At 44.8% G+C, this 115,343-nt stretch carries 97 protein-coding genes (1 of these 97 running past the window's edge); 46 read left to right on the top strand and 51 right to left on the bottom strand.

Annotated elements, in window-relative coordinates; translation table 11 throughout:
* The first annotated feature begins 29 nt into the window (after positions 1-29).
* From QWZ07_RS06285 to dsbD, 3 genes are read left to right on the top strand one after another with little or no spacing between them, the layout of a single operon-like run.
* Positions 30-1,256 (top strand): DUF3570 domain-containing protein, encoded by a 1,227-nt coding sequence (locus QWZ07_RS06285; RefSeq protein ID WP_192852426.1) that lies wholly within the window; start codon positions 30-32, stop codon positions 1,254-1,256.
* Positions 1,246-2,205 (top strand): FAD:protein FMN transferase, encoded by a 960-nt coding sequence (locus QWZ07_RS06280; protein WP_192852425.1) that lies wholly within the window; start codon positions 1,246-1,248, stop codon positions 2,203-2,205. The genes QWZ07_RS06285 and QWZ07_RS06280 overlap by 11 nt, the downstream gene beginning before the upstream one ends.
* Positions 2,202-3,998 (top strand): protein-disulfide reductase DsbD, encoded by a 1,797-nt coding sequence (dsbD, locus tag QWZ07_RS06275; protein WP_192852424.1) that lies wholly within the window; start codon positions 2,202-2,204, stop codon positions 3,996-3,998. The genes QWZ07_RS06280 and dsbD overlap by 4 nt, the downstream gene beginning before the upstream one ends.
* Before the next feature lie 54 nt (positions 3,999-4,052).
* On the opposite strand, the gene QWZ07_RS06270 is transcribed toward dsbD, so the two are convergent.
* Together QWZ07_RS06270 and QWZ07_RS06265 are read right to left on the bottom strand one after the other, a co-directional pair.
* A complete protein-coding gene (locus tag QWZ07_RS06270) occupies positions 4,053-5,225 on the bottom strand; it encodes a phosphotransferase (protein ID WP_192852423.1) in 1,173 nt (390 codons plus the stop codon).
* A gap of 11 nt (positions 5,226-5,236) precedes the next feature.
* A complete protein-coding gene (locus tag QWZ07_RS06265; protein WP_029223601.1) occupies positions 5,237-5,521 on the bottom strand; it encodes a GNAT family N-acetyltransferase in 285 nt (94 codons plus the stop codon).
* 274 nt (positions 5,522-5,795) lie between these two features.
* Here QWZ07_RS06265 and QWZ07_RS06260 point away from each other — a divergent pair, with 274 nt between their 5' ends.
* Positions 5,796-6,542 (top strand): flagellar brake protein, encoded by a 747-nt coding sequence (locus QWZ07_RS06260; RefSeq protein ID WP_017111391.1) that lies wholly within the window; start codon positions 5,796-5,798, stop codon positions 6,540-6,542.
* 188 nt (positions 6,543-6,730) lie between these two features.
* On the opposite strand, the gene QWZ07_RS06255 is transcribed toward QWZ07_RS06260, so the two are convergent.
* A complete protein-coding gene (locus tag QWZ07_RS06255) occupies positions 6,731-9,091 on the bottom strand; it encodes a Lon protease family protein (RefSeq protein WP_017111390.1) in 2,361 nt (786 codons plus the stop codon).
* 241 nt (positions 9,092-9,332) lie between these two features.
* Between QWZ07_RS06255 and QWZ07_RS06250 the strand changes: the two genes are divergently transcribed.
* From QWZ07_RS06250 to QWZ07_RS06235, 4 genes are all read left to right on the top strand, one after another.
* Positions 9,333-9,827, top strand: a complete 495-nt coding sequence (locus tag QWZ07_RS06250; RefSeq protein ID WP_017111389.1) for a hypothetical protein — start codon at positions 9,333-9,335, stop codon at positions 9,825-9,827.
* A gap of 12 nt (positions 9,828-9,839) precedes the next feature.
* On the top strand, positions 9,840-11,468 hold the full coding sequence (locus QWZ07_RS06245) for an ABC transporter ATP-binding protein (RefSeq protein WP_102544124.1): 1,629 nt from the start codon (positions 9,840-9,842) through the stop codon (positions 11,466-11,468).
* A gap of 466 nt (positions 11,469-11,934) precedes the next feature.
* Positions 11,935-15,780: a reverse transcriptase domain-containing protein gene (locus QWZ07_RS06240; RefSeq protein WP_192852422.1), complete on the top strand. Its 3,846-nt coding sequence runs from the start codon at positions 11,935-11,937 to the stop codon at positions 15,778-15,780.
* Positions 15,777-16,286 (top strand): hypothetical protein, encoded by a 510-nt coding sequence (locus QWZ07_RS06235; protein WP_122054651.1) that lies wholly within the window; start codon positions 15,777-15,779, stop codon positions 16,284-16,286. The genes QWZ07_RS06240 and QWZ07_RS06235 overlap by 4 nt, the downstream gene beginning before the upstream one ends.
* A gap of 231 nt (positions 16,287-16,517) precedes the next feature.
* On the opposite strand, the gene QWZ07_RS06230 is transcribed toward QWZ07_RS06235, so the two are convergent.
* Positions 16,518-17,531, bottom strand: coding sequence for a LacI family DNA-binding transcriptional regulator (locus tag QWZ07_RS06230; protein WP_065105133.1), 1,014 nt, complete (start codon positions 17,529-17,531; stop codon positions 16,518-16,520).
* A 96-nt stretch (positions 17,532-17,627) separates the two neighbouring features.
* A complete protein-coding gene (locus QWZ07_RS06225; protein ID WP_192852421.1) occupies positions 17,628-20,702 on the bottom strand; it encodes a GH116 family glycosyl hydrolase in 3,075 nt (1,024 codons plus the stop codon).
* Positions 20,703-20,766: 64 nt separating this feature from the next.
* Between QWZ07_RS06225 and QWZ07_RS06220 the strand changes: the two genes are divergently transcribed.
* Positions 20,767-21,714, top strand: coding sequence for an aldose 1-epimerase (locus tag QWZ07_RS06220; protein ID WP_192852420.1), 948 nt, complete (start codon positions 20,767-20,769; stop codon positions 21,712-21,714).
* A 73-nt stretch (positions 21,715-21,787) separates the two neighbouring features.
* Here the strand turns inward: QWZ07_RS06220 and QWZ07_RS06215 are convergent, their stop codons facing one another.
* From QWZ07_RS06215 to QWZ07_RS06175, 9 genes are all read right to left on the bottom strand, one after another.
* Positions 21,788-24,202, bottom strand: a complete 2,415-nt coding sequence (locus QWZ07_RS06215) for a glycoside hydrolase family 94 protein (RefSeq protein WP_192852419.1) — start codon at positions 24,200-24,202, stop codon at positions 21,788-21,790.
* An 89-nt stretch (positions 24,203-24,291) separates the two neighbouring features.
* Positions 24,292-25,383 (bottom strand): ABC transporter ATP-binding protein, encoded by a 1,092-nt coding sequence (locus QWZ07_RS06210; RefSeq protein ID WP_009846155.1) that lies wholly within the window; start codon positions 25,381-25,383, stop codon positions 24,292-24,294.
* Positions 25,383-26,732 (bottom strand): GH1 family beta-glucosidase, encoded by a 1,350-nt coding sequence (locus QWZ07_RS06205; RefSeq protein ID WP_192852418.1) that lies wholly within the window; start codon positions 26,730-26,732, stop codon positions 25,383-25,385. The genes QWZ07_RS06210 and QWZ07_RS06205 overlap by 1 nt, the downstream gene beginning before the upstream one ends.
* A gap of 17 nt (positions 26,733-26,749) precedes the next feature.
* Positions 26,750-27,643, bottom strand: coding sequence for a carbohydrate ABC transporter permease (locus QWZ07_RS06200; protein ID WP_009846153.1), 894 nt, complete (start codon positions 27,641-27,643; stop codon positions 26,750-26,752).
* A gap of 1 nt (position 27,644) precedes the next feature.
* Positions 27,645-28,631: a carbohydrate ABC transporter permease gene (locus tag QWZ07_RS06195; RefSeq protein ID WP_009846152.1), complete on the bottom strand. Its 987-nt coding sequence runs from the start codon at positions 28,629-28,631 to the stop codon at positions 27,645-27,647.
* A 66-nt stretch (positions 28,632-28,697) separates the two neighbouring features.
* On the bottom strand, positions 28,698-29,945 hold the full coding sequence (locus tag QWZ07_RS06190; protein WP_102291497.1) for an ABC transporter substrate-binding protein: 1,248 nt from the start codon (positions 29,943-29,945) through the stop codon (positions 28,698-28,700).
* Positions 29,946-29,963: 18 nt separating this feature from the next.
* Positions 29,964-30,971 carry a LacI family DNA-binding transcriptional regulator gene (locus QWZ07_RS06185; protein ID WP_012601182.1) on the bottom strand — a complete coding sequence of 336 codons (1,008 nt, stop codon included), beginning with the start codon at positions 30,969-30,971 and terminating at the stop codon, positions 29,964-29,966.
* A gap of 442 nt (positions 30,972-31,413) precedes the next feature.
* A complete protein-coding gene (locus QWZ07_RS06180; RefSeq protein ID WP_192852417.1) occupies positions 31,414-33,432 on the bottom strand; it encodes a methyl-accepting chemotaxis protein in 2,019 nt (672 codons plus the stop codon).
* A 198-nt stretch (positions 33,433-33,630) separates the two neighbouring features.
* Positions 33,631-34,971 carry a carbohydrate porin gene (locus tag QWZ07_RS06175; RefSeq protein ID WP_192852416.1) on the bottom strand — a complete coding sequence of 447 codons (1,341 nt, stop codon included), beginning with the start codon at positions 34,969-34,971 and terminating at the stop codon, positions 33,631-33,633.
* A 53-nt stretch (positions 34,972-35,024) separates the two neighbouring features.
* Between QWZ07_RS06175 and QWZ07_RS06170 the strand changes: the two genes are divergently transcribed.
* Complete coding sequence (locus QWZ07_RS06170) at positions 35,025-35,348, top strand: hypothetical protein (protein ID WP_102517909.1); 324 nt, start codon at positions 35,025-35,027, stop codon at positions 35,346-35,348.
* On the opposite strand, the gene QWZ07_RS06165 is transcribed toward QWZ07_RS06170, so the two are convergent.
* The 3 genes from QWZ07_RS06165 to QWZ07_RS06155 are packed head-to-tail and all read right to left on the bottom strand — an operon-like array spanning position 35,345 to position 38,497.
* Complete coding sequence (locus QWZ07_RS06165) at positions 35,345-37,405, bottom strand: prolyl oligopeptidase family serine peptidase (RefSeq protein ID WP_192852415.1); 2,061 nt, start codon at positions 37,403-37,405, stop codon at positions 35,345-35,347. The genes QWZ07_RS06170 and QWZ07_RS06165 overlap by 4 nt on opposite strands.
* An 11-nt stretch (positions 37,406-37,416) precedes the next feature.
* The gene (locus QWZ07_RS06160; RefSeq protein WP_009846145.1) at positions 37,417-38,334 is read right to left on the bottom strand and encodes a LysR family transcriptional regulator; all 918 of its coding nucleotides are present in this window, start codon (positions 38,332-38,334) and stop codon (positions 37,417-37,419) included.
* Positions 38,335-38,368: 34 nt separating this feature from the next.
* On the bottom strand, positions 38,369-38,497 hold the full coding sequence (locus QWZ07_RS06155; protein WP_261879047.1) for a hypothetical protein: 129 nt from the start codon (positions 38,495-38,497) through the stop codon (positions 38,369-38,371).
* Between the two features lie 84 nt (positions 38,498-38,581).
* On the opposite strand from QWZ07_RS06155, the gene QWZ07_RS06150 reads away from it, so the two are divergent.
* The 3 genes from QWZ07_RS06150 (at position 38,582) to QWZ07_RS06140 (ending at position 45,015) form a co-directional block, all read left to right on the top strand.
* Positions 38,582-40,288, top strand: coding sequence for an L-lactate permease (locus QWZ07_RS06150; RefSeq protein ID WP_017100898.1), 1,707 nt, complete (start codon positions 38,582-38,584; stop codon positions 40,286-40,288).
* A 290-nt stretch (positions 40,289-40,578) separates the two neighbouring features.
* Positions 40,579-41,718 (top strand): FMN-dependent L-lactate dehydrogenase LldD, encoded by a 1,140-nt coding sequence (gene lldD, locus QWZ07_RS06145; RefSeq protein ID WP_017083007.1) that lies wholly within the window; start codon positions 40,579-40,581, stop codon positions 41,716-41,718.
* A 441-nt stretch (positions 41,719-42,159) separates the two neighbouring features.
* Positions 42,160-45,015 (top strand): FAD-binding and (Fe-S)-binding domain-containing protein, encoded by a 2,856-nt coding sequence (locus QWZ07_RS06140; protein WP_192852414.1) that lies wholly within the window; start codon positions 42,160-42,162, stop codon positions 45,013-45,015.
* A 140-nt stretch (positions 45,016-45,155) separates the two neighbouring features.
* Here QWZ07_RS06140 and QWZ07_RS06135 read toward each other — a convergent pair whose 3' ends face one another.
* The 7 genes from QWZ07_RS06135 to QWZ07_RS06105 form a co-directional block, all read right to left on the bottom strand.
* Complete coding sequence (locus QWZ07_RS06135) at positions 45,156-45,398, bottom strand: hypothetical protein (protein ID WP_102328116.1); 243 nt, start codon at positions 45,396-45,398, stop codon at positions 45,156-45,158.
* 153 nt (positions 45,399-45,551) lie between these two features.
* The gene (locus tag QWZ07_RS06130; RefSeq protein ID WP_192852413.1) at positions 45,552-47,288 is read right to left on the bottom strand and encodes an ABC transporter permease subunit; all 1,737 of its coding nucleotides are present in this window, start codon (positions 47,286-47,288) and stop codon (positions 45,552-45,554) included.
* A 4-nt stretch (positions 47,289-47,292) separates the two neighbouring features.
* Entirely contained in the window at positions 47,293-48,804 is a 1,512-nt protein-coding gene (locus QWZ07_RS06125) for an ABC transporter substrate-binding protein (RefSeq protein ID WP_192852412.1), read from the bottom strand.
* A 46-nt stretch (positions 48,805-48,850) separates the two neighbouring features.
* Complete coding sequence (locus tag QWZ07_RS06120) at positions 48,851-49,702, bottom strand: ABC transporter ATP-binding protein (protein ID WP_192852411.1); 852 nt, start codon at positions 49,700-49,702, stop codon at positions 48,851-48,853.
* A complete protein-coding gene (locus QWZ07_RS06115) occupies positions 49,699-50,457 on the bottom strand; it encodes an ATP-binding cassette domain-containing protein (protein WP_192852410.1) in 759 nt (252 codons plus the stop codon). The genes QWZ07_RS06120 and QWZ07_RS06115 overlap by 4 nt, the downstream gene beginning before the upstream one ends.
* A gap of 213 nt (positions 50,458-50,670) precedes the next feature.
* Positions 50,671-51,984: an MATE family efflux transporter gene (locus tag QWZ07_RS06110; protein ID WP_192852409.1), complete on the bottom strand. Its 1,314-nt coding sequence runs from the start codon at positions 51,982-51,984 to the stop codon at positions 50,671-50,673.
* Positions 51,985-52,238: 254 nt separating this feature from the next.
* Positions 52,239-53,108, bottom strand: coding sequence for an AraC family transcriptional regulator (locus QWZ07_RS06105; protein ID WP_017111368.1), 870 nt, complete (start codon positions 53,106-53,108; stop codon positions 52,239-52,241).
* A 115-nt stretch (positions 53,109-53,223) separates the two neighbouring features.
* On the opposite strand from QWZ07_RS06105, the gene QWZ07_RS06100 reads away from it, so the two are divergent.
* The 4 genes from QWZ07_RS06100 (at position 53,224) to QWZ07_RS06085 (ending at position 56,744) form a co-directional block, all read left to right on the top strand.
* Positions 53,224-54,372, top strand: coding sequence for an aminotransferase-like domain-containing protein (locus tag QWZ07_RS06100; RefSeq protein WP_192852408.1), 1,149 nt, complete (start codon positions 53,224-53,226; stop codon positions 54,370-54,372).
* A gap of 311 nt (positions 54,373-54,683) precedes the next feature.
* Positions 54,684-55,673 carry an oxygen-dependent tRNA uridine(34) hydroxylase TrhO gene (gene trhO / locus QWZ07_RS06095; protein ID WP_065111775.1) on the top strand — a complete coding sequence of 330 codons (990 nt, stop codon included), beginning with the start codon at positions 54,684-54,686 and terminating at the stop codon, positions 55,671-55,673.
* A 201-nt stretch (positions 55,674-55,874) separates the two neighbouring features.
* The gene (locus QWZ07_RS06090) at positions 55,875-56,132 is read left to right on the top strand and encodes an HP1242/YdcH family protein (protein ID WP_009846137.1); all 258 of its coding nucleotides are present in this window, start codon (positions 55,875-55,877) and stop codon (positions 56,130-56,132) included.
* A 141-nt stretch (positions 56,133-56,273) separates the two neighbouring features.
* Positions 56,274-56,744 (top strand): GNAT family N-acetyltransferase, encoded by a 471-nt coding sequence (locus QWZ07_RS06085; RefSeq protein WP_192852407.1) that lies wholly within the window; start codon positions 56,274-56,276, stop codon positions 56,742-56,744.
* Between the two features lie 27 nt (positions 56,745-56,771).
* Here QWZ07_RS06085 and QWZ07_RS06080 read toward each other — a convergent pair whose 3' ends face one another.
* From QWZ07_RS06080 to uhpT, 6 genes are all read right to left on the bottom strand, one after another.
* Positions 56,772-59,687 (bottom strand): alkaline phosphatase family protein, encoded by a 2,916-nt coding sequence (locus QWZ07_RS06080; RefSeq protein WP_192852406.1) that lies wholly within the window; start codon positions 59,685-59,687, stop codon positions 56,772-56,774.
* 202 nt (positions 59,688-59,889) lie between these two features.
* Positions 59,890-61,095 carry a mannose-6-phosphate isomerase, class I gene (gene manA / locus QWZ07_RS06075; RefSeq protein WP_192852510.1) on the bottom strand — a complete coding sequence of 402 codons (1,206 nt, stop codon included), beginning with the start codon at positions 61,093-61,095 and terminating at the stop codon, positions 59,890-59,892.
* Between the two features lie 267 nt (positions 61,096-61,362).
* A complete protein-coding gene (locus QWZ07_RS06070) occupies positions 61,363-62,703 on the bottom strand; it encodes an MFS transporter (protein WP_192852405.1) in 1,341 nt (446 codons plus the stop codon).
* 8 nt (positions 62,704-62,711) lie between these two features.
* Positions 62,712-64,208: a signal transduction histidine-protein kinase/phosphatase UhpB gene (gene uhpB / locus QWZ07_RS06065; protein WP_192852404.1), complete on the bottom strand. Its 1,497-nt coding sequence runs from the start codon at positions 64,206-64,208 to the stop codon at positions 62,712-62,714.
* On the bottom strand, positions 64,208-64,816 hold the full coding sequence (uhpA, locus tag QWZ07_RS06060) for a response regulator transcription factor UhpA (protein ID WP_065105109.1): 609 nt from the start codon (positions 64,814-64,816) through the stop codon (positions 64,208-64,210). The genes uhpB and uhpA overlap by 1 nt, the downstream gene beginning before the upstream one ends.
* A 147-nt stretch (positions 64,817-64,963) precedes the next feature.
* A complete protein-coding gene (gene uhpT / locus QWZ07_RS06055; RefSeq protein WP_099165936.1) occupies positions 64,964-66,358 on the bottom strand; it encodes a hexose-6-phosphate:phosphate antiporter UhpT in 1,395 nt (464 codons plus the stop codon).
* A gap of 368 nt (positions 66,359-66,726) precedes the next feature.
* Between uhpT and QWZ07_RS06050 the strand changes: the two genes are divergently transcribed.
* Positions 66,727-67,497, top strand: a complete 771-nt coding sequence (locus QWZ07_RS06050; RefSeq protein WP_192852403.1) for a YMGG-like glycine zipper-containing protein — start codon at positions 66,727-66,729, stop codon at positions 67,495-67,497.
* Positions 67,498-67,668: 171 nt separating this feature from the next.
* On the opposite strand, the gene QWZ07_RS06045 is transcribed toward QWZ07_RS06050, so the two are convergent.
* Positions 67,669-68,007 carry a DUF1840 domain-containing protein gene (locus QWZ07_RS06045; protein WP_017082989.1) on the bottom strand — a complete coding sequence of 113 codons (339 nt, stop codon included), beginning with the start codon at positions 68,005-68,007 and terminating at the stop codon, positions 67,669-67,671.
* A 315-nt stretch (positions 68,008-68,322) separates the two neighbouring features.
* Between QWZ07_RS06045 and QWZ07_RS06040 the strand changes: the two genes are divergently transcribed.
* Positions 68,323-69,513, top strand: a complete 1,191-nt coding sequence (locus QWZ07_RS06040; protein ID WP_102312272.1) for a GGDEF domain-containing protein — start codon at positions 68,323-68,325, stop codon at positions 69,511-69,513.
* Between the two features lie 44 nt (positions 69,514-69,557).
* Here the strand turns inward: QWZ07_RS06040 and QWZ07_RS06035 are convergent, their stop codons facing one another.
* On the bottom strand, positions 69,558-69,839 hold the full coding sequence (locus QWZ07_RS06035) for a hypothetical protein (RefSeq protein WP_029225699.1): 282 nt from the start codon (positions 69,837-69,839) through the stop codon (positions 69,558-69,560).
* A gap of 158 nt (positions 69,840-69,997) precedes the next feature.
* Here QWZ07_RS06035 and QWZ07_RS06030 point away from each other — a divergent pair, with 158 nt between their 5' ends.
* Positions 69,998-70,867: a pirin family protein gene (locus tag QWZ07_RS06030; RefSeq protein ID WP_102328099.1), complete on the top strand. Its 870-nt coding sequence runs from the start codon at positions 69,998-70,000 to the stop codon at positions 70,865-70,867.
* 249 nt (positions 70,868-71,116) lie between these two features.
* Here the strand turns inward: QWZ07_RS06030 and ppnP are convergent, their stop codons facing one another.
* Positions 71,117-71,398 carry a pyrimidine/purine nucleoside phosphorylase gene (gene ppnP / locus QWZ07_RS06025; RefSeq protein WP_192852402.1) on the bottom strand — a complete coding sequence of 94 codons (282 nt, stop codon included), beginning with the start codon at positions 71,396-71,398 and terminating at the stop codon, positions 71,117-71,119.
* A gap of 309 nt (positions 71,399-71,707) precedes the next feature.
* On the opposite strand from ppnP, the gene QWZ07_RS06020 reads away from it, so the two are divergent.
* Both QWZ07_RS06020 and QWZ07_RS06015 read left to right on the top strand, forming a co-directional pair.
* Complete coding sequence (locus tag QWZ07_RS06020; protein ID WP_192852401.1) at positions 71,708-72,172, top strand: DUF2850 domain-containing protein; 465 nt, start codon at positions 71,708-71,710, stop codon at positions 72,170-72,172.
* Between the two features lie 386 nt (positions 72,173-72,558).
* Complete coding sequence (locus tag QWZ07_RS06015; protein WP_192852400.1) at positions 72,559-75,093, top strand: glycosyl hydrolase family 18 protein; 2,535 nt, start codon at positions 72,559-72,561, stop codon at positions 75,091-75,093.
* A gap of 136 nt (positions 75,094-75,229) precedes the next feature.
* Here the strand turns inward: QWZ07_RS06015 and QWZ07_RS06010 are convergent, their stop codons facing one another.
* A complete protein-coding gene (locus tag QWZ07_RS06010) occupies positions 75,230-76,078 on the bottom strand; it encodes an alpha/beta hydrolase (protein WP_192852399.1) in 849 nt (282 codons plus the stop codon).
* 194 nt (positions 76,079-76,272) lie between these two features.
* Positions 76,273-76,866 carry a TetR/AcrR family transcriptional regulator gene (locus tag QWZ07_RS06005; protein WP_004732750.1) on the bottom strand — a complete coding sequence of 198 codons (594 nt, stop codon included), beginning with the start codon at positions 76,864-76,866 and terminating at the stop codon, positions 76,273-76,275.
* A 161-nt stretch (positions 76,867-77,027) separates the two neighbouring features.
* Between QWZ07_RS06005 and QWZ07_RS06000 the strand changes: the two genes are divergently transcribed.
* Positions 77,028-77,984 carry an AEC family transporter gene (locus QWZ07_RS06000; RefSeq protein WP_017111351.1) on the top strand — a complete coding sequence of 319 codons (957 nt, stop codon included), beginning with the start codon at positions 77,028-77,030 and terminating at the stop codon, positions 77,982-77,984.
* Between the two features lie 122 nt (positions 77,985-78,106).
* Positions 78,107-79,147 carry an acyltransferase gene (locus tag QWZ07_RS05995; protein ID WP_192852398.1) on the top strand — a complete coding sequence of 347 codons (1,041 nt, stop codon included), beginning with the start codon at positions 78,107-78,109 and terminating at the stop codon, positions 79,145-79,147.
* 98 nt (positions 79,148-79,245) lie between these two features.
* Here the strand turns inward: QWZ07_RS05995 and QWZ07_RS05990 are convergent, their stop codons facing one another.
* On the bottom strand, positions 79,246-80,124 hold the full coding sequence (locus QWZ07_RS05990) for a 6-pyruvoyl trahydropterin synthase family protein (RefSeq protein WP_192852397.1): 879 nt from the start codon (positions 80,122-80,124) through the stop codon (positions 79,246-79,248).
* Between the two features lie 229 nt (positions 80,125-80,353).
* Positions 80,354-81,178, bottom strand: coding sequence for an AraC family transcriptional regulator (locus QWZ07_RS05985; protein WP_192852396.1), 825 nt, complete (start codon positions 81,176-81,178; stop codon positions 80,354-80,356).
* A 110-nt stretch (positions 81,179-81,288) separates the two neighbouring features.
* Between QWZ07_RS05985 and QWZ07_RS05980 the strand changes: the two genes are divergently transcribed.
* Both QWZ07_RS05980 and QWZ07_RS05975 read left to right on the top strand, forming a co-directional pair.
* Positions 81,289-81,765 (top strand): YHS domain-containing (seleno)protein, encoded by a 477-nt coding sequence (locus QWZ07_RS05980; RefSeq protein ID WP_192852395.1) that lies wholly within the window; start codon positions 81,289-81,291, stop codon positions 81,763-81,765.
* A 296-nt stretch (positions 81,766-82,061) separates the two neighbouring features.
* Positions 82,062-82,697, top strand: a complete 636-nt coding sequence (locus tag QWZ07_RS05975; RefSeq protein ID WP_192852394.1) for an START domain-containing protein — start codon at positions 82,062-82,064, stop codon at positions 82,695-82,697.
* A 43-nt stretch (positions 82,698-82,740) separates the two neighbouring features.
* Here QWZ07_RS05975 and QWZ07_RS05970 read toward each other — a convergent pair whose 3' ends face one another.
* From QWZ07_RS05970 to QWZ07_RS05955, 4 genes are all read right to left on the bottom strand, one after another.
* Positions 82,741-83,271: a DNA mismatch repair protein gene (locus tag QWZ07_RS05970; protein ID WP_192852393.1), complete on the bottom strand. Its 531-nt coding sequence runs from the start codon at positions 83,269-83,271 to the stop codon at positions 82,741-82,743.
* A gap of 8 nt (positions 83,272-83,279) precedes the next feature.
* Complete coding sequence (locus QWZ07_RS05965; RefSeq protein WP_004732742.1) at positions 83,280-83,666, bottom strand: MAPEG family protein; 387 nt, start codon at positions 83,664-83,666, stop codon at positions 83,280-83,282.
* Between the two features lie 643 nt (positions 83,667-84,309).
* Entirely contained in the window at positions 84,310-84,777 is a 468-nt protein-coding gene (locus tag QWZ07_RS05960) for a YjiG family protein (protein ID WP_004732741.1), read from the bottom strand.
* Complete coding sequence (locus QWZ07_RS05955; RefSeq protein WP_004732740.1) at positions 84,777-85,514, bottom strand: nucleoside recognition domain-containing protein; 738 nt, start codon at positions 85,512-85,514, stop codon at positions 84,777-84,779. Before QWZ07_RS05955 ends, QWZ07_RS05960 begins: the two co-directional genes overlap by 1 nt.
* A gap of 533 nt (positions 85,515-86,047) precedes the next feature.
* On the opposite strand from QWZ07_RS05955, the gene QWZ07_RS05950 reads away from it, so the two are divergent.
* Positions 86,048-86,218 (top strand): hypothetical protein, encoded by a 171-nt coding sequence (locus QWZ07_RS05950; protein WP_017111344.1) that lies wholly within the window; start codon positions 86,048-86,050, stop codon positions 86,216-86,218.
* A gap of 211 nt (positions 86,219-86,429) precedes the next feature.
* The gene (gene nhaD, locus QWZ07_RS05945) at positions 86,430-87,869 is read left to right on the top strand and encodes a sodium:proton antiporter NhaD (protein WP_192852392.1); all 1,440 of its coding nucleotides are present in this window, start codon (positions 86,430-86,432) and stop codon (positions 87,867-87,869) included.
* 28 nt (positions 87,870-87,897) lie between these two features.
* On the opposite strand, the gene QWZ07_RS05940 is transcribed toward nhaD, so the two are convergent.
* The 3 genes from QWZ07_RS05940 to QWZ07_RS05930 all read right to left on the bottom strand — a co-directional run bounded on the left by QWZ07_RS05940 (position 87,898) and on the right by QWZ07_RS05930 (position 90,328).
* Entirely contained in the window at positions 87,898-88,284 is a 387-nt protein-coding gene (locus tag QWZ07_RS05940) for a hypothetical protein (RefSeq protein WP_102306256.1), read from the bottom strand.
* Between the two features lie 159 nt (positions 88,285-88,443).
* The gene (locus QWZ07_RS05935; protein ID WP_192852391.1) at positions 88,444-88,926 is read right to left on the bottom strand and encodes a methylated-DNA--[protein]-cysteine S-methyltransferase; all 483 of its coding nucleotides are present in this window, start codon (positions 88,924-88,926) and stop codon (positions 88,444-88,446) included.
* Between the two features lie 25 nt (positions 88,927-88,951).
* On the bottom strand, positions 88,952-90,328 hold the full coding sequence (locus QWZ07_RS05930; RefSeq protein ID WP_192852390.1) for an AlkA N-terminal domain-containing protein: 1,377 nt from the start codon (positions 90,326-90,328) through the stop codon (positions 88,952-88,954).
* 234 nt (positions 90,329-90,562) lie between these two features.
* Between QWZ07_RS05930 and QWZ07_RS05925 the strand changes: the two genes are divergently transcribed.
* Positions 90,563-90,766, top strand: coding sequence for a hypothetical protein (locus QWZ07_RS05925; RefSeq protein ID WP_017107064.1), 204 nt, complete (start codon positions 90,563-90,565; stop codon positions 90,764-90,766).
* A 204-nt stretch (positions 90,767-90,970) separates the two neighbouring features.
* On the opposite strand, the gene QWZ07_RS05920 is transcribed toward QWZ07_RS05925, so the two are convergent.
* The gene (locus tag QWZ07_RS05920; protein ID WP_029223593.1) at positions 90,971-91,861 is read right to left on the bottom strand and encodes a LysR family transcriptional regulator; all 891 of its coding nucleotides are present in this window, start codon (positions 91,859-91,861) and stop codon (positions 90,971-90,973) included.
* A 154-nt stretch (positions 91,862-92,015) separates the two neighbouring features.
* Here QWZ07_RS05920 and QWZ07_RS05915 point away from each other — a divergent pair, with 154 nt between their 5' ends.
* The gene (locus QWZ07_RS05915; RefSeq protein WP_017107062.1) at positions 92,016-92,369 is read left to right on the top strand and encodes a MaoP family protein; all 354 of its coding nucleotides are present in this window, start codon (positions 92,016-92,018) and stop codon (positions 92,367-92,369) included.
* A gap of 603 nt (positions 92,370-92,972) precedes the next feature.
* Positions 92,973-93,773: a glucosamine-6-phosphate deaminase gene (gene nagB, locus QWZ07_RS05910; RefSeq protein WP_017111336.1), complete on the top strand. Its 801-nt coding sequence runs from the start codon at positions 92,973-92,975 to the stop codon at positions 93,771-93,773.
* A gap of 264 nt (positions 93,774-94,037) precedes the next feature.
* Here the strand turns inward: nagB and QWZ07_RS05905 are convergent, their stop codons facing one another.
* The 3 genes from QWZ07_RS05905 to QWZ07_RS05895 all read right to left on the bottom strand — a co-directional run bounded on the left by QWZ07_RS05905 (position 94,038) and on the right by QWZ07_RS05895 (position 97,864).
* Positions 94,038-94,574 carry an MltR family transcriptional regulator gene (locus QWZ07_RS05905; RefSeq protein ID WP_192852389.1) on the bottom strand — a complete coding sequence of 179 codons (537 nt, stop codon included), beginning with the start codon at positions 94,572-94,574 and terminating at the stop codon, positions 94,038-94,040.
* A gap of 50 nt (positions 94,575-94,624) precedes the next feature.
* Entirely contained in the window at positions 94,625-95,773 is a 1,149-nt protein-coding gene (locus QWZ07_RS05900) for a mannitol-1-phosphate 5-dehydrogenase (RefSeq protein WP_017111334.1), read from the bottom strand.
* Positions 95,774-95,956: 183 nt separating this feature from the next.
* Complete coding sequence (locus QWZ07_RS05895) at positions 95,957-97,864, bottom strand: PTS mannitol transporter subunit IICBA (RefSeq protein ID WP_102312235.1); 1,908 nt, start codon at positions 97,862-97,864, stop codon at positions 95,957-95,959.
* Between the two features lie 564 nt (positions 97,865-98,428).
* On the opposite strand from QWZ07_RS05895, the gene QWZ07_RS05890 reads away from it, so the two are divergent.
* From QWZ07_RS05890 to norW, 4 genes are all read left to right on the top strand, one after another.
* Positions 98,429-99,295: a hypothetical protein gene (locus QWZ07_RS05890; RefSeq protein WP_009846100.1), complete on the top strand. Its 867-nt coding sequence runs from the start codon at positions 98,429-98,431 to the stop codon at positions 99,293-99,295.
* 323 nt (positions 99,296-99,618) lie between these two features.
* Complete coding sequence (locus QWZ07_RS05885) at positions 99,619-100,275, top strand: NAD(P)H-dependent oxidoreductase (protein ID WP_009846099.1); 657 nt, start codon at positions 99,619-99,621, stop codon at positions 100,273-100,275.
* A gap of 555 nt (positions 100,276-100,830) precedes the next feature.
* A complete protein-coding gene (norV, locus tag QWZ07_RS05880; RefSeq protein WP_102363776.1) occupies positions 100,831-102,336 on the top strand; it encodes an anaerobic nitric oxide reductase flavorubredoxin in 1,506 nt (501 codons plus the stop codon).
* Between the two features lies 1 nt (position 102,337).
* Complete coding sequence (gene norW, locus QWZ07_RS05875) at positions 102,338-103,507, top strand: NADH:flavorubredoxin reductase NorW (RefSeq protein WP_192852388.1); 1,170 nt, start codon at positions 102,338-102,340, stop codon at positions 103,505-103,507.
* 123 nt (positions 103,508-103,630) lie between these two features.
* Here the strand turns inward: norW and gltS are convergent, their stop codons facing one another.
* Positions 103,631-104,857 (bottom strand): sodium/glutamate symporter, encoded by a 1,227-nt coding sequence (gene gltS, locus QWZ07_RS05870; protein WP_004732723.1) that lies wholly within the window; start codon positions 104,855-104,857, stop codon positions 103,631-103,633.
* A 316-nt stretch (positions 104,858-105,173) separates the two neighbouring features.
* Positions 105,174-105,530, bottom strand: a complete 357-nt coding sequence (locus QWZ07_RS05865; RefSeq protein WP_010432454.1) for a YibL family ribosome-associated protein — start codon at positions 105,528-105,530, stop codon at positions 105,174-105,176.
* Positions 105,531-105,740: 210 nt separating this feature from the next.
* On the opposite strand from QWZ07_RS05865, the gene QWZ07_RS05860 reads away from it, so the two are divergent.
* Positions 105,741-106,550 carry a DUF4344 domain-containing metallopeptidase gene (locus QWZ07_RS05860; protein ID WP_192852387.1) on the top strand — a complete coding sequence of 270 codons (810 nt, stop codon included), beginning with the start codon at positions 105,741-105,743 and terminating at the stop codon, positions 106,548-106,550.
* Positions 106,551-106,659: 109 nt separating this feature from the next.
* Here the strand turns inward: QWZ07_RS05860 and QWZ07_RS05855 are convergent, their stop codons facing one another.
* On the bottom strand, positions 106,660-107,046 hold the full coding sequence (locus tag QWZ07_RS05855) for a tautomerase family protein (protein ID WP_009846092.1): 387 nt from the start codon (positions 107,044-107,046) through the stop codon (positions 106,660-106,662).
* Between the two features lie 310 nt (positions 107,047-107,356).
* Between QWZ07_RS05855 and QWZ07_RS05850 the strand changes: the two genes are divergently transcribed.
* The 10 genes from QWZ07_RS05850 to QWZ07_RS05805 all read left to right on the top strand — a co-directional run.
* Positions 107,357-107,977: an LON peptidase substrate-binding domain-containing protein gene (locus QWZ07_RS05850; protein ID WP_017100713.1), complete on the top strand. Its 621-nt coding sequence runs from the start codon at positions 107,357-107,359 to the stop codon at positions 107,975-107,977.
* Between the two features lie 110 nt (positions 107,978-108,087).
* Entirely contained in the window at positions 108,088-108,735 is a 648-nt protein-coding gene (locus QWZ07_RS05845) for a sigma-70 family RNA polymerase sigma factor (RefSeq protein WP_009846090.1), read from the top strand.
* A complete protein-coding gene (locus QWZ07_RS05840) occupies positions 108,728-109,417 on the top strand; it encodes a ChrR family anti-sigma-E factor (protein WP_192852386.1) in 690 nt (229 codons plus the stop codon). Before QWZ07_RS05845 ends, QWZ07_RS05840 begins: the two co-directional genes overlap by 8 nt.
* Positions 109,418-109,561: 144 nt before the next feature.
* On the top strand, positions 109,562-110,509 hold the full coding sequence (locus tag QWZ07_RS05835; RefSeq protein ID WP_017106740.1) for a YbgA family protein: 948 nt from the start codon (positions 109,562-109,564) through the stop codon (positions 110,507-110,509).
* Complete coding sequence (gene phrB, locus QWZ07_RS05830) at positions 110,506-111,966, top strand: deoxyribodipyrimidine photo-lyase (RefSeq protein ID WP_192852385.1); 1,461 nt, start codon at positions 110,506-110,508, stop codon at positions 111,964-111,966. Before QWZ07_RS05835 ends, phrB begins: the two co-directional genes overlap by 4 nt.
* Before the next feature lie 14 nt (positions 111,967-111,980).
* Positions 111,981-112,412, top strand: coding sequence for a nuclear transport factor 2 family protein (locus QWZ07_RS05825; RefSeq protein WP_017085002.1), 432 nt, complete (start codon positions 111,981-111,983; stop codon positions 112,410-112,412).
* Positions 112,412-113,143 carry an SDR family NAD(P)-dependent oxidoreductase gene (locus QWZ07_RS05820; RefSeq protein ID WP_192852384.1) on the top strand — a complete coding sequence of 244 codons (732 nt, stop codon included), beginning with the start codon at positions 112,412-112,414 and terminating at the stop codon, positions 113,141-113,143. Before QWZ07_RS05825 ends, QWZ07_RS05820 begins: the two co-directional genes overlap by 1 nt.
* Positions 113,144-113,145: 2 nt before the next feature.
* Positions 113,146-114,417, top strand: coding sequence for an NAD(P)/FAD-dependent oxidoreductase (locus tag QWZ07_RS05815; protein ID WP_192852383.1), 1,272 nt, complete (start codon positions 113,146-113,148; stop codon positions 114,415-114,417).
* Positions 114,414-115,229, top strand: coding sequence for a DUF1365 domain-containing protein (locus QWZ07_RS05810; RefSeq protein WP_192852382.1), 816 nt, complete (start codon positions 114,414-114,416; stop codon positions 115,227-115,229). Before QWZ07_RS05815 ends, QWZ07_RS05810 begins: the two co-directional genes overlap by 4 nt.
* A gap of 100 nt (positions 115,230-115,329) precedes the next feature.
* A protein-coding gene (locus QWZ07_RS05805) for an SAM-dependent methyltransferase (protein ID WP_192852381.1) crosses the window boundary here: on the top strand, positions 115,330-115,343 show its 5' end (the start). Its footprint extends 1,267 nt past the window's final position; the window shows 14 of its 1,281 coding nt (coding positions 1-14); its start codon is at positions 115,330-115,332; the stop codon falls past the right edge of the window.

Here is a 115,343-nt window from a genome sequence, read left to right as displayed (position 1 = left end):
AGTATTTAAAAAAACAAAATAAGAACAAAATGAAAAAATTACCAATTACGCTGCTGAGTGCAGCGGCAGTGGCTAACGTGGCATTAGCTGAAGATCATATCTCTGTTCATTACCTGAGCTATGAGGAATACGATGACAGAGTATCAGCCAATGACACCATGGTTTCGATTGAGAAAAGTATCGGCTTAGATTGGACACTCAACGCAGAGATAAGCTACGACAGTGTTTCTGGTGCATCTCCGGCATGGGGGCCAACAACACCTCTCGCTTCGGATGCGGATCAGGTCAACCGCGCCCTGAAAACTCAACAAGCACAGAATAAAACCGACGAGGTTATTCGTGCAGGCTACGATCCTCACCGCAGTGGCTATGAAATCCAAAAAGTAGGGCTTGAAGACACCAGAAAGTCCATCAGCTTAAGCGCGACCTATCGTGACACGTTACGTAATGAATGGACCTTAGGTGGCAACGCATCTCAAGAAGAAGATTATGAAAGCCTTGGTATTAACGCCAAAGGTTTGATCTATGCCGATAGCACTAAGAACCGCTCTTACAGTCTAGGTGGCTCTGTCCTTTTCGATCAAACTCAAGCGTTCGGCAAATACTCGTTGGCGTCATCAAACAGCCAGAGCTGGGAAGACATTTTCACCGGCAGTTTAGAAGCCGGATTATCACAAACCTTCACACCGAATCTATACAGCATTTTTACCGCTTACACGGGTTACCGAAGTGGCTATTTGAGCAATCACTATTTAACGGTTCTGCGTGAAGTCGATATCAATGACGATGGTAAAATCGATGATGATGAAGTGTTCTTGGGGCAAGATTCTCGACCGGATACGCGACTCTCTGGCGGTATAAATATCCAAGCCTATTACTCATTGTCCGACAGTCTAAAAATCCGACCAAGATACAAATGGTTCATGGATGATTGGGGCGTAATTTCTCACCAGTTAGGCGGCAAATTATCTTGGCGAGTGAGTGAGTGGTTAACCTTGGCACCGGGCTATTTTTGGTACACGCAAGATGCAGCCGATTTCTATCGCGACCCAAGTAGTGCTGATCCTTCTTTTGCATCGTCAGGCTACGCGACTTCAGACCTTCGCTTAGGCAACTTCACCGCCAATGCCTATGAGCTAGGGGCGAGTATCAAGGTACATAAGAAATTACGCTTAAATGCGCTTGCTGCGTATTACGAACAGAGCAACGGTTTTGAAGCGCAATGGTGGGCGGTTGGAGCAACCTATGAGTTCTAATCTACCCTTTGTGCATCGTTTTCATGCCATGACCGTACCGTGTGAAGTGCAAATTTTGTCGATGGATTTGGCTAACTTTCCAGAGACAAGCGCAAAAGATATAGCCAAGGAGATAGAGCAAAACACACGCCGATTGGAAGACAAATATAACTTTTACTGCGACGACTCGTGGTTAACACAATGCATTAATCAAAGAGCGTCATGTGATATCGAACTCGACCCAGAATCTGCCGAGGTTTTTCAACATCTCGACCGATTAAGCCAACTGACGTTCGATACCTTTGATACTACGGTCGGCAGCATCAAATATCTTTTAAAACAGAAACCGAAGATGTTGCACAGCCACGCCTTCCAAGCCTTGTCTTCAGCTTTGGGTAAGCAAGCGTGGGAATTGAAAGGGACAATGGATCAAAAAGGGGCCGTGGATCTACAAGGGACCCTCGGTCTACAAAAGACAAGGCTACACGTCCCTGATTCCCGTACTCGTTTCGATTTTGGCGGCGTCATCAAAGAGTACGCCGTTGACCAAGCGGTAGTGATCGGCAAACAGCTCGGCGCGACGTCGATGTTAGTGAATTTTGGCGGTGACATCTATGCGTTGGGAACCAAACCGGATGGCTCGGCATTTAACATTGCTGTCTTAGACCCAAGAGACAACAAGACCCCATTTTTCGCCGTTCCGTTAACGAACGCAGCGCTCACGACTTCGGCTCACAGTGAACGCCAAGTGCAATTTGGTGACAAGACCACCTCTCATATTCTGTCGAAGCAGGATGTTGAAAAGAAAATCATGTCTGTTACTGCTATCGCGTCGTCCACATTAGAAGCGGGCGTGCTCAGCACTTCTCTAACACTGAACCCCAAGATTTCAGTACCCGAAGACAGTGCTGTTATCTACATCGACGATCAATTACACATTCACCAAAACACGGAGTTCCTTCATCCATGAAGTGCTACCTACTTACGTTAATTCTATTGTTTAGCGGATTGTTACATGCTCAAGAAAACGAGTTCCTTCCCGTTGAAGAGGCCTTCCCTGTTACATGGGAAGCCACAGACCAAGGCGCGGTCATCAGCTTTGATACCCACAAGGGTTACTACCTGTATCAATCTCGATTTTCATTCAAAGGAGAGTCGTCATTATCAACGTTAGAACCGAGTTATTCGCTGCCAGGTGAAGAGAAAGAGGATCCTAACTTTGGTAATGTCATCGTGTTTCACGAGCCCGTTACAGTTACTGTTCCTTACTCGGGAAGTGGGAAACTCACCGTGCGTTATCAAGGCTGCGCAGACAAAGGACTTTGTTATCTGCCGCAAAAGTTAGTGCTCGATTTACCTATGCTCGAAACCGTAGCTGAAGCTCTGGTTGAGGAGCCATCAAACTCTCTATATCAAACCCTAGGTGAGATCAGCGAGGATACGAATGGCTTATCTTCGTTCCTATCCCAAGCCGGTAAGTTACAAGCGCTTCTTGTGTTCTTCTTGCTTGGCCTAGGCTTGTCCCTGACACCATGTGTACTGCCGATGATTCCGATTTTGGCTAGTATCATCGGTGGCGAAAAAGCGATGACAGGCAAGAAAGGCGCGGCGCTATCCAGTTCTTACGTTTTGGGTATGGCGACCAGCTATGCCATGACGGGGATCTTAGTCACCACTTTGGCAAAAGGGGTCAACCTACAAGCCGCGATGCAACAACCTTGGTTGTTAAGTAGCTTTGCAGCGGTTTTTGTTCTGCTTGCGTTGGCGATGTTCGGATTCTATGAACTCCAACTGCCCGCTGCCCTTCAGCAAAAACTCAACAGTGGTTCAGACAAACTTGGCGGCGGCAAGATCGCCAGTGTCTTTGCTATGGGCGCAATCTCAGCCTTGGTGGTATCACCTTGTGTCAGTGCGCCATTAGCTGGTGCATTACTGTACGTTTCAACCACTCAAGATTGGATGTTTGGCGGAGCGACTCTGTTCGTTATGGCGCTTGGTATGGGCGTACCACTAATCGCTATCGGAGCGAGTGGCGGGCGTTTGCTATTAAGAAGTGGCGCATGGATGGTTTCAGTTAAGCAGGTATTTGGCGTGCTGCTATTAGCTGTTGCTATTGTTCTGTTGAGCCGTTTTGTCGCCCCATCGATCATTATGATCTTATGGGCGCTGCTCGCAATCGGTTCTGGTGTACATTTCGGTGCTTTAGAAGCTGCACAACCGGGTTGGGCGCGTACTCGTAAGTTCTCTGCTTTGCTACCACTGAGTTACGGTCTCATTCTATTTGTCGGATTCTTTTTAGGTAATACCGATCCTCTGAACCCTCTTGAGAACAGAGAGTCAGTCCAATCCATTGCGATCACTCCCTTTGAAAAAACAGACTCTGTTATTCAGCTAGAACAACAGTTGAAGACAGCAGCGAGCAGCGACCAAAAGGTGCTAGTCGACCTTTACGCAGATTGGTGTGTGTCTTGTAAAGTGATTGAAACCAACGTGTTCAATGACCAACAAGTTAGCCAAAAACTTAAAGAGTGGAAGACCATAAAACTTGATGTAACAGAAAGCTCTCCCGAGCAAATGGCGTGGCTCAATGACAAGAATGTATTTGGCCCTCCAGCGATTTTCTTTTACTCACCCGCCAGCGGTGAAATAGAGCCTGCGCGAGTAATGGGGGATATTGATAAAGAGGGTTTCAATAAAAAACTCAAACTTGCCAATAAGCTCGCTTACACACAAACAACAGAAGCTGATAGCCAAACGAACTAAGGCCTACGCGAGATAAAATCAAAATCGCCCAATCATAAATTGGGCGATTTTTTCTTATTTGGTTTGCAGATATGAGGCAATGTATTCTGGGTTTTCTAGCTGCTCAATAACCGTTTGAGTCAATTGCTCAGTATAGGGGTTTATCTTCCAGTGCTCTGGGCTCCAACCTTTTACGAAACGTTGAAAATCAGCCCACGCCACGTAAAACATAGGTCGCCACGCAGCTTCGATTTCATCAAACGAAAGCTGTGACTGATAATATGCCAATGCCTCTTCCAAGTATCGGAAGTATGTCTCTAACATATGTGACTCAAGTTCAGCGCAATCTTGCGGCCTCACAGCACTGCTCATAAACAGAGCCACGTCTTTCATCGCACAACCATGACCCACATATTGAAAATCGACCGCAGCAGCGTTTTGGCTTTCTGAATCAAAACAGAAATTAGCGAGCTTGGCGTCACCATGCACCAAAGTTGGATACGGACACTCTCTGAGTAAACGGTCGATGTGTTGCGCTTGATTCTTCAATGGTAAATCAACCAAGGCATTGAACTCATCAGGACGCGTGTTTAAATGCCAATAAGTACCTATTTTCCATAATGATGCAGACTGCTCTTGGTCAATATGGATATGCTTTGCATGAAAATTAGCAAGCCACTTTAGGCAGGCATCACGTTGCTTTTGCTCTTCTAGAGTGTAACCACACGCCAGTTCAGGTTGAGTATCTTTGGTTGCCAGTTCGTCAGAAACAGCAAGCACATCAAACTGAGAGGTTAACGGAAAGCCGATTCCGGCTAAGTCTTGCATCACAATCAGCCACTCGTTCTCTTGTAACTCACATTCCAGCCCAACAGGCACAGGGCAACGCTCATCCCATTGTTGAGTGAACGACTGATACCAAGCCGTTTCCACCTGATAAGAGTGCACCTTTCGCTGATGAGATAATTTGGTGTTCCAGCCTTTGGGGTGTTCGGCTTTATCTGGCAATGCGACATGCTTAACGATCACACTATTTACTGAGGTATTGTTCAGCGAGGCGCTATTATCTTTATCAAAGACCAAGCGAACTAACTCGCCATATCCGCCCCATAGGCGTTGAATAACTTGAACATCAAATCCTTGATGGCAACCTAGTGACGTCGCTATTTTTTGATAAAGCTCAGGTTGGTTTTGACTTGTACTCACTTGTGATTGAGCAAGATTATTTGACGATATTGGTTGGGACATATAACTCGTTGCTATGCTTTATCGGATAGAAGATGCGACCATTGTTTTTGTCTGTTCATGTAGTGCACGACGTAACTGCACACTGGAACAATTTTAAAACCCGCCTGTTCAATTTCAGGTAATACCGATTCCATCATCACCTTGCCAAAGCCCTTGCCTTGCAGTTCATCAGGGATACGAGTCGAAGTAATATGTAGCACGTCCCCATCCTTCTGATACTTAACAACCGCGAACTGATTTGGTTCTAGCTCAACCGTGATCTGGCTAGCTTGTTGGTCCCATTTTATGGCCTTCATTCTCAACTCCCGTAAATAATTGGTACGCCAAACAATAAAAGTTTGAAGTATCAGTTCCTTGTAATAGACTAACGCAAGTGCATATAAATAAAACTAAGTACTTACAAACACAATAAATAATTTAGAGCTACCTGCTTCATATAAAACTAGCAAATAAAAACATCACTCTATAAATTAATATAAAGTACTTCTGTTAAACCTAGCACGTAATAACACCTTGTTAGCAAGTTACCAATATAACTAACAGACGCATGTTGGCGCATGGAGAAACATAATGAACGCACCACTGAAGAAGCCTTTGGAGCATAATCAGGCACTTCAAGATCCTCGAAATCGCACTATTTCCACGATTAATAGTACCGATGCCCTTGCCATGATTGAACATGGCAGTGAACTGACGTTAAACGTATCGACTCCAGTTGGCACTAAATTTCTAGCGACCACGAAGTTTATCGGCACACACAGTGAGAACTGTATCTTGGTTGAAGTCCCTGAGGTTTCAAGCGATGACCTACGCTTTTTCTTTCAAGAAGGGTTTTGGATGACGGCCAGAGCTTATTCCTTAAGAGGAGAAGGCGCGCTTATCCACTTTAGATGTCAGATTCATCATAATATTGGCGAACCTTTCCCAATTTTGGTGTTATCGACCCCAAGTACGATGCAAGTGACTCAACTTCGTAAAGAAACTCGTTATGAAGTGAATTTAGACTCCAGAATCATCTTTAATGATCAGCGAATGAATTGTGAGATACGAGATCTTTCGAAAAGTGGTTGTCGCTTTGTCACATCACCCACGTCACGACCAATTCAGATCGCCGATAGAGTGTCTATCGAGATCACCCCTGGAAACTACAACGGTCCATTTATTCCTCCGCTACGAGGCATAGTGTGTAATTTGCAAAAATCGACACACTACGCACGTTACGGCGTCGAATTTGATGATATTGGCCGTGCCAATGCGAAGAATCTACTGGGTAAGCTCAAATTCGATGGCACTAAGCTTCGTCTACGTAATGCTTAAGCGTTCATCAGTTCCGATTTAACATCTATCTGAGCGCCTCTCTAAACGTCGAAAGATCAAAGAACCCAAACAAAAAACAGCCATCGATAATGTCGATGGCTGTTTCGTTTTAGCTAAATCAAAGGATAACGGTTATTTACCCGACCTTACTTAGCTAACGCGTTGAGCTATTTATAAAGCGTATTCAGCTACTTACGTAAAGCATTAAGCTTAGCTTGAGCGATACCAAAGATAGTATCGATAGGATAGCTCCCTTCATCGCTCGCCTCACCTGCCGCTTTACCCGTGAACAGCTCAATCGCTTCTGTCACATGATCAATCGCCCAGATGTTAAACTCGCCCTTTTCAACCGCTTTAACGATATCGCTGCGCAGCATCAGGTTGTGAACGTTAGAACGCGGAATAATCACCCCTTGCTCATTTGAACGTCCTTTGATTTCACACACATCAAAGAAGCCTTCAATTTTCTCATTCACGCCACCAATTGGCTGAGACTCACCAAACTGGTTCATCGAGCCAGTAATCGCGATGTCTTGACGGTTCGGTTGCTTAGAAAAAGCAGACACTACCGCACAGAACTCGGCCATACTCGCACTATCTCCATCCACGCCACCATACGATTGCTCGAAGGTAATATTGGTCGTAAGCGGGACTTTCGCTGTTTTACCAAATACCGAAGAAAGATAAGCCGATAAGATCATCACCCCTTTCGAGTGAATACTGCCACCTAAGTCTACGTTTCTTTCAATATCAATCACTTCACCATCACCATAAGCTGTGGTGGCAGTAATTCGGTTTGGCGCACCAAACATGTGATCGGTGGTGCTGAGTACTGACAACGCATTAACCTGTCCGACAGCCTGACCATCAACATGTATCAAGGTCGTACCGTTAGTAAACGTCTCCATTACGCTGTCTTGCAATCGCCCTACTCGCATCTGTTGATTAGACAGTGCTTGGTCAACGTGGGTAGAACGAATCAGGTTCGATTTCGCCCCTCTCGCGACGTAGTTAGACTCACGAAGCAGGTTCGCAATGTGTGCCGAATGCAGCGATAGCTTACCTTGGTCACCGGCCTGACGTGAACTGTGCTCAATGATGCGAGCAATCGCTTTGCGATCACAATGCAGCATATTGTTGTCGTGCACGATGCTCGAAATGAAGCGTGCGTAATGCATCTCAGAATCCGCAGTACGCTTCATCTCATCTTCAAAATCGGCCGTCACACGGAACAATTCACCAAACTCCGCATCGTAATGCTGAAGCAGTTGGTAAGTTCGATAATCACCAAACAAAATGATTTTCACATCCAATGGAATCGGTTCTGGATCAAGCGAGACTGCGCCCGTTAGGGTCACCTCTTTCTCCAATGAAGCGAAGCTCAGTTGACGTGAACGTAGCGCACGTTTAAGCCCTTCCCATACATACGGTTGCTCTAACACTTTCACCGCGTCCATCAGCAATACGCCGCCATTAGCTCGGTGTAAGCTGCCCGCACGAATCAAAGAAAAATCGGTAAATACCGTGCCTTTGAATGTCGCCGTTTCGACATAACCAAACAGCGAGTGATAGTTCGGATTCTCTTCGACCACAATCGGCAGAGACTGCTCTTTTTGGCTAACAATGACGTTAACTTTGTAACGACGTGGCATTTTCTTGTCCAGAGAAGCCGTCGCGATTTCAGCTTGCTCGGTGCTCTCTTCTAAGAAAATATCAGCGTTTTCGACAATATCCTTACGCAGTGCCGTGAGGTACTTTTTGATCTCTGGGTATTGGCTGTAATCTTGCTTCAACTGCTTAACAAAGTGGGTAATCACATCCCTTGCTGTATCATCATTTAACTTTTGAATTTTCTCTGTGTACGTCTCTTCAAGCTCAGTCAGCTCACGAGAAATGGTTCGTAACCCTACCTCTAATCCATCAATGGTTTTATCGAACTGATCTTGTTCTTCCGGCGAAAGTAAATCAAAGCTCTCTTCGGTATGAAGCTCCTCGCCGTTCATTGCGACAAACTGGTAATCGCCCTGAGTGGTAATCGTTAGGTTAATACCCTTTTCTTTCGCTTCTTGGCTAATGCTTTCTAGCGCTGCTTGCTGTTTGGCTGCCAGCTGGTTTTTAAGCCTGTCTGCACGGCTAAAGTACATCTCGTTATCAAACGCAAGAGGCATACCTTTAAGCAATTTACGCATCAATTTTTCGATATCTTGTTTTAAATTGCTGCCAACGCCACTGGGTAACTTGAGCACTTTAGGTGTACGAATGTCTTCAAAATTCGCGATGTAACACCAATCAAAAAGCTCCTCGACTTCTTGAGGGTGACGATTGAGATAACGCAATATCATGGTTCGTTTACCGAGACCATTGCGTCCTATCGCGTAAATGTTGTAACCCTTTTCCTTAATTGACATCGCGAACTCAACGGCTTTTTGCGCCCGTTCTTGCCCGACGATCTCGTCAATTGGAGCCAGTTCTTTGGTCGACTTGCAGGGTAGCTTCTCTAGCTCTGCTACCTGATACAGCTGTTCTGTATTGAGTCTTTGAATCGCCATGGCCGCCTCCTTAGTCCTTTATTACTTGGGTGTAGATAAAATCAGTGTAGATGTAATTTCCTATAAATTTAGTGACTTACGCAACATCGCTGTTCAACTGAACAAATAACACACAATTTGAGCCGATTATTAAGAATAAAGGGTTATTTTATTTACCAACCCGACATGTAAATGATTTTAATTTGCAATTGATAATAAATATCATTAACATTTCCTGATATTATAAATTGAGGATGTGGATATGGAAATTGAACGATGCTGGATGCACTACCTAAAAGCTGAACAGTTAATGGAACAAGGTCACTGGCCTGAAGCACAACGCCTTTATGGTGATGTTCTCAATTCTCTTCCTCATCACATCCAAGACGCGGCGTACCAAAGCGACATCAAACCCTGTCAGTTTGCTTGTCTATTGGCAGGCCTAAGAGACGCAAGCGTAGCTCAATCAGAAATTCTTAACCGTCAGGGGCTGCAACAACAAGCCTTCGACACATTGAATCAGTCATACGCGCTGATGCAGTTTATCTCTTTAGAAAGCACTGAACTGATTCAACGGACTTATTCACTATTAGAAAAGCAAAGTGAAGATCTACTCAATCACTTGATCGCTTTTTGCAGTGCTCAGCGCAGCTCACATTGGATGCTCGAGCTAGAACAAATTCAGCGTGCTCATCACCATTTTGGGCAGCTTAAAACAACGTCAGAAGTTCAATCTTCACCTAATGTCTTAAATTGATAAGGATATATCATGTCGGACCGGGCCATTCTCAAAGTCAATAACCTCTCCGTTAGCTTCACAACCAATGATGGAATCATTGATGCGGTTAAAAAGGTTAACTTTACCCTTAACTCCAGCGAAACCTTGGCCATTGTTGGTGAATCGGGTTCAGGTAAATCAGTCTCTTCCAACGCACTGATGCGTTTGCTTCCAGATAACGCCATCATTGATCCTCAATCTCAAATAGAGTTTGAAGGACAATCGATACTCGAAAAAACAGAACGCCAAATGCAGTCAATTCGGGGCGATAGAATCGGCATGATCTTTCAAGAGCCGATGACCTCTTTGAACCCATATCTGCGTGTAGGCATTCAAGTGGCAGAAGCTATCATGTGTCACCGTAAGGTATCGAAGTCAAAGGCCAAGCAGCGCGTACTTGAGCTGTTTGAGCTTGTTCATCTGCCAATGCCAGAGCAAGCCTACACTAAGTATCCTCACGAGTTTTCTGGTGGTCAGCTGCAACGCATCATGATCGCAATGGCCTTGATTAATGAGCCCGATATTTTGATTGCCGACGAACCGACTACGGCATTGGATGTGACGGTTCAGGCGGAAGTGCTTTCTTTGATCAAAGAGATTCAAAGCAAGATGGGCATGGCGATTTTGTTCATTACCCATGACCTTGGGGTAGTAAAACACTTTGCAGACCGCGTTCTGGTGATGTGTAAAGGTGAGCTAGTTGAAGAAGGGATGACCCAAGCCTTATTCGAAAACCCAAGACACGATTACACACGCATGCTGATTAACTCAATTCCGAAAGGCGCTAAAGTTCCTGTTGAGGCATCAGCCCCAGAGCTATTGTGTGCCGACGACATCCGAGTTCAATTCTTGGTTAAATCACATTTCATCAAGAGCAAAAATCAGTATTTCGAAGCCGTAAAAGGCATTTCTTTGAACCTTAAACAGGGTGAAACTTTGGGTATTGTTGGTGAATCCGGTTCAGGAAAATCAACACTGGGACGAGCATTAATCGGCTTGCTGCCAAGTACCGGACGTATTGTTTATAAAGGCCAAGATGTCAGTTTATTAACCGATAAAGAACGCCATAAACTCAAGAAAGATGTACAAATGGTATTCCAAGACCCTTATGGCTCTTTGTCACCACGTATGACAGTTGGGGAAATCATCACCGAAGGCTTAACGGTGCATCAACCTCAACTCTCTAAGAAAGAACGATTGGAACGAGCACGTAAAGCGCTGATTGAAGTACGTCTAGAACCGAATTCAATTAACCGTTATCCGCATGAATTCTCTGGCGGACAAAGACAACGTATCGCGATTGCTCGTGCGCTGATTCTTGAACCTTCTTTTATCTTGCTAGATGAACCAACGTCAGCACTCGATCGCTCAGTGCAACTGACCGTGATTGACCTGTTGAAAGACATTCAAACCAAGCACAACATCGGTTTCCTTTTCATCAGCCATGACCTCTCGGTAGTGAAAGCACTTTCGGATCGTGTTTTAGTGATGCAAAAAGGGGAAGTGATGGAAGAGGGCTCTGCGGAAGATATTTTCAACAACCCGAAAAATGACTACACCAAGAAATTGATTGAGGCGTCATTCGACTTAGAAAATAAATCGAAAAAAAATGCCGCTTAAATTGAACTAATTAACATTAACAGCGTCTTATAAGTACATTCTGAATAATCTCCTAATGGATTGAAATCTAGAATGGATATAGCAAAACTGGTTTGGCCGCCAAAAGAGAAATGTCGCATGGATGCGACATTTTTCGTTTCTGGCGTATATGAAAAATCAACTCAGTGATTCGAACCAGTGATTATGAAGGTTTGTTAAAATTAACGGACTTTAAACAGGGTTAGCTGGTAGTCGGGTCATAGTCGCAGAGCGGCTTCGTTCAACTCGTTTTTGGACATTTCTGTGTCAGTGAATTTGCTAATTTAGCTTTTGACGGATTATCAGGGGTATGGCAAAACCTCTGTTCGAGTGGCCAGTTTTCTCATCCACTACAATGCTCTGCACTATCACAAAGATAAATTCTTATTCATATAAGCGCAATAAACGCGGTAACATATAAAAAGTCGTAATTTAAAGCGTTGTATCTATGTTACTCCACAAGAAATATAACAAGATCTTACCAACGGAAGACTTCATATCTGATGAAGTTATCCTATCAAGTGCTTGGAAAAAGTCTCACCAACATATCAGAGGGGTCAACTGGTATGTCGACGGTTTAGACTTAGACAAATCTGCTCTTGAGCTTGATTTAAGGGTTTCCTCTCTGTCAGAAGCTCTTAGGGAAAACGACCTTGAGTTATCTCCTCTAAAGTTAATACCTGCGCCAAAGTCACACCCATGGGAATTCAAAAAATCGGATGATGAATCTACTCTCACTTGGACTCCAGAAAACAAAGATAGTGAAGAGGATGATTCTGATAACCCTCGATTGCCAATGAGGCCTTTGGCCCATGTTTCGATAGATGACCAGACAATTTTTACAGCATTGATGATGCTGCTAGCTAACCATGTTGAAACTGAACAAGGAGACACTTCTACTCTGTTCTCTGACGTGCACGATAAGGGTTTAATAAACTACGGTAATAGGCTTCACTGTAAATATATTGATGACAATGCATCATACTCTTGGGGTAACAGCAATACTTATAGTAAGTTTTTTACCGACTATCAGCGCTTTCTAGAGCGACCTATCTACTTTGGTCGTGAAGCTAAACGAGTTAAAACAAGCAAAGAAGAAATCTATGAAATTCATTTAGACTTTTCTAAGTTTTACGACTCAGTTGATCGGACGATACTCACAGGAAAAATCAAGGATCTGGTCAAAGAAATAACTGGCAAAGAAACTGATGAATGTATTAGCCACGTTCTAGATCAATTTAAAGATTGGGAATGGACAGAAGAATCTCAAAACCTATATACAGAGGTGTGTAAAAATGAACACATACAGACCCTAGAAGATAATCAAGGCATACCTCAAGGGCTCGTCGCGGGTGGTTTTTTAGCAAACATTTACATGCTTGATTTCGACAAGGACATTGCTGAACTGATAGGTCAATATCTAGATGAAAACGAAAACATATTACTAGTAGATGCTTGTCGTTATGTGGACGATCTAAGACTTATCATCAAAACAGATAGAAACGAAGTATCTGAAAATGAAATCCGTGAAGTGATAGCAGCTCGTTTCAAACCATATCAAGATAATTTAGGCCTTATCCTTCAACCCCAAAAAACCAAAGTTAAAAAATTCAGTTCTAAAGAAGGAGCAATCTCATCTAAGCTTGCACACATACAGAATAAGCTTAGTGGTCCAATGCCACTACATGAACTAGATGAACAACTGGGACACCTTGAAGGACTAATTGAACTAACAGATAACCTTGAGGTTGAAGACTGGGATAGTAACGAAGTCGAGAACGATTGTATAAGTGAGTTAGCTTTTATTGACAGAACTTTCAATGATGTACGTAAAGATACTCTCCTCCGTTTTACAGCCAACAAAATCCATTCACTTCTTCGCCAAAAGCGCAGCATGATCGCACAAGAAGTTACCCCTTCTGGAGAACCTATTCCAGGGGCATGGGATTATCTGCAAGAGAGAATGGCCCGAAAACTAATATCAAAGTGGACTAAAGATCCTTCTCTTTTGCTACTTCTAAAAAAAGGACTAGAACTATTTCCGCATGCTCGAATACTGCGTCCAATCATACAAAGCCTTGAGAATATCCGAGACCAAGATGACCTCGCTCTTACCACTTTCGCTGAGTATTGCTTAAGTGAAATACTTCGTCACTCTGCTACCGCAATACATACAAAAGATAGGTGGGCGTTTCCTGCTCATTCCGATCCAGAAAGCTACTTTGAATGCCTAGAGGATTACGCATGCAGTAAATTCGAAGCACTAGATTCCTTTGAGGAAGCATTCAAAGAACAGATTTTGTTCTTTAGTCTTGTTCGTAATGACTCACCTCTTAAAGAGGTTATTGATAGCGAACCATTTGATCTAATTACCCAGCTACTAAATGGTTTCCGCAACGTAAACCTCAAGCAAAAACCTACCGAGTTCACTACAGCGGTTTTACTAGCCAACCAACTAGCACTGGATAAACGAAAGGTCTTGCGTTCTGTTTCAAGCTCATTGGAATCGATCTATAGTCGGCCTGCTCGCCCGACACTTTCCCCCCATTCCCAAAGAGCTAGACAGTTAAATAGAGGAGATCTAAGCGATATATGTAAAAGACTTATGCTCAATAGTCCTGATCTCTTTGAGCAATTATACTTAAAAGCGAAATCAACTGACCTAAAATGGCCTAAGAAAGCTCATCTTTTTGCCAACTATCTTGGGTTAAATGATTATGCAAAAATCAAAGGAAGTCTATCGTCCTACAATAATAAGTCGGTATCACTTCTTTCAGTAATCAGAGCAGATGACAATCCATTTAAGCATGAGAATGGCATACTTAAACTCGTTCAATCGTCACTAAATGAAATAGATAAAAACAACTTCGATACACCTATAGACATTGCGAACACTAAGGTTCGATGTAGTGACTGGGATGACTTATTGAGACTAAAATCATCTTGTGAGCTGAAGGTTGAGTTAGAGTATTTTGGCGACGATACCGAGTTATTTCACACTCCCCCTAAGTGGCTAACAGATGAACACAAACCCCTCTATTACATTGGGATGTTCATTAGAAGCTGTCTACTTGGGTCTGTCGACTGGAGCAGCAGCAATAGCCTTCAGTCTGAGAAGCCTGCCTATCGGGGTATAAAGTCCAATATGCTGAAAAGGCAGATCGGAATGATGCATTCACCCGAAGCATTTGGTGCTAGTAAATCGCCAATGAGTGATTGGTTGTCTACATTATTGTTCAAGCTATTACAGTGGCCAGGGGTTGAAAGCAACAATAGCTTATTTTCATGGCCGAAAACTTGGACTCTAGGCGAGCTAGAAAAGTGCATAAACAATCGAACTGGTGACCAAGCTAGGTCATATTGTACGCTCTCCAACATGCCGACCTATACAGAGAAGGTTAGGTTGGATTGGCCAAAAGACAAGAAGCACTTAAATGTTGTGATGGTTCAGCCACTTCTACCTTTAACAAAAGACTTCGATCTCTATGGTTTAAAATTAGATACACCAACATACCGAGCTAAGCATAGAAGACACGTAGCTTCCGTTTCAGAGTTAGTCTTACACAACATAGCTAGCGTCGATAGTGTAAATGAAACTCCAAATCTTAAAGGGAAAGTTGATCTTATCGTTTGGCCTGAACTTTCTGTTTCACCCGATGATCTGGACATTTTAGAAAGGCTTTCAGATAAAACGGGAGCTATTGTTTTTGCTGGAATTGGCTTTAGTCACATTCATAACGAACGTGACCTCAACAATTCAGCTATGTGGATCATCCCAAATAAAGGAGCCAATGGCAGGAGGTTTATTAAACGCCTTCAAGGAAAGAAAAACATGACTGTTGATGAGGTAAACCAAATTACACCTTGGAGACCATATCAACTAATCGTAGAAATGATTCACCCTGCTTTTGAAGAAAAAGACGGCTTCAAGCTGACAGGCTCTATATGCTATGACGCCACAGATATAAAGCTAAGTGCAGACCTGAAAGATAAATCACACGCGTATATTATTTCAGCGATGAACAAAGACATTGCGACCTTTGACAGCATGGTTGATGCGCTCTTTTATCATATGTATCAGCATGTTGTACTAGTTAACAGTGGTGAGTTTGGTGGGTCAGTTGCGAAAGCTCCTTATAAAGAGCGATTCCATAAGCTCATTACGCACACACACGGTTCCCATCAAGTATCGATATCTACATTTGAGATGAATATGTTCGATTTTAGAGATTGCGGTCAATCACTTAGAACCAACAAGAAAACAAAGACACCACCAGCAGGAAGCATAAAATGATTTGCCTAGACACCAACGCAGCTCAGCTTTTGACCTTTGAATTTTGGAATGAACGTGCTGATATCATAATGGCAATTGTTGCCATTTTAGCTTTGATACTTACGCTAAAGCAACTACGGTCAGGTCGGCTGGAATCTCGAAGAGCGACCGCTTATGCCACTTACCAAGAGTATTTGAAAAACTGCGCAGAAAATCCCAAATTAGCCTATGGGAATAGAAACGAAATTGTTTTAAATGGGGTTACTCAAGAAGAGTACCCGTGGTTTGTTTCACAAATGCTATTCACATTTGAACAGGTTCTAGAAACATCAAAGTCTGACAAACAATGGAAAACAGCAATACGCTCGCAGCTTGAAAGACATGCATGGTACTTAGAAGATTCAAACACCATAAAACGAAAAGAGTGGAGTGACGAACTAACGGCTTTAATAGGTGTAGCTATATCAAACTGGCAAATTAAGAAGTGTGCGAATGTGCAAGATGAACCTGTAACGAATGCTTATTAGTTCCAATCTTAGGTCAACAGGATGTTGGCCTAATAAACCTTATGAGGTTAAACCAATACCCAAACACAGTTTGGGGCAGAAGTGTTTTAGCTTACCTACCCCATATTGAACAATGTGAACGCGCAAATATCAGCTATGAGGATAGCTTTCCTCAGCTTCATTCCGGCCATGGTTCGCATTGATATCAATACGAACCATCACGGGCGAGCCACCTTGATGCTTTTCTTGAAATTAACGATACAAAGACTTGGTCGACTCTCTGACGATTAAATCAATCGGTGGCAGCCGAGCTTCATGCCTCTCGCCAGATAACAGGTTCAAAATCGACTGAGCACACACTCCACCAATCTCTTCAATCGGTTGTCTTAATGTCGTTAACGCTGGCGTGAAATACTTCGACGTTGGCAAGTCATCAAAGCCAATTACAGACACATCTTCTGGCACTTTATAACCGTGGTCAGACAGCGCCTTAATCGCACCGTAAGCCGTTTGGTCATTAGCAGCAAACAAGGCTGAGAAGTGAACCTTTGACTCTATCAACTCTACCGTTTTCTCGTAACCAGATTCACTACTAAAATCACCCTGCTTGACCAGTTTTGGCATCACTTTAATACCGGCCTCTTGAAGTGCTTTCTTATAGCCTTCAAAGCGATTACCTGCATCAGGTTGGCTTGATAACCCCTTGATATGAGCAATATTCACATGCCCTTGTTGCAGTAAATGTAAGGTTGCCATGTAGCCACCCAGCACGTTGTCGATATTGATCGAACGGACATTATTCTCAACAAAATCGTAGCCAACCATCACGATAGGGATATCTTGTGCATACTTAGCAATCTCTTCCTGAGTAATGCTTCCTGTCACGATGATCATTCCATCCACGTTACTTTTTGCGAGATACTCCAACGCGTGCATTTCTAACTTTTTCTGCCAATGCCCTGTTGCGATCACTAAAGAATAGCCTTGAGCAATCAGCGTTTTTTCCATGTCGTTAAGGATACGACTAGTGTAGGGGCTATCAGGGTGTTGCACCAAGACACCAATAGTGAGCGAGCGTCGGTTGGTGTTTTCTTGCATTTGGAAGTTAGGTTTGTAGCCCGTATCTTTAATGGCTTGCTCAATGTTTTGGCTTTTATCATCCGACACATAAGTGGTTCGATTAAGGAAGCGAGACACGGTGCTGGGAGAAACACCAGCCAGTCTTGCTACATCGTATACTGTTGTTTTTTTTGTTTTAGTGCGCATCTCGATACCCTAATCAAGTGACATTCGGGGAGCTTTAAGCTCCCCATCAGTTTCAACCTGCATACCACTGCTTTCGTTGAAAATCGTGTCATTAAGTTAATACAAGTAGGCGAAGATCATCCCCGGTCTAAAGTAGCGACCAGCCGTGTATTTCAAGCCAGTACTCAGTAGCCATTTGTGCAAGCCAGCCAGCTTTTCTAGCGGGATTTCACCGCTCAACATTTTAACAAAATTATCAGTATCTTTCGTCAATGTTGGGTTGATACGACCGTCAGACAGCACACACTTTTGACATTTAAGTGCACTTAGCCAGTTTTTCGCATCATTTTGCGACACTTTAAATACTTCTATAAGATCTTTCTCATTGACAGACACAGAGCAATTGAATCCCTCTGGCGCTGCAAATGGAATTTTCGAATAGTCATAGAGCGCGGTATACACGGTATCCATCAATGTTTCTGCTTGTTGCGATTTTCCCGCTAAGTTCAACGCCGTCGCCACACTAAACTGAACACCAATCCACACATCTTGAGCCTGGAATGCTTCATGTGGAGAGCCATCGGCTAACGTCATATTCGCAACACCCAACTTGGGGCTATTAATTTCGAAGTTGTGCTTATAAACATAGTCCAATGCGCGTTGGATGTTCTGTTGGGGGAAAATACCGTCCAAGCCGATGAGCTTTAGGTAGCTGTCGGCCAACAAGGCATCGCCAAAGCTGTTGTCGGAATCTGGCACTAGATCTAAGTATTCTTGTGTAAAAGCTTGTGGCGCGGTCTCACTCAGCAAGCGTTTCTTAGAGACTCTTTGAGATACTTTACTGATGTTGATGGAGGTATCCGTTTCATTGAGATAGGCATTGAGTGTGCTCTTGTCAGCAATTGCGTCGCCCGTCAAAGTCAGGCCTAAGGTTTCCAGAGCTTGATAGCCAGAACCGGTTAGATGCTTGGCTTGAACTGGAGTCACGAAGAAGTGGTAGTAACCCTCTTTCTCATCCCACAAGCTTTGCTCAACTGTCGCCAGCGCCTTTTGAGAGCGCGTTAAGTAGCCCGCGGCTAACTCGCTTTCATTCATCAATTTTGCAAGTTCGCTTGCCGCTTGTAGACCTGCTACCCAAAGGCTCGCGCAGTAAATAGAGATGCCGTGAGACGCAAGGTTATCAAAGGTATCGTCTGTGCCTCGGGTTAGTGGTAAATCATCACCTTCAGCGATCAAGTTCGATAAGAAATCGATGCTTTCAGTTACGGCTTGCCAGCACTCTTTAACCACAGAAATATCTTGGGTGTTTTGATAGTGACGGTATACCATCAGAATGTACTTCGGCGCTAAGTCCTTCCATTCTTTCACGTTGTGCCAGCTGTAAGCGTCTGGCTGGATGTCGAATGGACTGCCCAAGTCGTGGATCACCGCACCTCGAATAGCACGCACGCCTTGGTACTTGTCATCAATCAATTCGGCATTCGGCGTCGCTTCATATTCCCAGTATCGGCGCTCGGTAAAGTCTTCCGCCAAAATGGCTTTCGAGAACTCTTTCATCACACAGCCATCAAGCTCAGGCAACAAATATAGCAGTGAGAATGAGCCGTAGAAATACACGTCCAGCGAGTTAAAGAATGGATAGTCGACACACTCTTTCACCAAGAATTTATCTTCTTTATCCCATACCGTTGATTCGGCAAGGAAGGACAATGAGTTCATTGCCATAGTCGCATAACGCAATGCCGATTCGGGCTGCGATATCTTGCTTTGAGCTTGCTTTAGGAAAGCCGTTTGTTGTTCGACGATCTGTTGCTCAATCGCTTCTAATTCTGGCAATACCTCTTCTAACATCGGCAGTGCCGGCTTTGCTTGCGGGTAAAACTGCGTGTAAGCCTTATCTGAATACCAGCCATTAAGCATGACTTTGCTGTGCGCCATTACCTGTGCAAAACGCAGATCAACAGACTCACCCGCTTCCAATTCAACCTGAACCACCACCAATGCGCTCAGAGCTTCACGCCCTGTGTAGATACCAGTTTGGAACTCAGTGTTTGTGCGGCCTGTTTTCAGTGCGAACTCTGTTTGTTGAGTACTCTTAGAGGTGTAAAGCGTTGGCTTCACAGAAATCGAGACCTTGCCAGATTCCGTCAAATGGTTATCCGCTTGAACACCAAATACCACTTCGCCTTCAATATCGCTCTGATAAGGCGATTGGCTAGACAGCTGAACACCCGTAAAGCTGTGACTTTCGCCTTTTAAGTTAACCACTTCATGCTGCTGAGCGATCGGGTTTTGAGACAAGGTACACGCCGAATCTTGAATGCCATCGCGACCTTTTTGATAGGTTGAACCAATCAAGTTTTGTAGCGGTTGAGCAAGCGTAACAACTCGCGTTTGCGCTGAATTATTGGTTAATTCGAAGTGATTCCAGTGCATCGGTAAAGAACAAAGGCGTTTGTTCTCTTTAACGATCGGAGATACTACCTTTCGCTTTATATTAATATCTTCGAAGCTTCTGTATTTATATTCAGCTAATGGATACAAAGCTTGATATTCTATATCCCTGCCATTAACACTATCTATATCATTATTATCACCCGCAGTAAGTGATAATAACTTCGTTGTATCATTTGTTAATAAACCATTAAAGAAATCTAAGGCGACATATAATTGACAAATTGTTGAAGATGAATCTTCTTCAATCAACAATTGAGTCTTATTTGAAAATTCAACGTTCCACTTTGTAAAGTTAGCTTTATTTTCTTGGTAGAAACGACCATTGTTTAATGCTGCTCGAATCAGGTTAATCGCATTTGATATGTTTTTGCTTTCGATCTTCTTGCCATCGAACAAGGCAGGATAAAAGTTCAGGTGAACGCTCAGCTCTTGCTCATCACTGACTTGCAGCGTATCGATGGTCGGCACATTCATCACCGACGCATAAAAATCATTAAAATTAATAACTTGCTCTGAACAATCAACAAATATCCCCGGAATAAAGCTGAAATTTGGTGTTTTCCCGTTTGGCGTCAGTGTAAATGTGTTACCAATTCCGCCCACCGCCATACCTGTATTTTCTGGTGTGGTAGAAATTGGTGTGTACCAAGGTTGAATAAATTCAACTGCATCACCTTTTTTACATAAGTGTTCCGAATTTCCTGAGTAACTCGTATATGGAATTTTATTATTCATTTTAAAACCGCCATTGAATATTTTTTTCTTCTTGTTAATATCTTTTTAAAATGGAGACATCAACATGTTTAAAATTATAAATGAAAAGTTTGGAAATATTGACTCAGTCACATTAATAAACCACCAGCATGGTATAGAACTTCAAATAATCAATGGATTTGGTGCTGTTATTAATAAATACACCGTAAATAACAGTCCATTCTCTTTTATTTGTGGTTATCAGAATTATGATGAACTGATCAACCAACATCCGTTCTTTTCCCGCAGTGCTAAATTATTTCCTTTTCCAAACCGTTTAAACTTAGGTCGTTACAGTTTCGATAACCAAAACCATCAACTCCCAGCTAACTTTCCTTGGTCTGATCACGCCGTACATGGCCTGCTCTACAACCAACCTTTTTCAATCACAAACAGCGTAGCCACTGAAGAATCCGCCAGTGTGACGTTGCAGTATCAAACGTCATCTTTGCATCCTGCTTTCCCGTTTGCGTTCAACCTTGAAGTCACCTTCACTATCGATATCACGGGTAAACTCACTTGCTCAACGACCGTCTCTAATCTTGGTGATTCTGCATTCCCATTCGGTGATGCTTGGCACCCTTATTTCTCACTCGGCACTGAGCTAGCACAATGTGGACTCGCTATGTCGCCTTGCTCTGAGGTCATCCACGAAAACGACCTACCCAATGGTGAAAAACTGGCTTTTGACTGTTTGTCTTTGGGTGATTCACTCACCAATCAAAGCTTAAATCACTGCTTTGAATTTGATTCCAAGACAACCAACCAACTTGCGTTTACACGCTCAGATTCGTCTGCCGCTATTCGCTATCAACAAGATGCAAGCTACCCATTCGTTCAGCTTTACACGCCGACGAGCGAACAAAGTATTGCAATAGAACCAATGACTTGCCCAGCTGATGCATTCAATAACCAGATAGGCTTATTGACGCTTAGCCCGAACCAATCTCAGACCTTTACTTGGCAATGCCAAGCTAGTTATCAACCAAAGTGATGCAACCAAAATAAAGCGACACTAAAGAGAAACCAAAAAGCAATAAAGGGCGCATAAAGCGCCCTTCTCTTTGTTAACCTAAAACCACCTCGATGGTGTGCTCACCAGAGGTAAACACTGGCGCTTTATTACCTGAAATCAGGTCACCATTTACCTTCATTTCTACCACACCTTTGCAGACGTTATTCGGGTTAGTGACATGAATATGGTATGTCGCACCACGGAACTGACGACGGACTTTGAATTCAGGCCATTCTGCCGGAATACATGGGTCCACCAGCAAGCCATCCACTTCAGGGCGAACACCCAGAATCCATTGCGTACCCGCAACGTATGTCCAAGATGAAGTACCTGAAAGCCATGCATTGCGTCCTAAACCGAACTGTTTATGCTCGTCACCCAAGATGTTTTGTGGGTAGCAGTATGGCTCAGACTCAAAGGTATCGATGTCGTCGTTCTTCGAAGCTGGGTTGATTTGACGGTAGTACTCGTAAGCACGCTCACCGTTGCCCATTTTCGCTTCTGCGATCATCACCCAAGGGTTAGAGTGCAGGAAGATACCGCCATTCTCTTTTGCACCTGGTGGGTAAGTTGAAACACCACCTAGCTGCGGATCAAAGCCGTTGTAACCAGGAGTTGAAAGCTTAATGCCATTCGCTGTATTCAGCTTGTTGTAAACCGAATCTAGAGCTTGCGTTGCACGCTCTTGAGTCGCGAAACCAGAGATCACAGGCCAGCTTTGACCGTTAGTGTAGATCTGACCTTGCTCGTTTTTATGAGAACCGATTGGCAAACCTTGCTCATCAAAGTAACGAACAAACCATTCGCCATCCCAACCGCACTCATTCACCGTACTCTGCATCTGTTGGTACTGATCGTTAAACTTAGCCGTCAGTTGCGCTTCGCCACGCAGCTCACACAAGTCCAACATGTCGAGTAGTGCTTTGCCGTACATGTTCGCCACCATCATCGACTCAGCACCCGTTGGCAGGTTTACCGTGTCATTCCAGTCAGCAAAACCTAATAACGGTAGGCCGTGCTCACCAGTATTGGTGTAGGTGAATTCAATCGCGCGGCACAGGTGGTTCCAAACCGTTCCAGTTTCAACTGGGTTGCCCGCTTTGTCTTTTTGATAGAACGGGATCTCTTTATTCAAGAAGTCTGCATTGCCCGTTTCTTTCACATATTGCGTCACCGCGTAGATGATCCACAGGTGATCATCACCGTAGTAATCAGGGCGATCTTCTTCTTCACGTGAGTCACCCGCGTTCGCTTCCATGGTTGATGGGAAGAACTGATGCATCGCAGAACCGTTGGTGTTCTGAACAGACAACAGACGCTCAATGAACTCACGGGCCTCTTCTGGCATGTGAGTAATCACACCCAAGGTATCTTGAGAAGAATCACGGAAACCGATACCACGAGCACCATAGCCAAGCTGATACAGAGACAGGTAACGAGACCAGTTTTTGGTGGTGTGACACTGACGTGGGTTATGTACATTAAGCATTGAATTCATTGCCGGATCTGGCGTTTCAACCTGAACCGCTTGTAGGTAACCATCCCAATGTACAGCCAGTTCAGCGAAAGCAGAATCGACCACTTGATGGTCACGATATTTAGCCAGCAGAGGCAATGCTGCTTCTAGGCTCTGTTCTTGCGCGATTTGTACAATCGTACGTTCGGTCTGCTCTGGAGATAACCAACCTAGACGCAGGTTCAGTGCGCCAATGTTGTCGCCACGCAAACACTCGGTGTTGCCTAATTCATCATTGTTTAGTGCTTCTGGCGCTGCCCATGTACCGTAGCCCAAATTACCTAGGAACGATTGGCGATCACCATCAAAAGACGTCGCAGGGCGATCCGCTGTCATCAGATTTACCGCGTAGTCACGCTTCATGAAAGCATACTGCTCAAGCACGGTATGACCCGACTCTTGCTGATGCGCTTTCAGCGTCATGGTTTGTGGAACCCAGTCCGCATTGAGTAGCTGTTTAAGCGCATCGAAGTGTGTGAATTCATACACAGGTACCACATCAACGTGCAGTGCTTTGTCTGAAATGTTGGTTACTTTGATGTCTTGTAGCAGTACTTGGTCAGCTTTTGGTACAAAGAACGTCGCTTCACAACGCACACCAAATGCTTCTGCAACGATGGTGGTGTATGACAAACCGGTGTGGTTTTCAAACTTATCTAGCGGCTTCAAGGTTGGCGTGTAGAAAGGTGAGAACACCTCTACGTTGCCAGCTTCATCACGCACCTTGAGGTACATGGTCGAGCCTTTAAAATCTGAGTTTGGCAGTTGAGCAATGTATTTGGTGATGCGGTTAAGTGCTGGATCACCTTTGCACAGTAGTACGCCGCCGTTGCTATCGACAATGCCACCAAAATCTAATGTGCCGACATAGTTACACCATTTGATCGGTGTACACGGTGTGGTTGCTACGTATTCTTTGTTTTTATCGTCAAAATATCCGAATTTCATCATCACTATCCCTAGCCCCTCCCAAATCAGGAGGAGCCAAAACAATTTGTCGTAAGTTGGTTGGTATCAGCTCAATGACTGATTTAAATTGGCTAGCTCGCTAGCGAGTTCTCACTCAGAGCATCGAACAAGTGGAAAGCATCCAAATCCAAGTAAAGCGTCAGATCTTTTACATCGACTTCAGCCGCTTGGGTTTCAACCATCAGCGGTTGACCGCCAATTTCTGTTTTCAGAAGAATGCTTGCGCCTAGTAGTTCCTTGTCTTTGATTTTCACAGGGAATGGCAGCACGCGGTCGTGGTCAACTTGCTCGGCACGTAGGTGAATGTCTGTTGGACGAACACCAAAATGCAGCGCTAGGTTCTTAGATGCCAGAGACTTAAAACGCTCAGGCAGTGGGATATGAACATCGCCAATTTCAACGAAGTACTCGCCTTCTTTTTCAATCAGTTTTGCTTCCAACATGTTCATTGACGGGTTACCAATGAATTGCGCGACAAACTTGTTTGCAGGACGCTGGAACACCTCGGTTGGTGTACCAACTTGAGCAACATAACCGTCTTTCAGGATCACGATGCGATCCGCCAGTGTCATCGCTTCGATCTGATCGTGGGTTACGTAGATCGTAGTGGTTTTAAGCTCGCGGTGTAGGTGTTTGATCTCTTCGCGCATCACGCCACGAAGTTTTGCATCTAGGTTAGATAACGGCTCATCAAACAAGAACACTTTCGGAGTACGAACCATCGCACGGCCCATTGCTACACGCTGACGCTGACCACCAGAAAGCTCTTTTGGCTTACGGTTCAGTAGCGGGTCAAGCTCTAGCATTTTCGCTGCTTTTAGCACTTCTACGTCGATTTCTGCTTTTGGCATGCCCTTCAGTTTTAGCGCAAAGGCGATGTTCTCGTACACCGTCATGTGCGGGTACAGTGCGTAGCTTTGGAATACCATCGCCAGGTCACGGTCTTTCGCGTCGACTTTATTCATCAACTTGCCGCCAACGACGATGTCACCAGAACTGATACTTTCAAGGCCAGCAAGCATGCGTAGCGTTGTCGATTTACCACAGCCAGATGGGCCAAGGAAAACCACGAACTCACCGTCTTCAACCGTAAAATCAAACTCTTTGACGACTTCAACATCACCGAATGATTTTTTGATGTTCTTAAATTCTACTTTAGCCATTATCTGTTCTCCTCAGCGCGCTCTAGCAGCATATTTCGGTACGCAATTGCGCTCTGTTTCAATGTTCTTTCTTGGGTGGTGTAGTCAACATGGACAATGCCAAAACGCTGGCAGTAACCGAATGCCCACTCAAAGTTATCCATCAAGCTCCAAGCGAAGTAACCGTCGACTTTCACACCCGCTTCAACCGCGTTGTGAACCGCTTCGATGTGACCTTGGAAATAACGAACGCGTTGCTCGTCCATCACTTGTCCGTTAACGCACTCGTCGTTGCCTGCAGCACCATTCTCTGTAATGTAGATAGGTGGCATGTTTTCATAACGAGCATCCAGTCTTACCAATAAATCAGTTAAACCTTGTGGGTTAATTTCCCAGCCAATGTAAGTGTGTTCAGCTTCAGTTTGTTTCACCGATTCAATATCGCCGTTCTCATTGAACCGAGCGACATTGCGTGTGTAGTAGTTGATACCGATGTAATCAACCGGTGCGCTGATGATGTCTAAGTCACCTTCAAGGATCATCGGCATGTTCATCGCTTGACGTTCAACCACTAACTGTGGGTATTCACCCTTCAATACTGGGTCGATGAACCAGTGGTAGTTTTCCGCTTCGCAGTAGTCTGCTGCCGCTTGGTCTTGTGGTGTCAGCGGGTAAGCAGGAGTCGCGTTGAATACCACACCATGCTTAGCATGAGGGGCATTGTTACGAAGGATCGGCATAGCCAAACCATGTGCCAGCATTAGGTGGTGAGATGCTAGGTAGCCCTCTTTCTCACCTTTGATACCTGGCGCGTGTTCGCCCCAGCGGTAGCCTAGAAATGCAGACACAAACGGTTCATTAAGCGTGGTGTACACATCGATGTTGTCACCAAAGTATTTACTCACCACTTCTGCGTATTCTGCGAATTTGTAAGACGTTTCGCGGTTTAACCAGCCGCCTTTATCTTCAAGGTATTGCGGAAGATCCCAGTGATAAAGTGTCACATACACCTTCATGCCACGAGCATGACACTCATCGATGATCTGACCGTAAAACTCTAGACCTTGCTGGTTCACGACACCGTCTTGTGGCAGGATGCGCGGCCATGCAATAGAGAGACGGTAAGCATCAACGCCTAAGCCTTGAATCATCTCGATATCTTGTTGCCATAAGTGGTAGTGGTCACACGCCACATCACCATTATCGCCGTTATCGACCTTGCCCGGTGTCTTACAGAAAGTGTCCCAGATAGACGGTGTACGACCGCCTTCTTCAACGCCGCCTTCAATTTGGTATGAAGATGTCGCGACACCGAATACAAATTCCTTACTGCGTAACTTTGAATCACTTGGAAGTTGATATTTATTCATTGTTATAACCCTTAAACCTAACCTTTGACTGCGCCGGACGTTAAACCACTGATCATCTGTTTCGATGCGAACAAGTAAGTAATCACGAGCGGTAAAATAGAAATTGTGGTGCCTAGCATTACCGCGCCCCATGGCGTATTCGGAATACCTTGAACACTTCGAAGTGCTTGCGTAATAACATAGTTATCTGGGTTGTTTAGCACCACGAGAGGCTGCATAAACATGTTCCAGAAGAAAACGAATTGAACAATCGCAAGCGTTGCCAATGCTGGTTTCATCAGTGGAAGTACCACGCTCCAGTACGTTCTGAACTCACCTGCACCATCCAATTTCGCTGCTTCAAGTAGCTCTTTTGGAATCGATGCAATCACGTGCTGACGCATCAAGAAGATACCAAATGGTGTGGTGGTGAACGGTAGCCATACCGCCATGTGGTTATCCAACAAGCCTAAGAATTTCACGATCATGAAGTAAGGGATCAAGCTAAGCACAGGCGGAATCGCCATTGAGCCAACCAGCATGCCGAACAACACGTTCTTACCGCGGAACTTAAACACAGCAAACGCGTAGCCACCCATGCTACAAAACAGCAGCGAGATAGTGGTGCCTAAGAAAGCCACGTAAATCGAGTTAAACATCGCTTTCCAAAACGGCATGATTTCAAGCAATTTGGCGTAGTTAATCGCCAGGCTATCGCCAATCGCAAAGCTAATGCCCGTACCGAAAATCTCAGAACGGTCACGCGTTGATAGCAGTGCCGACCATACAAATGGAAAGACTGTAATTAGCGCTGAAACAACCAGTAAGATACCTAGCATGACCATCAAGATCTTAGTCAGAATGAACATGCTGCGTTCACTTGGTATCAGTCCACTTAGTGGTGAGGTATTTGTCTTAATTGATGTCGACATCTTAATGTTCCCCTAAGCCTTTCTTACCGAAGAGTAAAAATTGAACCAATGTACAAGTCGCGATGAGAGCAAACAGTAACCACGAGATAGCAGATGCTGTACCCATTTCTAGCCATTCCCAACCGACTTTGTAGAGGTACATCGAGATAGTTAAACCAGATTGGCCAGTACCACCTGTACCACGTGTTAGGACGAACGGTTCTTCAAACATTTGCAGGTTACCGATGATGGTCATCGTGATAGCAAAGAAGATGAATGGACGAATCATTGGTAGTGAAATGTTCCAGAAGCGGCGGAAGGCATTGGCACCATCCATACGTGCAGCTTCTAAGATGTCTTTAGGAATCGTCATTAAACCCGTGGTGTAAAGGACGATGTTAAAACCGGTGTATTTCCAGAAAACCATGATTGCGATAGACGGCTTCACCATAGTGGCATCGTCTAACCAACGGATTGGTTGGAAATCGTTAACCCAAGCAAATGCCCAACCAAACAGCGTGCTATCGGCCAGAGCCATTAGCGTTTGGTTAATAATTCCTGAGTTAGGAGAGTACATATTGAAGAAAATCAGTGACGCTGCGACCGTTGATGTAATGAACGGTAGAAAGTACGCCGATGTTAGCCAGTGACGCATACGGTCACCCATTGAAACCAACATGTAAGCCACTGGAATAGCGACTAAGTGCTGAGCCACGCCTGAAGTGATCGCTAGCCAAAGCGTGTTCTTCAATGAACGCCATAGCCATGGGTCCGTTAAAGCAATGTGATAGTTTTCAAAACCAACGAACTCCATCGCATCCATGCCTCTTACCGGGTTCCACTCGTGGAACGACAGGTAAACAGAGAACAACAGCGGGAAGATCCCAAATACAGAAAAAATGATCAGAAACGGCAGAAGAAATCCATACGGTGTAAGCGCTTTCAAATTTAGACGAGAAAAAAGGCTTTTGTCCGCAGGTTCTATCGTTGTGCTCGCTGTATGATTCATAGTAACGACCTCTTAAAAAGGAAGCGCGTTATCCACGCTTCCTCACTTACTTAAAATAAAAACAAATTAAAGATTACGCGTGCGACGCTTGATTAGACGCTCAGCCTCTTTAAGCGCTGTCTTGATGTCTTTGCCTTCATCAAGTACTTCCATCAAAGCGTTCTCTAAGATAATAGAACGTGCAACGTGGTCGCCTTGTGCTGGAGAGACGGGTTTGATGTTCTGTGCCACTTCAGCAAACAGTAGACGGGCTTTTTGTCCGCCTAGGAATTCCATCTCTTCTTGGAAAAGCTCATCGTCATACGTGGTGATGTTCGCTGGGAAAGCAGCAATCGTTTCGAAGTGTTTAAGCTGTACTTCACGATCCGTCGTCATGTATTCAATAAGCGCCCAAGCTTCATCTGGGTTTTCTGATTGAGTTGGGATAGATAGGAATGAACCGCCCCAGCTGCCGTAGATACCATCAGGTAGGTTTTCTACTGCCCACTTACCTTTAGTTTCAGGAGCAATCCAGTTGTTTAGGTGACCAAGAAGCCAAGCGCCAGAAAGTTGAGTTGCAAATGTGCCGTTGCGGAAACCTTCGTACCATTCGTTAGACCAAGCCAGAATGCGGCCGTCTAAGCCTTTGTCGCGAATCTCTTTTGCGACTTCAAAAGCGTGAACAAAACGCTCTGATGTCACGACTGGGTTGCCATCTTTATCGAAGTACAGACCTTCACCTTCAGGAACCGTCGTGAAGATAATCGCTTGTGCTACGTCGGCTGCCGAAGCGATAAGTTGTACGTTTTGCGCTTTCAATTTTTCACCAGCAGCGATGTATGAGTCCCAATCTTTGATTGCGTCTTCTACATTAATGCCTGCTTTTTCGAACACGTCAGTACGGTAGTACATAACGCCAGGACCAAGGTCGACAGGGATGCCGTACATATCGCCATCAGCGCCTTTGCCCTGTGCCCATGCGTAAGGTGCGAATCGTTCTTCGTACTTATCTGCACCGTAGTTTTCAGACAAGTTAACTAGGCCGCCAGAACCCACGAATGGGCCAATTTTCTCAACGTCCACAACAATCACATCACCCGCACCAGAACCTGTTGCAAGGTTCGTTGTCAGTTTCGTGTGGTGGTCACCGTGGTTGTTCATAAGGTAATCAACTTTGATACCCGTTTCCTTTTCGAAATCAGGCAGTAATACCTTTAGGCTGCTATCGAAATCAGGGAAACCGTCGAAACGAATTTCTTTGTCTGCTGCATTTGCAGCTGTTGTACCTAATCCTAAAGCAACCGCGCATGAAAGCGCTAAGGTCTTAAATTTCATGTTCTATCCTTAATATTTTTATAGGGTAACTGGTAAATCCGAAACCGAGTTTCTAGTGACCAACGTCGGCAGCAATTTAAAGTTCACGTCATGTTTTATTTTCTTTAGCTTTTGCAGAGTGAGCTGCACCGCTTCAATGCTCATCTCTTCAATTGGGAAATTAATAGTGGTCAAACTAGGGGTCAGATAGCGCGCGAAGATGGTGTTATCGAAGCCCACCAGTGATACATCTTTCGGAACTGACAGCCCCTCTTGATGCAGCACCTCAAAGGCGCCAAATGCCATGTGATCATTCGAAGCAAATACTGCTGTGAAATGACACTTACGATTCATCAGCTTCTTCATTGCACTGATGCCCGTCTCTTCAGTAAAGCCCGCTTCCGAGACTAAGGCTTCATCGTATGGCACACCCGCTTCTTCCAAGGCCTTTCGATACCCCTGCAAACGCCCCCTAGCGTCTGCTTTATCTAAAGGCCCGGTAATACACGCGATATCTGTATGTCCCTTTTGCAAAAGATATTGAGTAGCGAGTAGCCCCCCGACTTCGTTATCAATATCAATGCAACTCATCGCCATTTCTGGGATGAAGCGGTTAATCAAAACCACAGGGGTCCCCTGTTCTTCCAATTCAATTAAATAATCATCACTGAGCAGTTGAGTATGAAGAATCAAAGCATCAACACGACGCCCCAGCAGAAACTCCACCGACTCGCGCTGCCCTTGTTCGGTGTTCGAACCCGCTGTAACGACAGCGTGGTAACCAAAGCGGCGTAGGTTTTCTTCTATGCAATGCAAAATGCCTGAATAGAAAGAACCGCCAAGTTCTGGAACAACAACGCCAACACTACCGGTACGACTTGACGCCAAAGCTTGAGCGATAGAGTTCGGGCGATAACCCAATTCTTTGATCGCTTTTTCAACCTTTAGCTTCTTGTCATGACTGACTCTGCTAGTGCCATTAATAACTCTAGACACTGTCGCCTGAGACACACCTGCATGTTCTGATACGTGTTTAATTGTCGCCACTCGAACCTCGATACTTCATTAGCTTGTAACCGCTTACAAAACGATTATTAAAGAAAGGCGTCTTGGTTGAAGTGAGTGTCATCACACTAAAGTTGGAGGTAAAAAGGCCAGTTGTGGAAATCATGAAAGCGCTTACAGATTAACTTCACGCCATGAAACTATTTCATGAGATTATTGTTCATATTATCAAGATGACGTTCGATTACTTGCTCGTCAGATCAAACAAGTACACCAAAATCCATTTTTTTGAAGCGTCATTTGTTGATGAATCCGCAGCTGAAGGCAATATACACGGGGAAAGTGGCCTTGTTATTTCAATGGCCTTTCGAAATTGTATAAGAACATTTCATCTCATGAACACTCACATTAATGCTCCGCTGACCCGACACAAAAATGCCCAGCAAAAAGCTGGGCATGGAATCATTAAGACTCAGATAGATGTCTAATCCTTATTTTCAGATGGCTTCGGTAACTTAAACTCTTGAGTCAGTGAGAATTGCTGTTGCGACATGATTTCTAATTGCTGACCGTGGGAAAAGAGTACCTGTGAACGCTGGGAGTTTTCTTCTGCCAATTCATGTATCTGGCTGATACTTTGCGTCACTTGGGACGCGACAACTTGATGCTCTGTGGTCGCCGTTGCGATCTGATGGCTTCTTTGTTCGACTTCATTGAGCAAACCATACACGGTCGATATGGATTGATTCACTTCACCCGTTTGCTCAACACATTGCGCCATATCTGCAACGCACTGATTGATTTGTTCAACAGCCAATTTAGAACTGTTTTGAAGCCGTTCAATCTTGTTGTGTATCTCTTGCGTTGATGCATTGGTTTTTGCGGCTAACACTCTCACTTCGTCGGCGACCACAGAGAACCCTCGACCTTGCTCGCCAGCACGAGCGGCTTCAATGGCTGCGTTCAATGCCAACAAGTTAGTTTGTTCTGAAATACCGGAGATCACATCAAGAATAGAACCAATGCTGGCACTCTCTTTCTCAAGTTTGTCGATTGTGCTTGTTGATTCTGCCAACTTACTTTCCAAAACGCCCATTAGGTCAACATTCTTACCCATGGTTTGTTGCCCTGCGCTTGAGCTGGTGACAGCCGATGTCACCAGTGTCAGTGTTTGGTTGGCCGCTTGAGTTATTTCAGTCACGGAACATTCGATCTGTTCCATCGCCGTTGCCACCATTACGGTTTGATTGGTTTGGTCTAACATCGCCTCACGCAATGAACCGCTGGTACTTTGATTATCTAGAGACGCTTCCTTTAAATGCAGAGATGATTGGCGCATGTTTTCAATCACGTGTGTTAAGTGGCTGATCACCAAATTGACCTTGTCGCTCACTAAACCGAATTCATTATTGGCTTGATATTGAACCTGAGAACTCAGGTCTTTGTTGGCGACTTGGTCTAACGCACCTTGTACCAATTTACTTGGCTTACGGATGCCTTTTGCGATGTTAACGCCTATCAAAAGCGCAATCAGAACCGATGCAGTCGAAATAATTACCTGCATCAAAAGCGCTTGATTGGATGATTCCATCGACTCTTGATACAGGTTTGTTGCGGTGTGTTCGGCGTACGTAGAAAGTTCGTCGAAGTACCCTAGCTGCACATCAATCGCCTGTTCAATCTCAACTCTCTGTTCGGTTATCGACTCATGCAACTTAACGGTTTCCATGTGCGTCGACACTGAGCCTTGCGCTGAAAAGGCATGGGAAGCGAGCAGTGACAAAGACTGCTTGCTCCGTCGCACTAAAGCCGGATCCTGCGCCTCCAAATTGGCAACAGCCTCTTCAAATCGCTCGTGACGACTTTGTAGGCGACGCTCTACTCCACGAACCTCCGATGACGTTTGCAGTGAAAAAGCCTCATTGGCTTCTGCCGCAATCAAGCTCAATTGAACCAGTAATGCTTCTACTGCTTTTTGCGTTGCATCTGAGCTCGCGTTCGCCAGTTGATTCACCAAGGTATTGTTGAGTTGGCCCACTACCGATTGAAATTGTGCCTGCTCTATCGAACCGAGGTCTTTCGTATCCAAATAAGAAACGTATAAGTTTAAGGTCTGGTCTATCTTATCGATGGTGGCAACGCCCGTTTCATCAATATTCTGGAGTATGGATTCAAGAGACGACCCTGCCGTGCTCTTGCCTTCAAACCAATTCAATTGCTCCTGATAATGCTCGATGTTATTCACAACGACTTGTTTGAGTGGCTCTAGCTCATCAACATAATCCGCTGATAAATAAGGAATGGAGCTTCGGTTAATATCCAAAAAACGGATGGTAAGCGTGGAGGATTGGAGTATTAAAGGGGTGGCTTGTTGAGTGATGGTTTCGATGTGTGAGGTTATGTTCTTATTGCTGCTAATACTCAACCATGCGCTACCCAGCATGATCACGATCAGCGTGAAGAAACCTAAATAAACTCGAGACACAATGGAAGAAAGTCTCATCGTTATTCCTTGATCTAGTGGCGAAAAAAAGGGCACATAAAATGTGCCCAAGAATGGAGTTATTTAACGTGCCCTAATCAATCTGCCTTTAGGGCTAAAATGGACAGTATGTACTTACTATTTGTAACGTATGGCTATTTCAACATGAACGCTTTGAAAATATGCCTAATTCAAAGCGTTGCTCTTTCTATCTGTTGATTACCACCAAGCTTCAAACATTGCGCCGAACGACAATGTATCAACATTGGTTGTCTTCACTGTGTTGCCTTTAGTTTCTACATCACCCACGGTTGTGTAGAAGCGAAGCATTGGACGGCTCCAAGGTAAGCCACCTAGAGAAACGTTTTGAGACAAGGTTACTTTCCACGCGTTCTCTTCACCGTCGTCATCGTAATCAACCATGCCGTAGCCCGCTTCTAACCAAGTAGAATGAACGTCATCCCATTGGTACTGTGGACGAACGATACCCGCATACTCAGTGTTATCGCGAGCTAAGTCTGCACCAGAGTTGTCTTTGTACGACACTAGGTAATCAATGATGAATTTATCCGATGCTGCGTAGTTACCTTCTAAACTTGCGTAGAAAGTTTGGTAGTCACCTTTAAGTTCAAATACCGATGAATCTGCACCGTCACCGTACTTCATAACTAACTTGTTAGACTCGCCTAGTCCTAAAGTAGCACCTACTAGGTATGCCGTTTCATCACTGACTTTTTGACCCGGTGTTACCACTGGTTCCATTTTGTCTGTAAGAGGGTTATATACATACTCAGTCGTAGTAGAAGTATCAGCTTCATCAGAAGCAAAGCCGTAGTTTGCGTAAAGATCTAGGTTACCGATACCAGCGTTGATACTGTGTAGTTTCGCAGTCACCGCGTATCGGCCGTTGTCATTCACTAGGCCGCCTTTCACTTGGCCTACAAAGCCCATATCTAGCTTCGCGCCGCCGAAATCTAAGTTGTTAAAACCAGCGCCTTGACCATCGTGTGTCATCCAGAAGTAATCGTTCAAACCTTGTTGCGGACGTTGATGGAAGTCGCGACCAGCCCACATGTAAAGTTCTGGTTGGCTTTCAAATACATTGGTTACACCAGCGTACATTTTTTTCATGCTCAAGCCGCCGTCGTCAGCCCAAGCGTCAGCTTCCCAGTGGTCAGCCATGAATACGATGTCCCAGATAGCGCCATTGTCAGCTTCGAAAAGTTTAGCTAGCTGAACCTCACCACCATTAGCTTCGTTACCTAAACGACCGACAGAACGACCTGTTGTACCGATGTCTACGTAACGTTCATCACCGCTTTTGTAGTGAGCGCCGTAACGAGCGTAACCAGAGAAGACAATGCCATCTGGTACATTCGTTTCTGAAGTTAGAACCGCTTGTTGTTGGTCATCAGTGTACTTGATGTCTCCAACCTGAGATTCCAACTCTTGGATTCGTTGTTCTAGAGCAGCAAGATCCGTCTCTGCAGCAAAAGAAGAGAGTGAAGCAAGCGAAGCCGCCACTGCGACCGTTATTGGCAAAAGCTTAAATTTTTGCATTGTAATTCCCTATTATTTTTTTGAGTTTTCATCGAACAGGGAAATATTAAGCAATGAAAGAGTTGAAAAGTTGGTCGCTGTTCACACTGATAAATCAGCTTAAATGTCATGAAACTTTTAGAAAATTCACGGGGAAAACTACTACATTTAGATCAATAAGTTATGAACAAACATGCGTGATATTTCAGCTTGAAATCGCTTTCATTTCATCAGTAATGGTGGCGGCTATCACGGAAAAGGGTGTAGAAAAACAAAGAGAATTGGATGTGAATTTGATTGATTTTCATATATATGAAAAGCCTCAAAATCTAAGGCAGATTTTGAGGCTTTTCGGACTGAGTCAAATACCCAGTTATCTAAAATTAAGTATTTTTTAGATTGAATCTAGGGACTCTATTCCCATATTGAACAGGGTAAATGCGTAGATATCAGCAGTGAGATCGATCGCTTTACTCAGCGGCATTCCAGCACCATGGCCCGCATTAACATCGATACGAATCATCACGGGCGCACCGCCTTCATGCTTATCTTGCAGCTCTGAGATGAACTTATAAGAGTGAGCCGGTACCACACGGTCATCGTGATCCGCGGTGGTAACCAATGTTGCTGGATAGTCCGTGCCGCGCACCACATTATGAACCGGAGAATAACCAAGCAGGTATTCGAACATCTCTTTATTTTGCGCTGATGTACCGTAGTCGTACGCCCAACCTTCGCCAGACGTGAATGTGTGGTAACGCAACATGTCCAGCACACCAACCGCAGGCAGGGCCACTTGGAACAGCTCTGGCCTTTGTGTCATACAAGCGCCTACCAGCAAGCCTCCGTTAGAACCGCCGCGAATCGCCAACTTATCGCTACTGGTGTAGTTTTCTTCCATTAAGAACTCGGCAGCAGCAATGAAGTCGTCAAAGACATTCTGCTTTTTCTGCTGAGTTCCGGCTTTGTGCCACGCCTTACCATACTCACCACCGCCACGCAGGTTTGGCACCGCATATACGCCACCCAGTTCTAGCCAACTGCCCACCGTGCCCGAGAAAGAAGGCGTTAGGCTAACGTTAAAGCCACCATAGGCGTACAACATGGTTGGATTATTGCCATCTAACACTAATCCCTTCTTATAAGAGATAAGCATCGGAACCTTGGTGCCATCCTTCGAGGTATAGAAGACTTGTTTAGACTCAAACTGATCCGACTCAAACGGAGACTCAGAGCGTTGGTAGATTTCAGAGCTTCCAGATTCAACATCAAAAGAGAAAATCGTTGGCGGCGTAACATAGTTGGTAAAGGTGTAATAAAGCTGAGATTGCTCTTTTTTACCACCCAAGCCACTGGCCGTTCCGAGACCTGGTAAGTGGATTTCACGAACCAGATTGCCTTGGTAATCCAACTGCTCAATCTTAGACACCACATCCACCATGTAGTGGGCAAATAAGTAGCCACCGCCCGTACTGATATCCAATGGCTGTGGCTTTTCAGGGATGATTTCGAGCCATTTCCCATCGCGAGTATCAAAGCTCACCACCTTGCCATTAGGCGCATCAAGATTCGTATATAGAATGAAGGTATCATCTTGGTTATCGATGAGATAAGTATCGCTATCCACATGATCAATCAGCGTATTCAGCTGTTGTTCTGGTGAGTTTAAATCGATATAGAACAGTCTGTTACCCGATGTCGACTCTCGCCCTAGAATGATCAAGTAACGGTCATCTTCGGTGGTATAGCCTGATACATATCGGTGCTGCTCAGCGTTGTTCTCACCAAAAATCACTTTGTCGCTAGCTTGCTCTGCACCCAACTCATGGAAGTAAAGTTTGTGCTGTTCGGTACGTGCTGAAAGCTGGCTGCCGTCGGGCTTGTCGTAGCTAGAGTAATAAAAGCCGCGATTACCCAACCAAGAAATACCGGTAAATTTAGCGTCTGTGATTTCGGCTTCAAGCTGCTGCTTAGTCTCAGTATCAATCACAAAGATCTTACGCCAGTCGCTACCACCCTCTGAAATACTGTATGCCACTAGGCTGTAATCTTTCGAAAACGACACCGAGCCCAGTGATGTGGTCCCATCTTCCGAGAAGGTATTCGGGTCTAGGAACACTTCAATCGACTGACCTTCTTTCTGACGATAAAGAATACTGTGATTCTGCAGTCCATCATTCTTATAGAAATAGGTGTAATCACCTCGCACAAACGGCTGTGAGCTCTTTTTGTAGTCTTGCGCTTTCGCTAATCGCTCTCGCAGTTCTGCGCGATACGGGATTTGAGCAAGGTAATCGAATGTGACTTCATTTTGACTCGCCACCCATTGCGCGGTTTCGTCACTTCTGTCGTCTTCTAACCAGCGATATGGGTCTTCGATTATCTGACCAAAATAGTCATCGCTGACGATCTGTTTATTGGTGATTGGATATTGATACTCTTTTAAATAGCTCATCGTGATCCTTATTAAAAATAATGTGAAATCGTCAGATAACGCGTTCTGATGTGTTCAATCAATAACTTAATCTTGTTCGGTGGCTGACGCGTAAAGGGGTACACCGCATAAATACCCAGCTTTTTACCGACTAAGTCAGGGAAGATATCCACCAGCTGGCCGTTGCGAATATCGTGATACACCAGACAACGTGGCACGTACGCCACACCATGACCGCCCAAAGCGGCTTTTCTTAATGCCGTCGCATTATCGGTAGAGAAAGAGCCAGAGACGCGCACGATGTATTTGTCGTTGTCGGTGCAGCCATCCTTACTGTGTAAGAACTGCCACTCACTGGCGCCTGTCGTTTGATAAGCGTATTGCAAGCAATTGTGCTCGACCAAATCCTTGGGCTGCATCGGCTTACCGTTCTTAGCGATATAAGACGGCGAGGCACACACCACCCATTGTGAATCCAATATATGACGGGCAATAAGGCTTGAGTCTTCCAAGTAACCAGTTCGAATGACCAAGTCCAAACCATCCTCAACCAAATCAACAAATCGATTGTTAAGAGACATATCGACCGTTAAACCTGGGTGCATATTACAAAACTCGGCAACAGCGTCTGCGAGAATCAAATCTCCGGAGATAGTAGGCACTGACATTTTGATATGACCACTAACATTTTCACCAAAGCCTGAAACTGCGTCCATAGCCTCTTGAGCCGCCTGCTTCACATTTTTGGCTCCGTGTAACATTGCCTTACCCGCCTCGGTCAGGGTCAATTTACGCGTGGTTCGATATAATAGCTGCACGCCAATCTCTTCTTCCAAACGCGCAATTCTCTTACTAACTACCGAATTTGTAAGGTTATTTTGTTCTGCCACCTTACTAAAACTACCCAGCTCTACTACCTGTGAAAACAGGATCAAATCGTCTGCTCGCATTTGATTATGCCAATTTTGGAATTAATTATTTTCATTATTTCCCTATATCAATAAAAAATAAAGGGGTAAATTCACGCCAAATTAACAAAACAATTACAAAAACAGCTTTTGCAATCACATCGGTTACAAATAAAGCGACTCTAATTACAACAATTGAATCCATGAGATTCAGATTACACCTACAAAACTAATGACGTGTTATTCACTTCAAACATGAACGTTTGAAAACAAGTACGAGGAAGTACCCATGAGTGAAACTCTACTAGCTTTATTGGCCTTTTCGCCAATAGTTGTTGCAGCGATTCTGCTGGTTGGCCTTAACTGGCCTGCAAAAAAAGCGATGCCCGTGGCATTTGCATTAACCGTTGCTATCGCCCTATTCGCATGGGATATGTCTAGCACTCGCGTGCTGGCTTCAGTATTCCAAGGCTTCGGCATTACCGTGTCGGTTCTCTGGATTGTGTTTGGCGCCATCTTCTTATTAAACACTTTGAAACACACCGGAGCTATCACCACCATCCGCAACGGATTTACTGACATATCAGCAGACCGTCGTGTACAAGCGATCATCATTGCTTGGTGTTTTGGTTCATTCATTGAAGGGGCGTCTGGCTTCGGCACACCCGCTGCAATCGCCGCTCCATTGTTGGTTGCCATTGGCTTCCCAGCGTTAGCTGCGGTACTGATGGGCATGATGATTCAATCTACGCCGGTATCGTTCGGCGCGGTGGGTACACCTATCATTGTTGGCGTAAACAAAGGTTTGGATACGCACAACATCGGTGAAAGCCTGATTGCCAATGGTTCAACATGGGATGCTTACCTACAACAGATCACATCAAGTGTTGCAATCATCCACGCCTGCGTTGGTGTGATGATTCCTGTATTGATGGCGATGATGCTGACTCGCTTCTTCGGTAAGAACAAAAGCTGGACTGAAGGTCTTGATATCCTGCCATTCGCACTGTTCGCAGGTGCCGCTTTCACCATTCCTTACGCACTAACGGGTGTTTTCCTCGGTGCTGAGTTCCCATCACTGATTGGTGGTTTAGTTGGCCTTGCTATTGTTGTAACAGCAGCAAAACGTGGCTTCCTAGTACCTAAATCAAAATGGGATTTTGAGAGCGAAGACAAGTGGCCAGCAGAATGGCTAGGTTCTTTGAAGATCGATCTTGATGACACTCATTCAAACAGTAAGCAAGGTCATAAGAAAATGAGCATGGCGATGGCATGGGCACCTTACGTGCTGCTCGCTGTCACTCTAGTTGCTAGCCGTGTGAGCCCTGAGTTCAAAGGCCTGCTTAAGAGCGTTAGCCTTTCTTTCAGCAACATCCTTGGCGAGACAGGCGTAAGCACAGCGATTCAACCTCTGTATCTACCAGGTGGTATCTTGGTCTTCGTCGCACTGGTTGCTGTTCTAATGCAATCACGCAGCGCAACACCACTGGCTAAAGCTTTTGGTGAGTCGAGCAAAACTCTAATAGGCGCTGGCTTTGTGTTGGTGTTCACCATCCCAATGGTTCGTATCTTCATTAACTCTGGCGTGAACGGCGCTGATTTAGCAAGTATGCCAGTAACCACGGCCAATTTTGCAGCTGACCTAGTCGGCAGCGCATTCCCAGCGTTAAGTGCCACGGTTGGTGCGTTAGGTGCCTTCATTGCAGGTTCGAACACCGTTTCAAACATGATGTTCAGCCAGTTCCAATTCGAAGTAGCACAAACTCTGTCTATCTCTAGTGCAGTAGTTGTTGCTCTGCAAGCCGTTGGTGCTGCAGCAGGTAACATGATTGCGATTCACAACGTGGTAGCCGCATCGGCGACCGTAGGCTTGTTAGGACGCGAAGGCGCAACACTACGTAAGACTATCATCCCAACGTTCTACTACTTGGTGATGACAGGAATCATCGGCCTAGTGGTTATCTACGGTTTCAAAATGACAGACGCACTTATGTAAACCATAAGTCGTTACAAAAGCACTTGGCGTTAATACTCAATTCCCCGACTGCAACACCGTCTAATAAGACAGTTGATGAGTTTCGGAATGGATACTAAAACACATCAACACCCTCGGGTATTAACGCCATTTTATTGCTTCACTGGTTATTTGCTTCATAGATTAACTGCTTCAAAGATTACTTGTTTCACCGTTTAAGAAAGAACCAACGCTTACTTTTTCAAGAATTAAAGCAGCCCAAGCCAAGCTCTCATATAAGGGTAACATCCCAAGAATTTAGGACTGAAATTATGATCATATCCGCATCGACTGATTACCGCGCCGCAGCAAAAGCGAAATTACCACCGTTTCTTTTCCACTATATTGACGGCGGTTCTTACGGAGAACATACCTTACGCCGCAACACGGCCGATCTTGCAGAGATCGCGCTCAAGCAGCGTGTCCTCAATGACATGTCAGACCTGAATTTGGAAACTGAGCTGTTTGGCGAAAAACTGGCGATGCCGATTGCCTTAGCACCCGTTGGTCTAACAGGCATGTACGCACGACGTGGTGAAGTGCAAGCTGCAAAAGCCGCAGACAATAAAGGCATCCCTTTTACGATGTCGACCGTGTCGGTATGCCCGATCGAAGAAGTCGCACCTAAGATTGAGCGACCAATGTGGTTCCAACTTTACGTGCTAAAAGATCGTGGCTTCATGAAGAACGTATTGGAACGTGCCAAAGCGGCAGGCGTGACAACACTGGTCTTCACGGTGGATATGCCTGTACCTGGCGCTCGTTACCGTGACATGCACTCAGGAATGAGCGGTCCAAATGCAGCAATTCGTCGTGTATTTCAATCTATGCGTCATCCTAGTTGGGCTGTTGATGTTGGCCTACTAGGCAAGCCACACGATCTTGGCAATATCTCTACTTACCGCGGTTCTCCAACCAAACTGGAAGACTACATCGGTTGGTTGGGTGACAACTTCGACCCGTCGATTTCATGGAAAGACCTAGAGTGGATCCGTGACTTCTGGGACGGCCCGATGGTCATCAAAGGCATTCTAGATGAAGAAGATGCAAAAGACGCCGTGAGATTTGGCGCAGACGGTATCGTAGTTTCAAACCACGGTGGTCGTCAGCTTGATGGTGTTCTATCAAGTGCTAAAGCACTGCCTGCGATTGCAGATGCGGTAAAAGGCGACACCAAGATTCTGGTCGACTCTGGCATTCGTACTGGCTTAGATGTAGTTCGCATGATGGCGATGGGCGCTGACTGCACCTTACTTGGTCGCTCTTTCGTTTACGCGTTAGCAGCGCAAGGACAAGCAGGTGTTGAGAACCTACTCGACCTTTACGACAAAGAGATGCGCGTTGCGATGACTCTAACTGGCGCCAAGACAATCAAAGACTTAACTCGTGATTCTCTGGTGGGGCTAGATTAAACCGCCACGACTCAGGTTCGGATTCAGGTCAGGATTCGGACTAATGCTTTGGTCTACTTAGACTGAAGTTCAATCGGTGTCACAGCAATTACACTGCCGTTGTGACACCGTTTAAGCACTGGAAAATAATATAAAAAGCTAGGGCGTGTTGATCTTTCGAGCTGATTTTTGCAGCGAGTTGCTGGGTATTTATACAAGGCAGAGGCGTCGATGTGTAGCTAGCCTACATGAGAAGCCGATAACGCAGTAGAAATGGCCAGCAAACGCTGCCCGAAGGGTTCAGCTAAAAGCGTTTTACTCTTTGTTGAGGGGGATTTGCTTAGAGTGACTAGGCTACTTCCCCCTCGCCGCGATTAAAACGCTTTTATCTTGAACAAAATTTAACCACGAAAGGTCAACACGCCCTGAACAGTGCCAAATAAGAAGCACAAGGAAGCAAAGATGGAGACAACCACATCCCATGAGCGAGTAATAGACACACAAGCTTATCAGCAGCTTGAAGCGATACTGGCTCAAAAAATAGAAACAGAACGCATTGTCACTCAAGAGGCAAAGCGATTGGCTTACGGCACCGATGCGAGTTTTTATCGCTTGGTGCCGAAAATGGTTCTAAGGCTCAAAAACTTAGACGAAGTGATATTCACCATTCAAAGCTGTCGCGAACTCGGTATTCATTTTACCTTTCGCGCTGCGGGCACCAGTCTTTCAGGACAAGCCGTTTCAGACTCGGTACTCATCACACTGACCGATGACTGGCGTGGCCACGAAATCGTAGATAACGGCAATCAGATCATCCTTCAACCGGGTGTGATTGGCGCTGATGCCAACAAATATCTTGCCCCTTTCCAACGTAAAATCGGCCCAGACCCAGCCTCCATTAATACCTGTAAAATCGGTGGTATTGCGGCGAACAACGCCAGTGGCATGTGTTGTGGTACTGCGCAAAACTCGTATCGCACCGTCGAGAGCATGAAAATCGTATTGAGTGATGGCTCCCTGCTTGATACGGCTGACAACGCAAGTGTTGAGGCATTCAAGCAATCGCACAAAGAACTGTTTGAAGGCATTGTTGAATTACATCAACAGACAGCGTCAAACCAAGAACTCGCAGACAGAATCCGCCACAAATACCGCCTCAAAAACACCACTGGCTACGCTCTGAATGCTTTGGTTGATTACCACGACCCAATTGAGATCATCAAACATCTGATGATTGGCTCAGAAGGCACACTAGGCTTCATCGCTGAGATTACCTACAACACGGTTATCGAACACCCCAACAAAGCCTCGGCTCTGTTGGTGTTTGCAGACATAGAGCAAGCCAGTAAAGCCGTTACTACGCTATCAAAAACACCCGTTGCTGCGGTTGAATTGATGGATGGCAGAGCGCTGCGTTCAGTGGCTAATAAACCGGGTATGCCTGCATTCATGCCGAACTTGGATTTAGAAGCGGCGGCAATTTTGGTTGAATCACACGCCAGCTCCCAGCCGGACTTAGATTTACAATGTAAATCAATTTTGGACGCATTGACTGAATACACGATTGTTGAATCGGTGCCTTTCACTTCCGATCCAAAGACAGTCGCAACTCTGTGGGGCATTCGAAAAGGTATGTTCCCTGCGGTTGGTGCCGTTCGTGAAGTCGGTACGACCGTTATCATCGAAGACGTGGCTTTCCCTGTCGAAAACCTCGCTAACGGCATTCGAGAGCTGCAAGAGCTGTTCGACAAATACGACTACAGCGAAGCGATCATTTTCGGCCATGCCCTCGAAGGCAACCTGCATTTTGTGTTTACTCAAGGCTTTGATAGCCAAAAAGAAATCGATCGCTACGGCGGTTTCATGGATGACGTTGCCGAACTGGTCGCGGTGAAATACCAAGGTTCACTGAAAGCAGAACATGGCACTGGCCGTAACATGGCGCCTTATGTCGAATTGGAATGGGGCAAAGATGGCTACGCCTTGATGCAACAAATCAAAGCCTTGTTTGATCCAGAAAGACTGCTCAACCCCGGCGTTATTATTAACGACAATCCAAATTCACACATCACCAATTTGAAGCCAATGCCTGCTGCTGACGACCTTGTCGACCGCTGTATTGAATGTGGCTTCTGTGAGCCTGTTTGTCCGTCTCGTACCTTAACCCTATCGCCACGCCAACGTATCGTGCTGTACCGTGAGTTACAACGCCGCCGTGCTGCAGGTGAGGAAGTAGAAGCAAGTGAGCTAGAGAAAACCTTCGAATATCAAGGCATTGATACCTGCGCCGCAACTGGCCTGTGTGCCGAACGTTGCCCAGTGGGAATCAACACCGGTGATTTGATTAAGAAGCTTCGTATTGCCAAGTACGAGAAGTTTACGCCAATCGCTAAGTGGACAGCGGATCATTTCTCGACCACCACAAAGCTGACCAAAGCTGGGCTCAAAACCAACCAAGTGGCAAGCAAGGTTCTAGGAGCGAATACCGTCGGCAAGCTAACCAACGGCCTGCGCTCAATAACTAAAGGTGCGACACCGGTTTGGATGCCGGAGATGCCGCAATCGAACAGTCATTCACTAACCTCATCACCCGTGACGGCAGAATCCTCAAGCAATCATAAGAAGGTGGTTTACCTCCCTTCGTGTGCCAGTCGAACTATGGGACAACAAAGCGATGCGGGCGATCAACGTCCTCTAACTGAAGTGACCATGTCTTTGCTTAACAAAGCCGGATTTGAGGTTATTCTTCCGAAAAAGCTAGATGACCAATGTTGTGGTATGCCTTACGACAGCAAAGGGATGACCGATTTAGCCCAATCTAAAGCACAACAACTCGAAGAAGTGTTGTGGCAAGCGAGTCGTCAGGGTGAATACCCAGTATTAATGGACACCAGTCCATGTGCTAAACGCAGTATTGAACAGTTCACCAAGCCACTAGAAGTGCTAGAGCCGACAGGGTTTGTGAACCAGTACCTGCTGGAGCACCTGACACTTGAGCCGCTGCAAGAGACAGTGATGCTGCATGTGACGTGTAGTTCTCGTCGAATGGGTTTGGAAGGCGCGATGTTGAACCTTGCTAAAGCCTGTACCGAAGAGGTGATTGTTCCTGAGCATATTCAATGTTGTGGCTGGGCGGGTGATAAAGGTTTTACCACTCCAGAGCTAAATGAGGCGGCGGTACACCCACTCAAAGAACAAGTACCAAGCAACTGCACTCGTGGATTCAGCAACAGCCGAACCTGTGAGATCGGTTTATCACATCACAGTGGCATTCCGTATCAGTCAATCTTGTATTTGGTGGACGAGGTTGCGCAGTAGCATCATTCACGATGCAAAAGGTATTAGCTTTAACCTAAAACGAAAATGGCAGCCCAATCAGGCTGCCATTTCTTTATTCGTTTGTTCGAAAGATGCTACTCAACTGGATGATGATGAGTTACCCGTTATTAAACTAGATATTACAAAGCTAGGCGCATCAACTCTTCTGGTAAGTAATGTTCTGCTTCAGCGCCTTTGGCGATTAAGTCGATCACTTGGAACTCGCTCATGTCACCAAACTCTTTGGTTAAGTAATCACGAAACGCTTTCTCATTCGGCCATTTGCCTCGCACGATATAGCCCTCTTCTTTATCAAAATCTTCTGTTTCAAAGAATGAAAAATCGGTCATACCAATATTGTGGCAATACAAAACAAGATACATGTTGAATCCTTAACACTTAACTAGGGTCGGTTTAGCTTTTGAGCCGATCAAAACGCTTCTCTACAAAGCAGGGCTCAAGGTTACAACATTAATGCTAAATCGAATACCCAATCGAATCGTCAATTTAGAAACCTCAGCAACCGACTCTTTTGGTTAATCATCAAACATCATGTTAATTGCAGAACCTAACAGAATCAGACCAACAATTGGGCCCATAACAGCGATTGGCGCGCGTTCAATGTAGGGCAAGTTCTCAGCAATCATCAAACCCCATTCAGGTGCAGGCGGCTTCGCTCCCAAGCCAATGAAGCTCAGCGAGGTCAGGCTCAATGTAATCACTGGCAGCCTCAACAACGCGTGTCTTAGCAATGGCGGCATCACATAAGGAATCAGATAGAAGCGGAAGATTCTAAGCTTGCTAGTGCCCCACAACGGCGCGAGATGAGTATAAGGCTGAGCCTTTGCTTCCACGATTAAACTTGAGCAATGCGCTGCTAATGGCGCCCAAGATACCAATACAATCGCGATTAATGCACTGTTCGGATTCATCCCCGTTAAACCCGCAACCAGCAGGCCTGCAATGATGTAAGGGATACCCTTAGTGATCTCGATAAGGCCTTGGCTAAAGCGGGTATTGAAGCCCATGATGATGCCCGTCACCAAGCTCAAAAACGTTGCCAAGATACCCGCTTGGAAGGTCGATACCATACCCGAGCCGATTCTCGCCAGTAAGTCTCGGCCAATGCCATCCGCACCCAAAGGCGCTTGCCAACTGGGATCAGCTAAACGTGAAAATTGACTGGTGTATGGGTCACGAAATGCCGCCCATACCACCATCGCAATTAGGAATGAGAATATTGAGAAGGCAACAGCACGCTTGGTGCGGCTTTGCGTAAAGCGAAACGAAGAGTGGCTACTAATGAGCTTACCGCTTTTCAGGCTGTGACCCAGAATCAACTGCTGAACAAACAAGCTCATGCTGCTCACTGCAATTGAAAACAGCAGCAATACCAACAGGCCGCCTTGCAGCATTGGTAAATCTTGCGCCTTAGCTGCGCCTAGAATCATGCGCCCGATACCCGGAATCGAGAAGATAAGCTCAACCGCGACCGCACCACCCGTTAAGCCAATAACGATCATCGCAATTTGTGGGATCAGGCTGCTCAATGCTCTTTTCAGCGCAAAACGAATAATTTGGTTGGAGTGAACGTTGGCACTGAGCCAAGTGATCACCCAAGGTTCATTGAGAACGCGTTGTAAACTGTCTCTGAGTAGACGACTAAACAAGCCGCTGGCTGGCAGTGCGAGCGCTAAACTCGGTAGCCAAATATCTTGCCAACTTTGCCAACCATACGGCGGCAGCCAACCTAACCAGATAGAGAACACCAGTATCAATACCGAGGCCACCACATACTCTGGCAAGGATATTAATACGGTGCTTAAACTGCTGTAATTCTGCCCCAGCTTGCCCTTCTTCCAACTACGCAAGGTGGCAAGCAAGCCTGCACCGCACAGCACGAAAGTCATCACAAGCGCACTCGACATCAGAAACAGAGACGTCGACGCTGTCTTCTGAATGCCTAGTGCAACCGAAGAACCATCAATCCATGATTTCCCTAGGTCACCCGAAAAGGCACTTCCTACCCAGTCGATCAGACGTTCGCTTGCCGAACGATCAAGCTGAAGATCAGCTCTCACCGCAGCTAAAGCTTCAGGCGTAAGCAAATGTTGTTGCCCCGCCCTCGCTCGCAGAATGGATTGGCTTGGGTCGATGCCTGCAATGTCAGGCATCAAGCCAACAAGAATCACCACCACAATCAGTGAGGCGATTCTTGATAACCAAGGCGTCAAGAGAAATAAGGTTCGACGCAGAGTCTCAGCAGATAGCATCTATTTAGTTAGCCTGTTTCGCTTGTTTGATCTGTGTAGTTTGGTCAACTAAACGGCGCTCACTTGGGTCACGAACCACATTGCTTACGCGCTTGCTTTCACCTTGAATCACACGCTCGTGAAGCAGTGGAATCGCAGCAAAGTCATTCAAGATTTTTTGCTCAGCTTCGATGATCGCTTGCTGGCGCTGTGCACCTAGCGGTTGTAGGTCAGCGTGAGCCAGTGCTTTATCTACCTCTTGAGAACAGAATTGACCAAGGTTGAATGAACCCTTACAGCCAAAGTCACTCATCATGTAAGCCACTGGGTCCCCCGAATCTAGAACCGTTGCTCGAGAAAGGATAAACGCATCAAACTTTCCTGATAGCGCATCGTTTTCTATCTGAGCGTATTCACGGATATCCAGCTCAACCTTGAAACCAGCCGCTTCAAGTTGCTGTTTAAGCAGCGCTGCCACTTCTGGAAGCTCAGCACGATCAGTAAAGGTACCGATAACGATACTTTCACCGTTCGCTTTTAGCGTTTTATCAACGGCCTGACCTTCAGGTCGAATTGGCTCAGCCCAAGCAAGTGCAGGACCTAATAAACCTTGTGCGATATCCGCGTGGTTTTCATAAACAGTGCTAACGATCTGTTCTCTGTCTACCGCACCTGCTGCAACCTTACGTAAGTTGATATCACTGAACACGCCTGACTTGTTGTTCAGGTAAAGCGTATTAGTACGAGGCATCGCTACTTCGTAAAGCAGATCTGGATCAATGGTCGCGATTTGTGAAACGGGTACCGCTTCTACGATGTCTGCCGTACCGGTTCTTAGAGCCGCAGCGCGTGCAAAACCGTTCGGAACATATTCTGCAATCACAGATTCAACCTGTGCTTTTTGACCCCAGTAGCCATCAAAACGTTTCAGTTTCGCGCTTGTTGTACCGTTAATTTCAGTCAATTCAAATGGACCAGTACCCGCGCCCGTTGGGATCACACGACCATCTTCTTGGTACGCACTTGCTGCAAGAATCGCTAATTGAGGGCTTGATAAACGACTTGGTAGAAGAGGGTCATCAAAGCTGGTTTTGATCTCTACGCGGTAGTTGTCCATCGCTTTCACTTCTAGGTCTACACCATCTAGAATGCGCGGCTTAGGCGCAGCTTCAAGCGCTTTTTGTAGAGAGTTCACCACAGAGTTTGCAGTTAACGTCGAACCATCGTGGAATTTAACGCCTTTGCGAACCGTAAATTGCCAAGTCAATGGATCAACCTGTTTCCAGTCCGTTGCCAGCATCGGCTGTGCTACCGAAGTAGGACTCAAGTTAACCAATGTTTCAGCCGTGCTCCAACGAGATAACTTAAAAGCGTCATCAGAAAGGGGTGACAAGCCGGTTCTTGGCGGTTGCATCATCGCAACTCGGATTTCAGATTTTACTGCGGCATCGCTCGACTGTGGTTGAGAGTCAAAACAGCCAGTCAAAGGCAGAGCCAACGCAAGCGCGCAAGCCAGTTTAATTGAATTAAAACGCATAGTTATTTTTCTCTGTAAGCTGTATTTCGTAATAAATAAGGTTGTGTTAACAAGTAGATTTCGATAGTGGCTGAGATTCGGTCAGCAACTGAGTCGCAGGATGAGCAGGTGTACCCATCACTTGTTCGGTCGGTCCAAACTCCACCATTTCGCCATGGTCAAGAACCAGAACTTCTTCACAAAGCGCTTTTGCTGCGCCTAGGTCGTGTGTCACCAAAATAAGGCGCATATCGCGCTTCTTTTTCAATGAATTCAATAAGTCCAATAACCTTTGACGATTCACCGGATCAAGGCTGCTGGTTGGCTCATCGGCGACTAAAACTGCGGGGCTAACGACAAGAGCCCGAGCAATGGCCACACGTTGAGCTTGGCCTGTAGAAAGCTGATTAGATTTCAGTGATAACAAAGTGGCTGGCAAGCCAACGTCCGATAGACTCTCTTCAATGATGCTTTCATGATTACCAGAAACATCTAGGTTGCTTAGCGGCTCGGCTAAGATCTGTCGAACGGTATAGTAAGGGTTGAGGCTGGTGTGGGGTTCTTGAGGCACCAATTGAATCAAGCGACACACCGCGGCTTGTACTTTGCTATTACGAATTGGCAGCGAATGACCAAACAAGCTGATTCGCCCCACCGTAGGCTCTTTAAGGCCAAACAGCAGTTCAATCAGCGTAGATTTACCGGCACCAGAACGCCCAACAATGGCTAAGCTTTTGTCTTCAACATTGAGGTCGATGTTTTGCAGCGCTTTGAACGCCTTGCCACCCAACCAACTTGGGATTGAGTAATAGTGAACACCGACATTCTCAAACTTAATCTCAGTCGGTGTTTGAGTTTCTAAATCTATCACTGGAATTAACGGCGAGACTTCTGAATTTAATGGTAAGGGCGAGCTCATGCGATTAAGTCTCTCAATGAACAGCAGAAAGCGTGAGAGCTTGATTCAAGCGCGTGTTTTGGTGCGCCATAAGCCACCATACCACCATCATCGATCACCAATAACTTGTCACACGCGAGCGCGCTGTGCAGATCGTGGGTGATAAGCAGACCACCGATTTGTCGCTGCTTAACATTGTCGCGAATCAGCTTGAGTATCTCTTGCTCTGTCACCGGATCTAGCGCACTGGTTGGTTCATCTGCAATGATGATATCGGCGTTACTCAGCAAGCCAATCGCAATACACACTCGTTGACGTTGCCCTCCAGAGATTTGGCTCGGGTATAACGGCAAGATGGTTTCTGGCTTAGGGAAACCGAGTTGTATTAGCAATTCGATAAGTTTAATTTTGTCTTGTGATTTGGGCTTAGTGCGAGTCCCCGTCAATGCCAAACTAAGTTGACCTTCGATTGAAACCAGAGGGTTTAATGCTTGAAGGGCATCTTGGAAGATGACCGCAGGTCGTTGTGCTGCGGTTCTTTGCAGCATAGGCAAACCACATACCGCTTCACCAGACAGAGAAATATGACCTTTAACCTCGACCGTTTCTGGCAGAAAACCCGCAATCGCACGTGAAAGCATCGACTTACCAATGCCAGATGGACCCATGATCGCCAGCAGCTCACCTCGATACACATCGAAGTGGATATCTTGGAAAAGTGTTCTCGAAGAGGTTTTGATCGTTAATCGGTCAACAGACAAAAGTGGGGCGTTCACGCAGGTACTCATAAGTAGATGTTATAACATAACAACTCTATCATTAAGCCTGTATGATGAAAAGCGGACATTGAGCCGGATCGCAAAAAATTGCTTGTGAAACCATCTATGGTCACAATCCGTTAGGTACAAAAAAGCGCCTAACTACAAGAAACAGTCAGGCGCTTTCGTAATGATTCTATATGACCTCAGCTTTGTGTTCGCTGTTATTACTTATGTCATTGGAAGGCATTTCCGCTTAACTTGAGCGATGAACGGATACAAGAATGCAATACGCCCAAGATAGAACAAAGTAAACGCCAACCACAGACCATGATTGCCCCACAAATCGACCGAAAACGCCTGTACAGCCAAGAATACCGCCAAGGTAGCGATGCTAGAGTCTCGAACCGGACGTGTAGTTCCTGTTCCAGTAAAGATGCCGTAAACCGTTAAACCAAAGCCAGCCACCAGCGGGAACACAATCAACCACGGTGCCATCTCTTGGTATAGCGCAACAAGCGTTGGGATATCGGTAAACAAGAAAACAATGTTGTCTTTAAATACCAAGGTCAATAACGTTAACGCAGCAATAAAACCGGCCGTCCACTGGAAGTTGAGCCCTAACACACGATCAAGCATTGAAGGGGTTTTCTGGCCGACAGCTTTACCCGCGAACACACTCGATGCATTGGCAATACCATCAAACATGTAACTCACAATAAAGGTTACTTGCATCAAGATTGCGTTAGCAGCCAGAACATCGGTACCCAACTTTGAGCCTGTGCGCGCCATCATGTTAAAAAATACTAAGATACAAATCGTGCGTAACAGTAGGTCAGTATTTGATGAGATGATTGTCGAAAGGTCTTTCTTGGTCATCTTCGAGCCTTGCAGGAACTCAGAGACCGAGATGTTGCTAGTCTTCATCACCAGCGTCATACCAATCGCAAAAGTAGTGATTTGTGCAATCAAGCTTGCGTAAGCGACACCAGCCACACCCAAGTCGAAATAGAGTACGAACACCGCATCCAAGACAATATTCAACACGTTACCAAACACTTGTGTGTATAAGACTTCTTTAGCTTTCGCTTGCCCCATCAACCAACCGATAATGGTGTAGTTGAGCAGCACAAAAGGCGCGCCATAAATCAAAATATTGAAGTAGATGCGCGCGTGCTCAGCCACGTTCGCTTCAGGCTCTATCACCCACATCGCACCTTGCCAGATGAGCGGTTGTATCAAAATGAAGATCAAACCCACCAAACCAGATAGCACAAATGGACGCATCAAGCTGCCCGCTAACTCAGAACGATTGCCCTTACCCAAGGCCATCGCACTTTGCCCCGTGGTACTAACACGGAAAAAGCCAAACAACCAATACATGGTGTTCATAATGATGGTGCCAATCGCCACACCACCGATCAGTTCAGCAATGCCAAGCTGTCCGATCACGGCGGTATCCACGGCGCCAAGCAGAGGCTGAGTCACCGTTGAGATGATGAAAGGGAAAGCGATTTTTAGATAATCTTTATGGGTAATGGTCATATTCTAACGAGTGATATTAAGAACTATTTGCAATTAGAAAGGAATGCTATCGTTTAATCCGTACGTTGTCATCATCTACTGGGGTAAATTATCAACAAAGCACTTTTCTCTTAATTCACCTACATAGAAATGCCTGTTGCCATTGGCACTGCTAATTCGTCTCAACAAAAGAACAAAGCTAAATTCAAGAAAACACCACAACCATCGATTAAGTGAATTTGCGCTAGCGAGCCAAATAGGTAACTTTAGGTCGATTAGTAGAAACTCACCGGAAGATAAAAATCGAGTTCAAACACTTCTTCACTGTTGAGAAAATGATTCTGATGATAATGCACATAAGCAGGCGTTGAGCGCTGCTTGAAACCTGACGTAGGTAGCCACTTTTCTAATACCATACTGATCTGTGGTAGCAGTTCACCATAGCGGCCATTCAGTCGAAATACCGCATGTAAACCACCTGGAATCACCATCTGGTTCACGACACTGCGATACTTAATCGGCTCATCAATCGCGATACACGCCACATAGCGACACTGATCCATTTCAACCCAAGCAGGGTTTGAGTGATGCAAACCAAATTGGCTCGAAAAGTCACGCTGTTCTGAGTTCGCCCACGCTTTCAATATCAACCATGCGTTGCGAATGGAACGGTTATAGCCAGTGTGTCGAACATAAGCCGCCATGCGCTCCGGTGTTTCAACGATCTTCGGTTCGGGTAAAACTCGCTGCGCCACGTTCAAATAACCCGCCGCGACTTCGGGATCTTTCAAATAGGGTTTTTCTGCTATCTGTAAATCATGTTTACGCCACTCGCCCGGCGACATGTTAAAGGTCGCTTTGAATGCTCGGCTAAATGAAGACACCGAACTAAAGCCACATTTACTGGCAATCTCTACCACTGACGACGTGGTATCGAACATCAATTGATTGGCCGCATACTCCATTCGAGTACGTCGAATGTACTGATGCAGCGACTCCCCAACCACGCTTTTAAAGGTGCGGTGGAAGTGTTGTTCTGAATAAGCCGCAATCTCGGAGAGCGCTTTTGCCGACAAAGGCTGGCTGATGTCTTGATGAATATGGAACAGAACATCATTGATTCGGGATATGTGTTGTCGTGACATTTTTCAAATAGCATAAATGGACATGTTTATAAGCATAAACGGACACGCTTGTTTTTACAATTGCCGTGTAATATCAAGCGATAGAATAAAAACGAAAAACGACGAGACACAACACATGGAAATCGCACAGTCATTACAACAGATTCAATCTTCATACATTCGAGAAATCCTCGCAGCCGCAAGCGATCCAAATGTCATCTCATTGGCCGGTGGTTTACCGGACGAGAAAACATTCCCTATCGATTTAATGAAGCCAACGCTAGAAAACCTAGCGAACATGCCTGAAGTTTTCCAATACGGTTCTACTGCCGGTTACGGCCCGTTGCTTGACCACCTTACGCAAAGCTACCAATTGCCAGAGACTCACACAGCAATGATCTGTACTGGCTCTCAGCAAGGTTTAGATTTGATTGCACGTGCGTATGTTGATCCAGGTGATGTGGTTGTAATGGAAGCGCCAAGCTACTTAGGTGCGATGCAAGTGTTTGGCCTAGTTCAAGCAAACATTGCGACCGTGTCTCAAACTGAATTTGGCCCGAACCTAGACGAACTGGAAACGTGCTTTGCAGAGCAATCACCTAAGATGTTCTATGCTGTGCCTGATTTCCACAACCCGACTGGCGTTTGCTGGACAACAGAAACTCGTCAAAAAGTGGCTGAGCTGTGTATCAAATACAACGTGGCATTCATTGAAGATGCGCCATACCGCGAGCTGCGCTTTACAGGCACTGAACTGCCAATGGTTTCTTCGTTCTGCCCTGACAACTCTATCGTTCTTCGTTCATTCTCTAAAATTGCATCGCCTGGTTTACGTATTGGCGCGGTAACCGGTAAACGCAGCTACCTTGAGCCACTGATCAAAGTGAAGCAAGGTGCAGATTTACACTCAAGTGTACCGATGCAAGCGCTGCTTGTTGGTCTTCTAAAGCATGAAGATTTCAATCTGCACATGGAAAACATTCGCACCCTGTACAAGTCTCGTTATGAAGTATTATTTTCAGAACTAGAGAAACAACTGCCTGCTGACTGCGTGTTAAAAGCCGTAGATGGCGGGATGTTCATTTGGGTAGAAATCCCAGAGTGCGACACCTTCGAATTGGCTAAAACTCTGCTTTCGAATGGTGTGGCGGTTGTACCAAGCCCAGTATTCTATCCAAAGGCCGATGAAGCAAAAGCCGCACTGCGCCTAAACTTCACCAACGCCAACCCAAAAGAATTAACAGAAGCGGTAAAACGCTTAGCTGAAGTACTTAACCAAGCGTAATCACCGATTAAGTAAAACGGACTAGATACCAAGGCCCTGCTGTTTTTACAGCAGGGCCTTTTTGGTTTGGGAATACGTGTTGTAATTCGAACTTGATAAAACAGTTTTGTTGAATTTTCTAGCCCATAAACCACATAAATAGAAATGATAAATAGCCCTACTTTTGGTTGGTTTTTGTCCATCCTTGGCTTGGTTATACTGCGGCGGATTTTAATAAGCCAATATGGGCAAACCTGAGTGAATCAAACTCAGTCTGTATCATAAAAGGCAACGCTCTGGATTTACGTTCCAGCTCGCAGAAAGGAAAAACCATGTCTCAATATGTTGTATGTGCTTTGTATAAATTCGTAGCACTTGATGATTACCAAGAAATTCGCCAGCCACTCACTGACGTGTTAGAAGCCAACCAAATCCGCGGTACTTTGCTACTTGCGAGTGAAGGTATCAACGGCACCGTTGCAGGTAAGCGCGAATCTATCGACGCTCTTCTTAAATGGTTCAAACAAGATTCTCGTTTGGCTGATGTTGTTTACAAAGAGTCGTTCAACGAAGAACAACCATTCAACCGCACCAAGGTTAAACTTAAGAAAGAGATCGTAACCATGGGCGTTGAGGGTATCGACCCACGCCACGTTGTCGGCACTTACGTGAAACCAAACGAGTGGAACGCTCTGATTTCTGATCCTGATGTAATTCTGGTTGATACCCGTAACGACTACGAAGTGGACATCGGCACATTCAAAAATGCTGTAAACCCAAATACAGAAACCTTCCGTGAATTCCCTCAATACGTTGAAGACAATCTCGATCCTAAGAAACACAAAAAAGTCGCGATGTTCTGTACTGGCGGTATTCGTTGTGAAAAATCAACGGCCTACATGAAAGAGCAAGGCTTTGATGAGGTTTACCACCTTGAAGGCGGTATTCTTAAGTACTTAGAAGAAGTACCAGAAGAAGAGAGCATGTGGGAAGGCGACTGCTACGTATTTGATGGCCGTGTTGCAGTTAACCACCAGCTAGAGAAGAGCGGCTACGACGTGTGTAACGCTTGTCGCCTGCCAATCACAGACGAAGACAAAGCGTCTGAGCACTTTGAGAAAGGCGTAAGCTGCCCTAAGTGTGTTGATAAGCACAGCGACGAGCAGAAAGCGCGTTTCCGCGAACGTGAAAAGCAAGTTCAATTGTCGAATGCTCGTGGCGAAACCCACGTAGGCGGCGATGCTGCTCACCTTATCGATCAACGTAAGAAAGAGAAGCTTGCACACAAAGAGCAGCAACGTTCTGGCAAGAAAGCGAAGTAAACTCTCTGCTTTAAACTCTTAGGATTCTAAACATATAACTATAAATAGTTAGCTATATACATACAAAAGGGCGCAAGTTCGAAGATGATTCCTCGAGTTTGTGCCCTTTTTTGATCGCTTTACGGCTTTGTGTTTTGAACCACATTTCTTTCGATAAATTGCTTCTATACTGTTAATAATTCGACTAGAGAGGAAGTGCCAATGCTCAATGAAAACCATGCCTTTATCTTAGATTTCCCAGATCTTAAATTAGACATTGTTCAGCTCAACCACGACGACGAAAAATTCAAAGCAGACATGCAGAAGTACCACCAACTCGACTACGACATCCGTCAGCTAGAAATCTCTGGCAGCCCTATCGATGACGACAGCATGCACAACCTCAAAGTAGAACGCATGGAGCTAAAAGACTCGCTACACAAACAGCTCACGCGTCATCACGCGCTTAAGATCGTATAGAAAAATCAATCCAATACTTTATTCTAAGCCATGCACCACGCATGGCTTTTTTATTTAAAGACAATCGAACTTCTAAGCTGATTCGGCTCCTTCAATTATGTTACTGTTTGCTTATTCAAAAGCGTTTAATTAGGAAGCTGAGTGACAATAAAAGAAGAGAATATGCTATTCCAGCTCGTTTCAAATTCTGAATTCGAAGAACTGTTTGCGTGTGTTAAACAAGGTATTTTCATACACGTAGATAGCGTTTTCGGCTGGGACGACGACTTTCAACGTCAACGACTTTTAAACGATTACCATCCCTCTTGGTTTCATTGGGTATACCGAGGAAAAGAGAGGATTGGACTTATGTGTTTTAAGCCTTATGACAACGCCTACCATATTCATCTGCTGATCATTCTCCCTCAATATCAAGGCCGTACGCTTGGTAAGGAAGTCATGACTCTCATACATAAGAGAGCCATGGAAGAGCAACGTGAACAAGTCACTTTGTCGAGTTTTAGAAGTAACACTCGCGCCATCAGTTTTTATCAGGCGCTTGGCTACCAAATTGTTGATGACGGCGATGAGAATTTTGTAGGGATGACTCTCACCCTAACTAACCATTTATAAACAGCCAGTTAGGTAGAAAGCGAAGTCCTAGCGATCAACTGACACATCCAACTTATTCAGCAACGACGGAAAACCCCAACCGTTCTCACCTTCGACCACTGGTTCTCCGGTCAAATACTCAAACAGCGTTGGCGCTAAAGATCCATTAGCTTCGATTTTCAATTTCTGAGAGTTATCGCCAATTGGCGCTCCCCAGAATCCGATGAAGGCATCTTTCTCTAAGTAATCCTCACCAGCATGACGCCCCGGTACCTTGGTGTTGTAGCCAATTCCCGCTTTAGGGAACAGGTTAACCGTGCCAGCCCTATCTTCAAGGTAGATATTCGCCAGTTGATTTACTGAATCTGGTCGAGGTGTTGGTTGCGTCAATGAAGTCCACTCAGCACTGCTACACCACGTTGTCACATCCGCCTTAACCGCTCGGTTAATACACTTTTCTACTAATTGAGAGTACTGTGAAAAATCAGCTTCGCTTGGTGATGCTAGGTATGGATTTAACCTTTGTGTATTAAGCAAAATCGGCGCTCGGTTGTCTTCTAATGACTCATAGAAAAGCTTGTCACCTTCACGTGTGATCAATTCATCGACCCGTTTTAAATCACGATTGCCAATCACACGAACAGCGCAGCGTTGTTGATCACATGTACTTTCTCTTACGACCATATAATCAAGACTTTCAGGCAAGCGTTGCGCTATCTGATTGATGATGTCGATATTCTGATCTACTGTCGCCGCAATCGGAGACCACTGCGTGAGTTCTTGGTAAACCGGCTGAACCTGCCAGCCTTGAGCCGAATTAAAGAAATCCATCATGAAGTTACCACCAGCAGTCGAGGCGACCACCACATCCAATTCCTTCGAGCTTGGGTAGCTTAGGGCATTGGTGATTTTAGGTCCTTCCCCCTCGTCTGAAGATATCTTCTTAACCACAATTGGATACTCAAGCTCTGCTTGTAAGCCTTCAAATACCTGCTTTTCGGGATTGAGCGCGTAGAACACCGGCGTTAAACCATGATCCCCTGCCATACCCCATAGCGTTTTATCGTAAACACCGGCACTACGATAGGTTGCTTCAATCTGGCGAATCCAATAGTCCAGCCGATTGAGCTCTCCCGTCGGCATCAGAATTTCGTCACTAAAAGGACCGGTAAAGTGCGCGAAGTGATCCGGCCATGGGTTATACACCAAGGTGTAGTCTGGCATCCCTTTTCCATCTAACTTGGCAAACTGAGTGATCGATTGTTTAACCTGAGCCTTCTTTGAAAACTTAGTGAAAAGATCAAAGCCAGATATAGTCTGATACGCTTCAATATCTTCAATCAAGGCTTGACGCTTTTCTTGCAAAACCACTTCGACTTCTGAACGTTCTTGAAGCTCTTTAACGCAGCGTTTCTCACCATAATCACGCAGTGATTCACCCAAACCTAGGTTCACGAGGCCGTCGTAAGTGGTGTGAGCATTCCAATCATATTGAGCGTTGCAGTTCAGCGTTTTAAGGTAATCAAGGCGATCAAACATGGTTTGCACCTTGTTGTCTGCCATCAACACATCTAACTGCAGGGCATCATTACCAAAGAAGTAATAAGCTCGGTCGATCTCTCGCTCAACAAAGTGAAAATTAGGGATGCCAGTGCCATCTTGCCCCGATACTTTCGCGCCCGTTTTAATGATCGGTAGATTGCGTACGCTGATCGTCGGAGTAGAAGAGATACCCACTCGGCTAATATTGCCTCGATGCTCTTGATAGAGATTTTTGAAGAACGGAAGGTAATTCGGATCACGGTAGGTTTGTTCTGATAGAACTTCCATGAACCGAACCTGCTGTTGATGTTCAGGTTCAATCACTTTTTCTAGCTGAGGTTTATATTGCGCTCGGTTTTTATGATTCTGATAAGCAACCGAAATGAAAGGTGAATTTTCATCGACCAACCCCTCGAGCAATCCTTGCTGTAAACCATCGACCGTCACTTGGACCGCAAAACGTTTGTGTTGTTGGGATTCTAAGAACTGAATGAGCACATCAGGCTGGTCACTGAACGCTTGCTGCATCCAATCATCGAGCGCTTCTACACGTTCTTCTTTAAACACAAATTGTCGGTAAGCTTTTAGCAAGTTTAAGCGCACAAAATCAATAAGCGTGATGGTAAGAGCTTGTGCTTTGTTATTCGGCTTATCAGCGTTTTCTGGTTTACCATCTTCTGCAATCGCCAACATTGCAGACTTCATGTCGCCGTCATCCATTCCCAATGCCGCTTTACCGATCAAATCAACGATGATCGGTTGAATCTGAGCGATGATCGCTAGATCTTCAGGGCTATTGGTTAAGTATGTGTAATTCGCAGGGAGCGTGTCCATATCCTGCCAAACACCAATTTCGAATAACGCATCGTAGATAACCACCATGTTAGCAATGAACTGTTCATCGATACGAATACCTTCATGATGTCCCGTTGCTTCAGTCGAGGTATCTGGCTCGTGATGCTCTGAGGTTGGCTTATCTCCAACATGATAGAGGCTATGTTCAAAGCCCTTTAGCGCCTGCTTATCATAAACCGTCGACAAGTAAGATTTGAACACATCTTCACTGCCCAAGCCTGAATAGCGGTCGTAATAGCTATAGATAAAGTAACCCAAAGGAATTGAGTACGTCGGATTGGATAACTGAGCAACGACTCGAGCTTTGGTTTTGACATCTAAAGGGAGAGCGAGAATATACGCATCTAATGTAACGCCACCAATCGTGAAAAGAGCCGCATCGCGCGTGAGTTTGGCAGAATAACTTAGGCTTGAAAGCACCTGATTTTTCAATACTTCACTGGAGCTAAACACGCCACCAATGACGGGCGTTGTTGATATATCAGCCGCACTCGGAGCTGACGCAAGCGCCAACGATAAGGCACTGAACAAACTGGCGTAACTGCGAACGTGAGAATAAGAGCTCATCAAATTTCCTTTAGATCAACACACTTCTATAAATTTAGCTTATTGTTTCAGCCTGCATTTATTAGTCAACCTATGAAAACGTTTGTTTTCTGATTCGAAGAGCTCTTATTGTTATGAAATGTTCATTCTTACTAATATCTCTAAGACTTTACCACATACCCAAGGCCCGAAAGATTTCTAATGTTATACGACAGTTATTCCCTTAATTAAACGCTCTAGCCACTCGTCCTTTACTGCTCAATTCATAATGACCAATATAGGCTGGGATAAATACCGATTGCCCTTTGGTGAGCGTTAAGTGCTCGCCTTTCTGACTCACTAGCGTTAGATCAGCGTCTATTGCCATTAAAATTTCAGCACTGCTTGTGATGACTTCTTCTTGCTGAGGGCGATGAAAGATATTGAAATCAAAATCACTGACCGGGATATCATAGCTATCACATTGACCCAGTTTTGAGGGTGCTAACAATAAGCGTTCGAACGGGATTGGCGTAAACTCTGTGCACGCCACTAACTCAGCGACATCAATGTGTTTTGGCGTTAAACCTGCTCGCAGCACGTTGTCTGAATTTGCCATGATCTCGAGCCCAGTACCCTTAATGTAGGCGTGCGGAGTGTTCGCATTCAAATACATCGCTTCACCCGGCTTTAGTGTGATCAAGTTAAGCAGCAGAACACAAAACAAACCGATATCGTTCGGGTACTGATGGCTAAGCTCGGTAACCAAAGCAAACTCAGCTTGGTCTTGATGAGACTCTGCGTAATTCAGAAGTTGCTCTAATGCTCGGTGTTTACGTTGGTCATTCAGCGTTAGCAGATCGCGGAAAAACGCTTCTAAGCCTAGAGAGTCAAGATTGTTACCAAACTCTTCAACTAAACCAGCCAACTCGCTCGAATCCAACTTTCTGAACAGACCTAATATTTCATCGAACTCTCGAAAGCCATTCATCGCTTGGTATTCAGTGATCGCGTAAACCAATTCAGGTTTGTGGTTCGAGTCTTTGTAATTACGATGTCCTGCGGTCAGAGGAATGCTTGCCTGTTCCTCTCTCACAAAGCCAATTTCAGCTTGGCGCTTATTTGGGTGAACCTGAACCGATAGCGCTTTTTCTGCTGCCAAGATCTTAAACAAGAACGGCAGTTCACCGAACTCCTGCGCAATATCAGTAGATAAATAAGCGGGTTTATTCTTGTTAATCAGCTCAGAGAGAGGCACCAAATGTTGGTCCAACTTGACCATTGAACAACCTTTCGGATGCGCTCCCATCCAAACTTCCGCTTGCGGCTCTTGTGACTCATTCTTAAAGCCAAACAGTTCACGTATCGAAGAAATGCTTCCCCATGCATAATTTTGGATGGTGTTTTCCATTGGGAAAAATGAGTGTTCTGAGAAGTGGCTGAGTGACATGGTGTTTTCCATAGTGAGCCCTTTGAACACAATTCAGAGAGCTGATTTCTAATAACGTAAATAATTAGAAAGACTACAGAGCGCAGCTAAAACCCACATGAGATGAGGTCTTAGACGCAATAGGAAAAATTCTTAGAAACGGGAGAGAACGATGAAAAGCGTGAAAAGAGTCACATTTGAATGCTACGTATAAAAAACGCTGAAGATAAGATAGCTGCACAATAACCAGAGGACTATTAGCAGCTATCTTATTTACGAAGAAACCCCTTAAAAACCAGATCGAGCCTCTGCACTTTTCTGAGGTGATTGAGCTTGTAAGAAAGGCAATAGCAGCAACCCGATGACCGCAGCACAAGTAGAGATGGTAATGAAGAACCCACTCCAACCGTAGGTTTCTAGAACGAGCGCTAATGGGTAACCAGAAAGTGCTGCACCCATGTAAGCAAACAAGCCAACAAAGCCTGTTGCTGCCCCGGCAGAGTCTTTATGTGAGCATTCCGCGGCAGCCATGCCTATTAGCATTTGAGGGCCAAACACAAAAAAGCCAACACAAAATAGACCTGCGGCTTGAAACACAAAATTAGTTAATGGCATAAGCCATAAAGCAGATACCGAGAGGAAAATACCAATCGCAAACAGGATGTTCATCGGGCCACGGTTACCACCAAACAGTCTATCCGATCCCCACCCAGCAACAAGTGAACCAACGAAGCCACCTATCTCGAACAGAGACAAAGCAGCATTTGCGTTGATCAAACTGTAATGGTGTTCTTCGGTGAGATATAAATTCCCCCAATCGTTGACGGCCGTTCTTACGATGTAAACCAGCACATAGCTAAAAGCGAGCAACCAAATGTACTTATTGCTGAACACATAGATTTTCAGGATTTCTCGATAGCTTAACCCTTGTCCATGGCTCTCTTGCGCCAATTCTAGATGATCATTGCGCCACTTCCCTACCGTCGGAAGTCCCATGGTGGTCGGCTTATCACGTAAGCGCCAGCAAACGATAAGACCAATAAAAACACCAATCACACCCGGCCATATAAACCCTGAACGCCAACTGTATTGAAGAGTTAGATAGCCCACAAGAATAGGGATAAGCGCCCCACCAACGTTATGTGCTGTATTCCAGATAGCCCAACGGAATCCTCTTTCTGAGCGAGAATACCAAGTCGTCAATAACTTAGAACATGAAGGCCAACCCCAACCTTGGAACCATGCATTGAGCACCCAAAGTGCAATGAAAGCCGTCAACGAACTTGAAAAGCCAAACGCAATGTTTATCAGACCAGTCGCGATTAAGCCAAGACCCATAAAGTAGCGCGGGTTTGAACGATCCGATATTGTCCCTGAGATAAATTTCGATAAGCCGTAAGAGAGATAAAAGAGCGTACCAATTAAGCCGATATCACCTTTATCCAAACCAAGATCGGTGATCATGGCTGGCGCGGCATAATTGAAGGTTTTACGAGTAAAGTAAAAACCGGCATAACCGACATACATTCCTATCATGATGTGAAGGCGCCAGTAGTGGTAACTCTGATTGACCTGATCATCACTTAGATTATGACGATTTGACGTTGTTGAGCGCAGAAATCCAAACATACTCGTTCTCACACTTTAGGTAATGTAACGCTGATATTGGTGCCCGAAGAGGAACCATTAGCGTTGATTGTCATCTTGCCGCCGAGTGCCTGAACACGCTCTTGCATACCACGAACCCCCATCCCCTTGAGAAGATCTTGCGCTGTAAAACCAACGCCATTATCTGATATCTGAAGATAAGCCTGATCATCCAAAATCAGTTCAATTTTAATCTCGCTCGCACCGGCGTATTTATGGGCGTTGTTTAAGGATTCTTGGCACAGTCGGAAGAGAGTGACCTTAAGCGTGTCACTCAAACATGAATAATCACCTTGCCAATTTAGCTGGATATCAACGCCGTGATCTGAAAACTCCATTTCCCGTATGAGCTGTTCAACGGAGTCCTTTAGGTCAAGGTCGTCCAACATTTTAGGTCTTAGTTTTGTGAGTAGGCGTTTAGTGGTGTCATAAACATTCAAAGACAATGACTCAATCGTGCCCGCACAATGAACACTCATTTCAGCGGCATCAACACGCTTAATAATGTTTGCTTGAGTGCGAATCGCCGTGATGTTTTGGCCGATCTCATCATGTAGCTCACGAGCAATGTCACGACGAACCGATTCCTCAGCCGTGATTAACTGACGTGAAAGATTTTGATTCCTGGAGAGCTCACTGCGCAATTTCGAATTGAGATCTTTTTGCTTTTGAACCGCAAGACCCAACAATATGCCAGTGATGGTTTGAGCGGAAAGAGATAAGAGTAAATCGGTAATTTCGAGTTTGGACGTTCCACTGTGGGCAGCTATCAGCGCGACACTGTTTAACAAGGTCGCGAGCAAAGCGCCTTGCCACCCGTAACGAACGGCCAACAAGATAATAGGAATCGCCATACAAAATGGGGCAAAGCGCCTGAGTTCATCTGGCAGGCTGGTCTGTATCAAGATACTAGCCACCAGCAATACGCTGTATAAGGCAATATGACGAATTTTAAACTCTACAGCATTGTGAATTAAGTAAGAGCTCAACGGTGCCCACTTATTTTGAAATAGATAGTTCCAAACTAGATAACACATTGGGACGAGCATTAACCCGCCTGTGATGCTCACCAACCACACCATATAAGTTGCAGGCACGTGAGAACCGACGACAGCGACATTGATCAGTGAAGTCACCATTATAATGCTGGCCATGACCAATAAGTGCCGATTTTGGTCACCGTAGTAATACCGTTTGGCAAATAGAGTAGCTGGAATGCTTAATCCGCTGGCGATTAAAACGGTTAACCATTGGGGTTCATCCAGTAATAGAGCCAAAGCGATTGCGAGCCCCCACTCTGCAACGTAAATGGCAGGCCAATATTGTGTACGAGTGTGCAGCGTCATTCCCAATCGAAGCGAGAATGGGAAAAGCAGAATGGCTAACTCAGGGTCATTAATAAAATAGAAAGCGATAACCCACAAACAAAACCATGCGCAACCCGCCATAAAAACCCCGCATAGGGAGGTGGCTAGGTAAGAGCGCATTAGTACTGTTCTTGAGTGAATAGTTTGGCTAGCTCAACGTTGTTTTTAACATTAAGTTTGTCCATGGCATTGGCACGGTGCACATGTACCGTTTTATGGCTAACCCCTAACTCGACAGCAATAGACTTTACATCGAGCCCTGTCGCCAATAATTGGCACACTTCGCTTTCTCTGCGGGTTAACTGATTTAAAGAGGCTTTATTCTTTAGTGGTGTCGCAAGCTTTATTGCGATATCTGGCGTAAGGTAACAACCACCATTTGCGCTCGTGTGTACGGCTTGAATTAACTCATCAGGACTGCAGCGCTTGCTCAGATAACCTTTAGCTCCTAACTCTAACGACTTTTCAACCATCGCCGGAGAGTCATGTACGCTCAACATGATGCTGGCAATGCCTGATGGAATTTCTTCCAACAAACTCAGGCCACTTTCATCTTGCATTGAAATATCCAATATAACGACATCAGGGTGACAACTTGGTAGTCCGAGGCGCGCTTCTGCCGCAGAACTGAATTCACCCACGACCGTAATATCAGTTTCAAGACTGAGTAATTGAGCAAAACCAGATCGAACAATGACGTGGTCATCAACAAGCGCAACATTAATCATGATATCAACCAAAATTAAGAGTAAGAAAGAAAAATAGCCCCGATAGGAGCTATATAAAATTAAGTTTATTGATAGAGATGATACTGAATCGAACTAACGATTGGTATGATCTCACGTGCTTTAATCCAATAAAGCACGAGAGACTAATTACGCGTTTTGAGCCGCTAGGTGCATCTTCTTCGCGTGACGAATCTTCTTCTCTTCCGCAACCGCAACGAATAGCAGTAACACGATACAAATGGCAGCTGACGTATCGAGTGCTGCGAATGTCCCTTTCCAACCCGTTAAGCCGAAAATTGGCGTTCCGTCCGCAATCATACCTAGGCCAAGTTTGGCAAAGCTGTCACCAATTAGGTAAGCAAATGTGCCTTTCACGCCATCAGCAACACTGATTGCTTTCTTAGGTACAAAACCTACCGCAGCAACACCAATCAATAGTTGAGGACCGAACACTAGGAAGCCAAGTATGAACAGTGACGCTAGGTACATGAACTCACTCGTTGCATTTTGGTAGAACTCTAGAGAGACAATAATCAGTCCAAGCGATACACAAGCAACTAAAGCACGACGTCCGTTCGCAAGGTCTGATAAATAACCCCACATCAATGTGCCAACCAGAGCACCGACTTCAAACAGAGTAAAGCCTGAAATCGCCGTTTCTTTTGATAGGCCTAGCTCTTGATACGCGTAAACGGTAGACCATTGATCGATACCGATACGAACAATGTATAAAAAGATATTCGCGAAGCAGAGCAACCAGATCACTTTGTTTTTAAGAATGTACTCAACAAAGATCTCTTTTTTAGTCATTTGATTCTCTTCAGCAGCTGTATCTTCTTCGCTGATTTCTTCATCAAATAACTCTTCAACTGTACCTAATCCGTATGCTTCTGGAGAATCGTTACCAAAGCGCATACCAATGAAACCAACGACAATCGCGATGATAGATGGGAAAACAAACATACCAATTACGTTGCCATCAAATAGGTAGTTTGCGCCAAACAGAGCAACACCGGCTGCACCCGCACCACCCACGTTATGTGACATATTCCAAAGACCTAAATACGAACCACGCTTATTACGAGGCGTCCATTTAGTGATGGTTGAGTAACTTGAAGGGCCACCCGTACTTTGGAAAAAACCACTCAATGCGTAGAAGGCAACCATCATGAATAAGCTAGCGCTGCCGCCACCCATACTGAAGCTGAAGCCCAACATGGCAATACCAGAAAGGACAAGCATGAATGGCAGGAACTGCTTGGTGTTTTTACCATCGGCGTAATAGGAAACGACGGTTTTACCAATACCATAAGTAATTGAGAAACCAAGACCGATCAGACCTAGATCAGTCATTGATAACCCATAAGTAGAAATCATGTCGTTTTGCGCGACATTGAAGTTCTTACGGATTAAATACATGGTTAGATAACCAATGAACACGACTAGGTACGATTGCAGGAATGGTTTAAACCACATTTTTCTTCTAGTTTCGACCGGAAGATCCAGCGTCGGTTTTCTAACCTGATCTAGGAACTTTAACATTGTGAACTCTCTTATTTTTTGTGAGGTCTGCACGACATAATTGCGGCCATGCATTCTTTGTTAGTTGACCGTGAAATAATAAGGAGTCTAAAAATCGACCGCATGAGAGGGGGTCTTAGAATAACTAGGAAAAATTCTTAGTTCGGAATTGGGAGTCAAGAAACCGTGAACAGCATCACTTTGTTTACGGTGTGTTATGTATTGATATTACGATAACAAAAGTCGCTCATTTCAAGGCTGACGAACCGTGTAAATAAACAGAAACAAGTGAAACACTTCGCAACAAACAAAGCATTATTCATAATGGTTGCCTGACATTGCATTGATAAAGTTTGGATCCTTTTGTAAACACATTTTAGGTTCCAACTATGAATTCAATGATCAAATCATCACTTGCGATTGCTATCAGCCTTCCACTACTTGCTGGGTGTGTGACACCTGGTGAAGATGATCCCAATGCGAGCACCAAGCAGGGCGCAGTCGGTGGCGCACTGTTAGGACTCACGATAGGTGCATTAACAGGTGATGCTGACCTAGCAATGAAAAGTGCCGTTGTCGGCGGAGTAGCCGGCGGGGTTGCAGGTGCAGGTAACGACATCAGAAGTAATCGAGACAACATCCGTCACGATAGCCGCAACGAAGCTATTGCACATACCAACGTAAACGCTGCAGCACCAACAGAAACAAAGCAACAAAATTGGGTAGAACTCAATAATTTCATTGGCGAATGGGATGTCACTATCCACAATCACGTTAACACTCTGGATACCATCTCGGACTTGGCGTCGACAGGAAAACTGAACAGTATTAGTCAAGCTGAGGTGAGCGTAGCTAATTCACAAGGAATCAACCTAACGGCTCAGTTCTCTTACGATGAAGCTCAAGGCTACCAAATGGATGTCACCAACCAAGCTACCCAAGTGAATGTCAACTTTGCTGGCGAGCCTCAATCTCAAAATAATCGTTACAATTTTTATCCAACTAACATCCAAGATGTCATCTATGAGGGTGTAAATAGTGCTGATGTTCGCATTGAATTAGGCATGCTCAATAGTCAGCTTTGGATCTTAGAAAGCTACGCTTACCTAGATGGTAGTGAAAAGAAAATACAATCAATTCGATTTAACAAAGCCAGCTAGCTTTTCGTTATTAGCGGTTCGTTATTAATTATTAGCTTCTAAATCGCAGATCAAATAAAACGCCAGTATCGGTTCATCGCCATCAAACTCCATGGCGTGCCCGATACTGGCTCAACATTCATTCCTATTAAAATAGATTCGATAGGCTTGTTACGTTTTGTGCGAATCGAACTACAGTCGTTTACCGCTGCCGTCTTCCCACATTACTTCGCACTCTTCTTTGATAGCGGCTTTCAACAGTTCAACCAACGGAAAAGCTCGGCTACCGATATTGACAGGCGCTTCAACAACTTCTTCTTCATTGTCGTCATCAGCATTTTCTTGCTCTACTGGTTTGCTCTGCTCTGCGGCGATCGCAGTGCGTAAATTATCCAGAGCTTGAGGAACGTCTGGAGCATCGATGGCTCCTGGGATCGCGCCACTATGTCCAAGCATCTTAATGAACTGAAGACCGACCTCACCAAACATCGTGACGCTAGCATGAGCCTTGCAACTAAAAGTAATTAACATAATGAGCCTCTATCAAATTTAGGTATCTACAAACTATGTTGAGTAAATCATTGGAAAGCAAGTACATAATAATCAAATAGCCTCTACCAACCTGATCTTTGAATACCACACTCTAGAGACGATCTGCACCGTCGGTGACGTACATCACTATTTATAATGATTTGATTATTCTTTCATATGAAAGATTGATTACAGTCACACTAAATAGTTATCTAAGTCTCCGCGTAGCTTATTATTTAATCTACTATTAATACCATTATCAAAATCTTTGGCACAAATCACATGAAAAGGCTCGTCGGCAGACACCTAGAAGAAATGGCGGACATACGATCCACCCGCAAGCAAAAAATTGTTCACTCCTTTTCACTGACTGCCGCGGCGCTATTCATTTTTTACACTTGGGCTTATTTCCAAGGCCAACATTACACGCTGTCGGTTTTCGAACTGTGTTTTGCTCTTATCGCTATCTCCAATGCATTTTACGTAAGAAAAGTCATTAACCCTGAGTATTCAGAATTGATCCTGAGCGGTGTTTTGCTGGTTCAAGGGGTCATCCTATTCTTGTACAGTCACGCGATTCCCGACCGGATACTTTGGCTCTACCCTATTCTGGCGGCGGTGATTTTTATCAATGACTTCAGAATTGGAATCATATTTAGCACCTCATTTTGTTTGTTTATCAGCACCCTGATTACGGCAATGCCCAATAACTTTTCTTTGCCATTTAACAGCACACATCGATTTATTCTTAGCCTGTTTACCATGAGTTTGGTGTGTCACACATCAGCCTATTACTACACAAAAGCCGTCAGCTATATTCAACGCCTCTACAAAGAAGGCATTGAAGATCTGGCCTACCGAGACCAACTCACAGGCTTGGCCAATCGCTGGAGTTTTGAACGTTGGGCGGTCGAGAAATTAGCCACCGTGGATAGCAAACGCTCCCTCACCGCATTAGTGTTTCTGGATATCGATGATTTCAAAAGTATCAATGACAGCTATGGCCACGATGTGGGCGATAGTGTCTTGCAGCATTTTGCCAATCGCTTGAGTAACAACATTCGAACTAGAGATCGAAAGAGTCATGAGTACGATTATTCCATCGCGCGCTTTGCTGGGGACGAGTTCGTTCTAATGCTCTATGACATTCCAACTCGAAAAGACCTCGACGGTATTCTTGATAGAATATGTGGGTTGTTTGAGAGTGGCTGTCAGACTAACGAAAGGATCAAAGAACTGACACTTAGTGTTGGAGTTTCTTTGTATCCGCAAGATGCACAAGAATTACATGAGTTAACGAGATGCGCCGATAAAGCGATGTATGTGGCGAAACATTCAGGGAAAAACCGATACGCTTATTATCACGACAACCCAGTATCTACCTTGATAGAAGAATTACCTGCAAACCTTTCCTGTTCAGAATCTGATTCTTCTGAACTTGAAGATTGTCTTGAAGCGAAGGTGGAAGGGAACAATGTTACGCTATTAAAAACGCGTCAACGCTAGCCATTAATATCACTTACACCTAATATCACTTACAATTAAGCGTACTAACCAGCCATATACATAAGCCAAAGGCTCACTAACCCGATCACAATAATCCACACAACTTGTCGTGTTCGGTTTGGGTTATTGCCTCTAGGTCTCACTACCGTTTTAAAAGCGGCTTGCTTGGCCGACTGAAGAAACGGGGCTTCAATCTCACGTTTTTTCACGCGACGTTTAACAGCGCTATTCGCTACCTCGGTAAAACGTTGGCTTTGCTCCGTTGTAAAGTCGTTATCAAAGCCCATCCGACCATGCCTTTCGCCATGTTTTTGCTGAACTGCCATAGCGGCCTCCTTGGCGGTCTACTCTATATTCAAGTATAGACATAATTTCATATTCTTACCTGTTCAAGATTTTCGAATAAGACACTCAACGCTATGCCATCTTCTTTTGAAATCAAATTACATAAACTACATCTATTCCAGTTTATGAGGGTTTCAAAATGACGAATGTAAGAGCAGTAGATCATGTGATTGCAGCACATGCCACTTCCGATGGTGATGGCGTCAAAATCCAAAGACTCGCTGGTTTCAATAACACGCGTTTCTCTCCATTTTTGATGGTCGACGAACTTAAGTCGGATGAAAGCAAGGACTATGTTGGTGGCTTTCCTCCTCACCCTCACCGTGGGATAGAAACGCTCACTTACATGCTTAAAGGTCACTTCCAACACAAGGACCATATGGGGAATGTCGGTGAACTTCGCAGCGGTGGCGCACAATGGATGGCCGCGGGGCGTGGTGTGATTCACAGTGAAATGCCGATGATGGAAGAAGGTGCGTTGCACGGCTTTCAGATTTGGATAAACCAGCCAGCAACACACAAAATGCAGCCCGCGCAATACCATGATTTCCAAAGTGAAAGCATTACAGAACATCAAGATGTGCAAAGCGGTTTATTACGAGTGATTGCAGGTGGATTTGAGCTGTATAACCAAACTGATGATTCAGAGGCTCTGCGAGCGCAGGGTCCATTACAAACGACAGGTGTGCCATTAAGCGTCGCGGATTGGCGAGCGAATTCAGGGCAAAAAGTGACGTTAGGGACTAATGTTAATCACAATGCCATGACTTATGTGTACCGAGGCAGCATTAAGATCGGCGACAAAGCGATCAACCAAGGTCAGCTTGCCCTACTCACCAAGGCTGAATTGTTGTCTTTAGAAAGCCTAGAAGATTCAGGTGTACTGATTTTTTCTGGTCAACCGATTAATGAACCGGTTGTGCACTACGGTCCGTTTGTCATGAACTCGATGGAAGAGATTGAACAGACGATTCAGGATTACAACAACGGCGTATTTGAGACTTACTGATTTACCAATGTCTGTCTTTAAGCTTTGAGATTTGAATTGAATTGAATTGAAGGTTGAAGGTTGAAGGTTGAAGATTGAAGATTGAAGATTGAAGATTGAAGATATTTTGCAACAAACAACGAATTTTAGTCGTCCATTTGATGACTGTAAAAACAAGTGACACTATCCACTGCCGGTTACTATCACTTATTTAACCACGCTCTTAGAGCGTGGTTTTTTCTTATTAGTCAGAAACTAAAACACAACTTCTTATAAGTACTCACACAAATAAGCCGTTGCTTCTTTTACCTGTAGGTCGAAAGAAGAATCGCCCGCAACGTCAAAATACTCACCAGATTGGTATGTCGTCCAATCGTCATCGCCAACACGCTTTACAATCAGAGCACCCTTTACAACGGTCATCTTTTCTGGAGCTGCGGTACCGAATGTGTATTCGCCAGCAGCCATCACACCAACACTCACATCAGCACCAGACTGATTAAACGCTAACGACTTAACGCCACCATCAAAGTATGTATTCTCTTTAATCATTGTACTTCCTTGTTATCTTCAAATTGCAATTATTGGGCTTCAATGAATCAGCCTATGCGTAAATTCACGTGATAATTGTTTTAACCAATTCACGACATTCCTACAAGAAATAAATACGCATAGCTTAAGTCTTTTCTACAATAGAGATGCATTGACTGAACGAATGTCATCAGAAAAACTTAAAATTAGCCAAAGCAACCCATTTATCTAGAACATTCGATCCTGCTTCTAACTCTCGCAACTATCTTTGCAAACTAAGGTTTTAATTTATAGTATTTAAGGCAGTATGAGTAAGGAAAAGACGAGAACATGGCGAAAAAGAGCACTAAAATAGCAGATCTATTTGCCAACTCATTACGTTACCTTTTCTTATTGGTTGCCGCTATTATTGCTCTCACTGCAGGGTATTTCGCCTATCAAACCCACCAGCAATCCGTCAGCCCAAGTAATGTGCACGGCACATGGATAGAGATTGGCGCTCCACCTTACAAAACCGACATCCTGACTCTTTCCGACAATGGAGTGATGATGAACCATCGCTTCATCAGTACTTCATTTGATTTTGATGGCAAAGTTGTCACCATCAATACAGGTTCTGGGTCAACGGTTTATACGATAAGTGGTACCTACGATTCCCCTCGTTTAAAACGACTCGTTCCGAGCGTCCCTTCACAACAGTTCATTAAAGAGGGCTATGAAGACACCGCCGCGGGTGATACCCACAGTGTTATGCAACAACGACGTGCTTCATTAGCGGAACAATTCAAACGATAAACCCCTTAGTTTTTTGAATAAGCACTGTATTTATCACGCAACCTATCTCAGCTTCATACATCCAACTCTGTGACTCCCCTTCAAATGACGATATTTTCTTATAGTTTGTCGCATCTTTTCATAACTTCATGTCGCGTAATTTCACTTATGAGATTTTCATTCTGAAGGATGTTTTATTTTATAAAACATGGACTCAGCCTCTCACTCATTAAGCAACAGAATTGTAACGAAACAATATTTTTTAGTTGTCCATCGAAAACGGATTTATTTTCAGTTATAAAATTAAAACTCTCTCGAATACTGACTGGGAAGCTCCTTCAAAACTGATTGGAGCCGTTTATGGGGCCATTTGGTTCTCGTAACCTTCAAGGAATGAGAGAAATAGTATGATTCGTATTAATACCTGTGCGGCAAGCATTGCTCTAGCGCTATCAGGTACAGCATTAGCTGCACCAACAGCACCTAGCATCGACATGTACGGTTCCAACAACCTACAGTTTTCTAAAATTGAACTCGCGATGGAAACAACTTCTGGCTATAACCAGATGGTTAAATATCACGACAAAGCAAAGGTCGACGTTAAATTCAACCAATGGAGCGGAACGTCAGGAAACACTTACAACATCTACTTTGATGGCGTTAAAGTGGCCACTGGCCCTATAACTGGCAGCCAAACGACAGCTTCATTCGAATACGGCCAAGGCGGCTTATTTCAAATGGAAATTGAAGCGTGTGACGAAACAGGCTGTGCCAAGAGTGCACCCGCTCAGATCACAATCGCAGATACCGATGGCTCACACCTAGCGCCGCTTGCGATGAATGTGGACCCGAACAACAAGTCATACAACACAGATCCAAACACGGTAGTAGGTACTTACTTTGTTGAGTGGGGCATCTATGGCCGTGATTACACAGTCGATAACCTACCCGCTGATAACTTGACCCATATCCTTTACGGCTTCATCCCAATTTGTGGTCCTAATGAATCAGTAAAATCGGTAGGCGGTAACAGCTACAACGCACTCATGACAGCGTGTCAGGGCGTTAACGATTACGAAGTGGTGATTCATGACCCTTGGGCGGCTTTCCAAAAGAGTTTCCCGCAAGCAGGGCACGAATACAGCTCCCCTATCAAGGGTAACTACGCGATGATGATGGCGCTTAAGCAGCGTAATCCTGATTTAAAAATCATTCCATCGATTGGTGGCTGGACGCTATCTGACCCGTTCTTCGATTTCACAACCAAAGCTAACCGAGACACCTTCGTTGCGTCGGTTAAGAAATTCCTCAACACATGGAAATTCTACGACGGTGTAGATATCGATTGGGAATTCCCTGGTGGAGGCGGTGCTGCTCCCGATCTTGGTGACCCTGTGAATGACGGCCCTGCTTACATTGCATTGATGGCAGAACTGCGCGTTATGTTGGATGAGCTAGAAGCTGAGAACGGCCGTACTTACGAGCTAACATCAGCGATCGGTGTTGGTCACGATAAGATTGAAGACGTGAACTACGGCGATGCTATCCAATACATGGATTACATCTTCGCAATGACTTACGACTTCTACGGCGGTTGGAACAACGTGTTAGGTCACCAAACAGCACTCAACTGCGGTAACTTCATGCGCCCTGGTCAATGTGATGGCACAGGCCTTGATGAAAATGGCGAACAGTACACTGGCCCTGCTTACACCACAGACAACGGCATCCAATTGCTGCTTGAGCAAGGTGTTCCAGCGAACAAACTTGTGGTTGGTACAGCGATGTACGGTCGTGGTTGGGAAGGCGTATTACCCTCATCACTTTCGGATCCTAGCGACCCAATGACTGGCGTAGGTAATGGCAAACTGACCGGCAGCTCTGCGCAAGGCGTCTGGGAAGATGGCGTTATCGATTACAAAGGTATTAAAGCGAACATGCTTGGTGCAAACAACCAAGGTATCAACGGCTTTGAATATGGTTACGACGAAATGGCAGAAGCGCCTTACGTTTGGAACCGTACTTCAGGTCAGCTAATCACATTTGATGATGATCGCTCAGTAAAAGCAAAAGGCGCATACGTTCGTAGCCTTGGCCTTGCGGGTCTATTCTCTTGGGAAATTGATGCGGATAACGGCGATATCCTGAACGCGATGCATGAAGGTCTTGCCGGTGGCACCACCGATCCTGTAAACCGTAAACCAACCGCAGCAGCGGGCGCAGACCTATCGGTTGAAGGCCCAGCTTCTGTTTCTCTAGACGGTAGCGCTTCAAAAGACAGCGACGGCACGATTGCAAGCTACGCTTGGTCACAAGTGAGCGGAACGGCAGTAACTCTGGCCAACGCGAATACGGCTGTTGCAAGCTTCGATGTGGTTGAAGTCGCTCAACAAGAAGTACTCACGTTCAGCCTAACGGTAACTGATAACGAAGGTGCTACTGCAACTGACACCGTTGTTGTAACGGTAACTCCTAAAGACACAGGCCCAGTCAATACAGCACCAGTTGCTGTGGTTACGGCTCCGGCTGAAGTGAATGCGGGTGATGTAGTCGTGGTTGATGCTTCGGCTTCGAGCGATGCAGACCAAGACACATTGACCTTCACGTGGGATGTACCTTCTGGTATTGATGCAACGGTTCAAGGTTCTTCAGTAAGCTTTGTGGCGGCGGAATACACGCAAGATACAACGCTGAACTTCTCTGTGACAGTGAGTGATGGTACAGATACATCAGTCGCGGCTACTTCAGTGAAAGTTCTTAAGAAAACCACAGGCGGCGGCACGTGTACTAACGCTTGGGATTCAAGTGCGGTCTACACTGGCGGCGACCAAGTGACTCAAGGAGGTAAGGTTTGGGAAGCGAAATGGTGGACAACAGGTGAAGATCCAACAACGACAGGCCAATGGGGTGTGTGGAAAGAGATCGGTCCTGCAAGCTGCTAACTAAAAATAGTGCTTAGTTAAATACTGACTAAGCATCAACTAAATCCCTAAAGCAAAGGCCAACCAGAGAATGTCTGGTTGGCCTCTTTATTATTTGTTTTCTTAACTGGCGTTCTACTGACTACGCTCGTTAGGCTTAGCTAATCAAGTTATCAAAGCTCTCGAATACTTGTGGGCACTTCATCACTCGGCCGTGGCCTTGGCCTTGAGTGGCAATCAAGGTAACGCGACCCATTTCATTAGCGGCACGCTGAGACACATCAAACTTAGTAAACTTGTCTTGCTCATCATGAACAATGACCGTCTGAGACTCACGAAGCGCTAACTTTCCATAAGGATCAACAGACTGAATTGGGTAGTTAAACTGCTCTTCCACTTCACCCACGACCGCCTCAAACAGTTTCATTGAGTAACCAGAACGAGCCACGCTGCCAAATAGATTTTCTAAATAATCCAACACAGGAGCAATTAGCAACAAAGGTTTGTTTTCTAATTTAACGTGCTTACATTCCAACGCAGAAGCCGTACCCATGCTGTGACCGACCAAACCTGCCACTTCGCCAACCGAATCTAGAATCGCCTCTAAACCGTTCACAAACGCTGGGATATGACCATGTACGCCATCGCTGCCACCATGAGCTGGATGATCGTAAGCCAAGGCCGTAAAACCTTTCGCGGCGATGTGTTCCATTAAAGGAAAGAACTGACTCGCGGTGCCTGACCAACCGTGGGTAAGCACCCAAACTGGACCAGTACCCAAAGAATACGTTTTTAAGACGCCATCACGACCTTTGATTTCACTCTTGATGAGCCCTTGCGGATCTGCATTTTTCTGCTCAGTACGCATTGGAGTGAGCAGCAGTTTACGTGCCGTTTTCTTTGCGTGGCTCGGCGCTAAGATGTAATGCAGATTGGTTGTAGCCCCAATTAGGCTGCGCTTGAAGCTGAACTTGTTCGATGTATTAAAATAGATTTTGTCACTCATGACCGTTCCTTGTATCGCCATCATCATCTGGCGGATCGAGCTCGGCCCTAAAAATCGAACGACCGTGCTATTTGTTAATATAAAAAATGGCGCTGCTGCGATTTATCATCGCTTACCACCACTTCTCTAAAATTTTGTTGTAAATCTTACTTCAGCAAGACTCACATGATTTGCGAGTTAACCTGCTGTATGTTTTAAACCGCTTTCCAACTGGCTACCAAGCGCTCGACACCACTCCAAAAATGAGTATGGCTCGCTTGTTGGCCTCGTAACGAGTAGAACAAGTTCGCACTCAAATAAAGGCCATATAATTCGAAGGTTGCCTGTTTAGGATCTAAATCGGCTCTGAACTGTTTGCTCTCAACCGCTTTTGCTACCTGAATCGTCAAGTAATCAATCCACACTGAAATGGTTTTCTGCAATGCTTTCTGAATTACAGATGTTTCACTGCCCGCATCTTTCCATGCATCAATAAACATGCAACTGCCTTGGAACGAATGGTTCCAGCCCAGCCAATTGTCGAGCAACTGTTTCAATTTCGCTTCAATATCACCATCCCCCAGTTCTCTTGCGGGAATGATGACTCTTTCGGTGAATATGGCGTTGGAATACTCGAGTACAGAGAGTTGCAGGTTCTCTTTAGAGTTGAAGTGTGCAAACAAGCCACTCTTAGACATACCACACTGCTTGGCTAACTCACCAATCGTTAAACTCTCAAGCCCATTTTCACTCGCAAGTGCGAATGCATGACTCAAAATATACTCTTTGGTTATCTTTCCTTTGCTCATTATTCACCAATAATAAATCTGATGGTTCATTTTTAGCACGTTCGTTCTTTTTTTCAAAGTTTTTTGCCTAAGCTCTGGGAATTAATTTCTCTTGTCTAAGAATTGTGGAAAAATGCGACAGTATTCAAAGGAAATTGAAATCGACTAACAAAGGAAAAAGAATGAACACACTTTGGGAACAGTTTGCGTTTTCGGCGTCAGTAACAGGCCCTATCTGTTTAATGCTGTTTCTTGGTGTGATGCTTAAGCGAATCGGCTTAATCAATGACAATTTCATTGATGTCGCGTCCAAGGTGGTGTTTCAAGTCACCCTACCCGCGATGCTATTTCTGAGTATTGTTCAATCGAATCACAACTTTTCAGCCAGTAGCGCGTTAGTTGCGTTTGGCGTCATCGCTAACTTTGTCTTTTTCTTGTTTACTATTTTCTCGACCAAATTGGTATTCAAAGGCTCGAAAGATCAAGGTGTGATTGTCCAGGGTGGATTCCGCGCTAATACCGCGATCATTGGCCTCGCCTATGTGGCTAATATCTATGGCAACCAAGGCGTGGCATTGGCTGCTATCTATGTCGCATCTCTGACCGTGCTGTATAACATTCAAGCCGTGATTGCACTTACCCCAAAAGGCGAAGACACAGGCGCGAAAGCGATTAAAGTGATCGCCAAGTCCATCACCAAAAACCCATTGATCATCGCTATTTTCTTAGCGGTCGTCTTCTATGCGCTTTCGATTCCTATCCCCAAAATGGTGACTGACGCTGGTCAATACTTTGCCAACATGACGTTACCTTTGGCTCTGCTCTGTACTGGTGGCTCTCTAGATATTAGTTCGCTCAAACAAGAAAAGTTGTCCACGTGGTTCGCCTCTAGCTACAAGTTAATTGCCTCACCGCTACTAATTACATTGGCTGCTTGGTACTTAGGGTTTGAAGGGCTCGATCTGGGGCTTATCTTCTTGATGAGCGCAGCACCAACGGCAGCGGCAAGCTATGTTATGGCGCGTGCAATGGGCGGAAACTCAACGTTGGCTGCCAATATTATCGCGCTAACCACTGTCGTTTCACTTATCACTTGCACGCTTGGTATTTTCGCATTGACTGCAATGGATTTAATATAGCTGCGACAGGCTTCAAAAAATCAATATAAGCCTTAAATCAAAGGCCTTCAGCTTTGATTTAGGACTAACTGATTCCACATAAAGACTGTTAGATTTTACGAAATTTTTCTTAGAGATCTGATATGTCTTCCGTTCAACATACGCCTTCACAACGCATCGCCAGTATCGAGTTGGGTCGAGTGATTGCTATCTTGGCGATCATTGGCTTACACGGCCAGATGGCACTTACTTATTGGCAAATCGATGAAGTGCCATGGATTGGTTATGTGCTCAACCAAACCGCTCGCTTCGCCGTGCCTCTGTTCTTCCTTATTTCCGGCTATCTGATTCAACCTAAGCTCACAGCGTCGCCTTGGACAACCTTCATTAACTACTCCAAACCACTACTTAAAGTTTGGTTAGCGTGGAGCATCATTTGTCTAGTCATGCCATTCAACCTCGCTAAGGTTGAAGAATTGGGTTACTTAGGCGAACGCCAGGGTTACTGGGGCTTCCTAATGAACACCCCCCTCAACTCTTTCTTAGAGGGTGGACTGGTTCACTTATGGTTCATTCCCGCTTTGGTGTGTGCGGTTTTGATCATCGCCTTAATGGTCGAGATGAAACTCGACAAGCTTCTACTTCCAGCGGCCATTCTGCTTTACGTCTATGGTGTGTTGGCGGGCAGCTATGCGAGCTTAACCGACCTCAGCGCGCCGTTCTTCACACGTAACGGTCCGTTCTTCAGCACGTTAATGGTGACATTGGGCTTCCTGATTCGTCAGCATCAATGGAAAGTATCATCAGCCAAGGCGCTGGGATTATTAGCGCTAGGCATGTTCATTCACTTTGCCGAAGCGGCATGGCTAACCACGTACGACATTGCCTTCAACATGAATGATTTTTTGTTTGGTACAGCGTTATGGGGAATGGGCGTGTTTATGTGGCTTCTGGCTAATCCAAACATCGGTGATTACGCGTGGGTTCGCGCTATTTCGAATCGCATGCTAGGTATCTACGTTTGCCATCTGCTGATCATTATCGTGCTGTTCAATGTTTGCGGAGTCTTGGGTATCACTGAACTCGGTAAAGACATCACCGTATTCTTCGGCACCTTTATCCTGAGCTTTATGTTGGTTGCTGGGATCGAAAAAACGCCACTACGACGCGTGCTACTTCGCTAAATCAGTTTTAAACAGCCACAAAAAAGAAAGGCAAGATAACTTAATATCTTGCCTTTATTTCATCATATTGAAGCTGAGATTATCTCACTCGAGAGGTGTTATAGGAACGCCATCGCGCCTTTACCTACCCCTTCATACGCCACGATTTGTAATGACTGGTTTTCTGCCAAGCTTGGAGCCACTTGATCTGCGATATAGCCTGCCAGCAATTCCACCGTGGTATCGGTTGGTAAGATTTCCGTTTCGCTCTTAGCAATCGCTAGCTCAAATTCGCCTTGAGGTGCGGTGTAGCGGAAGCCATAGTGGCTTTCATCATTAACGCTTTGCGCGTGTTCACTCAGGTTAAGTGATGAAACTGAAACTTGGTCTTCTTTAGAACCTAAGTAAATGTCTTCCCAGCGCTGAGCAAACGCCTGTTCGCGTTGTTCGTCACGCTGACCATCAACCACGATTTCTACTGGAGAACGATGACCATGGGCGATGCGTTGGCAGTTGCCATCATGCTTTTTCAAACCATGGGTGTAGTGATAAAACGCGCCATTAATATTCTCATGACGAAGGGTGATCTCTAACCCTGTGACGTTACTTGGTAGGTTATCGCGAAGAATATGATAAACGTGTGCGGTCACGCTCTCGATGGTGATCGCTTCTGCATCAATCAAGCAATATGCTTCGTCAGGGCAATGTAGGTGTAGGCTCTTGTCACCACGCAATACATCAACCTTAGAGTAACCGGCTTTGCTTGCTTGATGCACAATTGCAGCGTTTTGCATTGGCAGCAGTAGGCGGTGGTCAACGTGTTGATCAACAAGGTGTTTGATCTGTTTTTTGACCTTGCTAAAGTCCAACACCATGCTCATTTCATTCAGTTCACCAGACATGGTGACATCTAAAATCCAACTATCTCCTACGACCCCTCTGTGTTCACAGATATATGAAGAATCGATAACGGTAAGGTCTCTTACAAATAGGTTCAAGTTAAACTCCTTAGTGCTTTAATGAGATACGGGAGGCTGAATAATGTTCAGCAGGCACTTCGTCTCATTGATGTCTGATAAAATAGGACGGGCAGAATGTTACAACGAGCTTATAAAGTCCACCTTTTTACACCGTCAGTTGAGAATTGAACAAACTACGCTCAATTTCCGCTAAAACATAGACTAGCCTCATGCTAATAGCCACATTTCGTTAGGGTTGCCCAGCGATTCACGACACATTTTGCTTTAGCCACAAACGCGGCGACATTCCCGTAACATGCTGAAAAGCGCGAGAGAAGCCAGAATAGCTGTTGTACCCCACTTCATCCGCCACCCAATTGATAGGCTTGTTTTGTAACAGCAACGATTGAGCCACAGACACCCGCCACTTTTGTACATAGTCGCCTGGGGTTTCACCGACTTCACGCTTGAACGCTTCTATAAACTGAGTTCGAGACATCGCTGCCAATGAAGCCATTTGCTCTATCGAAAAGTGGCGAGCAGGCATTAGATGAATCGCAGTAACGACCGGAGCAAGTCGCGGATGAGCAAGCGCAGAAAATACGCCTTGATCGATCTGCTGTTGTTCAATGAGATGGCGGAAAATCAAAGCCATCAAGGCGTCACTCAACTTGTCCATTAGATATTGTTGCCCCGATGAATCTTGGCTCGACTCTCGAAATAGCACCTGTATCACTGGCATTAAGTTAGGTGCATCCGCAAACGGAATGACTATCACGTCAGGCAAAGCAGACAATAAAGGATTCATCTGCCCTGAACGATATTCGACATTCGCACACACGACCTCAGCACCTTCTCCCACGCCTTCAATCACATGTGGTGTGCTGTTCGGAAGGTAAATAATGCAGGGCTGTGACAGCTGCCTGTACTCCGTGTGCTCGCTAGACAAGGTCAATTCACCCGCGCTCAATACATGAAGGTGCCCTTCTTTACCTTGTTGCGGCTTAAATGACGACACTCCGCACAAATTGCCAGAATAGAAAACACCGGTACGTATCGAGAAGTGTTCCATTAGTTGTGAAAGCAGATCCATGTATCCTCCGAACGATTCGCTTACTTTTAAGTTCTTTTGTCCCTCTATAGACCGGACGAGTGGGCTAAATTACTTCAAACAAGATAACCAACACTGACAAGGAACTTGATATGTCAAACATGAAATCGACCAGTCAAAAAATCACTCTATTGGCCGCGTTACTAGGAACCAGCTTTTCGTTAATGGCAGCAGACCTTGATATGAGTGTCGACAAAAATGATCTCGCCATTAAAGGTTATGACCCTGTCGCCTACTTTGCCAATCAAGGGCCAGTTAAAGGCACCTCTGAATTCACGGCGACTTATAAGAATGCGATTTATAACTTTGCGAGTAGTGAAAACAGAGATGAATTTCGAGCTAACCCAGCAGCTTATGCACCTCAATATGGCGGTTACTGCGCCTTCGGTGTAGCAATGGGTAAAAAGTTTGAAACCGACCCTCTCGCTTGGAAAGTAGAAGATGGGAAGTTGTACTTGAACTTAGACAAGTCAGTTCAAAAACGTTGGTTGGAGAACACACAAGAGTTCATCCAAGATGCCAATAGCAACTGGACCACGATCAAAACAGTCGAAGCTTATAAGCTCTAGGTTCTAAGTTCTAAGTTCTAAGTTCTAAGTTCTAAGTTCTAAGTTCTAAGTTCTAAGTTCTAAGTTCTAGCATTCAACGTTTATCCATTGCCCACTAACAAAACGGAAGCGACCGAACGCTTCCGTTTTTCTTTATGACCACCCAACTAGAGATAAAACCAAAGTTATTTATCACACCACAATAAACAACGATATGTCGCTCAAGCTTATGAAAAATCAATAAGCCCTCAGTACGAATCAAATCCATTTTTATTCTATACTCCTAAAAGATAAGCTTTTCTTTTCATGGAAGAATAATGATATTACCTAGGATTTTCACACTCGGACTTTACGCCTTATCAACACTGACTTATGCCAACCCGTGGCAGTTCGTCAAAAGTGAAGATGGCATCATCATTGATAAGAGACCTCACACTGAAGGCTTGGTAGAGATACGAGCACAAATGCAAACGCCCACCACTTATTCTGGTTTTTTACTGTTATTGGAAGACAGCGAGAACGTGCCAAACTGGATAGACAACGTATCGGAAAGTCGTGTCTTGATGCAGATATCTGAGGATGAAAATATCGTCTATACCCAATTCAAAGCGCCATGGCCTGCTAGAGATCGCGATATGGTGACCTACTCAAAATACAGCATTGAGGATGGCCAGTTTGTCTTGTCGATAAAGGATGCATCTAACTATTTGGCGAAAGAGTCGGGGTATATTCGAATTTACGATGTGGACGCACTTTGGACGCTGCAACCGCTCACCAATGGCAATACTTACATTACCTACACCGCGTATGCGAACGCAGGTGGCATCTTGCCAAATTGGTTGATGAATAAGTTATCGATTGGCAGTGCACTGAGCACATTTAAAGGGCTAAAAGAACAATTACCAAAGTACCAAGACCAACAGCACCCTAACCTGCCAAGCGAGTCTCGCTAGCTATAGAGATAATTCCAGTCGCTAACCGTAAAAGCCAGATAGGCTATGGTCTTCTGGCTAGATCGCGAGCCAAGATAAGTGCTAAACCAAACACCTGAAGAAACAGGGCAATATTCTTATAGAAAGCCATTTTTTCATCGAGCCTTTGGATTAACTCAACCAAGGTCAGATTATCCAAATAGTAGTCATCGATTCGTGCTCGTTGCGCTTCTTGGGCACTGTTTATCAGCATCATAAGCTTGGGTAAATTAGCCAACGAGATGGCCGGCACCTCATCACTCACCCAACTCCGGAGTTGGCCGCGGAGCGCTTCATCGAGGATGGTGGCTGATTGAACGGTTTCTGTTGAGGGTTTATCTAGGTGAATCAGAATGGCTTCACGCTTGCGCTCTAAGGTTTCGATCGTATTCCAGGCCAGTTGTATTGAGTACACATTGCCGTATTTACGATCGTTGTATTCCGCTTTCTCCGCTTCAATTTTGTCTAACACCAAACTCGACATGACAATCGCCATGACGTTCAGTATGAGACCTGCAAGGACAATCGCCCAAGCAGGAGGAAGGCGCAATGCCATAATGCTCCCTAGAACATTTTATCAAAAGGTAGGTAAGCTAAGTTTAGGACAATCAAAGAGATCATGCAGATAAGCGTTAACACCATCCCCACTTTGCGGCCTTTAAAATTTTTCGCCAAGATCCCTTTTGCATGAATCACTCGCCCCAGAATGAACGCCACACCAATGACATGAATAAGCCACACGCCAGCCCCATTCATCTCTAACAACCCCATCAAAATCACTGTGATTGGGATGTAGTCCATAGCGTTACTTTGTGCCGAACGTGCTATCTGTAACGACTCAACACCGCCATCGGCATGAGCAACAAGATTGATTCGCCTCTGTTTAATCACCTCAATCGCCAACCAAATCATTACTACTGTCAGCAGAGCTGCGTAAAGTGCTGTTACCATCATTTTTCCCTATTACTTGGAGTTTGTTGGGCATGTTTTACCTCTAGACTAACGGATGAGGTCAACATAGAAGGATATTCGCGCCCGAACACTTGTAAGAGATCTCTCACACCGAACGTAAGAGATCACAATCAAGCTTCGCAGAAAATTCCTAAAACACAAACTCAACCCCTTGTTTTATATGAATCCACGCATATTTCTTTCGGTTAGCGAGTGCATTTATTTTTTCAGGTGGATTGTGAGTAAAGCCTCCGCAGTGTTTAATACACATGTCGACAGGGAGTTGGCGGGAACAGGAAAAAGCCTAACGGATTAGGTATCTTCAGGATGAAGATTTGATGGCTTAGGATGAGTTATCAGCAAGGAAGTTATGCTCTAGGATAGAGTCACTTATCAGGATGATGAGTTAGCAAGGACACCGCTAGGACGGCGATGAATTGGATAGGTTAAAGGATTTAGCCACGTCAAGGAACGATGCAGGGAGCACCAGTTACCTATTGAAAGATAAGTAACGCGCAGTAGCAGGATGGCTACGAAAAGAATAGACCCCGTTTGGTGAAAGCCAAACGGGGTTTCCTTTTTTGTAACGTCTAAAAGCTGTTAGTAGCTAACCGTTAATAGCAGCTAACCGTTAAAAGTCACGTTACAAAATGATGTTCATCAAGAACATTGCACCAAAGGCATTCAACACTGAAATCGCGATCATCACCGGAATGTAACGACCTTCAGTACCAATCGGGCCCATGATACGTCCCATGTATTGCACCTGAGAGCCCATCAAGTAGATAGCTGGCGCCAAAATAGCAATATGAGTGCCATTCAGAATACCTTGGTCAAACAGCGTGATAACCACACCTACTGCGCCGCCCATCGACATCCACGCGCCAATCAATACCGCTGCCGCTTCGCCAGGTAAACCAAACACCGCCATGATAGGTGCAAACACACTGCCCATCAGATCCAGCGCACCCGTGATTTGTAATGCTTTGATGATGACGAATGCCATTAGAACGTTAGGTACCGTAGAGGTAGTCGCAATGACCCAGCCTTTCTTAGCACCTTCAACGAAAATATCAGTAACCATTGGTTTCTTTGCTTTAACTTCGCTCATTATGCTACTTCCTCTTCCAGTTTTTGTTCTTTATCTGCTTTTGGTTTGTCTTCTTTGCCTTCAGTAATATTGAGGTAAATACGGAATAGGTTCGCACCGACAAATTTGAAAACAAACATCACCGCAACTGCTAAGCCAATAGACGAAGTTACAGCAAGAGAACCGTCCATCGCCGTCAGCGTGAACAGCACCGCACCTGAAGAGAAGAAATTAACGATAGCCGCACCCGCCGTGAACTGGAACATGGTGAAAACATCGGTTTCACGCTTAGTCAGATGCCCTTCATCTTTGAGCTGACGTGTCATCGCAGCACCCGCATCGGTACTTTGGAGAGAAGCGATCAGTGCCAAGCCTGAGTTGCCCGGAATACCCATCAAAGGACGAAGTAGTGGAGTGAGTAGTTTACGAGCTGCATCCAATGCGCCGTAATGCTCAAGAACGTTGATCATACCCAGCGCAAACATCACGGTCGGAATAAGTGTCAAAGCAAAAATGAAACCGTCGCGAGCACCGCTACCGCCTTTACCTCGCAATGAAGTAGTCGCAGCTTGGATACCATCGGCAGTTTCACTCACATCGTAAGCGACCTTGCCAAATGAACCATTAAGCGTCGTAAAATCTAATACGCCATACCATTCGTTGGACTGCATTAAACCTGAAAAGAACACAACCGCGAAAGCGAGTGCGATGTAACTGCCGATCGTGACTTTACGATCGGTTTTGGTTGGATTAGTCATAAGGACCTCTATACATCTCGTTTATGTGGAACAGAACACGTATAGATAGTGCAAACTAATGAGCAAAAGGTTACTGACCAAAATCAAATAGCGTATCGGTTTGAATAAAAGAACAACAGCAACATATAAAACTGTGATTTGGATTTAAAACTAGAAGCTATTGCTAAAAAGTTTAGAATATTTCACATACAAAACTAATCCAAATTCGCTTCAACAACGCAACCGAAAACACACACAGTCGCCACACAAATCAAGCTTAAGGCAAGAACCCCATACACAAGCCGATCTCTGATAATCTCGTGAGATATCTCTTACAAGGCTTTTTGTGCTCAATTTGAATTTTATTATAATACAAATACTTAAAAAGTGATTTCGCTTTTAGAATACAACCGTTTGCCTCCAGTTGATTGGATTTTAAGCCAAGCGGAAACGATGAGCCATTTTATAAAGGATTTGAGCTAAATTCGAAATTCCAGCAAATAGAGGTGCTATAGACTTCGCGCTGCCAATATTGAAGGAGAGCAGTGGTTAATATGGAAATGAAAACACTTAAGTATCAAGTAATGGGTAAAGGTATGTGGATCACAGCAACGGTTTCTCGCGCGGTTGCGGACCAACTTGCGATGGAATACCAATCCTACGGCTGGCCTGTTGAGGTATGTGCTGTAGAGCAAACAATGACGTTTACTCAGAATGCAGCATAATGTTGGCGATTTAGAAGAAGCTCTATCGGCATAGTGTTCGATAGAGCTTTTTCACTTCATCTCTATTTTCCAATGATCTCAGCTTTCCATCATAGTTTCTGATTTTCAACATAATCTATTGAATTATTAAGATATCTATCACGCTCCACATGGTTATTTAGGTCTACGCTTTTACCCGTGTTAATGACTTATTAACTTCGGAGCGTAATCCATGCTAGGTATCCAGCTTTCAGTTGTTCTCTCTTTATTGTTTTTTTCTACTACGGCAGGCGCTGCTACTGCTCAGTTGGGAGAACCTCTCAAACTCACCAACTCATTTGTTGGCTACCTATCCCTAACTATTTTTGTTGTCGCGTACATCGTTGTGATGATGGAAGAATATTTAAAGCTGCGGAAATCGAAGCCAGTTTTACTTGCTGCAGGCCTTATCTGGATCATCATTGGCTTCACCTACCAAGAACACAACCTCACTGAGGTAGCGAAACAAGCACTCGAACACAACCTACTCGAATACGCCGAATTACTGCTTTTCCTATTGGTCGCGATGACGTACATCAGCGCTATGGAAGAAAGAAGACTGTTTGATGCGCTTCAGGCTTGGATGGTGGGTAAAGGCTTTAACTTCCGTTCTCTGTTCTGGTTAACCGGTATTCTGGCCTTCTTTATTTCGCCGATTGCCGACAACCTCACCACCGCTTTATTAATGTGTGCCGTGGTTCTCAAGGTGGCGGGCTCAAACCCAAAATTCGTAAACCTTGCCTGTGTGAATATCGTAATTGCGGCCAATGCTGGCGGCGCATTCAGCCCATTCGGGGATATCACAACGCTGATGGTATGGCAGGCAGGCTACGTGAGTTTTAGCGAATTTCTTCCCCTATTTATCCCTTCAGTCATGAACTACATTGTTCCAGCCCTGATCATGTCTTACTTTGTTCCGACGACTCAACCCGACACGGTGCATCAACATATTGAACTTAAGCGAGGCGCAAGACGCATCGTATTTTTGTTCATCATGACGATTGCCACAGCTGTCGCTTTCCACGCCGTGATTCACTTCCCTCCTGTAATGGGCATGATGATGGGGCTCGCCTATCTGCAGTTCTTTGGTTATTACTTGCGTAAGACCTTACCCAACTCACTCGCTAAGAAAAAAGCGGTGGCGATTGCCAACAACGATGAGGGCGCATTGAAGCGACTCGGCTCCGTCGTGCCCTTTGATGTATTTCGAAGAGTTTCGCATGCCGAGTGGGACACACTGCTGTTCTTCTATGGTGTTGTAATGTGCGTCGGTGGTTTAAGCCTGCTTGGGTATTTGGAACTTGCGTCTGGGGTGATGTACAGCCAATGGGATCCAATTTGGGCCAACATCATGGTGGGGATCTTGTCTGCAATTGTCGATAATATTCCGGTTATGTTCGCGGTGTTATCAATGGAGCCTCAAATGTCGATTGGTAACTGGTTGTTGATTACCTTAACGGCAGGTGTGGGCGGTAGCTTATTGTCGATTGGTAGCGCTGCAGGTGTGGCATTAATGGGGGCGGCACACGGCAAATATACTTTCTTTGGTCACCTGAAATGGATGCCAGTGATCATGATTGGTTACGTGGTGAGTATCGCTGCCCACCTTTGGTTGAACGGTGACCTTTTTTAATAAGACTCTGTTTTGATAGAGTCTTATTCTAGAGGGTTGAATCATCTAATGGTTTTTCAACTCGTGTCCAGACATTGCTTAACTGCATAGCTGGACACTGATTGCACGTTAGCATGGCACCTTCTTGATGGATTCGCATTACCAATCCCGGCCCCTCGCGGCTATTCCCTGAATTAAGTTCAATGTTGATCAGGTCATCTTCGACATGATAACTGCGGGTAACACTGCTGTTTGCTGATTGATAAATGACTTGTCCTGACTCGAATTCGAGATAACTTTCATTATCTGCGTTCTCGTACATACCACTGAATAAAACAAGCCGAGGGACTTCGAAGGGACGAGTGGTATCCGTTAAGCATCCTGTTAGTAACAGTGCGCTACTGCAGCCAATTATTAGAGAGTGATGGCTATTCATTTGGGCATCCTTGCCTAGAGAACATGGTTAAAGAATATGCAACCAAATAAATATTTTCCAGAAAGCAGCCACTTTTATTGCGAAGTCACACTTTAGAACTCTCAACGTTCATCGGTAATCAATGCGTAATATTCAACAAAAAACCGACAGAAAGACTCTCTACTCCTCGATTCTTCCCTCAATAGATAACAAACGCTGTTTGCGTTCTACACCGCCCGCATACCCGGTCAGCTTGCCATTTTTACCAATCACTCGGTGACATGGCACAATCACTGACACCGGATTTTTTCCATTCGCTAAACCCACTGCACGCACTGCTTTTGGGTTACCGATTGCATCAGCCAGTTGTGCATAGCTCCATGTTTCCCCGTAAGGAATAGTTGTAAGTGCTTGCCAAACCGATTGCTGAAATGGCGTGCCCTTTGCCGCGATTGGCACAGAAAACTGGATAACCTCACCCGAAAAGTAACGATTGAGTTGGTCGGTGACCAATTCAAAGATCGGAAAGCCATCATCTCGAACACCTAATTCTTCAGGCTTGGTGGTGTATATTTCAAACCATAGACCTAACAGCCCTTCATCGTTCGCCTGTAAAGTCACTGTGCCCAGAGGGCTCTCGTAGTAAGTAAAACGGTTAGCCATGATATCTCCTAGCTTAGTATTCCGATTAAGATTGATTCCAACAATGGAATGTGGCGTAGCTTCCCCAAGGTGAAACGCTCTCTGCATTAATAGCAGGACGATGCTCGATGAACTTCTTCACCACCAAATCGCCTACGAGCAAATGGTTAGGTTCACTGAGCCCACGCAGCAGCGCATATTGGATCGTCCAAGGACCAATACCTTTGAGGTCAATCCACTTAGAAGGATGCTCGGCTTCGTTATCGACCATGTATTGGGCAAAACGCTTTAAGGTTTCCTTGCGACTTCCCGGCATCCTCAAGAAGCTCACATCAGCCTCCGCTATCTGTTTAGGCGTTGGGAAACTGGCTTTCTCATGCTCACCAGAAAGCTCTTTCACCAATAGGTTGAGCTGACCAATCGCCGCCGTTACCGAAACTTGTTGGCCCAGAATCGCTCTTACTCCGGCTTCCCAAGCACTCCACACACCAGGGATGCGAATACCACTCTTAGCAACCAAGTTGGGATCAATGGTGGTAAAGAAATCTTCAACTTTGCTGATATCAACATCAAGGTCGAACATACGTCGAATATTGGCGATCAAGCTTCTTAATTGGCTCATATCATCCAACTCAAACTCAATATCCAAGCTGCTCTCTTTGGCTAAAGTGGCCTTGAACCAGCCCGTCGAACCATTCACATTCACTGTGCGTTGGTAATAGCCGTCGCCCACCTCTTCTAAGCCTTCAATCATTCGTCGTCGATAAAAGCCCAGCAAATGATCCCAGTCCAACGGGCCATGAAAACTGAGTTGGATATGATTACTTAGGTTGTTACTTGGTTTGGCTCTTCGGATGTGACTTGGCGAAAGCTGCAGCTCTTTTTGAAAGGCATCATTGAAACGGCGCGTGCTGTTAAAACCACTCGCAAAGCCCACGTCTGTAATACTCATGCTGCTGGTATGCAGTAACTGCTTGGCAAACATCAACTGGCTATAAAGGCTATATTGCTTGGGTGACACTCCGATGTAATTGTCGAATAGGGTTCGTAGATAACGATCTGAAATGCCTAATCGAGTGGCAAGGTCGACAATCGACCCCGAATTCAGCGCGCCGTTATCGATTAATTGCATAGCTCGCAGAAAGGTGGTCTCAACCCCTTTCCACGCTGGAGAGAAAGGCGCGCTGTCTGGGCGACAACGTAAACAGGGGCGATAACCCGCTTTCAAAGCCTGAGCTTGATGAGAAAAGTATTCGACATTTTCTTCTTTGGGTGGGCTTGCCGGGCAAATAGGTCGACAAAAAATACCCGTCGTTTTCACCGCAGTAAAAAACATCCCATCAAAACGAGCATCTCGTGCATAACGAGCTAAATGGCACTGCTCACTCGTTAACGTACTGTTGTGATGAATACTTTTCGACATGTCGTGCTCTTCCCTTTGATCATAACCTTCATTCTGATAACTAAAAGTTTACCGTTAACTTCCATTGTCGCTAGCCATTTTCGGAAGCGAAGGTCAGATAAATCACAAAAAAGGTTTTAATTTTACTCAATTCGGCTAAATTTAACCTAGAGAAGGTGTTCTTCTCACAACGTCAACGATAGGTACTTAGCACGCCAAGATGCAGAGACCTATTGAATAATAAGGAAAAAGGCTATGGTTTTACACACGTGTCGTATTGTTTTATCAAACCAACAAGTTCTCACCAGTCAATCAGTCGAACAATCTCTCAGCTTTCTTGAAGATAAAGCGAGCAACGGGATTTCTAAGGTTGAAATAGACGCAACCGATGGACATCAGATCCATTCATATCTATCTCACTCTCTTGAAGAGTCCATTGAGAACTTAATGAACCTATAGCTTGTTGAAAGCATAACGCTTTGAAAACACGAGCTCTGCAATTTGGTGCTTTTGAAAATTTAGCTCCTTGAAAACTTAGCGTTTTGAAATAGGTTACAGATACCAGGCTTAAACTGGTTTAAAAACAAAAATGGCTCCCAAGGGAGCCATTTTTTATCGAATCAATTTTTTACTTCATCAGCACCATAGTGATAACGAATACCACTATTCTGGTGCTTGCTCAGCGGCTTGTTGCAACGTGTAAGCAGTCGATGGGTCAATCTCGTTAACCAACTTCTCAACTTGAATGATCGCGTCAACCGAGGTGCTGCTTTTGCGGTAGCTAAGGTAAATAGGGCGATACCAATCTTCAACACCTTTCACCTTATGAAGCTGACCTGAGTCGATAAACGGCTCAACCATAGAAACAGGTAAATACGCACTGCCACCTTTCTCTAAGATAAAATCTAAAGCGATACGAGCCGTTGAGGTACGTAGATACGGCGCGGGCACTTTTGGGTGACGCTCGGCATGTTCAGAACCAAAACGCGTTCCCCAATCGACATAAACGTATTTATGTTGGAATACAGATTCCAGATCATCTTGTTGCGTTGATACCAACACCAAAACCAAATCAGCTACTTTTTTACAGTTCAGCTCTTCCGCTTTGATCTGATCGAACGCAAAAGCCATATCTAAGGTTCGTTCTAACAAATTACGGTTCAGTTGCTCGCGCCCCATCACCTCTGCCATAAAACCATAACCACCAAAAGAATCGGTCACTACGCTCAAACAGTTTTGCAGATACGCATCCCAAATATTCGGTGTGCCACCCAGTGTTAACTGCAAGGCTTTGCCACTTTCCAACGACAGCTCAAATTTGGCTTGTTGTAAGGTAGACACCATCACTTCAGCATAACCAATCAAACGTTCACCGGAAGAGGTGAGCTTGATGTTATTGCGGTCACGAATGAAGAGCTGAGTATCAAAATAGCCTTCAAGCTGTTTGATTCGCGCACTCACCGCCGCTTGTGTTAAATACAAGTTTTCAGCTGCACGCCCAAAATGGCGCACCCTTGCAACCTCAAGAAAGGTTCTAAATACTTTCACATCCATCAAATACATCTCTGTAATAAATCTGCTAACTAGCCGATCTAGGATTGTTTATCGTAAAGGCAAAAACGTTTTGTTTCCTATTTTAGCCTTTTAACAATATTTTCGCGTGAGCAATAAACACTAATTTCTATCTAACCACATTACTGAGGCTGATATGTCTGAGACCGAATTCCGACACGGAAAAAAACGTTTTTATGACACCATTAAATTCCCACGAGGGTTCGCTAAGTCAGGTAATTTTACTCTGTCAGAAGAGGAAATCCTAACCTTGTTTGGTGACACTATGCTTGCACTTGAGACTGGTGAACTAACACCAATCAATGCAGAAGAAAAACACTTCATAAAAGTGTTGTCTCACCCTCATAAGGCAAAGTCCAAATTAGACCTTGTCTGGTTGAAATACATTCAACTAGCTCGTGGACGCCGTCGCTTTCATACCCTAAACGGCTGCAAACGCGGTGAAGTGCCAAGGGAAGAATACGAAAGTGAGTTAGTGTTAGAAGATTAGTAAAATAGCTCAAAGTGATACGTCATCGCTTTGGGCTTTTTTTTGCTTCAAATACACTTTTACGTCGTAAGTTATAAGTCTAGCTAAAGTACACCTTTTTACCAATATGTATATAAAATTCATAATGATAGAATGGCTAATCGTGACTAAAATGTGATTATCTTACACTGTACTTATTCACTAATGCCGTTCCACTTATCATCATAGGCTTAAGCCCCCTTCATCACCTTTCCTTTTAGCTATACTCATTTATCCGTAATCACGAGACCAGAACCTCCTAACCTAAACATCGCTCTATTGTGATAAATACCTCGTTATAACGACTGACCTAGACTCGAATAAGCTAACGCAATTTTCAGGGCAGGATTGATGTCTTCAGCGACTGTATTGGATTGACGTGACGATATATGACAAACGTATTAATCTTGTTTAACGACACCAAATATCCATACAAAAAATGTGCAATTTTGAGAGTTCTAGTCACAGATACCATTAAAAAAGTAAAAACTTGACCTAAAACAATAGCGGAAGTGGATAACTTATTTTATAATGCGAATTAATGTTTCAGAACACTATAAAATTTAATTTCTAGGGGCAAAATCAATGAGACTTATTCCTTTAAGCAACAAAGCAAAAGTAGGTAAATGGGCTGCTCGTCACATCGCAGATTCTATCAAAAAATTCGCTCCAACTGCTGAGCGTCCATTTGTTCTAGGTCTTCCTACTGGTAGCACACCTCTAACTACTTATGCTGAGCTAATTGAACTTTACAAAGCGGGCGAAGTGAGCTTCAAGCACGTTGTAACATTCAACATGGATGAGTACGTTGGTATCGACCCTAACCACCCAGAGTCTTACCGCACATTCATGCACGAGAACTTCTTCAACCACGTTGATATTCAAGCAGAAAACATCAACCTGCTAGACGGCAAAGCTGAAGACATCGATGCTCACTGTGCAGCATACGAAGAGAAAATCCGTTCATACGGCAAAATCAACCTGTTCATGGGCGGCGTAGGCATCGACGGTCACATCGCATTCAACGAGCCAGGTTCTTCTCTATCTTCACGCACTCGTATCAAAACGTTGACTGAAGACACTCGTATCGCGAACTCTCGTTTCTTCGATGGCGACATCAACCAAGTTCCTAAATACGCACTAACTATCGGTGTTGCTACTCTTCTAGATTCTGAAGAAGTAATGATCCTTTCTCTAGGCCACAACAAAGCGCAAGCGCTTCAAATGGCTATCGAAGGTTCTGTAAACCACATGTGGACTGTTACTGCTCTACAGATGCACCGTAAAGCTATCATCGTTGCTGATGAGCCAGCTCAACAAGAGCTAAAAGTTAAGACTCTACGCTACTTCCAAGAGCTAGAAGCTGAAAACATCCAAGACCTATAACCCCCATAGTCTTGGATAGAAGGGCGTTTTTAATAAAGAGAGCGTCTTGAATAGAAAAAGCCACTGAATGTGGCTTTTTTTGTGCCTGCTGCTTTTGTGTTTAATGGGAAGAGAGGTTTCGGGTATTTTTTATAGGCATAAAAACAACAAAGCGATTTCTCCAACAAGAGAAACCGCCATCATTTTAAACTTTGTATTGATACGAACGAACAGCTACAAGATATGTAGGATGCGAAACAAGTTAAGCAGGGCTGCAAACTAGAGCTAAGAGCTCAGCGCGTTATCTCGGCATAAGGTCGTAATAATGTCAGTGATAGCCAATATGATCGTCGACTTCACCTTTTGATTATGTCGCCCCAAGAACATTTCAAGCATTGGGCCAGACATAGTCTCCACCATCTCTGCGTCATATTCGATCGGCATAATACGCTGAATCGCGTGCACCTTGTTGAGCTCAAATATCACATCAACTTCTGTAAAGCTGGTGTCTTCGCCTTGTATTTTCGCCCACTCTTTCAAGGTAACGAAAACCTCTAGATCATCGTAGAGTTCTTTACTGATCACACCAAGCCCGAGTAGCAACTTAGCGCGAATCATGATCTCGCCTAACGGCCCACCACTGTTGAGAAGTGGTTCTACAACGAACTTAATTGCCGTGTCGTCTTTCTTGAAGATGTTTTTTAATACGGCATCTACTGTGTCATCCAATGCATCGTAAGCAGCCATTAGGCAGGCGCTAGCACTCTCAGCTTCCGAAAGGGCTTCGAGTAATTCAGTTTCATGGCTAGTTTGTATTGGCATAACGGCTCGACAATAAGAAAGTGCCACTGGTGTGGCACTTTGATGGTTTATCATTTCAATGCTAGATAAGCTTCTTCCGCTAGTTTAACAACTTCTGAGTCACTATTCAGCTCAGAATAATGCGCTAATGTCTCAGCAAAACCTTTTTCTGCGAACATTGCCTGAAGTTCAACCGCTTGAGGGTCATCTTCATTTTTGTAATGGAACGCAGCTGCGATCGCTTTTACTAGATGAGCATTTGGTAGCCCGTATTCTAGCGTACCGTTCAATGGCTTGACTAGGCGATCTTGAGGACTCAGCTTACGAATAGGTTGACGACCAACACGATCCACTTCATCACGTAGGAACGGGTTAGCAAAACGACCAAGAATTTTTTGGATGTATGCCGCGTGCGCTTCTGGATCAAAGCCGTAACGCTTAATGAGAACAGCGCCACTTTCTTCCATCGTTGCTGTTACTTCAGCTCGGATTACGTCGTCTTCGATAGAGTCTTTAATTGTCTCGTGACCAGCAAGTACACCAAGGTATGCCGTTACCAAGTGACCCGTGTTAAGCGTGAACAATTTACGCTCAACGAAAGCCATTAGGTTATCAGTGCATTCCATTCCTGGGATGTTTGGAATCTCACCCTTAAATTGTGTTTGGTCTACGATCCACTCGCTGAACGTTTCAACCGTTACCGCTAGAGGGTCTGTTTCACCTGCTTCTGCCGGTGGAACAATACGGTCAACCGCTGAATCAACAAAACCAATGTGCTCTTCAGTGAACGCCTTCATTTCATCAGAAAGGTGCTCTAAAACTGCTGCTTTTAATTGGCTAGTACCACGAACCATGTTCTCAGCCGCAATGATGTTCATTGGTGCCGTGTTGTTTGCTGCAGCACGCTTTTCAATGCCTTGAGCAATAGACTTAGAGATGATTTTTAGAACTGTAGGTCCTACCGCTGTTGTCACAATATCAGACTCAGCAATGCAATCTACTACAGCACCTGTTGCTGAATTTACCGCTGTCACATTCTTAACAACTTCAACAACACACTCTTCGCCAACAATCTTAACTGGGTATTCTTGACGTTCAATTAACGCATTTACAACCGTTTCATTTACGTCAGCAAACGTAACCTTCATACCAGCGTCAGAAAGAAGCTTACCAATGAAACCACGACCGATATTACCTGCACCAAAATGTAACGCTTTCATAATTTTGACCTTATAAATATTTAAATCTAGATAGCTAACCACTCAACAACATGCCTTGACGATGTGCCCTAGGCATCAAGCAGTAAGCTATTCAGACTGAATCTTCTTAGAGGAGATTAGACCGAAAATGAGGCCAGTAGGGGGATACTGGCCTCCTTCACTCAGGAGCTTGACTAGAGCTTGTTAGTTTCCGTTGAGAATACGTAGAACATCAGCAGGGTTTGTTGTGTTCTGTAGGCATTCCACAGCTTCTTCATCGTCGAGTGAATTGGTAATAGCCATCAGCACCATGTTGTGCTCATCGCCTTGTGCGGCAATACCGATAACCATCTTAGCGATATCATCTTCATCTTCGCCCCACTGAATACCTTCAGGGTACTGACAGAAAACGATGCCAGTTTTTTGTACGTATTTTTTCGCTTCGATCGTGCCGTGTGGTACTGCGATAGACTCACCTAGGTAAGTAGAGACAAGCTCTTCACGAGCAAACATGCCTTCTACATATTCTGGTGATACGTTGCCCAATTTGACCAGTTTCTCACCAGCAAACCTGATAGCGTCTTCTTTTTGAGTCGCTTTAAGGCCAAGGAAGATGCTGTCGTCAGTCAGTGCAAGCTTGTTACCTTCTTGTGCTGGAGCTGCTGCAGGAGCCGGAGCTTCTACTTTCGCTTCACCACTTTGAGCATTCGTAGCCTGAGCTTCTGTTAGCTCTGCAACTAGCTGGTCGTAGACACCGCCGTCTAGGAAATTGCTTAGAGACATGTGCATTGCACCTGGTACGGTGTTACGAGCACGGTCTGTTAAGTCTTTATGCGTGATAACAATTTGCGAATCAGCCGGTAGGTTGTTGATTGCGTAGTTTGTTACTTCAATATCTAGGCCTGCTGCTGCTACCTTTTTACGAAGTAGACCAGCACCCATTGCACTCGAACCCATACCTGCATCACAAGCTACATAGACAGCTTTAACATCCGCTAGGTTTACACCAGCTTCTGATGCAGCACCTTTAGAAGACGCTTTCATGTCTTTCATTTGAGCCGATGCTTTTTCTAGTGAATCTTCGTCATCACCTTGAGCTGAAGTCTTAAGTAGGATTGAAGCTACGATGAAAGACACAGCCGTTGCTGCGATTACAGAAAGTACAACACCGATGTAAGAGCCTTTTGGCGTCATCAATAAGATAGCGAAGATAGAACCTGGTGATGCTGGAGAGATAAGACCAGAATCGAACACTACGTTAGTGAATACACCCGCCATACCACCCGCGATTACAGCAAGGATTAGACGTGGGTTCATTAGAACGTAAGGGAAGTAAATTTCGTGGATACCACCTAGGAAGTGGATGATAGATGCACCAGCAGCAGACTGCTTCGCGCTACCTTTACCAAACACCATGTAAGCAAGTAGAAGACCAAGACCTGGACCTGGGTTCGCTTCGATTAGGAAGAAGATTGAGCGACCAATTTCTTCAGATTGCTGGATACCTAGTGGAGAGAAGATGCCGTGGTTGATTGCGTTATTTAGGAATAGGATTTTCGCAGGTTCAACAAAGATAGAGGCAAGAGGCAATGCACCCGCTTCAACCATTACGTTAACACCAGCCGCCAAACCAGAAGACAGAACTTTAACCGCAGGGCCAATCACGATGAACGCGATGATCGCGCAGATCATGCCGATGATGCCCGCAGAGAAGTTGTTCACTAGCATTTCGAAACCACTCTTCACTTTACCGTGAACAGCTTCATCGAATTTCTTAATTGCGATACCACCCAGTGGACCTACAATCATTGCACCCATGAACATTGGGATATCAGTACCAACGATAACACCCATTGTCGTGATAGCACCCACTACGGCACCGCGGTCGCCACCAACCATTTTACCACCGGTATAACCGATCAATAGTGGTAGTAGGTATGTGATCATTGGACCAACCATTGATGCTAACGTTTCGTTAGGCCACCAACCCGTTGGAATGAATAGTGCAGTAATGAAACCCCACGCAATGAATGCGCCGATGTTTGGCATTACCATATTGGATAAGAAACGACCAAAGTTTTGAACCTTAATCTTTGCTTCTGGTGATAACATAGGTAGAACCCCGTAATGTATTGGTTGGTCAAATGACCGAAAGTGTGTACTCAAAAGTCGATTAAAATGTATCACAACATTTTCAAAATGCACCTCAGCCCAACTTTCGTGATAACCATCACACGCAAAAAACACTTTCGGGTTAACGAGTACACCTTAGATCACAAAAACATCATGAATTTAAATTACAACGCCAAGTTAATGAGAATAGATATCATTAACATAAGATCTGGATCACATTTTATTTGTAATACTTAAAAATAAATAGTGATATAAATCACACTTAATAAAATATAGCATCTGAGATCTATATAACCCGTATAAAAGAACATCGTGTCACGAATAATAAATATGCACCAAGATGGGTAAAAAACCTAAAACTGTAATTTAATTACAAATTAGGCGACATTTTGCTTAACATTCAAAATGAGAGCGAATACTCACTAAAAACATGGACCAGTGAACTGCAGTTAGTATCAACAGTTGTGTTATTGTATTTCCCTATTCTATACAACAGCCCCTCAACATTAATCAGCAGTTCTACTGCTAATTGAGAAACAGACTATGCCAGACAAGATTTCCACATCAGCACTAGCCAAACAAAAAGGGATAGAAGCAAAGGCTCTATTCAGTGATTTGAAAACAGCTGGCTATATCGTGCGTTCACAGGAGCGTTGGGTACTCACAGAACGAGGCGAAAGCTTTGGTGGGGAGTATGTCGAACACAAGAAGTTTGGTGTCTTTATTGTCTGGCCAGAAAAACTACTCATCGACCTAGATTCTTTCTCTGGAAAAACGCTAACGGCAACTCAACTAGGCAGTGCCTTTCAACTTAGCGCAAAAAAAATTAACCTGTTGCTCAGCGAGCTTGGTTGGATAACACGTGAAGAAGATGGTTGGCATGTCACCTCAACAGGCTTAAAAGCAGGCGGTGAACAAAGGGAAGATAAAGCGACTCAAAACCTATTTGTGGTATGGCACGATTCGTTGGTTCGCAATAAACGTTTGAAGCAGTCTGTTGTCGAATTTCTAGGGCATGATGCTGAAAGCCACTCTACCGATGTCTCGTTTTCTAGCTTTCGTCAGAAATTTGAGGCGAAACACCGAACCTTAGACGGACATTATGTGCGTTCAAAGGGAGAGCTGATCATCGATAACTGGCTTTATATGGCGGGAGTGGTTCATGCCTATGAACGTCCGCTCCCGATATCAAAAGAAGTAATGAGCGATTTCTACCTGCCAAGCGGCAAGGTATACATTCAGTTCTGGGGAACAGATTCAGGCCCTATAGAAGAAGACAAACGAAATGCGACCAAGAAAGTTTACCAAGAGCACGGTTTTAGCTTGATTGAACTTAACCCTGAAGATATCCCAAACCTCGACAGTGTACTTCCCTCTTTATTACGCCAATATGGAATCAAAGCGTACTAACTGGCTGATTTTCGAAAACCAACACACATCCAGATCACACTAATCAAATCATTATGGACATTATTAACCATAGTGATTTGATGTGTTCGCTATTTTTCCCAAGCCAATCTTCTATTATCTTACACCCATCGACTTGAGCTACCGCAGATACTCGATTTATTGGGGCATGTTCGATAGCCATTTAAGCGTTCAGCCTTTTAGAGGCTGACTGTTCTAGAAACGACTTCTATAGAGATATAGCCTAAATGCGTTATCCGTTTATTGTTGACGTTACCGAACATAAAACCCTACAACATTTATATTGATAGATATTAGGATTCAACATGACTCATCCAATCATTTCAGATCTAAACACTCGCTACACAGCTAAAAAATACGATGCAGAAAAGCGCATCTCTGCGGAAGACATGGAAGTAATCAAAGAAGCACTTCGTTTGTCAGCTTCTTCTATCAACTCTCAGCCTTGGAAATTCATCATCATTGAGAGTGACGCAGCAAAACAGCGCTTCCACAATACTTTCGAGAACATGTTCCAGTTTAACCAACCGCATGCGAAAGAAGCGTCACATACGATCCTGTTTGCTCACGATCCTAAGTACACTAAAGAGAAATTCGCAAAGCGTGCTGACACAGAAGTAAGCTCTGGTCACCTACCTGCTGAAATGTACGAGCAGTTCTTAGGGGCTTACGCATTCGCAGAAATGAACACAGATGAGACTGGTTTCAACGGAAACTGGACTAAGTCTCAGGTGTACATCGCGCTAGGTAACACAATGCACACACTGGCTCGTCTTGGTATTGCTTCAACACCGATGGAAGGCGTAGATGCCGCTATGATCGGTGAAGAGTTTGCTGACGAACTAGACGGTCACGTTGTTGATGTAGCGCTAGCAATCGGCTACCACAAAGACGGCGAAGACTATAACCACGGTAAACCAAAAGCACGTCTAGCTCTTGATGAAATCGTGACGACGCTTTAACGCGTTAATTAAGATGACGAATGAATCAACAGCTATAACACGTTAAACAGTTACAACGCTTAACTGCTACAACGCTTTAATTTTTAAAACGCTTTTTCGTTTTACAAAATATAGTTTCAACAGCACTTCAGACTGTTAAATTACACTGCCTTGTTTTGGCCAGACACTCGTCTGGCCTTTTTCATTTCTGTATTTCGCATCCATCCTTTCTATCTCAGCTTTAGCCATTCCAGCCGCTTTTTAGACCACCAATACTTGATCAATCCACGTGTTCTAATTCGCGAAGCGCAGGAGTTACGCTATAATCCCCTTTGTTGAAACATGTCCCTCACCCTGCTCTTTCTGAGCAAACATCATTAATTTTCTTGCCAAACCGCTACAAATCCACAAAGTCATAAAGACACCTAAGATTCATTTTAACTACAAAACCCATCAGGTCAAAATGACTTGCAAAACAACACAAACACCAAACAAATACATTTAAAACAGACACTTAAAAACATGGCACAACTAGTGCAATGATGACCTTAGATATTTAAATAAGGTATTATCATTATGACTATTCACGTTAAATCAAATGTTCACTGGGTTGGCGTCCACGATTGGGAAACAGAACACTTCCATGGTAAGGAATACCACATGAACAAAGGTACCAGCTATAACTCGTACCTGATTCGTGAAGAGAAAACGGTGCTTGTTGATACCGTTGATCATCGCTTTACTGAACAATTCCTTGCAAACCTTGAGATGGAAATCGACATCAATGAGATCGACTACATCATTTGTCAGCATGCTGAAGAAGACCACTCAGGTGCCCTTTCAGCACTATTAGCCAAAATTCCAAACACACCCGTCTACTGCACAGAAGCTGGCGTTAACTCGATTGTTGGCCATCACCATCAGCCTGACTGGAACTTCCGAACCGTTAAAACAGGCGACACGCTCGATGTCGGTAACGGTAAGCAACTCATCTTTGTTGAGATGAAAATGCTGCACTGGCCAGACTCAATGGCAACATACCTCACTGGTGACGAGATCCTGTTCAGTAACGATGCGTTCGGTCAGCACTACTGTGATGAAAACCTATTCAACGATCAGCTAGACCAAGTCGAGCTTCATGATCAATGTCTGCGTTACTTCTCGAACATCCTCACACCTTTCGCGCCTTTGGTGAAAGCGAAGATAGAAGAAGTATTGAGCTTAGGTGTGCCTATCGATGTTATCGCAACCTCTCATGGCTGTATTTGGCGCGACAACGCGACGCAAATTGTTGAGCAATACTACGAGTGGTCTAAAGCCTACAAAGAAGATCGTATCACCATTGTCTACGACACCATGTCGAACAACACTCGCATGATGGCTGACGCAATCGCAAAAGGTATCCGTAAAGGCAGCCCAGAAACAGCAATCAAAGTCTTTAATATCTCTAAGCACGATAAGAATGACATCCTTGCCAATATCTTCCGTTCAAAAGGGGTTCTAGTCGGTTCATCGACCATGAACAATGTGATGATGCCGCAAATCGCAGCACTACTAGAAGAGATCCACGGACTTCGCTTTGCTGGTAAAAGAGCCGCAGCATTTGGCTCTTCAGGTTGGACAGGCGGCGCAGTAAAACGTATCGACGCTCGACTACGTGAAGCTAACTTCGAAGTCAGTGCGCCACAACACATCCATTGGAAACCAGACACAGACGCGCTTCGCCAATGTATCGATTACGGCATGACACTGGCCGAGGTTTGGCGTGTAGAAGCAGATGAAGTGAGCACACCGAAACAAGTATCACGTAATGTAACACCGCTTGAAGCCACACCAACACCGGTAAACATCACTGCCGAGCTCAAAGACACAACAGAGCTGAAGCCAGAAGAAGCGCAAGATAAGCCAGTACACAGTGCAGACTGCACTTGCTGGCGTTGCACAGTATGCGAATGGGTGTACGACCCACAATTGGGCGAACCCTACCAAGGCGTCGAACCCGGAACTCCTTGGGCGCAAGTACCTGATGATTTCCTTTGCCCTGAATGCCATTTAGGCAAAGAAGTGTTTGTGGAGAAGTAGCATGTCGAACATTGTTATTGTGGGTGGCGGTTTCGCTGCCCTACAAACCATCAAGATGGTACGTAAGCTTGACCAAGATATCGCAATTACTATGATCACCGCCGATGCCGGGGTTGAGTACAGTAAGCCGAATCTTTCGCACGCGTTCAGTCAGGAACAAACGCCGGAAACACTCGCAGTACATAACGCTCAACAATTGGCAGAGCAGTACAACGTGGTCATCAAAACCAAAGCACTTGTGAGCGAGATAGATACTGAGCAGCAGTGTGTTCATGTTGATGGCCAATCTATCCACTATTCAAAGTTGGTATTAGCGACGGGCGCGACGCCTTTTATACCACCAGCGGAAGGGCTTAAACGCAGCGCAACCATTACGTTAAATAGTTTGGAAGAGTTCGATAAACACAAAGCTCAGATCGATGGCGCTCAACGCATCACCGTGATGGGTGGAGGCTTGATTGGGGTCGAGCTCGCATTCGACCTTCAAACTGCGGGTAAAGATGTCACGATTATCGAACCCGCAAGTTATCTATTGAATAACCTAGTGCCACCTTTCGTTTCGCTTGAATTGGAAAGGGAACTAACAAAAGCAGGGGTTACCGTCGAAACCGACTCTGCAGTGTGTCGCGCAACGTATCTCCCTGATGGAGTGAGGTTGCAAACCACGTCTTCTCGATTGATACGAACCGATATCGTGATTGCCGCAGCAGGGCTAAGACCAAACACACAGTTAGCCACACAAGCGGGAATAGAAGTAAACAAAGGGATTGTAGTCGATACCATCATGAGAACCAATGTCGAGAATGTGTATGCGATTGGTGACTGCGCCGAAATAGAGGGGCGTGTGATGGCTTATCTTCAGCCCGCTATTTTGTCTGCAAACGTGTTGGCTAAGCAGCTGGCTATGGGTAACGGAGAGAGCAAAGTGGGCGAAGGAAAGCTCAGCTTGCCTCACATCATCACTAAGGTGAAAACACCGAGTTACCCGATTCAACTCGCAGGGCGCGATATTCAAACCGCTCAGAGTTGGGAAACTCGATTCGATCCTAAAGGCATTGTCGCTAAGGGCTTTAATGAAGATAACCAGTTGGTTGGATTCATTGTCACGGGAGAACACACCAAAGCGGCGTTCCCTCTGCTCAAAGAGCTACAGGCAAGCTCACCCGCATAGGCTCAATGACATACGCTCAATAATATACGTTGAATAAAATAAGCGGCATTCGCTAAAACAAAAAAAGCCAGTCAATCGACTGGCTTTCTTGTATCTGCATACTTCGTTATTGGTGCGTTCGCATTATCCAATAAACGAGATGTAACCTTGTAGGATAATCAGGTTAACGATATCGATAAAGAAGGCACCAACAATTGGCACAACCATGAAGGCTTGTGGCGACGGACCGAATCGGTTCACCAAAGAACCCATGTTCATTACCGCTGTTGGGGTTGCACCTAGGCCGAAACCACAGTGACCACCCGCCATAACCGCTGCGTCGTAGTTAGAACCCATTACTTTGAACGTCACAAAGTAAGAGAAGATCCCCAACACCACAGCCTGAACCGCAAGGATAACCAAGAACGGAATCGCAAGGTCAAAGATGTTCCAAAGCTTAAGGCTCATTAGCGCCATGGCTAGGAACAGTGACAATGATACGGTACCAAGAATATCAACCGTTTCGCTGTCCGTCTTATGCAGTTTAGTCACTTCAAAAACGTTAGTGATGAACACACCGATAAACAACGCGTAAACGAAGTCAGGAATCATCAACCAAGAAATTTCAAAAGTCGCCACCCACTCTTCTAGGTATTTCGCCCCCGAGATACAGATAAGAAGAATGAACAATACTTCAATCACCTTCTTCGCTGTTACTTTGTCTTCTTCATACTCGTTGTAAGTAACAAGCTCAGGAAAACGCTCGTGGGTTTGTGTGCCAGTGCCGTACTCAGATTCAAGCTGGTTTTTATCAATCAACTTTTGAGCGACTGGGCTACCGATAATACCACCGATAATCAAACCAAATGTCGCTGAAGCCATCGCGATTTCTAGAGTATTGGCAATGCCAAACGTGTCTGAAAAAGTTTGAGACCAAGCTGCGCCCGTACCGTGCCCACCCGAAAGCGTGATAGATCCAGCAATCAAACCCATCAAGGGTTCAAGGCCTAATGCCGTCGCAAGTGTTACACCTACACCGTTTTGGATAATGATGTAAACCGAAGCCACCCCTAAGAATAGGAATACCTTAGCACCACCTTTTATCAGCTGCGTGTAGTTAGCTGCAAGGCCGACCGTTGCAAAGAACATCAACATAAACGTGTTCTGCAGGGGCAAGGAAAACTCAAGATCAAGGCCGTTAAAGTGCAGGGCTGTAATAGCAAAAGCGACAATCAAGCCGCCGACAATGGGCTCTGGAATATTGTACTTTTTGAGAACCGGAAGCTTTGCATTGACGAAATGACCTAGAAACAAAACACTAATCGCGATTAGGAAGGATTCTAGTGGTCCAATTGAAATTAATTGATTCATATAACCTCTATTTTTTTACGTTCTCATCTTCCTTAATGAGTCTAGTTTTATCTGTAATTATTTGTGGTGCTCTACCTATATTTATACAAACTGGAGAGAAATTGTAGATTCGAAAAGCGAACACATTACTGCGTTCACTTGGTGTCATGTTAGTGACACGTTAACTTTTATAGGAGATAAAAGGATTTGTGACAACAATCACCTCCAAAAAGTTGGTAACGGCGCGAGTATCCTTGCCGCTGACTCTGCTTTTTTAATACCTAAAAAAGCAAAAAGGAGCTATTGCTAGCTCCTCTTTCATCACCATCACTGGTAATTAGAATTTTTTCGGTGCGTAACCCGTCATAACTTCAATGCGAAGCTCTTTACCAATTTTGGTCATCGGGTGAACAATCACGAGCCCTTTTACAGACTTCTTAAGTTTACCCATATCCGCTTGCTCAGCTTTTGTGATTTCACGGCTAAATGGCATATCAATCAGCGATTTACGCTCTTGATTCACATCAAAGCTTTCTTTGTGTTTAAGCTGTGCAATTTTCTTAGTTAGCTTCTTAATCTCGTCTTCAAATTGACGAACAACAGGACGATCATTACGAGTTTTAGCAGCCGCTAACTTGTTGCGACACTTGTCTAGACGGTTGTTAATTTGTTGAAGTTCGTTTTTAACACTCATAATAATTTCCTAAGATTAAGCAAGCCAATTCGGATTGGGGCGCGGAGTATAGCACAAGGGTTTACTTGAACCGAAATTTATCTGACAAATAGCCCTTAGAATGAAACATGATCTAAACTGACAATCAATCGCTCACCACTTAAGAGCTATTCATTCTAGGAAATATGGTTCACCATGAGATGGCTATTCACCCGATTATAAGGAGGTACGATGACATTATTGAAACAAACACTGACCTACAGCCTAGTCCTTGGTTCTGTGTTTGCCACGACTTATGCGTCCAGTGAAACATCCATTGATAATACGCTCCCCAACAACCTTATTGTCGAGTATGCACCACCTCAAACTGAACAAGAAAAACAGCTCAAACAAGAGATTGAACTCAGTGGCATCAACGACACCGTCATTGACCTCTCCAACCAACTGTTGATGTTTAACCAGCCTTTGGTGATTCAATACGGCGGTGATGAAGGCCCACTCTACGATCCGCAAACGCATCACGTACTTATCCCATACAGTTTTTACGCTGAATCACTCGCTTACTTCGAGAAGAACCAATACGAAAAAGAGTACGGAAAATCGGCACAAACGGGTGCCATCGATACCTTGCTTCATACGCTGCTGCACGAAGCGGGGCACGGCTATATCGAAGATCAAAAGATCGCCATTCTCGGTAAAGAAGAAGATGCCGTAGATAACCTCGCAACAGTCTTGCTGCTCAACTACGTGGAACATGGCGGTGATGCCGCAATAAGTGCAGCCGATATGTTTGCCTTTGAGTCAGAAGACCGCCCGGAGTATTACGACTTGGGGGAATACATTGATGAACACAGCTTCGATCTCCAACGCTACTTCTCAACCCTATGCCTTGTGTACGGCAGCGACCCTGAAGCTTATAAAAACTTGCTTGATGAAGTGGAAAACGACTATTTAAAAGATAGGAAAGAGTTCTGTATTGAGCACTTTGATGTGATCACTGGGAATTGGCACCAATACTTAAAAGAGAGTGATGAAGGTTAATAGAATAGATCGATACAAGAGACCTCTATAACGGAATCACTCTACAACAAAATAGAATCAAGTTAGCGGCTCAAACACCTAGCTCTGAAGCCGCTATCACGCGATTTACCTAAACTTTGACTTTGTACTTAAGATCTTGGGCTTCATCACCAGTCATGCCTCGAAAGCCCCAGCAATGCGATGGCTGCTCCTTGATGGTGATCTCGATATCAATGGGAGAGATAGACAGCTGCTTTTCTATTTCAGAAAATATCTTCTTAATCAGGCGCTTTTTGGTATTCACCGCTCGCCCTTCCATCATATTGATTTCTATTACGGTATAAGCTTCTGTTCGCCCTTCGGGATAAAAGAAATCATCTCTTTCTAATGGTACAAACCGATGCGCTCGTTTGTCATCAGGTAACCCCATCTCACTGTTCAAACATTGTTGTAAGACATTAGAAAGCTGTAACTTAATCGGATTTAAGCACTCTTTGATACCATAAATAACGATCATGACCATTCCTTTGATGTGATGTCAGGTAAAGAAGAACTAAGAGATAAGCAACGTAAGATAAGCGTGTCACTTGTTATCTGCCCATTGACTAATTCTTAACCCATATTACCTAATGACGTAAGTTAAAAAAGGTTAAACCGATTAAATTGCGAATAAACGCGACAAAAAACCATGTCTCACTCTCTCTAGCTTCCTGTTCAATACATCACCCCACATTGATCGAACTTCAACGAGCACGCGTATACATCTCTGAATTACGTACGAATCAAATCCGTACAGACTCAATCATGTATGAACTAAGGAGTGCTATGTGCCGAATTCAGCTGAGAAGATCACACGGATAGAAACCGAATCAGAAACACCCGTAGAGACTTCTCAAGAGCTTGCGGTGTTTCCTCTCCCGTTATTCATTTTGCCAAGGGGCAGACAAAGACTGCGTATTTTCGAACCCAAGTATTTGAAAATGGTCGCTCATGCTGCACAGGGAGACGGCTTCATCATTGCGACTCAGGACAATACCAACTCCGAACGTCTGAGTTCTTGGGGGACAAAAGTGTCTATTGTGGATTTCAATATGTCCGATGATCAAATCTTGGAAATCGACGTTGAAGGCGAACAGTTGGTGCAGCTTCACTCGTCCTTTCGCGACACAGATGATTTAATAAAAAGTGATTTCCGCCCTTTACCTCACTGGCCACAGCACAGCTATAAGGTGCCGAACGTGGTGACTGCGTTTCTTGTCGAGTTGTTTCGAGAACACGATTCAATCAGAGCACTTTACCCCACTCCTGACTTTGAAAGCCCTCAATGGATCTGTGCTCGACTCCTCGAAATGATGCCTATCCCATTGGAAAAGAAAACCAAATTCACAGAACCCGCTAGTTTTCCGTCTTTAGTTCCCTTTTTGAATCAAATCATTACAGGGCAATAAGCACTTTTATTCACTATAATTTTGTATAGTAGAAATTAATTTAAAATAAAGTGATCCCTACTCTCACTCTTCACGTAGTGTCTATCAAATTCGCATGATGGTTAATTACTATGCAAGTGGAAAGCAGAAGAACAGGGAACGGCAAGGAGCATGTCATTATCCCCGACAACAAACTACCTACTGAAAGTAAGGTACCTACAGAGCTCTCAAGCTGGCTGATTTTGGTTGGTTCAGACAGAGACAAGCAAGCATTTACGTGTTTGTTTAAGTTCTTTGCTCCCAAAATTAAGCGTTTTGGCATCAGCAAGTTGGGTGGTGAAGCCGCTGCCAACGAACTAGTCCAAGACACGATGACCAACGTTTGGAAGAAAGCGCATCTCTATAACGAAGAGAAAGGCGCAGCGACCACTTGGGTATACACCGTGATGCGAAACGCTGCCTTCGACATGCTAAGAAAGGTAAAAGCGAAAGCAGAGCAAACCATCGCTGACGACATTTGGCCGATTGACGCCATGGTAGCCGAATCACAAAGTGATCAGCTTCAGTTTGGCGATCATTTAATGAGCCGTCATGTAATGACTCAAATTGAAAAGCTGCCTCTCGCTCAAAAAACCATTGTGAAAGGTGTCTACTTCCAAGAGTTATCGCAAGAGCAGCTCGCCCAACAACTCGATGTCCCGCTTGGAACTGTTAAATCACGTCTAAGACTCGCACTCGCCAAACTAAAAGTTCACATGGGGGAACAAGACCATGATTAAACATCACCCAAATGCGGCAATCTTGAAAGATTTTGTCGATGGCAATCTAGCGGATTCGGTTTCTCTGATTGTTTCTAGCCATGTAGAGCTTTGCGAACACTGCCAAAAACAAGTAAGCATGCTGACAGCGCAAGCCGCTGACTCAGTCTTTGAAAACGACACAGCAGGGCTAAAACTGTCTGACAGCGAAATGGATGCGTTCCTTTCTGACGATGGGGAGTTCGATTTTGATGCTATTGACCAGATCACAGCTGATTTGTCCCAGGCTGTCGAAGTTGTTGTTGAAGCTCAACAAGAGACTGTGTCTAACACAACCTTCACGATCCCTCGCGCACTTAATTCAGTCGTAAGAAAAGACTGGTTGAACTTGGGCAAGATTTCTCGCGCACGTCTCGATTTTGATGACGAATCACACCACACTAGCTTGCTACATATAGATAAAGACGGACAGGTGCCTTGTCACACTCATAAAGGCTTCGAGATCACGCTTCTTTTAGAAGGCAGCTTCGAAGATGAAATGGGCGTCTACAACAAAGGTGACTTCATCTGGTTAGATGGAGAACACACTCATCAGCCTGCGACCAAAGAAGGCTGTGTGTGTTTAACTGTTTCAAGCGATGCCTTGTACTTCACCAAAGGGGTGAGCCAATTGTTCAACCCACTGGGTAAATACATTTATTAGTTTTAAAAGATTTACCGGATACGTCACAAGACTCATAGAGTTGGCTAGAAAGAAAAGTAAAAACCGAACTAAAGTAATGTTTAATAAGCAATAAAACACACAATATAAGAATAACAACGAGCAATGAGCGTAAGGAATTGACCAATGGATAAAAAAATAAAAATAGGCATTAGTGCATGTGTCGCCGGTCATAAAGTTCGGTTCGATACTGGCCATAAGCGTTCTCGTTTTTGCACAGACGATCTTGCAGACTACGTAGAGCTTGAGCCAGTTTGTCCAGAGATGGGGGTTGGACTTCCAACGCCTCGTCCTACAATCCGTCAAACAAGAATGTTAGACGACATTATTCATGTTTCTCGACCTGATGGTTCTGGCGATGTCACCGATGAACTGATCGAGTTTGGGCAAAACTATTCAAAGAATAACCAACACATCGCAGGGTTCATTGTGTGTCAAAAAAGTCCAACCTGTGGCATGGAGCGAGTAAAGGTTTATCACCACCACGGGCGTGGTTCGGAGTCGACAGGCGTTGGCTTGTTCACTCAGCAAGTAATGCAAGGCAATCCCCTCCTTCCAGTAGAAGAGAATGGTCGCCTCAACGATCCAATTCTGCGTGAAAACTTTATGACTCGTGTTTTCACATATCAAAAGTGGCTCGATCTTGTTGATGAAGGTGTCACCAAACATAAGCTGATTCAATTTCACAGCGCTCACAAATATCTAGTGATGTGCCACCACATTGAAGGCTACAAGAGCCTAGGCAAACTTTTAGCGAGTAACGATTTAGAGATCGATGAGTTGGCTGAAAAGTACATCGAAGGTCTGATGACGGCGCTAATGCATCATGCAAATCGCGGCAGTCATGCCAACACTCTGCATCACTTGCAAGGTTACTTTAAGAAACAACTGAGCAGCGCTCACAAACAAGAGCTCACCAATCAGATTTCATCATTCAGAGAAGGGCTAGTTCCTCTGTTAGTACCACTAACGCTGATCAACCACTATCTGATGGAATACCCAAACGAGTACCTACAATCACAAGTTTATCTAAACCCGCACCCACAAGAACTTAAGCTGAGATACGGATATTGAGCGACATTCTATGGATAAGACGAGACCTGAGGATTCACGATAACCCAGCGCTCGTCTCTGCGGTTGAAAACGGCGTCTCTATCGCCGTTTTTATTTCAACCCCGCAGCAATGGCAACAACATCACCTTGCACCGATAAAGGCGGACTTCATTTATCGCCACCTAAAACAGTTCGAGTCACAACTCGCTGAATTCGGTATCACTCTGCTGCACCTCAAAGCCACAGACTTTAACGATCAAGCAACTCAGCTCATCAACTTGTGCAAACAGGTCGATGCGACATGTGTGTATGCCAATTCAGAGCCGGAAGTGGATGAGCAGTTAAGAGACAAACGCTTAATCGCTACTGGTATAAAGCTGAAAATAACCGACTGCGATACGATTCTGCCATTAGGTAGCGTGCTGAATAAACAAGGTGAGATGTTCAAGGTTTTCACACCTTTCAAAAACGCATGGTTAAAAGAAGTGCAAGCGAAAGGCATCATTTGTAGCCACGCTCCTGTGCATTCAAAAGGATCGGCACAAGCAGGATCTGCGCAAGCAGATTCATCTGAAACGGATTCGCTTCAGAATCCATCACAACTGAAACAATCGTTAAGTGGTTTTTCTGGCGAGTACGATTTCGACTTTCCGCGTACCGATTCAGAGCGTTGGCCACTAAGCCAAGACGTCCTTGAGAGCGTGATCCCCAATTTCTTAGCCAATAAAGTTAACGATTATTCTCGCCTTAGAGATATTCCATCGGTAAAAGGCACGTCTGGCCTTTCCCCTTACTTAACCATTGGCGCTGTGAGCCCACGATGGTTAGCGATTCAATTGATTCAACAACAGCCGGACTTGTTATTTGATACTCAGTTGCCAGCCTTTTCTTGGCTTAATGAATTGATTTGGCGAGATTTTTATAAGCATTTGATGTTCCACCATCCTAAACTGGTTAAAGGTGCGAACTTTCAGCAGAAATACAACGGCTTAGATTGGTATCACGATCACCCGAGCTTTAAGGCTTGGTGTGAGGGTAAGACAGGCTACCCATTAGTTGACGCAGCGATGCGTCAATTGGTTGAGACAGGCTGGATGCACAACAGGCTCAGAATGGTGGTGGCAAGCTTCCTAACCAAACACCTACTGATTGACTGGCGCTGGGGCGAACGCTTCTTTATGTCGCACCTTATCGATGGTGATTTCAGCGCGAATAATGGCGGTTGGCAATGGGCTTCAAGTACTGGCTGTGATGCTCAACCCTACTTTAGAATTTTCAATCCGATCACCCAGAGTGAAAAGTTTGATCCGAAAGGAATTTTTATTCGTAAGTACATACCAGAGCTGCAAAATATTCCTGACAAGCATGTGCATTTTCCACATGATTACATTGCAAAAAACGGAATTAACAGCGAATACTGGCAACCCATCGTTGAACACAAAGAAGCACGATTGAGAGCCTTAGCCTTTTTCAAATAATTAGAGTGAATATTATGGATAACTCTCTATGGCTTGATAACTTTCTCAACATGTATCGAGAACTCGGAACCGACAATTTCGACGTGCTAAAGACGGTTTATCACCCTGATATCGAATTCCAAGACCCACTGCATCATGTCAGTGGGATTGTCGCGTTAACTCATTACTTCGAGAACCTCTACACACAAGTCACTAGCTGTTACTTCCACATCGAACACACCTTTGAAGTGAAAGATGAAGCATCCGTTTATTGGACAATGCAATTCGCTCACAAACAACTCAACGGACAAAAGCCGATCGAAGTTCAAGGGCATAGTCATATTAAAATGTTGGACAACCAAGTGGTTTATCATCGCGATTATCTGGATGTGGGTTCGATGCTGTACGAGCACATCCCTGTATTAGGTTGCGCGATCAAATCCATCAAAAAAAGAGCGAGCCGATAATGCGTATTATGATCACAGGCGCGACCTCAGGTATCGGCCAATCACTCGCTATAGATTATGCTCAACAAGGGCATCAGGTGATTGCTTGCGGCCGTAATCAAGACAAACTGCAAGCCTTAGTTGATTATCACGAGACAGACCTATCGCACTCGTCAATTGACCCACTCTGTTTTGATTTGACCGATTATCACAATTTCCCAGCACTCGACCAAGATAAGCCGCTCGACCTACTGATTTTGAACGCGGGTGATTGTGAGTACATCGATGATCCTGTTAATTTCGACGCAGAATTGTTTGAGCGCGTCATCAACATCAATCTAATTTCAATTGGTTACGCCCTTAAAGCTTGGCTAAAAAACATCAAGCCCGGCGGTCGCTTGGTTTTGGTCAGTTCAAGCGCGAGCTTTCTACCATTGCCAAGAGCCGAAGCTTATGGCGCTTCAAAGGCTGCTCTCACCTACTTAGGTAGAACACTCTCAGTTGATCTCGCCGAGCACAACATTCATGTCTCAATTGTGCACCCAGGCTTTGTTGAAACACCATTAACCGAGCGAAACTCCTTCGCTATGCCTATGATTATTAGTAGCGAGGCTGCCACTCAACGAATCGTAAATGGTATTGCTCAAGGAAAGAGCGAGATCGATTTCCCGAGACGATTCATATTAATAATGAAATTACTAAGAATGCTACCGACTCCAGTTTGGCAAAAATTCGCTTCAAGGATGGTATAACAATGAAAAAAATCGCCATTATAGGTTCAGGTATCTCTGGACTGACTTGCGCACATGTATTAGATAAGCACCACGACGTTACGGTATTCGAGAAAAATGACTACGTCGGCGGGCACACTGCTACGGTTGATATTGAACACCGAGGCAAGGCGTTTTCAATTGATACTGGCTTCATCGTTTTCAACGACAGAACCTACCCAAACTTCAACCAATTGCTTGAGCAACTCGGTGTCGAAAGGCAACCTACGGAGATGAGCTTCAGCGTTCACAACACAACGACTAAGTTTGAATACAACGGCCACAGCATCAATTCGTTATTCGCTCAGAGGAGGAATATTTTCAAGCCTCAATTCTGGTCATTAGTGTCTGACATCCTCAAGTTCAATAAGCAGTGTAAAGCCCAGTTCGAAAGCAACCAATTCACACCGGATGTTACCCTTGGCAACTTCCTGCGCGAGAATCAATTTTCCGACTTTTTCAGTCAGCACTACATCTTGCCGATGGGTGCGGCTATTTGGTCGACAAGCTTAGAAGAGATGGAAGAATTCGAACTCAAGTTCTTTATCCAGTTCTTCTACAATCACGGCCTGTTAGACATTGCCAATCGTCCTCAATGGTATGTGATTCCGAAAGGTTCGCGTTCTTACGTCGAGATCATCCTTTCATGCTTGAATAAACCGGTCGCGTTAAACACCTCGATTAAGCAAGTCACTCGCCAACAGTCAGGGGTTACCATTGAATTCGAAGATGGCAACACACAAGACTTCGACGAGGTAATATTTGCGTGTCACTCAGACCAAGCCCTACGTTTGCTGGGCGACGCGACTGAACAAGAACAACAGGTACTAGGGGAGATCCCTTACAGCCGAAATGAGGTGGTTCTACACACGGATACCAACCTGTTACCCGACCGTAAACTGGCGTGGGCAAGCTGGAACTACATGCTTGATGGCAACAGCCAAAGACCTGCCTGTGTCACTTACAACATGAACATTCTGCAGGGCATTGAAAGCCAAGACACCTTCTGTGTAACCCTAAACCAAAGTGACGTGATAGCGCCTGATAAAATCATTCGTAGCTTTGTTTACCATCATCCGGTACTTAATTCGAACACGGTAGAAGCCCAACATAAGCGCGAGCAGATCTGCGGCAAAAACAACACCCACTTTGCAGGCGCGTACTGGTACAACGGCTTCCATGAAGACGGTGTCCACAGTGCACTCGATGTGACCAAGCGCTTTGGCCTAGATTTGATCACGAGCTCAGTACGATGAACACTCGCACCATGACACCCGACATGGGGCTCGCATCCGAAAAGAGTGAAGAGCTCAGCGGCATTTACTGGGGCAACGTACGCCACCGCCGCTTTGGCGATATTACTCATGAATTTAGCTACCAGTTGTACATGATGGGATTAGATCTCGATGAAATCCCTCAAACAACCACTCGCAGTCGCTTATTCGGTACTCAGTGGTACAACCCGATTCGCTTTGTCGAATCGGATTATCTCGCTGAAAAAAAAGAAAATGTCACGACTGATGAACCTAAATCACTTAAGCAACGTATAGCATCCAAAGTACAACAACTTGGTGGGGTTTGGTCTGTAACAAACCGTGTGACGATGCTGGCTCAGTGCCGTTGTTTAGGAATTTATTTCAGCCCAATTAACTGTTTTTTCTGTTACGACGAGACTGGTGATTGTCGCTATATGTTAGCCGAAGTGAGCAACACGCCTTGGCGAGAAAGACACTATTATCTCATCGACATGCACAAAGAGTTGAAAGTAAAAAAAGAGTTTCACGTTTCACCGTTCATGGATTTAGACATGAACTACTTGTGGAAAATAAAGCCACCAACGAAACGGACGTTAGTTCACATCGAGAGTCATCGTAGCGACAAGATTTTTGATGCCACACTAGCACTCTCAAAGCAGTCGGTAACAAAAGCAAACATTAGGAAAACGGTACTGCGGATCCCAGCAATGACAATCAAGGTTGTAATGGGTATCTATTTTCAGGCTCTCAAATTATTTCTGAAAAAAGTACCGTTTGTAGCGCATCCAGATTCAGCGTCTAAAACGCCTTAAAGATGTCTTAATTGAAGGCTTGGGTTGGCTTAACGAGACCAACACTTCTAACCCTCAGCCAGTAAAACTAAATTTAAAACAATTTCTCAGCGAGGTTTCCATGGAACAGCTTGC

This window comes from Vibrio lentus (genome assembly GCF_030409755.1).
Lineage (GTDB): Bacteria > Pseudomonadota > Gammaproteobacteria > Enterobacterales > Vibrionaceae > Vibrio > Vibrio lentus.
The sequence above is the reverse complement of the archived record's forward strand: the minus strand, read 5'-3'. Positions and strand labels throughout refer to the sequence as shown.

Excerpts from the sequence above, each read along its gene's own strand:
- QWZ07_RS06285 (WP_192852426.1), top strand. The coding sequence starts at position 30 with ATGAAAAAATTACCAATTACGCTGCTGAGTGCAGCGGCAGTGGCTAAC.
- QWZ07_RS06280 (WP_192852425.1), top strand. The coding sequence starts at position 1,246 with ATGAGTTCTAATCTACCCTTTGTGCATCGTTTTCATGCCATGACCGTA.
- dsbD (WP_192852424.1), top strand. The coding sequence starts at position 2,202 with ATGAAGTGCTACCTACTTACGTTAATTCTATTGTTTAGCGGATTGTTA.
- QWZ07_RS06270 (WP_192852423.1), bottom strand. The coding sequence starts at position 5,225 with ATGTCCCAACCAATATCGTCAAATAATCTTGCTCAATCACAAGTGAGT.
- QWZ07_RS06265 (WP_029223601.1), bottom strand. The coding sequence starts at position 5,521 with ATGAAGGCCATAAAATGGGACCAACAAGCTAGCCAGATCACGGTTGAG.
- QWZ07_RS06260 (WP_017111391.1), top strand. The coding sequence starts at position 5,796 with ATGAACGCACCACTGAAGAAGCCTTTGGAGCATAATCAGGCACTTCAA.
- QWZ07_RS06255 (WP_017111390.1), bottom strand. The coding sequence starts at position 9,091 with ATGGCGATTCAAAGACTCAATACAGAACAGCTGTATCAGGTAGCAGAG.
- QWZ07_RS06250 (WP_017111389.1), top strand. The coding sequence starts at position 9,333 with ATGGAAATTGAACGATGCTGGATGCACTACCTAAAAGCTGAACAGTTA.
- QWZ07_RS06245 (WP_102544124.1), top strand. The coding sequence starts at position 9,840 with ATGTCGGACCGGGCCATTCTCAAAGTCAATAACCTCTCCGTTAGCTTC.
- QWZ07_RS06240 (WP_192852422.1), top strand. The coding sequence starts at position 11,935 with ATGTTACTCCACAAGAAATATAACAAGATCTTACCAACGGAAGACTTC.
- QWZ07_RS06235 (WP_122054651.1), top strand. The coding sequence starts at position 15,777 with ATGATTTGCCTAGACACCAACGCAGCTCAGCTTTTGACCTTTGAATTT.
- QWZ07_RS06230 (WP_065105133.1), bottom strand. The coding sequence starts at position 17,531 with ATGCGCACTAAAACAAAAAAAACAACAGTATACGATGTAGCAAGACTG.
- QWZ07_RS06225 (WP_192852421.1), bottom strand. The coding sequence starts at position 20,702 with ATGAATAATAAAATTCCATATACGAGTTACTCAGGAAATTCGGAACAC.
- QWZ07_RS06220 (WP_192852420.1), top strand. The coding sequence starts at position 20,767 with ATGTTTAAAATTATAAATGAAAAGTTTGGAAATATTGACTCAGTCACA.
- QWZ07_RS06215 (WP_192852419.1), bottom strand. The coding sequence starts at position 24,202 with ATGATGAAATTCGGATATTTTGACGATAAAAACAAAGAATACGTAGCA.
- QWZ07_RS06210 (WP_009846155.1), bottom strand. The coding sequence starts at position 25,383 with ATGGCTAAAGTAGAATTTAAGAACATCAAAAAATCATTCGGTGATGTT.
- QWZ07_RS06205 (WP_192852418.1), bottom strand. The coding sequence starts at position 26,732 with ATGAATAAATATCAACTTCCAAGTGATTCAAAGTTACGCAGTAAGGAA.
- QWZ07_RS06200 (WP_009846153.1), bottom strand. The coding sequence starts at position 27,643 with ATGTCGACATCAATTAAGACAAATACCTCACCACTAAGTGGACTGATA.
- QWZ07_RS06195 (WP_009846152.1), bottom strand. The coding sequence starts at position 28,631 with ATGAATCATACAGCGAGCACAACGATAGAACCTGCGGACAAAAGCCTT.
- QWZ07_RS06190 (WP_102291497.1), bottom strand. The coding sequence starts at position 29,945 with ATGAAATTTAAGACCTTAGCGCTTTCATGCGCGGTTGCTTTAGGATTA.
- QWZ07_RS06180 (WP_192852417.1), bottom strand. The coding sequence starts at position 33,432 with ATGAGACTTTCTTCCATTGTGTCTCGAGTTTATTTAGGTTTCTTCACG.
- QWZ07_RS06175 (WP_192852416.1), bottom strand. The coding sequence starts at position 34,971 with ATGCAAAAATTTAAGCTTTTGCCAATAACGGTCGCAGTGGCGGCTTCG.
- QWZ07_RS06170 (WP_102517909.1), top strand. The coding sequence starts at position 35,025 with ATGAAAGAGTTGAAAAGTTGGTCGCTGTTCACACTGATAAATCAGCTT.
- QWZ07_RS06165 (WP_192852415.1), bottom strand. The coding sequence starts at position 37,405 with ATGAGCTATTTAAAAGAGTATCAATATCCAATCACCAATAAACAGATC.
- QWZ07_RS06160 (WP_009846145.1), bottom strand. The coding sequence starts at position 38,334 with ATGCGAGCAGACGATTTGATCCTGTTTTCACAGGTAGTAGAGCTGGGT.
- QWZ07_RS06155 (WP_261879047.1), bottom strand. The coding sequence starts at position 38,497 with ATGGATTCAATTGTTGTAATTAGAGTCGCTTTATTTGTAACCGATGTG.
- QWZ07_RS06150 (WP_017100898.1), top strand. The coding sequence starts at position 38,582 with ATGAGTGAAACTCTACTAGCTTTATTGGCCTTTTCGCCAATAGTTGTT.
- lldD (WP_017083007.1), top strand. The coding sequence starts at position 40,579 with ATGATCATATCCGCATCGACTGATTACCGCGCCGCAGCAAAAGCGAAA.
- QWZ07_RS06140 (WP_192852414.1), top strand. The coding sequence starts at position 42,160 with ATGGAGACAACCACATCCCATGAGCGAGTAATAGACACACAAGCTTAT.
- QWZ07_RS06135 (WP_102328116.1), bottom strand. The coding sequence starts at position 45,398 with ATGTATCTTGTTTTGTATTGCCACAATATTGGTATGACCGATTTTTCA.
- QWZ07_RS06130 (WP_192852413.1), bottom strand. The coding sequence starts at position 47,288 with ATGCTATCTGCTGAGACTCTGCGTCGAACCTTATTTCTCTTGACGCCT.
- QWZ07_RS06125 (WP_192852412.1), bottom strand. The coding sequence starts at position 48,804 with ATGCGTTTTAATTCAATTAAACTGGCTTGCGCGCTTGCGTTGGCTCTG.
- QWZ07_RS06120 (WP_192852411.1), bottom strand. The coding sequence starts at position 49,702 with ATGAGCTCGCCCTTACCATTAAATTCAGAAGTCTCGCCGTTAATTCCA.
- QWZ07_RS06110 (WP_192852409.1), bottom strand. The coding sequence starts at position 51,984 with ATGACCATTACCCATAAAGATTATCTAAAAATCGCTTTCCCTTTCATC.
- QWZ07_RS06105 (WP_017111368.1), bottom strand. The coding sequence starts at position 53,108 with ATGTCACGACAACACATATCCCGAATCAATGATGTTCTGTTCCATATT.
- QWZ07_RS06100 (WP_192852408.1), top strand. The coding sequence starts at position 53,224 with ATGGAAATCGCACAGTCATTACAACAGATTCAATCTTCATACATTCGA.
- trhO (WP_065111775.1), top strand. The coding sequence starts at position 54,684 with ATGTCTCAATATGTTGTATGTGCTTTGTATAAATTCGTAGCACTTGAT.
- QWZ07_RS06090 (WP_009846137.1), top strand. The coding sequence starts at position 55,875 with ATGCTCAATGAAAACCATGCCTTTATCTTAGATTTCCCAGATCTTAAA.
- QWZ07_RS06080 (WP_192852406.1), bottom strand. The coding sequence starts at position 59,687 with ATGAGCTCTTATTCTCACGTTCGCAGTTACGCCAGTTTGTTCAGTGCC.
- manA (WP_192852510.1), bottom strand. The coding sequence starts at position 61,095 with ATGTCACTCAGCCACTTCTCAGAACACTCATTTTTCCCAATGGAAAAC.
- QWZ07_RS06070 (WP_192852405.1), bottom strand. The coding sequence starts at position 62,703 with ATGTTTGGATTTCTGCGCTCAACAACGTCAAATCGTCATAATCTAAGT.
- uhpB (WP_192852404.1), bottom strand. The coding sequence starts at position 64,208 with ATGCGCTCTTACCTAGCCACCTCCCTATGCGGGGTTTTTATGGCGGGT.
- uhpA (WP_065105109.1), bottom strand. The coding sequence starts at position 64,816 with ATGATTAATGTTGCGCTTGTTGATGACCACGTCATTGTTCGATCTGGT.
- uhpT (WP_099165936.1), bottom strand. The coding sequence starts at position 66,358 with ATGTTAAAGTTCCTAGATCAGGTTAGAAAACCGACGCTGGATCTTCCG.
- QWZ07_RS06050 (WP_192852403.1), top strand. The coding sequence starts at position 66,727 with ATGAATTCAATGATCAAATCATCACTTGCGATTGCTATCAGCCTTCCA.
- QWZ07_RS06045 (WP_017082989.1), bottom strand. The coding sequence starts at position 68,007 with ATGTTAATTACTTTTAGTTGCAAGGCTCATGCTAGCGTCACGATGTTT.
- QWZ07_RS06040 (WP_102312272.1), top strand. The coding sequence starts at position 68,323 with ATGGCGGACATACGATCCACCCGCAAGCAAAAAATTGTTCACTCCTTT.
- QWZ07_RS06035 (WP_029225699.1), bottom strand. The coding sequence starts at position 69,839 with ATGGCAGTTCAGCAAAAACATGGCGAAAGGCATGGTCGGATGGGCTTT.
- QWZ07_RS06030 (WP_102328099.1), top strand. The coding sequence starts at position 69,998 with ATGACGAATGTAAGAGCAGTAGATCATGTGATTGCAGCACATGCCACT.
- ppnP (WP_192852402.1), bottom strand. The coding sequence starts at position 71,398 with ATGATTAAAGAGAATACATACTTTGATGGTGGCGTTAAGTCGTTAGCG.
- QWZ07_RS06020 (WP_192852401.1), top strand. The coding sequence starts at position 71,708 with ATGGCGAAAAAGAGCACTAAAATAGCAGATCTATTTGCCAACTCATTA.
- QWZ07_RS06015 (WP_192852400.1), top strand. The coding sequence starts at position 72,559 with ATGATTCGTATTAATACCTGTGCGGCAAGCATTGCTCTAGCGCTATCA.
- QWZ07_RS06010 (WP_192852399.1), bottom strand. The coding sequence starts at position 76,078 with ATGAGTGACAAAATCTATTTTAATACATCGAACAAGTTCAGCTTCAAG.
- QWZ07_RS06005 (WP_004732750.1), bottom strand. The coding sequence starts at position 76,866 with ATGAGCAAAGGAAAGATAACCAAAGAGTATATTTTGAGTCATGCATTC.
- QWZ07_RS06000 (WP_017111351.1), top strand. The coding sequence starts at position 77,028 with ATGAACACACTTTGGGAACAGTTTGCGTTTTCGGCGTCAGTAACAGGC.
- QWZ07_RS05995 (WP_192852398.1), top strand. The coding sequence starts at position 78,107 with ATGTCTTCCGTTCAACATACGCCTTCACAACGCATCGCCAGTATCGAG.
- QWZ07_RS05985 (WP_192852396.1), bottom strand. The coding sequence starts at position 81,178 with ATGGATCTGCTTTCACAACTAATGGAACACTTCTCGATACGTACCGGT.
- QWZ07_RS05980 (WP_192852395.1), top strand. The coding sequence starts at position 81,289 with ATGTCAAACATGAAATCGACCAGTCAAAAAATCACTCTATTGGCCGCG.
- QWZ07_RS05975 (WP_192852394.1), top strand. The coding sequence starts at position 82,062 with ATGATATTACCTAGGATTTTCACACTCGGACTTTACGCCTTATCAACA.
- QWZ07_RS05970 (WP_192852393.1), bottom strand. The coding sequence starts at position 83,271 with ATGGCATTGCGCCTTCCTCCTGCTTGGGCGATTGTCCTTGCAGGTCTC.
- QWZ07_RS05965 (WP_004732742.1), bottom strand. The coding sequence starts at position 83,666 with ATGGTAACAGCACTTTACGCAGCTCTGCTGACAGTAGTAATGATTTGG.
- QWZ07_RS05960 (WP_004732741.1), bottom strand. The coding sequence starts at position 84,777 with ATGAGCGAAGTTAAAGCAAAGAAACCAATGGTTACTGATATTTTCGTT.
- QWZ07_RS05955 (WP_004732740.1), bottom strand. The coding sequence starts at position 85,514 with ATGACTAATCCAACCAAAACCGATCGTAAAGTCACGATCGGCAGTTAC.
- QWZ07_RS05950 (WP_017111344.1), top strand. The coding sequence starts at position 86,048 with ATGGAAATGAAAACACTTAAGTATCAAGTAATGGGTAAAGGTATGTGG.
- nhaD (WP_192852392.1), top strand. The coding sequence starts at position 86,430 with ATGCTAGGTATCCAGCTTTCAGTTGTTCTCTCTTTATTGTTTTTTTCT.
- QWZ07_RS05940 (WP_102306256.1), bottom strand. The coding sequence starts at position 88,284 with ATGAATAGCCATCACTCTCTAATAATTGGCTGCAGTAGCGCACTGTTA.
- QWZ07_RS05935 (WP_192852391.1), bottom strand. The coding sequence starts at position 88,926 with ATGGCTAACCGTTTTACTTACTACGAGAGCCCTCTGGGCACAGTGACT.
- QWZ07_RS05930 (WP_192852390.1), bottom strand. The coding sequence starts at position 90,328 with ATGTCGAAAAGTATTCATCACAACAGTACGTTAACGAGTGAGCAGTGC.
- QWZ07_RS05925 (WP_017107064.1), top strand. The coding sequence starts at position 90,563 with ATGGTTTTACACACGTGTCGTATTGTTTTATCAAACCAACAAGTTCTC.
- QWZ07_RS05920 (WP_029223593.1), bottom strand. The coding sequence starts at position 91,861 with ATGGATGTGAAAGTATTTAGAACCTTTCTTGAGGTTGCAAGGGTGCGC.
- QWZ07_RS05915 (WP_017107062.1), top strand. The coding sequence starts at position 92,016 with ATGTCTGAGACCGAATTCCGACACGGAAAAAAACGTTTTTATGACACC.
- nagB (WP_017111336.1), top strand. The coding sequence starts at position 92,973 with ATGAGACTTATTCCTTTAAGCAACAAAGCAAAAGTAGGTAAATGGGCT.
- QWZ07_RS05905 (WP_192852389.1), bottom strand. The coding sequence starts at position 94,574 with ATGCCAATACAAACTAGCCATGAAACTGAATTACTCGAAGCCCTTTCG.
- QWZ07_RS05900 (WP_017111334.1), bottom strand. The coding sequence starts at position 95,773 with ATGAAAGCGTTACATTTTGGTGCAGGTAATATCGGTCGTGGTTTCATT.
- QWZ07_RS05895 (WP_102312235.1), bottom strand. The coding sequence starts at position 97,864 with ATGTTATCACCAGAAGCAAAGATTAAGGTTCAAAACTTTGGTCGTTTC.
- QWZ07_RS05890 (WP_009846100.1), top strand. The coding sequence starts at position 98,429 with ATGCCAGACAAGATTTCCACATCAGCACTAGCCAAACAAAAAGGGATA.
- QWZ07_RS05885 (WP_009846099.1), top strand. The coding sequence starts at position 99,619 with ATGACTCATCCAATCATTTCAGATCTAAACACTCGCTACACAGCTAAA.
- norV (WP_102363776.1), top strand. The coding sequence starts at position 100,831 with ATGACTATTCACGTTAAATCAAATGTTCACTGGGTTGGCGTCCACGAT.
- norW (WP_192852388.1), top strand. The coding sequence starts at position 102,338 with ATGTCGAACATTGTTATTGTGGGTGGCGGTTTCGCTGCCCTACAAACC.
- gltS (WP_004732723.1), bottom strand. The coding sequence starts at position 104,857 with ATGAATCAATTAATTTCAATTGGACCACTAGAATCCTTCCTAATCGCG.
- QWZ07_RS05865 (WP_010432454.1), bottom strand. The coding sequence starts at position 105,530 with ATGAGTGTTAAAAACGAACTTCAACAAATTAACAACCGTCTAGACAAG.
- QWZ07_RS05860 (WP_192852387.1), top strand. The coding sequence starts at position 105,741 with ATGACATTATTGAAACAAACACTGACCTACAGCCTAGTCCTTGGTTCT.
- QWZ07_RS05855 (WP_009846092.1), bottom strand. The coding sequence starts at position 107,046 with ATGATCGTTATTTATGGTATCAAAGAGTGCTTAAATCCGATTAAGTTA.
- QWZ07_RS05845 (WP_009846090.1), top strand. The coding sequence starts at position 108,088 with ATGCAAGTGGAAAGCAGAAGAACAGGGAACGGCAAGGAGCATGTCATT.
- QWZ07_RS05840 (WP_192852386.1), top strand. The coding sequence starts at position 108,728 with ATGATTAAACATCACCCAAATGCGGCAATCTTGAAAGATTTTGTCGAT.
- QWZ07_RS05835 (WP_017106740.1), top strand. The coding sequence starts at position 109,562 with ATGGATAAAAAAATAAAAATAGGCATTAGTGCATGTGTCGCCGGTCAT.
- QWZ07_RS05825 (WP_017085002.1), top strand. The coding sequence starts at position 111,981 with ATGGATAACTCTCTATGGCTTGATAACTTTCTCAACATGTATCGAGAA.
- QWZ07_RS05820 (WP_192852384.1), top strand. The coding sequence starts at position 112,412 with ATGCGTATTATGATCACAGGCGCGACCTCAGGTATCGGCCAATCACTC.
- QWZ07_RS05815 (WP_192852383.1), top strand. The coding sequence starts at position 113,146 with ATGAAAAAAATCGCCATTATAGGTTCAGGTATCTCTGGACTGACTTGC.
- QWZ07_RS05810 (WP_192852382.1), top strand. The coding sequence starts at position 114,414 with ATGAACACTCGCACCATGACACCCGACATGGGGCTCGCATCCGAAAAG.